Annotated in this window: 108 protein-coding genes, 2 tRNA genes, 1 pseudogene and 1 riboswitch (2 of these 112 cut by a window edge); of the genes and pseudogenes, 44 read left to right on the top strand and 67 right to left on the bottom strand. The window is 65.8% G+C overall.

Annotated elements, in window-relative coordinates:
* A protein-coding gene (locus M3I56_RS01350) for an ABC transporter ATP-binding protein (RefSeq protein WP_254352166.1) crosses the window boundary here: on the top strand, positions 1-724 show its 3' portion. It extends 386 nt beyond the left edge of the window; the window shows 724 of its 1,110 coding nt (coding positions 387-1,110); its start codon lies beyond the left edge, outside the window; its stop codon occupies positions 722-724.
* A 108-nt stretch (positions 725-832) separates the two neighbouring features.
* On the opposite strand, the gene M3I56_RS01345 is transcribed toward M3I56_RS01350, so the two are convergent.
* The 5 genes from M3I56_RS01345 to mutL all read right to left on the bottom strand — a co-directional run bounded on the left by M3I56_RS01345 (position 833) and on the right by mutL (position 8,212).
* Positions 833-1,780 carry a sugar-binding transcriptional regulator gene (locus M3I56_RS01345; RefSeq protein WP_254352165.1) on the bottom strand — a complete coding sequence of 316 codons (948 nt, stop codon included), beginning with the start codon at positions 1,778-1,780 and terminating at the stop codon, positions 833-835.
* 42 nt (positions 1,781-1,822) lie between these two features.
* On the bottom strand, positions 1,823-3,304 hold the full coding sequence (gene xylB, locus M3I56_RS01340; protein ID WP_254352163.1) for a xylulokinase: 1,482 nt from the start codon (positions 3,302-3,304) through the stop codon (positions 1,823-1,825).
* A gap of 123 nt (positions 3,305-3,427) precedes the next feature.
* Positions 3,428-4,834, bottom strand: a complete 1,407-nt coding sequence (gene dalD, locus M3I56_RS01335; RefSeq protein ID WP_254352162.1) for a D-arabinitol 4-dehydrogenase — start codon at positions 4,832-4,834, stop codon at positions 3,428-3,430.
* Between the two features lie 241 nt (positions 4,835-5,075).
* Positions 5,076-6,056: a tRNA (adenosine(37)-N6)-dimethylallyltransferase MiaA gene (gene miaA / locus M3I56_RS01330; protein WP_254352160.1), complete on the bottom strand. Its 981-nt coding sequence runs from the start codon at positions 6,054-6,056 to the stop codon at positions 5,076-5,078.
* On the bottom strand, positions 6,053-8,212 hold the full coding sequence (mutL, locus tag M3I56_RS01325) for a DNA mismatch repair endonuclease MutL (protein ID WP_254352159.1): 2,160 nt from the start codon (positions 8,210-8,212) through the stop codon (positions 6,053-6,055). Before mutL ends, miaA begins: the two co-directional genes overlap by 4 nt.
* A 222-nt stretch (positions 8,213-8,434) precedes the next feature.
* On the opposite strand from mutL, the gene M3I56_RS01320 reads away from it, so the two are divergent.
* Positions 8,435-9,121, top strand: coding sequence for a DedA family protein (locus M3I56_RS01320; protein ID WP_254352157.1), 687 nt, complete (start codon positions 8,435-8,437; stop codon positions 9,119-9,121).
* A gap of 93 nt (positions 9,122-9,214) precedes the next feature.
* On the opposite strand, the gene M3I56_RS01315 is transcribed toward M3I56_RS01320, so the two are convergent.
* The gene (locus M3I56_RS01315) at positions 9,215-10,030 is read right to left on the bottom strand and encodes a mechanosensitive ion channel family protein (RefSeq protein ID WP_254352155.1); all 816 of its coding nucleotides are present in this window, start codon (positions 10,028-10,030) and stop codon (positions 9,215-9,217) included.
* A 273-nt stretch (positions 10,031-10,303) separates the two neighbouring features.
* Between M3I56_RS01315 and M3I56_RS01310 the strand changes: the two are divergent.
* A pseudogene (locus M3I56_RS01310) lies at positions 10,304-10,924 on the top strand (ParB-like protein); the annotation flags it as partial.
* An 89-nt stretch (positions 10,925-11,013) separates the two neighbouring features.
* On the opposite strand, the gene M3I56_RS01305 reads toward M3I56_RS01310, so the two are convergent.
* Positions 11,014-11,394, bottom strand: a complete 381-nt coding sequence (locus M3I56_RS01305) for a hypothetical protein (protein WP_254352154.1) — start codon at positions 11,392-11,394, stop codon at positions 11,014-11,016.
* 273 nt (positions 11,395-11,667) lie between these two features.
* Positions 11,668-12,597: a LysR family transcriptional regulator gene (locus M3I56_RS01300; RefSeq protein ID WP_254352152.1), complete on the bottom strand. Its 930-nt coding sequence runs from the start codon at positions 12,595-12,597 to the stop codon at positions 11,668-11,670.
* 118 nt (positions 12,598-12,715) lie between these two features.
* On the opposite strand from M3I56_RS01300, the gene M3I56_RS01295 reads away from it, so the two are divergent.
* The 3 genes from M3I56_RS01295 (at position 12,716) to M3I56_RS01285 (ending at position 14,573) form a co-directional block, all read left to right on the top strand.
* A complete protein-coding gene (locus M3I56_RS01295; protein ID WP_035513876.1) occupies positions 12,716-13,279 on the top strand; it encodes a cytochrome b in 564 nt (187 codons plus the stop codon).
* A 61-nt stretch (positions 13,280-13,340) separates the two neighbouring features.
* Positions 13,341-13,928 carry a YceI family protein gene (locus tag M3I56_RS01290; protein ID WP_254352151.1) on the top strand — a complete coding sequence of 196 codons (588 nt, stop codon included), beginning with the start codon at positions 13,341-13,343 and terminating at the stop codon, positions 13,926-13,928.
* 54 nt (positions 13,929-13,982) lie between these two features.
* Positions 13,983-14,573 (top strand): YceI family protein, encoded by a 591-nt coding sequence (locus M3I56_RS01285; RefSeq protein ID WP_254352148.1) that lies wholly within the window; start codon positions 13,983-13,985, stop codon positions 14,571-14,573.
* A gap of 104 nt (positions 14,574-14,677) precedes the next feature.
* Here the strand turns inward: M3I56_RS01285 and M3I56_RS01280 are convergent, their stop codons facing one another.
* The 10 genes from M3I56_RS01280 to ydfG form a co-directional block, all read right to left on the bottom strand.
* Positions 14,678-15,124 carry a BspC domain-containing protein gene (locus tag M3I56_RS01280; protein WP_028205908.1) on the bottom strand — a complete coding sequence of 149 codons (447 nt, stop codon included), beginning with the start codon at positions 15,122-15,124 and terminating at the stop codon, positions 14,678-14,680.
* Positions 15,125-15,285: 161 nt separating this feature from the next.
* Positions 15,286-15,361 (bottom strand) — tRNA-Lys (locus M3I56_RS01275).
* Positions 15,362-15,537: 176 nt separating this feature from the next.
* A complete protein-coding gene (gene ybgF / locus M3I56_RS01270; protein ID WP_028205329.1) occupies positions 15,538-16,287 on the bottom strand; it encodes a tol-pal system protein YbgF in 750 nt (249 codons plus the stop codon).
* 23 nt (positions 16,288-16,310) lie between these two features.
* The gene (gene pal / locus M3I56_RS01265; RefSeq protein ID WP_042266217.1) at positions 16,311-16,817 is read right to left on the bottom strand and encodes a peptidoglycan-associated lipoprotein Pal; all 507 of its coding nucleotides are present in this window, start codon (positions 16,815-16,817) and stop codon (positions 16,311-16,313) included.
* An 18-nt stretch (positions 16,818-16,835) separates the two neighbouring features.
* Entirely contained in the window at positions 16,836-18,128 is a 1,293-nt protein-coding gene (gene tolB, locus M3I56_RS01260; protein ID WP_254352146.1) for a Tol-Pal system beta propeller repeat protein TolB, read from the bottom strand.
* A 137-nt stretch (positions 18,129-18,265) separates the two neighbouring features.
* On the bottom strand, positions 18,266-19,264 hold the full coding sequence (gene tolA / locus M3I56_RS01255) for a cell envelope integrity protein TolA (RefSeq protein ID WP_028205326.1): 999 nt from the start codon (positions 19,262-19,264) through the stop codon (positions 18,266-18,268).
* Positions 19,261-19,707: a protein TolR gene (gene tolR / locus M3I56_RS01250; RefSeq protein ID WP_035513412.1), complete on the bottom strand. Its 447-nt coding sequence runs from the start codon at positions 19,705-19,707 to the stop codon at positions 19,261-19,263. The genes tolA and tolR overlap by 4 nt, the downstream gene beginning before the upstream one ends.
* Before the next feature lie 24 nt (positions 19,708-19,731).
* A complete protein-coding gene (tolQ, locus tag M3I56_RS01245) occupies positions 19,732-20,409 on the bottom strand; it encodes a protein TolQ (protein WP_028205324.1) in 678 nt (225 codons plus the stop codon).
* Positions 20,410-20,563: 154 nt separating this feature from the next.
* A complete protein-coding gene (ybgC, locus tag M3I56_RS01240; RefSeq protein ID WP_254352144.1) occupies positions 20,564-21,058 on the bottom strand; it encodes a tol-pal system-associated acyl-CoA thioesterase in 495 nt (164 codons plus the stop codon).
* Positions 21,059-21,126: 68 nt separating this feature from the next.
* Entirely contained in the window at positions 21,127-21,873 is a 747-nt protein-coding gene (ydfG, locus tag M3I56_RS01235; RefSeq protein ID WP_254352143.1) for a bifunctional NADP-dependent 3-hydroxy acid dehydrogenase/3-hydroxypropionate dehydrogenase YdfG, read from the bottom strand.
* A 197-nt stretch (positions 21,874-22,070) separates the two neighbouring features.
* Positions 22,071-22,208, top strand: a riboswitch (ZMP/ZTP riboswitch).
* A 160-nt stretch (positions 22,209-22,368) separates the two neighbouring features.
* Between ydfG and glyA the strand changes: the two genes are divergently transcribed.
* From glyA to M3I56_RS01200, 7 genes are all read left to right on the top strand, one after another.
* The gene (gene glyA / locus M3I56_RS01230; protein ID WP_254352141.1) at positions 22,369-23,616 is read left to right on the top strand and encodes a serine hydroxymethyltransferase; all 1,248 of its coding nucleotides are present in this window, start codon (positions 22,369-22,371) and stop codon (positions 23,614-23,616) included.
* Between the two features lie 15 nt (positions 23,617-23,631).
* A complete protein-coding gene (nrdR, locus tag M3I56_RS01225; protein ID WP_028205320.1) occupies positions 23,632-24,114 on the top strand; it encodes a transcriptional regulator NrdR in 483 nt (160 codons plus the stop codon).
* A gap of 157 nt (positions 24,115-24,271) precedes the next feature.
* Positions 24,272-24,805 carry a GspH/FimT family pseudopilin gene (locus M3I56_RS01220; protein WP_035513410.1) on the top strand — a complete coding sequence of 178 codons (534 nt, stop codon included), beginning with the start codon at positions 24,272-24,274 and terminating at the stop codon, positions 24,803-24,805.
* Positions 24,802-25,230, top strand: a complete 429-nt coding sequence (locus M3I56_RS01215; RefSeq protein WP_254352140.1) for a hypothetical protein — start codon at positions 24,802-24,804, stop codon at positions 25,228-25,230. The genes M3I56_RS01220 and M3I56_RS01215 overlap by 4 nt, the downstream gene beginning before the upstream one ends.
* The gene (locus tag M3I56_RS01210; protein ID WP_254352138.1) at positions 25,227-26,015 is read left to right on the top strand and encodes a PilW family protein; all 789 of its coding nucleotides are present in this window, start codon (positions 25,227-25,229) and stop codon (positions 26,013-26,015) included. Before M3I56_RS01215 ends, M3I56_RS01210 begins: the two co-directional genes overlap by 4 nt.
* Positions 26,012-26,548 carry a hypothetical protein gene (locus M3I56_RS01205; protein WP_254352137.1) on the top strand — a complete coding sequence of 179 codons (537 nt, stop codon included), beginning with the start codon at positions 26,012-26,014 and terminating at the stop codon, positions 26,546-26,548. The genes M3I56_RS01210 and M3I56_RS01205 overlap by 4 nt, the downstream gene beginning before the upstream one ends.
* A 20-nt stretch (positions 26,549-26,568) precedes the next feature.
* A complete protein-coding gene (locus tag M3I56_RS01200) occupies positions 26,569-27,000 on the top strand; it encodes a type IV pilin protein (RefSeq protein ID WP_254352136.1) in 432 nt (143 codons plus the stop codon).
* A gap of 29 nt (positions 27,001-27,029) precedes the next feature.
* Here the strand turns inward: M3I56_RS01200 and M3I56_RS01195 are convergent, their stop codons facing one another.
* From M3I56_RS01195 to M3I56_RS01185, 3 genes are all read right to left on the bottom strand, one after another.
* Positions 27,030-27,500, bottom strand: a complete 471-nt coding sequence (locus tag M3I56_RS01195; RefSeq protein ID WP_254352135.1) for a DUF3318 domain-containing protein — start codon at positions 27,498-27,500, stop codon at positions 27,030-27,032.
* A gap of 15 nt (positions 27,501-27,515) precedes the next feature.
* Positions 27,516-27,902: a phage holin family protein gene (locus M3I56_RS01190; protein WP_254352134.1), complete on the bottom strand. Its 387-nt coding sequence runs from the start codon at positions 27,900-27,902 to the stop codon at positions 27,516-27,518.
* Positions 27,903-28,103: 201 nt separating this feature from the next.
* Entirely contained in the window at positions 28,104-28,406 is a 303-nt protein-coding gene (locus M3I56_RS01185) for a YqjD family protein (RefSeq protein WP_007584918.1), read from the bottom strand.
* Between the two features lie 360 nt (positions 28,407-28,766).
* Here M3I56_RS01185 and M3I56_RS01180 point away from each other — a divergent pair, with 360 nt between their 5' ends.
* Positions 28,767-29,405 carry a peroxiredoxin gene (locus M3I56_RS01180; RefSeq protein ID WP_254352133.1) on the top strand — a complete coding sequence of 213 codons (639 nt, stop codon included), beginning with the start codon at positions 28,767-28,769 and terminating at the stop codon, positions 29,403-29,405.
* Positions 29,406-29,510: 105 nt separating this feature from the next.
* Here the strand turns inward: M3I56_RS01180 and M3I56_RS01175 are convergent, their stop codons facing one another.
* Positions 29,511-30,701 carry an acyl-CoA dehydrogenase gene (locus M3I56_RS01175; protein WP_201695368.1) on the bottom strand — a complete coding sequence of 397 codons (1,191 nt, stop codon included), beginning with the start codon at positions 30,699-30,701 and terminating at the stop codon, positions 29,511-29,513.
* Between the two features lie 127 nt (positions 30,702-30,828).
* Here M3I56_RS01175 and M3I56_RS01170 point away from each other — a divergent pair, with 127 nt between their 5' ends.
* Positions 30,829-31,629 carry an IclR family transcriptional regulator gene (locus M3I56_RS01170; protein ID WP_254352132.1) on the top strand — a complete coding sequence of 267 codons (801 nt, stop codon included), beginning with the start codon at positions 30,829-30,831 and terminating at the stop codon, positions 31,627-31,629.
* Between the two features lie 77 nt (positions 31,630-31,706).
* Here the strand turns inward: M3I56_RS01170 and argF are convergent, their stop codons facing one another.
* Positions 31,707-32,636: an ornithine carbamoyltransferase gene (gene argF / locus M3I56_RS01165; RefSeq protein ID WP_042266191.1), complete on the bottom strand. Its 930-nt coding sequence runs from the start codon at positions 32,634-32,636 to the stop codon at positions 31,707-31,709.
* A gap of 625 nt (positions 32,637-33,261) precedes the next feature.
* Here argF and M3I56_RS01160 point away from each other — a divergent pair.
* Entirely contained in the window at positions 33,262-33,609 is a 348-nt protein-coding gene (locus M3I56_RS01160; RefSeq protein ID WP_028205310.1) for a DUF3579 domain-containing protein, read from the top strand.
* Between the two features lie 140 nt (positions 33,610-33,749).
* Here M3I56_RS01160 and rpsT read toward each other — a convergent pair whose 3' ends face one another.
* Positions 33,750-34,022, bottom strand: coding sequence for a 30S ribosomal protein S20 (gene rpsT, locus M3I56_RS01155; protein ID WP_028205309.1), 273 nt, complete (start codon positions 34,020-34,022; stop codon positions 33,750-33,752).
* 421 nt (positions 34,023-34,443) lie between these two features.
* On the opposite strand from rpsT, the gene murJ reads away from it, so the two are divergent.
* Both murJ and M3I56_RS01145 read left to right on the top strand, forming a co-directional pair.
* The gene (gene murJ, locus M3I56_RS01150) at positions 34,444-35,994 is read left to right on the top strand and encodes a murein biosynthesis integral membrane protein MurJ (protein ID WP_254352131.1); all 1,551 of its coding nucleotides are present in this window, start codon (positions 34,444-34,446) and stop codon (positions 35,992-35,994) included.
* A 5-nt stretch (positions 35,995-35,999) separates the two neighbouring features.
* A complete protein-coding gene (locus tag M3I56_RS01145) occupies positions 36,000-36,839 on the top strand; it encodes a SirB1 family protein (protein WP_254352340.1) in 840 nt (279 codons plus the stop codon).
* Positions 36,840-36,916: 77 nt separating this feature from the next.
* Here the strand turns inward: M3I56_RS01145 and M3I56_RS01140 are convergent, their stop codons facing one another.
* The 5 genes from M3I56_RS01140 to lpxK form a co-directional block, all read right to left on the bottom strand.
* Complete coding sequence (locus M3I56_RS01140) at positions 36,917-37,675, bottom strand: 3-hydroxyacyl-CoA dehydrogenase (RefSeq protein WP_254352130.1); 759 nt, start codon at positions 37,673-37,675, stop codon at positions 36,917-36,919.
* Positions 37,676-37,874: 199 nt separating this feature from the next.
* Positions 37,875-38,537, bottom strand: coding sequence for an adenylate kinase (gene adk, locus M3I56_RS01135; protein ID WP_254352129.1), 663 nt, complete (start codon positions 38,535-38,537; stop codon positions 37,875-37,877).
* Between the two features lie 300 nt (positions 38,538-38,837).
* Positions 38,838-39,641 (bottom strand): 3-deoxy-manno-octulosonate cytidylyltransferase, encoded by an 804-nt coding sequence (kdsB, locus tag M3I56_RS01130; protein ID WP_254352128.1) that lies wholly within the window; start codon positions 39,639-39,641, stop codon positions 38,838-38,840.
* A gap of 192 nt (positions 39,642-39,833) precedes the next feature.
* Positions 39,834-40,037, bottom strand: a complete 204-nt coding sequence (locus tag M3I56_RS01125) for a Trm112 family protein (protein WP_028205303.1) — start codon at positions 40,035-40,037, stop codon at positions 39,834-39,836.
* Positions 40,018-41,097, bottom strand: coding sequence for a tetraacyldisaccharide 4'-kinase (gene lpxK / locus M3I56_RS01120; protein WP_254352127.1), 1,080 nt, complete (start codon positions 41,095-41,097; stop codon positions 40,018-40,020). The genes M3I56_RS01125 and lpxK overlap by 20 nt, the downstream gene beginning before the upstream one ends.
* Before the next feature lie 559 nt (positions 41,098-41,656).
* Here lpxK and xseA point away from each other — a divergent pair.
* Both xseA and sodB read left to right on the top strand, forming a co-directional pair.
* The gene (gene xseA, locus M3I56_RS01115; protein WP_254352126.1) at positions 41,657-43,033 is read left to right on the top strand and encodes an exodeoxyribonuclease VII large subunit; all 1,377 of its coding nucleotides are present in this window, start codon (positions 41,657-41,659) and stop codon (positions 43,031-43,033) included.
* A 389-nt stretch (positions 43,034-43,422) separates the two neighbouring features.
* Complete coding sequence (gene sodB / locus M3I56_RS01110) at positions 43,423-44,001, top strand: superoxide dismutase [Fe] (RefSeq protein ID WP_028205300.1); 579 nt, start codon at positions 43,423-43,425, stop codon at positions 43,999-44,001.
* A 93-nt stretch (positions 44,002-44,094) separates the two neighbouring features.
* On the opposite strand, the gene M3I56_RS01105 is transcribed toward sodB, so the two are convergent.
* Positions 44,095-44,694 (bottom strand): isochorismatase family protein, encoded by a 600-nt coding sequence (locus tag M3I56_RS01105; RefSeq protein WP_254352125.1) that lies wholly within the window; start codon positions 44,692-44,694, stop codon positions 44,095-44,097.
* A gap of 63 nt (positions 44,695-44,757) precedes the next feature.
* Here M3I56_RS01105 and M3I56_RS01100 point away from each other — a divergent pair, with 63 nt between their 5' ends.
* Positions 44,758-45,408: a TetR/AcrR family transcriptional regulator gene (locus tag M3I56_RS01100; RefSeq protein WP_254352124.1), complete on the top strand. Its 651-nt coding sequence runs from the start codon at positions 44,758-44,760 to the stop codon at positions 45,406-45,408.
* 25 nt (positions 45,409-45,433) lie between these two features.
* Here the strand turns inward: M3I56_RS01100 and clpP are convergent, their stop codons facing one another.
* Positions 45,434-46,078 (bottom strand): ATP-dependent Clp endopeptidase proteolytic subunit ClpP, encoded by a 645-nt coding sequence (clpP, locus tag M3I56_RS01095; protein ID WP_028205298.1) that lies wholly within the window; start codon positions 46,076-46,078, stop codon positions 45,434-45,436.
* Between the two features lie 191 nt (positions 46,079-46,269).
* Here clpP and M3I56_RS01090 point away from each other — a divergent pair, with 191 nt between their 5' ends.
* Entirely contained in the window at positions 46,270-47,379 is a 1,110-nt protein-coding gene (locus M3I56_RS01090) for a sigma-70 family RNA polymerase sigma factor (RefSeq protein ID WP_254352123.1), read from the top strand.
* A gap of 24 nt (positions 47,380-47,403) precedes the next feature.
* Here M3I56_RS01090 and M3I56_RS01085 read toward each other — a convergent pair whose 3' ends face one another.
* The 3 genes from M3I56_RS01085 to M3I56_RS01075 all read right to left on the bottom strand — a co-directional run bounded on the left by M3I56_RS01085 (position 47,404) and on the right by M3I56_RS01075 (position 51,988).
* Positions 47,404-48,675, bottom strand: a complete 1,272-nt coding sequence (locus M3I56_RS01085; RefSeq protein WP_254352122.1) for an EAL domain-containing protein — start codon at positions 48,673-48,675, stop codon at positions 47,404-47,406.
* A gap of 292 nt (positions 48,676-48,967) precedes the next feature.
* On the bottom strand, positions 48,968-50,443 hold the full coding sequence (gene mdtD, locus M3I56_RS01080; protein ID WP_302056627.1) for a multidrug transporter subunit MdtD: 1,476 nt from the start codon (positions 50,441-50,443) through the stop codon (positions 48,968-48,970).
* Between the two features lie 96 nt (positions 50,444-50,539).
* Complete coding sequence (locus M3I56_RS01075; RefSeq protein ID WP_254352120.1) at positions 50,540-51,988, bottom strand: PLP-dependent aminotransferase family protein; 1,449 nt, start codon at positions 51,986-51,988, stop codon at positions 50,540-50,542.
* Between the two features lie 225 nt (positions 51,989-52,213).
* Here M3I56_RS01075 and M3I56_RS01070 point away from each other — a divergent pair, with 225 nt between their 5' ends.
* Positions 52,214-52,594, top strand: coding sequence for a DUF2917 domain-containing protein (locus tag M3I56_RS01070; protein WP_254352119.1), 381 nt, complete (start codon positions 52,214-52,216; stop codon positions 52,592-52,594).
* Positions 52,595-52,618: 24 nt separating this feature from the next.
* Here the strand turns inward: M3I56_RS01070 and M3I56_RS01065 are convergent, their stop codons facing one another.
* Complete coding sequence (locus M3I56_RS01065) at positions 52,619-53,869, bottom strand: citrate synthase family protein (protein WP_254352118.1); 1,251 nt, start codon at positions 53,867-53,869, stop codon at positions 52,619-52,621.
* Positions 53,870-54,012: 143 nt separating this feature from the next.
* On the opposite strand from M3I56_RS01065, the gene M3I56_RS01060 reads away from it, so the two are divergent.
* Positions 54,013-55,440 carry a CoA transferase gene (locus M3I56_RS01060; protein WP_254352117.1) on the top strand — a complete coding sequence of 476 codons (1,428 nt, stop codon included), beginning with the start codon at positions 54,013-54,015 and terminating at the stop codon, positions 55,438-55,440.
* A 21-nt stretch (positions 55,441-55,461) separates the two neighbouring features.
* Here M3I56_RS01060 and M3I56_RS01055 read toward each other — a convergent pair whose 3' ends face one another.
* Entirely contained in the window at positions 55,462-56,208 is a 747-nt protein-coding gene (locus M3I56_RS01055) for a GntR family transcriptional regulator (protein ID WP_028205291.1), read from the bottom strand.
* Between the two features lie 158 nt (positions 56,209-56,366).
* Between M3I56_RS01055 and M3I56_RS01050 the strand changes: the two genes are divergently transcribed.
* On the top strand, positions 56,367-57,212 hold the full coding sequence (locus tag M3I56_RS01050) for an aldo/keto reductase (protein ID WP_254352116.1): 846 nt from the start codon (positions 56,367-56,369) through the stop codon (positions 57,210-57,212).
* 238 nt (positions 57,213-57,450) lie between these two features.
* Here M3I56_RS01050 and M3I56_RS01045 read toward each other — a convergent pair whose 3' ends face one another.
* From M3I56_RS01045 to M3I56_RS00995, 11 genes are all read right to left on the bottom strand, one after another.
* Entirely contained in the window at positions 57,451-58,263 is an 813-nt protein-coding gene (locus M3I56_RS01045) for a hypothetical protein (RefSeq protein ID WP_254352115.1), read from the bottom strand.
* Positions 58,264-58,806: 543 nt separating this feature from the next.
* Positions 58,807-60,903, bottom strand: a complete 2,097-nt coding sequence (locus tag M3I56_RS01040) for an ABC transporter ATP-binding protein (RefSeq protein ID WP_254352114.1) — start codon at positions 60,901-60,903, stop codon at positions 58,807-58,809.
* Positions 60,900-61,811, bottom strand: coding sequence for an ABC transporter permease (locus M3I56_RS01035; RefSeq protein ID WP_254352113.1), 912 nt, complete (start codon positions 61,809-61,811; stop codon positions 60,900-60,902). Before M3I56_RS01035 ends, M3I56_RS01040 begins: the two co-directional genes overlap by 4 nt.
* A gap of 5 nt (positions 61,812-61,816) precedes the next feature.
* Entirely contained in the window at positions 61,817-62,839 is a 1,023-nt protein-coding gene (locus M3I56_RS01030; protein ID WP_254352111.1) for an ABC transporter permease, read from the bottom strand.
* 39 nt (positions 62,840-62,878) lie between these two features.
* A complete protein-coding gene (locus M3I56_RS01025; protein ID WP_254352109.1) occupies positions 62,879-64,567 on the bottom strand; it encodes an ABC transporter substrate-binding protein in 1,689 nt (562 codons plus the stop codon).
* 243 nt (positions 64,568-64,810) lie between these two features.
* Complete coding sequence (locus M3I56_RS01020; RefSeq protein WP_254352107.1) at positions 64,811-65,827, bottom strand: HoxN/HupN/NixA family nickel/cobalt transporter; 1,017 nt, start codon at positions 65,825-65,827, stop codon at positions 64,811-64,813.
* Between the two features lie 42 nt (positions 65,828-65,869).
* Positions 65,870-66,388 carry a cupin domain-containing protein gene (locus tag M3I56_RS01015; RefSeq protein WP_254352106.1) on the bottom strand — a complete coding sequence of 173 codons (519 nt, stop codon included), beginning with the start codon at positions 66,386-66,388 and terminating at the stop codon, positions 65,870-65,872.
* A 142-nt stretch (positions 66,389-66,530) separates the two neighbouring features.
* Positions 66,531-68,639 carry an elongation factor G gene (fusA, locus tag M3I56_RS01010; protein ID WP_309249120.1) on the bottom strand — a complete coding sequence of 703 codons (2,109 nt, stop codon included), beginning with the start codon at positions 68,637-68,639 and terminating at the stop codon, positions 66,531-66,533.
* A 311-nt stretch (positions 68,640-68,950) separates the two neighbouring features.
* Positions 68,951-69,469: a DUF192 domain-containing protein gene (locus tag M3I56_RS01005; protein ID WP_028205282.1), complete on the bottom strand. Its 519-nt coding sequence runs from the start codon at positions 69,467-69,469 to the stop codon at positions 68,951-68,953.
* A gap of 232 nt (positions 69,470-69,701) precedes the next feature.
* Positions 69,702-69,902: a hypothetical protein gene (locus M3I56_RS01000; protein WP_028205281.1), complete on the bottom strand. Its 201-nt coding sequence runs from the start codon at positions 69,900-69,902 to the stop codon at positions 69,702-69,704.
* Between the two features lie 344 nt (positions 69,903-70,246).
* Positions 70,247-70,828 carry a pseudouridine synthase gene (locus tag M3I56_RS00995; RefSeq protein ID WP_254352103.1) on the bottom strand — a complete coding sequence of 194 codons (582 nt, stop codon included), beginning with the start codon at positions 70,826-70,828 and terminating at the stop codon, positions 70,247-70,249.
* A gap of 521 nt (positions 70,829-71,349) precedes the next feature.
* Between M3I56_RS00995 and icd the strand changes: the two genes are divergently transcribed.
* Positions 71,350-72,606 (top strand): NADP-dependent isocitrate dehydrogenase, encoded by a 1,257-nt coding sequence (icd, locus tag M3I56_RS00990; protein WP_254352102.1) that lies wholly within the window; start codon positions 71,350-71,352, stop codon positions 72,604-72,606.
* A gap of 156 nt (positions 72,607-72,762) precedes the next feature.
* Here the strand turns inward: icd and M3I56_RS00985 are convergent, their stop codons facing one another.
* Entirely contained in the window at positions 72,763-72,960 is a 198-nt protein-coding gene (locus M3I56_RS00985) for a hypothetical protein (protein ID WP_254352100.1), read from the bottom strand.
* A gap of 304 nt (positions 72,961-73,264) precedes the next feature.
* On the opposite strand from M3I56_RS00985, the gene M3I56_RS00980 reads away from it, so the two are divergent.
* Positions 73,265-74,869, top strand: coding sequence for a multicopper oxidase family protein (locus tag M3I56_RS00980; protein ID WP_254352098.1), 1,605 nt, complete (start codon positions 73,265-73,267; stop codon positions 74,867-74,869).
* Between the two features lie 79 nt (positions 74,870-74,948).
* Here M3I56_RS00980 and cspD read toward each other — a convergent pair whose 3' ends face one another.
* On the bottom strand, positions 74,949-75,155 hold the full coding sequence (cspD, locus tag M3I56_RS00975; protein ID WP_017776809.1) for a cold shock domain-containing protein CspD: 207 nt from the start codon (positions 75,153-75,155) through the stop codon (positions 74,949-74,951).
* A gap of 585 nt (positions 75,156-75,740) precedes the next feature.
* Here cspD and clpS point away from each other — a divergent pair.
* From clpS to M3I56_RS00960, 3 genes are all read left to right on the top strand, one after another.
* The gene (gene clpS / locus M3I56_RS00970) at positions 75,741-76,055 is read left to right on the top strand and encodes an ATP-dependent Clp protease adapter ClpS (protein ID WP_028205276.1); all 315 of its coding nucleotides are present in this window, start codon (positions 75,741-75,743) and stop codon (positions 76,053-76,055) included.
* Positions 76,052-78,343 carry an ATP-dependent Clp protease ATP-binding subunit ClpA gene (clpA, locus tag M3I56_RS00965; protein ID WP_069262762.1) on the top strand — a complete coding sequence of 764 codons (2,292 nt, stop codon included), beginning with the start codon at positions 76,052-76,054 and terminating at the stop codon, positions 78,341-78,343. The genes clpS and clpA overlap by 4 nt, the downstream gene beginning before the upstream one ends.
* A gap of 218 nt (positions 78,344-78,561) precedes the next feature.
* Positions 78,562-79,977 (top strand): amino acid permease, encoded by a 1,416-nt coding sequence (locus tag M3I56_RS00960; protein WP_254352097.1) that lies wholly within the window; start codon positions 78,562-78,564, stop codon positions 79,975-79,977.
* Positions 79,978-80,031: 54 nt separating this feature from the next.
* Here M3I56_RS00960 and dut read toward each other — a convergent pair whose 3' ends face one another.
* The 6 genes from dut to M3I56_RS00930 form a co-directional block, all read right to left on the bottom strand.
* Entirely contained in the window at positions 80,032-80,478 is a 447-nt protein-coding gene (dut, locus tag M3I56_RS00955; protein ID WP_254352096.1) for a dUTP diphosphatase, read from the bottom strand.
* 32 nt (positions 80,479-80,510) lie between these two features.
* On the bottom strand, positions 80,511-81,515 hold the full coding sequence (locus M3I56_RS00950; protein ID WP_254352094.1) for an LLM class flavin-dependent oxidoreductase: 1,005 nt from the start codon (positions 81,513-81,515) through the stop codon (positions 80,511-80,513).
* A gap of 67 nt (positions 81,516-81,582) precedes the next feature.
* Positions 81,583-82,812 carry a bifunctional phosphopantothenoylcysteine decarboxylase/phosphopantothenate--cysteine ligase CoaBC gene (gene coaBC, locus M3I56_RS00945; RefSeq protein WP_302056625.1) on the bottom strand — a complete coding sequence of 410 codons (1,230 nt, stop codon included), beginning with the start codon at positions 82,810-82,812 and terminating at the stop codon, positions 81,583-81,585.
* 33 nt (positions 82,813-82,845) lie between these two features.
* Entirely contained in the window at positions 82,846-83,361 is a 516-nt protein-coding gene (gene lspA, locus M3I56_RS00940; protein WP_254352092.1) for a signal peptidase II, read from the bottom strand.
* Positions 83,361-86,210 (bottom strand): isoleucine--tRNA ligase, encoded by a 2,850-nt coding sequence (gene ileS, locus M3I56_RS00935; protein ID WP_254352090.1) that lies wholly within the window; start codon positions 86,208-86,210, stop codon positions 83,361-83,363. The genes lspA and ileS overlap by 1 nt, the downstream gene beginning before the upstream one ends.
* Positions 86,211-86,351: 141 nt before the next feature.
* Positions 86,352-87,344 carry a bifunctional riboflavin kinase/FAD synthetase gene (locus M3I56_RS00930; RefSeq protein ID WP_254352088.1) on the bottom strand — a complete coding sequence of 331 codons (993 nt, stop codon included), beginning with the start codon at positions 87,342-87,344 and terminating at the stop codon, positions 86,352-86,354.
* A 189-nt stretch (positions 87,345-87,533) separates the two neighbouring features.
* On the opposite strand from M3I56_RS00930, the gene purN reads away from it, so the two are divergent.
* The 5 genes from purN to nadC all read left to right on the top strand — a co-directional run bounded on the left by purN (position 87,534) and on the right by nadC (position 93,501).
* A complete protein-coding gene (purN, locus tag M3I56_RS00925; protein WP_028205267.1) occupies positions 87,534-88,193 on the top strand; it encodes a phosphoribosylglycinamide formyltransferase in 660 nt (219 codons plus the stop codon).
* Positions 88,190-89,581 (top strand): RsmB/NOP family class I SAM-dependent RNA methyltransferase, encoded by a 1,392-nt coding sequence (locus M3I56_RS00920; protein WP_254352087.1) that lies wholly within the window; start codon positions 88,190-88,192, stop codon positions 89,579-89,581. The genes purN and M3I56_RS00920 overlap by 4 nt, the downstream gene beginning before the upstream one ends.
* Positions 89,582-90,098: 517 nt before the next feature.
* Positions 90,099-91,295, top strand: coding sequence for an acyl-CoA desaturase (locus tag M3I56_RS00915; RefSeq protein ID WP_028205265.1), 1,197 nt, complete (start codon positions 90,099-90,101; stop codon positions 91,293-91,295).
* Positions 91,296-91,470: 175 nt separating this feature from the next.
* On the top strand, positions 91,471-92,601 hold the full coding sequence (gene nadA, locus M3I56_RS00910) for a quinolinate synthase NadA (RefSeq protein ID WP_254352338.1): 1,131 nt from the start codon (positions 91,471-91,473) through the stop codon (positions 92,599-92,601).
* Positions 92,602-93,501 (top strand): carboxylating nicotinate-nucleotide diphosphorylase, encoded by a 900-nt coding sequence (gene nadC, locus M3I56_RS00905; protein WP_254352085.1) that lies wholly within the window; start codon positions 92,602-92,604, stop codon positions 93,499-93,501.
* A gap of 90 nt (positions 93,502-93,591) precedes the next feature.
* Here the strand turns inward: nadC and nadB are convergent, their stop codons facing one another.
* From nadB to radC, 4 genes are all read right to left on the bottom strand, one after another.
* Entirely contained in the window at positions 93,592-95,193 is a 1,602-nt protein-coding gene (gene nadB / locus M3I56_RS00900) for an L-aspartate oxidase (protein WP_028205262.1), read from the bottom strand.
* A 271-nt stretch (positions 95,194-95,464) separates the two neighbouring features.
* Positions 95,465-95,632 (bottom strand): 50S ribosomal protein L33, encoded by a 168-nt coding sequence (rpmG, locus tag M3I56_RS00895; RefSeq protein WP_027817504.1) that lies wholly within the window; start codon positions 95,630-95,632, stop codon positions 95,465-95,467.
* A gap of 10 nt (positions 95,633-95,642) precedes the next feature.
* Positions 95,643-95,876: a 50S ribosomal protein L28 gene (gene rpmB / locus M3I56_RS00890; RefSeq protein WP_254352084.1), complete on the bottom strand. Its 234-nt coding sequence runs from the start codon at positions 95,874-95,876 to the stop codon at positions 95,643-95,645.
* 256 nt (positions 95,877-96,132) lie between these two features.
* On the bottom strand, positions 96,133-96,957 hold the full coding sequence (radC, locus tag M3I56_RS00885) for a DNA repair protein RadC (protein WP_254352082.1): 825 nt from the start codon (positions 96,955-96,957) through the stop codon (positions 96,133-96,135).
* Positions 96,958-97,146: 189 nt separating this feature from the next.
* Here radC and M3I56_RS00880 point away from each other — a divergent pair, with 189 nt between their 5' ends.
* The 7 genes from M3I56_RS00880 to M3I56_RS00850 all read left to right on the top strand — a co-directional run bounded on the left by M3I56_RS00880 (position 97,147) and on the right by M3I56_RS00850 (position 103,345).
* Positions 97,147-97,602: a peptidylprolyl isomerase gene (locus M3I56_RS00880; RefSeq protein WP_028205261.1), complete on the top strand. Its 456-nt coding sequence runs from the start codon at positions 97,147-97,149 to the stop codon at positions 97,600-97,602.
* 5 nt (positions 97,603-97,607) lie between these two features.
* Complete coding sequence (ispH, locus tag M3I56_RS00875; RefSeq protein ID WP_254352081.1) at positions 97,608-98,579, top strand: 4-hydroxy-3-methylbut-2-enyl diphosphate reductase; 972 nt, start codon at positions 97,608-97,610, stop codon at positions 98,577-98,579.
* Positions 98,580-99,131: 552 nt separating this feature from the next.
* The gene (locus M3I56_RS00870; RefSeq protein WP_254352080.1) at positions 99,132-99,434 is read left to right on the top strand and encodes a hypothetical protein; all 303 of its coding nucleotides are present in this window, start codon (positions 99,132-99,134) and stop codon (positions 99,432-99,434) included.
* Between the two features lie 213 nt (positions 99,435-99,647).
* Complete coding sequence (locus M3I56_RS00865; protein ID WP_201695419.1) at positions 99,648-100,598, top strand: branched-chain amino acid ABC transporter permease; 951 nt, start codon at positions 99,648-99,650, stop codon at positions 100,596-100,598.
* A gap of 16 nt (positions 100,599-100,614) precedes the next feature.
* Positions 100,615-101,784 (top strand): ABC transporter ATP-binding protein, encoded by a 1,170-nt coding sequence (locus M3I56_RS00860; RefSeq protein WP_254352078.1) that lies wholly within the window; start codon positions 100,615-100,617, stop codon positions 101,782-101,784.
* A gap of 68 nt (positions 101,785-101,852) precedes the next feature.
* Positions 101,853-102,629: an ABC transporter ATP-binding protein gene (locus M3I56_RS00855; RefSeq protein WP_028205256.1), complete on the top strand. Its 777-nt coding sequence runs from the start codon at positions 101,853-101,855 to the stop codon at positions 102,627-102,629.
* The gene (locus tag M3I56_RS00850; protein ID WP_254352076.1) at positions 102,629-103,345 is read left to right on the top strand and encodes an ABC transporter ATP-binding protein; all 717 of its coding nucleotides are present in this window, start codon (positions 102,629-102,631) and stop codon (positions 103,343-103,345) included. The genes M3I56_RS00855 and M3I56_RS00850 overlap by 1 nt, the downstream gene beginning before the upstream one ends.
* Before the next feature lie 97 nt (positions 103,346-103,442).
* Here M3I56_RS00850 and M3I56_RS00845 read toward each other — a convergent pair whose 3' ends face one another.
* The 3 genes from M3I56_RS00845 to M3I56_RS00835 all read right to left on the bottom strand — a co-directional run bounded on the left by M3I56_RS00845 (position 103,443) and on the right by M3I56_RS00835 (position 106,484).
* On the bottom strand, positions 103,443-103,904 hold the full coding sequence (locus M3I56_RS00845) for a GNAT family acetyltransferase (protein WP_254352074.1): 462 nt from the start codon (positions 103,902-103,904) through the stop codon (positions 103,443-103,445).
* Positions 103,905-103,922: 18 nt separating this feature from the next.
* Positions 103,923-105,107: an acetylornithine transaminase gene (locus M3I56_RS00840; RefSeq protein WP_254352072.1), complete on the bottom strand. Its 1,185-nt coding sequence runs from the start codon at positions 105,105-105,107 to the stop codon at positions 103,923-103,925.
* A gap of 345 nt (positions 105,108-105,452) precedes the next feature.
* Entirely contained in the window at positions 105,453-106,484 is a 1,032-nt protein-coding gene (locus tag M3I56_RS00835) for a CDP-6-deoxy-delta-3,4-glucoseen reductase (protein WP_254352071.1), read from the bottom strand.
* Between the two features lie 122 nt (positions 106,485-106,606).
* Here M3I56_RS00835 and M3I56_RS00830 point away from each other — a divergent pair, with 122 nt between their 5' ends.
* The gene (locus M3I56_RS00830) at positions 106,607-107,689 is read left to right on the top strand and encodes an NAD-dependent epimerase/dehydratase family protein (protein ID WP_254352070.1); all 1,083 of its coding nucleotides are present in this window, start codon (positions 106,607-106,609) and stop codon (positions 107,687-107,689) included.
* A 34-nt stretch (positions 107,690-107,723) separates the two neighbouring features.
* Here M3I56_RS00830 and M3I56_RS00825 read toward each other — a convergent pair whose 3' ends face one another.
* A complete protein-coding gene (locus M3I56_RS00825) occupies positions 107,724-107,912 on the bottom strand; it encodes a hypothetical protein (protein WP_042260822.1) in 189 nt (62 codons plus the stop codon).
* A gap of 155 nt (positions 107,913-108,067) precedes the next feature.
* Entirely contained in the window at positions 108,068-108,775 is a 708-nt protein-coding gene (locus M3I56_RS00820; RefSeq protein ID WP_254352069.1) for a pseudouridine synthase, read from the bottom strand.
* A gap of 254 nt (positions 108,776-109,029) precedes the next feature.
* Between M3I56_RS00820 and poxB the strand changes: the two genes are divergently transcribed.
* Positions 109,030-110,748 carry a ubiquinone-dependent pyruvate dehydrogenase gene (poxB, locus tag M3I56_RS00815; protein WP_254352068.1) on the top strand — a complete coding sequence of 573 codons (1,719 nt, stop codon included), beginning with the start codon at positions 109,030-109,032 and terminating at the stop codon, positions 110,746-110,748.
* 21 nt (positions 110,749-110,769) lie between these two features.
* On the opposite strand, the gene M3I56_RS41520 is transcribed toward poxB, so the two are convergent.
* The 3 genes from M3I56_RS41520 to hemN all read right to left on the bottom strand — a co-directional run.
* Positions 110,770-111,009, bottom strand: a complete 240-nt coding sequence (locus M3I56_RS41520) for a hypothetical protein (protein WP_375541657.1) — start codon at positions 111,007-111,009, stop codon at positions 110,770-110,772.
* A gap of 124 nt (positions 111,010-111,133) precedes the next feature.
* Positions 111,134-111,218 (bottom strand) — tRNA-Leu (locus M3I56_RS00810).
* 112 nt (positions 111,219-111,330) lie between these two features.
* Positions 111,331-111,458: the 3' portion of an oxygen-independent coproporphyrinogen III oxidase gene (gene hemN / locus M3I56_RS00805; RefSeq protein WP_254352067.1), read on the bottom strand. It continues 1,258 nt past the right edge of the window; the window shows 128 of its 1,386 coding nt (coding positions 1,259-1,386); its start codon lies beyond the right edge, outside the window; it ends in the stop codon at positions 111,331-111,333.

Raw genomic sequence — 111,458 nt, 5'->3', positions numbered from 1 at the left:
CAAGCCCAAGCAGCTCTCGGGCGGCCAGCGCCAGCGCGTGGCGATCGGGCGGGCGATCACGCGCAAGCCGAAGGTGTTCCTGTTCGACGAACCGCTCTCGAACCTCGACGCCGCGCTGCGCGTGAAGATGCGCCTCGAATTTGCGCGCCTGCACGACGAACTCAGGACGACGATGATCTACGTGACGCACGATCAGGTCGAAGCGATGACGCTCGCCGACAAGATCGTCGTGCTCTCGGCGGGCAATGTCGAACAGGTCGGCAGTCCGAACCGTCTGTATCACGCGCCGGCGAATCGCTTCGTGGCGGGCTTCATCGGCTCGCCGAAGATGAATTTCCTCGACGGCACGGTGCAGCAGATCGGCAGCGACGGCATCGTCGTGCGCTACGAAACGGGTGATACCCAAAAGGTGGCCGTCGACCCGGGCAACGCGCGTGAGGGCGACAAGGTGACGGTGGGCATCCGCCCCGAGCATCTGCACGTCATGACGGGCGCGGAAGGCGTGAGCGCAAAGGCGATGGCGGTCGAGTCGCTCGGCGACGCTGCTTACCTCTACGCCGAATGTCCGGTTGCGCCCGATGGCCTGATCGCGCGCATTCCGCCGCTGGAGCGGCACGAGCGCGGCGAGGCATTCAAGGTCGGCTCGACGCCCGATCATTGCCATCTCTTCAATGCGGATGGCCTGGCGTTCGAGCGTCGCTTCGCGCAGCAACTGGCTGCGTGATTTCATTGGCTTGCTGGACGCACCGCCTCGCAGCGTGAGGCGGTGTTCTGTGTGGCGAGGTACCTGAGGTTGCCTTTGTTAGCCCGCTTCATGCGGGCGTTTTTTTGATCAGCGGTCGATCGCGGCGCGCGCACACAACTCGTCGGTGACGAGCCCGGAGAGCCAGCCGCCGTTGAGCGCCGCGATCACCGCTTCGCGCTTGCGCGCACCGCCGGCGAAGCCGATGGTCGGGCGGCGCGGCGGCGAATCGAGGTACACGCTCGTTACGCGGCGGCCGGTGGGGGAATCGACGCGCTTGCCTGCGGCGTCGATCGGCAGGCCAAGCATTTCGGCCACGGCGCCCTGGCCCATCAGCTCGCGCACTTCGTCGGAGGTGATGAAGCCGTCCTCGTGCAGCGGGCAATGCTCGCCGATGTTGCCGATGCCGACGAACGCGACATCGGCCTCGCCCGACAGCGATTCGACGATGCGATAGAGCCGGTGATTGCACCATTGCGCGCGCTCGGCCTCGTTATCCGCGATGAGCGGCGCGGGCAGCAGAAAGTGCTTGCCGCCAGTTTTCTCGGAGATATGCAGCGCGACGTCGTAGCGGTTCGACGAGCCGTCCTGGGCGATCGCGCCCACCATCGAAACCAGCCGATGCTGCGGCCGCTCCAGTTGCGCGATCTGGTCGACGGCGGCCTTGAGCGTACGGCCGCTGCTCACGGCCACCACCATCGGCCGCTCTTCGCTCAGGTAGCGCTCCATCACCTGCGCGCCTGCCACGGCGAGCTTGCGGTCGATTTCCTCCGGCGTGTCGTTGTCCACGGGCACCACTTCGCAGACCGAAAGGCCGTAGCGCTTCGAAAGCGCGTCGGCGAGCGCGAGGCAATCGGCGAGACGATGATCGACGCGCACGCGAATGAGGTTCTTCTCGACCGCGAACGCGACGAGGCGCTGCGCGACCGGGCGCGACACCTGCAGCTTCTCGGCGATTTCGTTCTGGGTGTTGCCGGCCACGTAGTAGAGCCAGGCGGCGCGGGTCGCGAGATCGAGTTTTTCGGTGGACTTGGGCACGGTGGTGGTCGGTGGATTCGGGGCCGAAGTGTACGGCACGCGTTACGCGAGGCGCTCGCGCGAGGGCTCGAAGAGCGGGCGCACGTGGCGGTACAACGCGCGGTAGGTGGTGAGCCGCTCGCGCAGCGCCGCGTGGCGCGCGGCGTCCGGCGTGTACTCGGCCACCACGGGCGGCTTGGTCAGCACGTCGCGCGCGTCGCCGCCCGCCGCGAGCCAGCCAAGGCGCGCCGCGCCGAGCGCCGCGCCCGTTTCGCCGCCGCCGTGCTGGCGCGTGGGCGTGTTGAATGCGTCCGCAACCAGTTGCGCCCAGTAGCCGCTGCGCGCGCCGCCGCCCAGCATTGACAGCGCGCCCACTTCGGTGCCGGCGGCCGCGAGCGCGTCGAGTCCGTCGGTGAGCGCGAGGGTCACGCCTTCGAGCACGGCGTAGCCGAGCAGCGCGCGGTCGGTCGCGTGCGTCATGCCGAAGAACACGCCCTGCGCATACGGGTCGTTGTGCGGCGTGCGCTCGCCCGAGAGATACGGCAGGAACAGCGGGGCTTCGGCGAGGGTTGGCGCACTGAGCTGCTCGACTTCGGCGAGCAGCGTAGGTTCGTTCGTGCCCGTGAGCTTGCAGACCCAGCGCAGGCAGCTTGCCGCCGAAAGCACGACGCTCATCTGGTGCCAGCGGTCCGGAATCGCGTGGCAGAACGCATGCACGGCGGAAGCGGGATTCGGCCGGAAGCGGTCGCCTACCACGCAAAGCACGCCCGAGGTGCCGAGCGAGACGAAGCCGTCGCCGGGCTGCGTGGCGCCGATACCGATGGCGCTCGTCGCGTTGTCGCCGCCGCCCGCCGCCACGACCACGTCCTCGCGCAGACCGAATTCGCGCGCGAGCGCGGGCAGGAGCGTACCGGAGGGCGCGCTGCCTTCGGCGAGCACAGGCATTTGCGCGCGCGTCATGTTGCAGGCGTCAAGCAGCGCGTCGGACCAGTCGCGTTTGGCCACGTCTAGCCAGAGCGTGCCCGCGGCGTCCGACGGATCGGAGACCTTGGCGCCGGTAAGTTGCAGGCGCAGATAGTCCTTCGGCAGCAGCACACAGGCCGTTTCGCGAAAGATCTGCGGCTCGTGGCGCGCGACCCACAGCAGCTTGGGCGCGGTGAAGCCCGGCATGGCGAGATTGCCCGCGATGCGATGCAACTGCGGCGCGCGCGCGGTGAGTTCGGCGCATTCGTCCACCGCGCGCATGTCGTTCCAGAGGATCGCGGGACGCAGCACGTTGTCGTGCGCGTCGAGCAGCACGGCGCCGTGCATCTGCCCGGAAAGGCCGATGCCGCGCACCTGCGCGAAATCGTGCGGATGCGCCTCGCGCAGCGCGGCGAGCGCGCGGCGCGTGCCGTCCCACCAGTCGGCGGGATTCTGCTCGGACCAGCGCGGGTGGGGGCGCGAGACGACGAAGGGCGTGCCGGCAGTGCCGATCACGCGGCCGTCGGGCGCGAGCAGCAGGACTTTCACTTCGGAGGTGCCGAGGTCGATGCCGAGATACATAGGCGCGCTGAAGTCGTGTTGAGGAGTTGCGCTACTTTAGCCGCGCGCCGGGCGCGACGCCATGCGCTCCGACCCGGAGGGCGCGCGTGGCGCGGGTGTTGCGGATCAGGCCGTGGTGTTGCTTCAAACGCTGCAGCCGCGTGAGGCCAGCCACGCGTCGACGCGCGTGAGCGCGCCGCGCACCGCGCCGCCCAGTGTCGGGTTGCCGGCGAGGCCGCCCCACAGCAGCTTGTCGCCGAGGAACGTCGAGACGGGGTCGCCGTTATCGAACAAGCGGTGCACGGCCGCTTCGTCCATCACGCCGTCCTGGTAGCGGTAGGGCAGCGTGCCCTTGTGCCAGCGTTCCAGAAAGCGCAGGAACAGCGCGGGCAGCATGGCCGTGGCGGCGGGCGTCGCGCCCCCGGCGATGCGTTGCGCGAGCGTGGGCGCGATGAAGCCGGGGATCTTCGAGTAGCCGTCGGCGGCCACGCGCTGGTTCGTGTCCTGGATGTACGGATTGCTGAAGCGTTCAAGCACGACGTCGCGATACTTCGCGAGATCGAGCGGGCTGGGCGTGAGACAGGGAATCACGTCCTCGCTCACGTACTCGCGCGCGAAGGTGCGGATGTCGGCGTCGTGGGTGCCTTCGTGGATGAAGTCGAGACCGACGAGCGTGCCCGCCCACGCAATGCAGCTATGCGTGGCGTTGAGGATGCGGATCTTCGCTTCTTCGTAGGGCATCACCGATTCGACCATCTCCGCGCCGGCACGCTCCCAGGCGGGCCGCCCCGCGCAGAAGTGATCCTCGATCACCCACTGGATGAACGCCTCGCCCATCACCGGGCAGGCGTCGTCCACACCGGTCGCCGCTTTCACGCGCTCGCGCACGTCGGGCGTGGGGCGCGGCGTGATGCGGTCGACCATGGAGTCGGGGCACGCCGTGTTCGCGTCGAACCAGTCGCGCAGATCCGTTGCGCCGCGCAGCGCGAGGAACTCGCGCATGCCCGCATGAAAGCGCTTGCCGTTGCTGCGCAGGTTGTCGCAGGTTTGCAGCGTGACGGGGCCGCCGTCGCGCGCCATGCGCGCTTCAAGGATCGCGGCGAGCGCGCCGTAAATCGTCGTGCGGCCGCCCTTGAGGTCCGCGGCGAGGTCGGGGTTCGCGGTGTCGAGGCGGTCGTGCTCGTCGAGGTAATAGCCGCCTTCGGTCACCGTGAACGCGATGATCTTGCAGTTCGAGTCGGCGCCCGCGTCGATCAGGCTCGCGAGATCGGCGGACCATGGCAGCACGCGCGTGATCGAGCGGATCGTCTCATAAGCGCGCTCGCCCTGCGGCGTGACCGTTTCGAGCGTGTAGGCGCCGTTCTGCGCGGCCAGCGCGTCCATCACGGCGTTCATGTCGGAGCGGATGTTGCCGACGGTGAGCGACCATGCGGCCTCGTCGGGCTTGCGCGTGAGGTTCACGCGATGCAGGTACCACGCCTGATGCGCCCGGTGAAACGACCCGGCGCCGATATGCAGGATCACGTTCGCATTGCTGCGTTCGGTGTTCATTCGGTGTCTCCTTACTCAAAGCGGCCGATCGACTCAAGCCTGAGCAATTGCTCTAGTGATGAACGAATGATCGTATCCAGTCGGTCGAAAGTCAAGCGGGCGAGGGCGGATTTCGGTGGCGCGCTGCGGCGGGGGAGCGCGCGCATGCGGCGCACGGACATGCACCACCTGCGGGCTGAGCGGGGATGTTGTGGCGCACAACGCGCCCGGGAGGAGAAAGCGGGGGAAAGGGGCGGCGGCCTTAGCCGCCAATCTGCGCTACCGCTGCGACGGCCTGATCGGTCGCATCCTGCGCGCAGCAATCCACGACGATACGCTCGCGCATCGCGCGCAGCCAAGTGAGCTGGCGCTTGCAGAGCTGGCGGGTGGCGAACACGCCCTTGTCGCGCATGGTGTCGTAGTCGACCTCGCCATCGAGGTATTCCCAAACCTGGCGATAACCCACGCAGCGCATGGAGGGCAGGTTGGTGTTCAGGTCGCCGCGCGCGCGCAGCGCCTTCACCTCGTCGATGAGACCGCCCGCGAGCATCGCGTCGAAGCGCGCTTCGATGCGCGCGTGCAGCACGCTGCGATCGGACGGCTCGAGCGCGACGGGCACGAAGCGGTAGCGCGCGGCTTCATCCTCGCGTGTGGACGGCGTGGCGAGCAGCACTGACATCGGCTGCCCGCTCAGCATGAAGATTTCGAGCGCGCGCTGGATGCGCTGCGAGTCGTTCGGGGCGAGGCGTGCAGCCGTGGCGGGATCGACCTGCGCGAGGCGGCCATGCATGGCGGGCCAGCCGTCGCGCGCGGCTTCGGCGTCGAGTTGCGCGCGCACAGCCGGATCGGCCGAGGGCAGGTCGTTCAGGCCTTGCGTGAGCGCCTTGTAGTAGAGCATCGTCCCGCCCACGAGCAGCGGCACGTTCCCGCGCGCGACGATCTCGCCCGTCACGCGCAGTGCGTCGGCGCGAAAGTCGGCGGCGGAATAGGCATCCAGCGGATCGACGATATCGATCAGATGATGCGCGGCGGCCGCACGCTCCGCGGCGCTCGGCTTCGCGGTGCCGATGTCCATCTCGCGATACACGAGCGCCGAATCGACGCTCACGATCTCCACCGTGCGCCCGCGCGCCGCCGACTGCGCGGCATATGCGAGCGCGGCCGCCGTCTTGCCCGAGGCCGTGGGGCCGAGCAGACAGGCAACCGGCAACGCGCCGCTTTCTTGTTTCGTGGACTGCGTCATTGACCGCGCATGAAGAGCCGATCGAGATCGGCGAGCGTGAGCTGGTACCAGGTCGGCCGGCCGTGATTGCACTGGTCGGCGCGCTCGGTGGCTTCCATCTGGCGCAGGAGCGCGTTCATTTCGTCGAGCGTGAGACGCCGGTTCGCGCGCACCGCATGATGGCAGGCGAGCGTGCCGAGCATCTCGTGCTGGCGCTCGGTGAGCACGCGCGAGCCGCCGTACGCGTGCAGATCGGCGAGCACGGCGCGCGCCAGTGCCTGGAGATCGGCGTCCTTGAGGAGCGCGGGCACCGCGCGGATCGCGATCGAGGTGGGCGAGAGCACGGCGAGATCGAAGCCCAGCGCTTCAAGCGTGGCCTTTTCTTCCTCGACGGTGCCGGTTTCGACGGGATCGGCCGTCATCGAGATCGGGATCAGCAAGGGCTGCACGGCGAGCGAGCGTTCGGCGAGAGCCTGCTTGAACTGCTCGTACAGGATGCGCTCGTGCGCGGCGTGCATGTCGACGATCACGAGGCCGCGCGCGTTCTGCGCGAGCACGTAGATGCCGTGGACCTGGCCGAGCGCGAAGCCGAGCGGGTGATCCTCGCCGGCTTCGAAGGCGGCGTGCGGCGCGCCGCCGGCGAATGCACCGGCTGCGCCGTCTTGCGCCTGCGGCACGGTCGAACCTTGCGCCGTGCCGGCGCCGACATCCTTGCGGCCGAACAACGCGTCATAAAGCGCGAGCGGCTGCGCGACAGGCAGGCTGCCTTGCGTCATGCGCGACTGGCGCAGCCAGGTGTTGCCGCTGTTCGCGCTTGCCCCGCCGCCGCCTGCCTGGCCGAATCCCGCCGCGCGCGAAGGCAGGCCACCCGCGCCGCCGCCGAAGCTGCTCGCCACGCTCGCGGTGCCGAACCTGCCGTCGGCGCCGAAGCCGCCCGCCGCGCCGGGCGCTGCACCTGCGCGCGGGTAGTCGGCCACGCCCGAAGCCAGCCCAACCGAGGCGCCCAGCACCCCGGCGCCCGGCAACGCCCGCGGCTCGATGAGCGCGGCAGCATGGCCGCCTGAGGTCGTCTCGGGCGAGGCGCCCGCGTGGCGCGCGAGCGCACGCTGCACGGCATGAAACACGAACTGGTGAATCGAGCGCGAATCGCGGAAACGCACTTCGATCTTCGACGGATGCACGTTCACGTCGACGGCTTCGGGCGGCAGGTCGAGGAACAGCACGTACGACGGATAGCGCTCGCCGTGCAGCACGTCCTCATAAGCCGAGCGCACCGCGTGCGTGAGCAGCTTGTCGCGCACGAAGCGGCCGTTCACGAAGAAGTACTGCTGGTCGGCGCGGTTGCGGCTCGCCGTAGGCAGGCCCGCACAACCGTACACGGCGAGCGGCCCGGCGCGCTCGTCGAGCGGCAGATGCGCCGTGGCGAACACTTCGCCGAGGATCTTCGAGACGCGCGTGGCCGGATCGCTCGCGTTCCAGTGCTCGACCGCGCGGCCGTTGTGCAGCACCGAGATCGCGACGTCCGGGCGCGCGAGCGCGCTGCGGCGGATCATCTCGAGGCAATGGCCTAGTTCGGTCTGCTCGCTCTTGAGGAACTTGCGGCGCGCGGGCGTGTTGAAGTACAGCTCGCGCACTTCGATCGTCGTGCCCTGGCCGCCCGCAGCCGGCGAGATCGCGCCTGTGTGCCCCTCGATCTTCACGGCGTGCGGCGCGTCGGCGCTGCGGCTCGTGATCGACATCTCGGCCACCGAGGCAATCGACGCCAGCGCTTCGCCGCGGAACCCGAGCGTCGCGACGCTCTCCAGTTCGGCGAGCGAGCGGATCTTGCTGGTGGCGTGGCGCGTGAGCGCGAGCGGGAGCTCGGCTTCGGGAATGCCGCAGCCGTCGTCGGCGATGGAGATGCGCTTCACGCCGCCCTCGTCGAGCAGGATGCGCAGCGTGCTCGCGCCCGCATCGAGCGCGTTTTCGAGCAGTTCCTTGACGACGGAGGCGGGCCGCTCGACCACTTCACCCGCGGCGATCTGGCTGATGAGCTGATCGGGCAGCGCCTGGATCGCGCGGGCGGGCTGCGCGGCGCGCGATGCGACTGCGGCGCCGGTGGCGCCTGGAGTGCCGGCAGCGTCGGCGGCGCCGGCGGAATCCGGCACGGCGCCGGTGGGTTCGGAATTCGAAGACATGCGCGCAATTATAGCGAGTCGGCGCGACCGGACCCGACGCGCTTCAGCGCCCGCGAAACCCTCATGTAGCAGCGCTTTGTGCGCAAATTCACCGAAATTGACGGGATATTTTCGTGGCGCGCGGGCACTTTCGGTATCATGGCGCGGTCAATTTGGCTTCTCGCGCAACACAGGGCGAACGCGCTTTTCGGGCGCGCGGCCCACGCTCAATAAGGGACACTTTTGGATACGCTCCTGCAGTTCGTCAATCTTGTCTTGCACATCGACAAGTTTCTCGGTGTCTTCATCCAGCAATACGGCGGCTGGGTCTACGCGGTGCTTTTCCTGATCGTGTTCTGCGAAACCGGGCTCGTGGTGCTGCCGTTTCTGCCCGGCGACTCGCTGCTCTTCATCGGCGGCGCGTTTGCCGCTACGCATGAGATGAATCTCGGCCTGCTGATCGTGCTGCTGCTCGTTGCGGCGGTCCTCGGCAATACGGTCAACTTTCTGATTGGGCGCGCCATTGGGCCGAAGGTGTTCAATACGCACATTCCCGTGCTCGAACGCTTCCTCGACCGCGCCGCGCTGCAGAAAACGCACGAATTCTACGAGCGCCACGGCGGCAAGACTATCGTGCTCGCGCGCTTCATTCCGGTCGTGCGGACGTTTGCACCGTTCGTGGCGGGCGTCTCGCAAATGCCTATGCGACGCTTTCAGTTGTTCACGATCACGGGCGCGCTGTTCTGGGTATTGCTGCTCGTGCTGCTCGGCTACTTTTTCGGCAACATTCCGTTCATTCGCCAGTACCTCAACGTGATCGTGCTCGTCGGCATCGGCGCGGCGATCGTGCCGATCCTGATCGGCGGCGTGTGGAAGATGCTACGCAAGGACTCGCGCGGCGGCGCCGTGCGCAAGCCCAACGGCGGTTGAGCGCCCGGCATCGTCAGGCCGAAACGCAATGAAAAACGGCATCGCCTGCGAAGGCGATGCCGTTTTGTTTTGGCGAGTGCGTTGAACGCCGCGCTAGGAGCCCACGCGGCGAATGATCGAGGGCGTTTCGGGCGTCGGATAGCCCGCGCCCTTGAAGGTCTCGACAATCGCGCGGTTGGTGTCGAAGTACACCTGCCAGTAGGTGTCGTTGCTGGTGTAGGGCCGCACGGCCAGTAGCGGGCCTTCGGGTGTGAACGAGAGAATCTCGACGTCGGGCGGCGGCTCCTGCGAAACGTTCGGAATTTTCGCGATGGCCGCGCGCAGGCGGCTGGCGGCGTCGACAGGATCGACGCCGTTGGCGATCTTCGCGGTCAGCTCCACGCGGCGCACGGGCGTCGCGCTGTAGTTCGAGATGGTGTCCGAGAAGATCTTGTTGTTGCCGATGATGTTGACCACGTTGTCCGGCGAGATGATGGTCGTGCCAAAGATGCCGAGTTCCTTCACGGTGCCCGTCACGCCCCCGGCCGTCACGAAGTCGCCCACCTTGAACGGCCGCAGCACCTGCATGAACACGCCCGCCGCGAAATGCGCGAGCAGGCCGCCCCACGCTGTCCCGATGGCGAGGCCGAGGCCGGCGAGAAGCGCCGCGAACGAGGTGGTCTGCACGCCGAACACCTGCAGGATCGCGAGGACCAGCAGCAGGTTCAACACGGCGGCGAGGATCGAACTGAGGTAATGCGCGAGCGTCGGATCGACGCGCTCGTTGCGCGCGAGCACCTTGCGCAGCAAACCGGCGACGAGGCTGATGGCCCAGCGTCCGATGACCCACAGGACGATCGCCGCCACGACCTTGGTCCCGAAGTCGATGCCCCGGGTCATGATGAATACGCGGATGGTTTCGAGATCCAAAATGCCCTCGCTTGTGTCGTTGGTTGAGCCTGGAAGACGTGCAACTGACATCGGCGGGAGCATGACGGGCGCCGTGGTTCGCGCCGTCTGTCCCTTAGCGCATTTATAGGCGAAGCGGCGAAAGCGTGCATCCAACGTGCCCGGCGGTCTCAGGGTTGACCCTGCGCACGGAGCGCGCGGTACGCGTTCGATTGATGCCGCATGCATGGCCGTTCGGCTGTATCGTTGCGCGATCGACCCCGACACCAATCGACACTAAACAGGAGGCCCGCCATGAACCTTCCCAACACCGATCTCCATCTCATCACCGTGAAGCTCGACGAACTGCGTCCCACGCAGATCACGGTGGGCTTTCGCGAGGTGAACGCCAAGCGCGCGCACTGGCAGGTGCTCGACAAGAAAGGCCGCGCGGCGGCCATCGACTCGCACTGGTTTCCCGCCGTGCTCGGGCCGAAGTCGCGCTACTACGTGGTCGATCATCACCACCTTGGCCGCGCGTGGCTCGAAGAATCGGTGGAGAGCGTGCGGGTGACCGTGCTCAAGGATCTCTCATGGCTCGAGCCCACCATCTTCTGGCGCATGATGGAGCACAACCAGTGGGTGCATCCGTTCGATGCCGCAGGCGAGCGCTGCGAATTCGACCAGTTGCCGAAGCAGCTGCTCGGCCTTGCCGACGATCCGTATCGCAGCCTCGCGGGCGAGTTGCGCACGTCAGGAGGCTACGCGAAGGACACGACGCCGTTCAGCGAATTCCTGTGGGCCGACTATCTGCGTCGTAAGGTATCCGAAACGCGCTTGCGCAAGGATTTCGACGCGGCGCTCGCCGACGCGCTATCGCACGCACACGATGTCGACGCGCGTTATCTGCCGGGCTGGTCGGGCGTGGTGCCTGCCGCGGCGCCAGCGCCGGCGATGATACCGGCCAAAGGGGAAACGGTGGACAAGCCTGCCAAGGGCAGGAAGGGCTGAAGCGGGCGTGCGCCTTACATCGGCAGCGTCGATTTGCTGTAGCGAGACGTCTCGATTTCCTGCGCGCCTGGCGGTCCATTGTGCGCCTTGCGGGACGCCTGCCGGCGCGCATGCCAGGCAATGAGCAGCGCCATCAGCGCCGCGAGCGCGTAGGCGAAGGCGCGCTCAGCGTAAGTCTCGCCGGGATTGTGCGCTTGCCATGCTCCACCGGCCTCGGCGAACACGAGGAAGGTGAGCGCCGTGTCGAACGCGAGCGCAGTCGCCATCAAGCCGATGAAAATATGCGCGCCATTGAGCGTGAGATCGGGCCGCGCGTAGCCAATGAGCCAGCAACCCACGCGCACGGCGAAGAGCAGGGCGAGATTCCAGAGCAGAAAGCAGATGAAGTTGACCATGATGCGAAGTGACCGGGCGCGTGACACAAAGCTCGCGCTGGGTTCGGGGCGTGCGGCTTTCGCGCATGCCCGCACTCCCGGCGAGCGGTGGCACGATCCTGGCATGGAGGTCCATCTCGATAAATGCGGGCGTACGGAGGCCGATGGCGCGAGGTCGGCGTCGGTTGCCGCGTGAGCCCGGCGTGACGCGGCTTGCGCGGGTTTGTTAAGCATTGTCAGGCGTGCGCGGGGTTGCGTTCGTACAACTCGCAGGCGCATCGCTCGTGGGTTGTTTCAGCGGGCGTCGGGCAACGGCGCTTGCGGCGGCGTGCCTTGCGTGAGGTAGTGGCAGAGCCACTCGCTGGCGGGGCCGCGCGCCGCGTCGGTGCGATGGATCAGCGAGATGTTGTAGCTCACCGAGCGCCGGTCCGCGAGCGCGACGCGCACGAGCCGCCCGGCTTCGAGATCGGCTTCCACGAGGTGCGTCGGCATCGACCCCCAGCCGAGGCCCGCGAGCAGCAGCCGGTGCTTGGCGCCGAGGTCGCCGAGCTTCCACGCGCGATTGCTGTACACGCCGAAGTTCTGGCCTTCGGTGAGGCGGCTGCGATCGGTGAGCACCAGTTGCGTGTGCTCGCGCGCATCCGAAATGCGCACCGGGTGCTCCGCCTTGGCGAGCGGATGGCAGGGGGCGGCCACGAGCACGAGTTCCACGGTGCCGATGGACTGGGCCTCGATCACGTGCGGCCAGTTGTGGTTCGGCCCGCTGATCCCCATCGCGCAGTCGCCGTCGAGCACGAGCTTGAGCACGCCGCCGAGCGCTTCCATGGTGAGATTCAGCGCGACGGTGGGAAACGTGAACGCGAACGCCTGCAGGGCTTCGACCAGGCGCTGCGAGGGAAACATCACGTCCACGGCCAGCGAAACTTCGCCCTCGAGCCCCCTCTGCAGGCCGGCCGCCTTGGCGTTAAGCTGACCCATGAGCAGATCGAGGCGGCGCGCGTCGGCGAGGATCGCGCGGCCCGCGGCCGTGAGTTCCGGCTTGCGCTTGCCGCGCTCGAACAGCGCGACGCCCAGCAGCGCCTCGAGATTGGCGATCGTATAGCTGACCACCGACTGCGCGCGGTCGAGCTGGCGCGCCGCCGCCGAGAAGCTGCCGGTTTCGGCGACGGCGATCAGCGCGCGCAGCTGCTCGAGGCTAGGGGAGCGGTCCGAGGTGCGGTCCACGAGGTACGGTCCTTTTCGATCTATCGAAAAAGTGGATGATAACCATCCATTTTAGACGATTGTTTGAATAGGTTTGGCCGGGTAAAGTGCACACCTCGAATAATGGAGTCGTATGCCGATGAACCCTAACGTCAAGCCCGCCGGCCGCTATAACGGCGTCGCCATGCTGCTGCACTGGCTGATCGCCGCGCTGATCGTCTGGGGCTTTGCGCTCGGCTGGGTCATGACCGACATTCCCGGCATCACGCCCACCAAACTGCGCTACTTCTCGTGGCACAAGTGGATTGGCGTGACCGTGCTCGCGCTCGTGCTCGTGCGCATTCTCTGGCGCCTCACGCACACCGCGCCCGCGCTGCCCGGCTCCATGCATGGCTGGGAACGGCTCGCCGCGCACCTGGGCCACACCGCGCTTTACGTGCTGATGGTCGCGATTCCGGTGACGGGCTACCTCTATAGCTCGGCGGCCGGCATCCAGGTCGTGTACCTCGGCATCTGGCCGATGCCCGTGCTGATCGGCCCCGACACCGCGCTCAAGGGCGTGCTGCGCGTCGTGCATATCTCGCTGAACTACACCTTGCTCACCGTGGTCGTGCTGCACGTGCTGGCCGTCATCAAGCACCAGTTGATCGATCGCCAGAACATCCTCGCGCGCATGCTGCCGTTCGGCACGCCGCGCGACTGACTTCGCGGCGCGCAAGCGCCGTCTCCATTTACCGATGCCCCCCACCTTGGACCGACTGCCCATGATCCAGCGTCTTGCCCATTCCGCTTCCTTCGTCGCGCTCGGCGCGGCGCTCGCCGCCGGCGCGGCTTTTGCCACGACCTTCGCCACGAACGCCAACGCCGCGGCCGAAGCCGCGAAGAATTCCGTGAGCGCCGTGTTCAAGCAGATGAACGTGCCGGTCGAAGGCCGCTTCAACCACTTCACCGCCGACGTGCGCTTCGATCCGGCGAACGTCGCGGCATCGAGCGCGAAGCTCGACGTCGAGGTGGCGAGCTTCGACCTTGGCGCGCCGGAATACAACAAGGAAGTCGCCGGCGACGAGTGGTTCGACGCCTCGCATTTCCCGCACGCGACCTTCGTCTCCACGCAGATCAAGTCCGGTGCGAACGGCGCGTTCACGGTGGCCGGCAAGCTGACCATCAAGGGCAAGACGACCGATGTCGTCGTGCCGGTGCAGTACCGCAAGGACGGCGCCAACCAGGTGTTCGACGGCACGCTGCCCATCAAGCGCCTCGCGTACGGCATCGGCTCGGGCGAGTGGAAGGACACCTCGATCGTCGCCGACGACGTGCAGATCAAGTTTCACATCGTGTCCGCCGCGCACTGACGCGCGTACGGCATCGCTTTTTCACCCTGTTTCTCCCGCACCAGGAAACGATTCATGAAGACCACGATTTTCGCCGCGGCCGTTGCCGCCTCGCTCGCAGCCTTCGTCGCCACGCCGGCGCTCGCGGCCGCCACGACCTACAACCTCGACCCGATGCACACGTATCCGAGCTTCGAAGCCGATCACTTCGGCGGCGTCTCGGTATGGCGCGGCAAGTTCACGAAGAGCGCGGGCACGGTCACGCTCGACCGCGAGGCGAAGACGGGCACGGTGGACGTGACGATCGACGCATCGTCGATCGATACCGGCAACGCGAAGCTCGACAAGCACGTGAGCTCGGCCGAATTCCTCGACACCGCGAAGTACCCGACGGCCACCTACAAGGGCACGTCGATCCGCTTCGAAGGCGACAAGCCCGTGGAAGTGATCGGCTCGTTCACGCTGCATGGCGTGACCAAGCCGCTGAACCTGAAGATCGACTCGTTCAAGTGTTTCCAGAACCCGATGCTCAAGCGTGAAGTGTGCGGCGCGGACGCGTCGGCACAATTCGACCGCGCGGACTACGGCGTGAACTGGGGCCAGTCGTATGGCTTCAAGACGGCTACGACGCTGCAGATCCAGGTCGAAGGCGTCAAGGCAGACTGAGTTTGCGCGCGGCATGGGCCGCGCGTCGCTCGATGCGAAGCCCGTGCGCTGTCTGGCGCGCGGGCTTTTTTGTTGCCGGCAGCGATAAGGACGACGAAATGTCGTCAGTGGATAGGCGACGTTGCGTGCGTGCCGCGCGGCGACAGCGCGACATCGACAACGTGCGAATGCCAGATACCGCACGTGGCCTTCACGGGAACCCAGGCGTACTTGCCGCGGACCTTGGCGAAGGCGTGCAGGTGGATCAGCGTGTCGATGGACGGGACAGGCGTAAGCGCCTCGCTTGCGGCGGGCATGGGCGTGGCGTTGACGGGCGCGGGTTGCTCGATCGTCGCCGAGAGCGCGCGCCGGTCGGGCACGAGCAGCGAATCGTAGCGCTGCGCCTTGTGCACCCACTGGTCGAGCGCGGCAACGCAATTGACGACGGCGTCCGGCACGCGAATGCGGCGCAGGTATGCGTAGTCTTCGGGTTGCGGTTGGATTTGCGCCTGAACGCGCAGACTGAGCCAGAAAAGCGCGAGCAGGGCGCAGGCAAGGGTCGTGAACTTCATGATGACGTGGCCTGTGCAGCGGGGATGGGACGGCGGGGGAGGAGGGAGTATACATGCTGGACGCATGCTCGCGCGCCGAGCCTCTCAAGTCGCTTGAGCTTGCGCCGTACGCTGCAAAGCAAAAAGCCCAGTCCGAAGACTGGGCTTTTTGTTTGATGCTTTGGTAGGCCGTACGGGATTCGAACCTGTGACCAACGGATTAAAAGTCCGCTGCTCTACCAGCTGAGCTAACGACCCAAAAGAGAAGCGGGATTATAGCGGCGCATGGCCAACGCGTCAACCTTTGCCGTCATAAAACCGATGGAAACGCCCGGGGCACGCCGTGCCCCGGGCCTTCCCTGTATGCGAGAGGCGCATTTCGCGGCATTGGCATTACACCAGCGCCACGTCACGCCAAAACCAGCCAGCAGCGCTTATTTGAGCTGTGAAAGCTTGCTCTGCGCCGTCTGTGCGACATCCGAGTTGCCGTATTGCGAAACGACCTGCTCGAGCGTGCGCTTGGCCGCAGCCTTTTGCCCCTGCTCGATCTGATTGTTCGCAATGGCCAGCAGCGCCTCGGGGGCGCGCGGATGCTGCGGGTATTTGTTGACGACGTTCTGCCACGTCGCGGTCGACCCCTTGTAGTCCTTCAGCGCATAGAGCGCGTTGCCGAGCCAGTACTGCGCGGTCGGCTGGTAAGGACTCTGCGGGAACTTCGCGATGAAGCTACGGAACGATGCCGCCGCGTTCTTGAAGTCGCCGTTGCGGAACTGCTGCGAAGCGGCGTTGAACGCGTCCATCTCACCCGGCTGAACCGTGCCTTGCATGCCGTCAACGGTCTCCTGCTGCGGCTCGAACTTCTTGAGTCGCGTGTCGAGATCCGTGTAGTAGTCCTTCTGTTGCTTCTGCAGGGTCGCCAACTGGTTCGCCATATCCTCGTTCTGTCCGCGCAACGTCGCGACCTGCTGGTTGAGCTGGTCGAGGTGGTTGGACTGGTCGAGGATCGTGCGTTGAGCGGCGGACAGCTGGCTGGACAGGCTGTCCGTTTTCGTGCGCAGGTCGAGAATCGCCTGGCGCGCCTGATCGTCATCGAAGATACCCGCGTGGGCCGGCAGCGCCGCAAAGGCGACGCCAGCCACGCAGGCGGCTGCGGCTGCGCGCAGCGGGGAGAAACGGTGCGACATACGCCCCTTCATCCAATGCTCAATTACTGTTGATACACGAGGTCAGCACGGCGGTTCTGTGCCCACGATGCTTCGTCGTGGCCCGTTGCGACCGGCTTTTCCTTACCGAGGCTGACGGCTTCCATTTGCGAATCGGGCACGCCCATCAGCGAGAGGGCGCGACGGACCGCTTCAGCACGCTTTTGACCCAGCGCCAGGTTGTATTCGCTCGTGCCGCGCTCGTCGGTGTTGCCCTGGATCAGGACGTGACGTTCCGGGTGCGTCTTGAGGTACTGTGCGTGAGCTTGCAGCAGCGACTGGTAGTCGTCCTTGACGGCGTAGCTGTCGAAATCGAAGTACACGCTGCGCTTGGCAAGCGGGCTGTTCGGGTTGTTCAGCTCATCGACGTTCACCTGGGCGACCGCGTTCGGGTTCGGCTGGGTGTTCATCGCGCCGGCGTTCGGGTTCGTTTCCTTGACACCCGACTTGCACGCTGCCAGCGCACCGATCATCAAAACGGCCAAGGCCAGGCGTACTTTCTTCGACATCATTTTTGCTCTCCTGAAGTGTTATTGCATAAAAGGACCCCAGGACGGCTCGCGTACGCTGCCGCCCTGAACGGACAGGATTTGCCGCGTACGACCGTCGGTCGATACAGCAGCCAGCACGCCACGGCCGTTCACCTGTGTGGCGTAAAGAATGTACTGACCGTTCGCCGCGAAGCTGGGCGATTCGTCATGTGTCGTGTCAGTGAGCGCCGTGGCGACACCGGACTGCAGATCTTGAATGTACAGCTTAAATCCGCCGCCCGTGCGTGAGATGTACGCCAGTTGCTTGCCGTCCGGGCTGACCTTCGGGCTCGTATTGTAGTTGCCGGTGAACGTCACACGCTGTGCCGCTCCGGTGCTTTCGCCCTGGGCCGGCATCTTGTAAATCTGAGGCTGGCCGCCGCGGTCGCTCGTGAAATAAATCCAGCGTCCGTCAGGAGAGTAGTTGGGTTCGGTGTCGATCGTCGTGCCTTGCGTGAGGCGGTGCAGGCCGGAGCCGTCGGCATTGACGGCGAAGATCTGCGTGTTGCCCGTGCGCGACAGTGCTACTGCGAGCGTGCGGCTGTCGGGAGACCAGGCCGGTGCCGAATTGTTGCCCTTCTGGTCCGAAATGATCACGCGGCGACCCGTAGGCAGGTCATGCACGTAGACGATTGGCTTCTTCTTTTCGAAAGATACGTAAGCGACCTTGGTGCCGTCGGGCGACCAGGCCGGCGAGATGATCGGCTCGGGGCTCGAGAGCGCGATGTGCGCGTCTTGTCCATCGGAGTCCGAAACCTGCAGCTGGAAGCGGCCGCCCGTCTTGATCACGTACGAAAGACGCGTGGCGAACACACCGCGATCGCCGAGCAGCTTCTGATAGATGTAGTCCGCAACCTTGTGCGCGCTCATGCGCAGGCCGCTTGCCGGGCTCGTGAGCACGAGGCCGCCGAGGCTTTCGCCCTTCACGGTGTCGTAGAGCTTGAAGCGCACTTCGTACTGGCCGTTGGCGAGCTTGTTCACGCTGCCCGCAACGAACGCATTGGCGCCCTTGGCCTTCCAGCTGCCGAGGTCGACGGAGTCGTTTTCCGAGATCGGTGCGTTGCCGGCGTCGATATTGGTGAATTTCCCGCTGCGTTGCAGGTCGGCGCGCACGATGGCCGCGACCTGCTCGGGCGAATTCGCTTCACCGGCAAAGTTAGCCGTGGCGATGGGGAACTGGGTGGAGCCCACGCCGGTGACGAGGACGTTGAGTTGTGCGTTCGCCGCTCCGCCCGCCGTGATCAGGCAGGACGCGACGAGGGTTCGCAGGCCAAGCTTCGTCATCAATGTCATGCTGTGATATTTCCTGAAAAAAGCAATTTTGTCATAACGCGCAACAGCAGACTGACCCGAAAACGTTCGAATCGTTCCTTTTTAGCCACTGTTGCGCGGCGGCTTTCCTCAACCTTTCTGCGCCTTGCGCTCGCCGGTTAACCTGCTGGGCGCAAGGTGATCTTGAAGCTCGAAGGCGTCTTGCCATCTGTGTCTTGCGGCATCGGATCCGAGCGCTGGACCGCCCGCAACGCGGCGTCGTCCCACGACGAGTTGCCGCTGCTGCGCGTGATCGCCGCCGAAAGCAGCGTGCCGGTCGGCGAGCAACGCACCGCGATCTCCGTTTCGAGACCCGACGTTTCGCCCGACCACACGATGTTCGGACGCACGCGGCGGCGCACCTTGTCGGCGTAGCCCGGCGACGTCGCGTTGCCGCCCGAGCCGCTACCCGTGCCGCTCTTTGCAAGACCGTTGCCGCTCGTGCCTTCGCCGCCGCCCATCGAGCCTTGCATCTGCGCGATGCGGGCGCGGCGTTCCGCGTCGAGCTTCTTCGTCTGGGCGTCAGCCTGCGCCTTCGCCTTGGCGGCCTTCTCGGCGTCGGCCTTCTTCTGCGCGTCGAGCTTCGCCTGCTTCTGCTGCTCTTCGTCCTGCTGCTGCTTCTTGAGCGCGTCCTGCTGCTGTTGCTGCTGCTTTTGCTTCTCTGCCGCGGCTTGCTGCTGTTCCTGCTGCTGCTTGAGCTTTTCCGCCTTCTGCTGAGCCGCGAGCTGTGCAGCCTGCTGGGCCGCGAGCTGCTGACGCTTCGCTTCGGCTTCCTGCTGGGCTTTCAGACGCTGCTGCTCGGCCAGTTGCGCCTCGCGCTGCGCTTCCTGCTGCTTACGCTTTTGCTGTTGCAGCGCAATGTCGGCTTCCTCGGTTTGCGGCGGCGGCGGGGCAGGGGCGACCGGCGCGGGCGGCGGCAGCGGCTTCGGTGTCGACAGGTCCGGCACCTCGGTCCACAGTTCCGCCTCTTCACCCGCCGGCGTGCTGTTCTGCCAGTGGATGCCGTGATAAAGGAACAGACCGAGCAGCACGTGCATCAGCACCGCGAGGGCAATAGCACGTCCCGTGCCACGCTCTCGCGGAGGCTGCAGCGGATACGAATCGTTCTTCCGGATCATTGCGATTTGACGAGCAGTCCGACACGTTTGACGCCATGCGACTTCAGGTCGGACATCACGTTCATCACCGTCTCGTATTTGACGGACTTGTCGGCGGCGATCACGACGGGCTGGTCGGGATGGCTCTGCTCGCGATCGGCGACGAAGCCGTTGAGATCGGCGCGCGTCATGGTCTGCTGCTGCGTGGCGCCGGAGTCATCCTTGTAGCGTACGCTCAGATTGCCGTCGGGGCGAATATTGACCACGACGGGCGGCACCTGCTGCTGCTGCGACGCGCCGCCGACGGTCGGCAGATTGACAATGGACGGCGCCACGAGCGGCGCGGTCACCATGAAGATCACGAGCAACACCAGCATCACGTCGATGTACGGCACGACGTTGATGTCGGCCATCGCACGGCGCGAGCGGCTGCCTCGCATGCTCGAACGGACTGAGCCTCCCATCTTCGACTCCTTGCTTCGTGAAGATTAGTGGGCCTGACGCTGCAGGATGTTCGAAAACTCTTCGATGAAGGTTTCGAAGCGGATCGCCAGACGGTCGATGTCGTGCGCGTAGCTGTTGTACGCGACCACCGCCGGAATGGCGGCGAACAGACCGATCGCGGTCGCCGTCAGCGCTTCGGCGATGCCGGGCGCGACGTTCGCGAGCGTGGCCTGCTGCACGTTCGCGAGACCGCGGAACGCGTTCATGATCCCCCAGACCGTGCCGAAAAGACCGATGTACGGGCTCACCGAGCCGACCGAAGCGAGGAACGAGAGGTTCGCCTCGAGCGCATCCATTTCGCGCTGGAAGGCGGCGCGCATTGCGCGGCGGGCGCCGTCGAGCACGAGGCTCGGATCGTTCAGGCGCTTCTCTTTCGCCTTCAGGAATTCGCGCATGCCCGACTCAAAGATACGCTCGAGCGCGCCGATCGTGTGACGGTTGTTGGCTGCGCTCTGGTAGAGCGCCTGCAGGTCGCCGCCTGACCAGAAGTCGCGTTCGAAGCGCTCTGTCTGGGACCGCGCCCGGCGGATCGCAAACCACTTGCGGAAGATAAAAGTCCAGGAAATCAGCGACATGAGCAGAAGAAGCCCCATCACCGCCTGTGCCAGTATGCTCGCATTAAGAACGAGAGAAATGATCGACAGATCTTGTGTAGTGTTCATATAGGTTCGTTGTGACGTCCCGAAAGGGGCGAGCGGCTGCAAGACAACGCGAGGCTTCCTGTAGGCGGTTGGGAAGCTTTCGCGCCGTCGCGGCCGAACCCTGCTTGGTCCTGCATTGACCGGCGCGAGTTCACTGGCGTCGTATCAACGGTAATTACTGCACTGCCGTTGACACGGCGTACAGGTCTTTCTGTGGTCCACGTTGCAAGGCTTCATGAACGGGGGCCGGAATCGGTGCGGGGCGCATGGCCGTGCTGTCGACACAGGCGACACGAATGGTGCCCGTGGCGAGCAGCGTGTTCTCGCGCCACGCTTCCTGCATGAAGTCGACCGAGGCGCGGCCCAGCTTCTCGACACGGCTCACGGTAGTGACGACGTCGTCGAGGCGCGCGGGCGAACGGTAGTCGAGCGCAGTGCTGCGCACGACGAAGAGCACGCCCGTTTCCTCGGCGAGCCGACGCTGATCGACGCCGCACGCGCGCAGCCATTCGGTGCGCGCGCGTTCGAAGAACTTCAGGTAATTCGCGTAAAACACGATGCCACCGGCGTCGGTGTCCTCGTAGTAGACGCGCACCGGCCACGTAAAGCCGCGCCCGGCCGGTGACAACACCGCGTCCGGCTTGCTGGTGGAATTTTCCATGCCGCGCATTCTACCGGAACGCGAGGCCCCTACGTCTTTCGTACGACTGACGTAAGTATTAAATTTGTAAGGTATTTTTAGCCGCGGTGGACGCTGGTGCCGGCGAATGTCTGGGCAACGGGCATCAGTTCGATCGTGTTGATGTTGACGTGCGCGGGGCGCGTGGCAATCCAGTAGATCGAGTCGGCGATGTCCTCGGCCGTGAGCGGCTGCACGTCCTTGTAGACATTGGCCGCCTTGCTGTCGTCGCCGCGAAAGCGCACGTTCGAGAACTCGGTGCCCCCGCACAGACCGGGCTCGATGTCGGTCACGCGCAGTGCCGTGCCCGCGAGGTCGGCACGCAGGTTCAGGCTGAACTGACGCACGAACGCCTTGGTCGCGCCGTAGACGTTGCCGCCCGCGTACGGCCAGCGGCCCGCCACCGAACCGAGATTGAAAATGTGGCCGCGGTTGCGCTCGACCATGCCGGGCAAAAACGCGTGAGTCACCTGCACGAGGCCCGTGCAGTTGGTGTCGATCATGGTTTCCCATTCGTCGAGGTCAGCCCTCTGTGCTGGCTCCACGCCGAGCGCGAGGCCGGCGTTGTTGACCAGCACATCGATGCCGGCGAACCCGGACGGCAGCGCGCCGGGCGCGGCTTCCACCGCCGCGCGGTCGCGCACGTCGAGCTCGAAGGGCAGGAGGGCGTCGCCGAGTTCGGCGGCGAGGGCGTCGAGGCGGTCCTTGCGGCGAGCCGTGGCGACGACGCGATGTCCGCCCTTCACGAAGGCGCGGGCGATGGCGGCGCCGAATCCTGCGGACGCGCCGGTGACGAAAACGATCATGGTGGCTCTCTGGTCGGTAGAAGGCGAGAAAAGGGGAGAGCCTACTTGCAATGCCGCATTGCGGCAAGAAAGGGACAGTACGCGCGCGGGCCGCATGGCCGGGGGCGCCGCCCGGCGCGCCACAGGCCGCGGGGCGCCCGAGCGCACTGGGGGCGGGCGGTTGCCTATTCCCTGCCGTTCCAATACACTAACGCGCTCAATCCCTGCGTGACTGGCGATAGGGTTCCGGATTGGCGGCATTGGCGGTAGCAATGCGTCCGTTATTGGGGACTCAAGGTGGAACGACCCACCGTGAAGCGCAGGGTGCCGTTTTGCCGTTCGCCTGGGCAGCCTGATTTCGCGCGCTTTCGTTAGCGCTGCGGGGGCTGTCCTGCCTCGCGTGTGCGGCACCTCCTTCCGCCACGTCAAGGCTGGCCTCTTCGCCAGCAGCGCCGCGTACCCGCTACGCGTTCCGCGCGAGACCCGGTCAACCTGAACACACTTAACGGAATCCGTATGTTTGACAGAGCCGAAAGCACCATCGCCAACGTCGATCCCGAACTCTTCAAGGCGATCGAACTCGAGAACCGCCGCCAGGAAGAGCACATCGAGCTCATCGCGTCGGAAAACTACACGTCTCCCGCGGTCATGGCCGCGCAGGGTTCGCAGCTCACCAACAAGTACGCCGAAGGCTACCCCGGTAAGCGCTATTACGGCGGCTGCGAAAACGTGGATATCGTCGAGCAGCTCGCGATCGACCGCGTGAAGCAGCTGTTCGGCGCCGAAGCCGCGAACGTTCAGCCGAACTCGGGCTCGCAGGCCAACCAGGGCGTGTTCTTCGCCGTGCTCAAGCCGGGCGACACCATCATGGGCATGAGCCTCGCCGAAGGCGGCCACCTCACGCACGGCATGGCGCTGAATATGAGCGGCAAGTGGTTCAACGTCGTGAGCTATGGCCTCGACGCCAAGGAAGACATCGACTACGAAGCGCTCGAAAAGCGCGCACACGAGACCAAGCCGAAGCTGATCATCGCCGGTGCGTCGGCATTCGCGCTGCGTATCGACTTCGAGCGCATCGCCAAGGTTGCCAAGGCGGTCGGCGCGTACTTCATGGTCGACATGGCGCACTACGCGGGCCTCATCGCCGCGGGCGTCTACCCGAACCCGGTGCCGCACGCCGACTTCGTCACCACGACTACGCACAAGAGCCTGCGCGGCCCGCGCGGCGGCGTGATCCTGATGAAGGCGGAGTTCGAGAAGCAGATCAACTCGGCCATCTTCCCGGGCATCCAGGGCGGTCCGCTCATGCACGTCATTGCCGGCAAGGCCGTGGCGTTCAAGGAAGCGCTCTCGCCGGAATTCAAGACCTACCAGCAGCACGTGGTCGACAACGCGCGCGTGCTGGCGGAGACGCTGGTCAAGCGCGGTCTGCGCATCGTTTCGGGCCGCACGGAAAGCCACGTGATGCTGGTGGACCTGCGCGCCAAGAATATCACCGGCAAGGCGGCGGAAGCCGTGCTCGGCGCCGCGCACATCACGGTCAACAAGAACGCGATCCCGAACGATCCGGAAAAGCCGTTCGTGACGAGCGGTATCCGTCTCGGTTCGCCGGCCATGACGACGCGCGGCTTTGGCGTGAAGGAAGCCGAGCAGGTGGGCAACCTGATTGCCGACGTGCTCGACAATCCGGAAGACGCCGCGACGATCGAGCGCGTGAAGGCGCAGGTCGCCGAGCTGACGAAGCGTTTCCCGGTTTACCGCTAAGCCACGCGACAACCCATGCGCTGCCCTTTTTGCCGGCACGAAGACACGCAGGTCGTCGACTCGCGTGTGTCCGAAGACGGCGCCGCGATCCGGCGCCGCCGCCGCTGCCCGGCCTGCGACAAGCGTTTCACGACGTACGAGCGGGTCGAGCTGGCGATGCCTTCGATCGTCAAGAAGGATGGCAGCCGCACGGAATTCGACCGCCGCAAGATCATGGCGAGCATGCAACTGGCGCTGCGCAAGCGCCCGGTTGCGGCCGATGCGATCGACGCGGCGGTTGCCCGTATCGAGGATCAACTGCTCGGCAGCGGCGAGCGCGAAGTGCGCAGCGAGCGCCTTGGCGAGCTCGTCATGGGCGAATTGCGCGAACTCGACAAGGTCGCGTTCGTACGGTTTGCTTCGGTGTACCGACGCTTCGAGGACGTCTCCGAATTCGAAGACGTGATCGAGGAATTCCGCCGCGCGGGTGCTGCCAACAACCCCGCGAAAAAGCGCTGAGCGCATTCGCATTTTTCTTCCCCCCTGCCAGGCCGCTGTCGTAACGCTTGCATTCTCGCGAGCCGACGTTGCGCGCACCAGCTAGCCGTTCGGCTAATTGTTTCGTTTCGCTTTCGTCCGTAGATTGATGGCAATCCGCTCGAACTAAGGATTGCTCATGAAGTCCGGATTCACGCTCATTGAGACGATGGTCGTCATCGTCCTGCTGGCGATCTGCGCAACGGTTTCCACGCCCGTTTTCACCGCATGGCGCGTGCGTGATCAGGTCGACGCGCGCGCCAACGCCATGCTCGGCACGCTCGCCTACGCACGCAACGAGGCCATACGGCGCAAGTCGCGCGTTACCGTTTGCCGCGTCGACGCCGCTCGCCATTGCCTCGAGGCCGCCAAAGCGTGTCCGTCCGGTATTGCCGACTGGTCCTGCGGCTGGGCCGTCATGATCGAGCGCGCCGGAGCCTCTATCCCGTTGCGCATCCAGCCGGCGCTCGACGCGATTTCCGTGGCGTCGGGGCTCACTGCCATCACGTTTTCGCCGCCGGCGGGGCAGACCATCGGCAGCTTGCGCAACTTCGAGATTGCCCCGCGGGCCACGTCGGCGGCACAACGCGGCGCGGGCTGGCGTCGCTGCATACGGATCGCGCAGGGGGGCCGGGCACGCATCAGCGACGGCGCATGCACGGGGGCGTCATGAGCCGGGCGAGCGTGCGCGGCGTGCGCGGGTCGACGCTGCTGGAAGTCGCCATTGCGCTGGGCGTCATGGCGATGTGCGGGCTCGGCCTGATGAGCACCCAGCTCGGGCTGGTCCGGCACGCGCAACTGGCAGCGGCGCGCGAGCGCGCGGCGTTTGCCGCTGACGCCATGGCCGAAGCGGCGCGCGCGGCAGGTGCAACGCCCGCTGCGACCAATCGATGGCAGGCGCTGACCGCGAGCATCGTGCCCGAAGGGCGGCTGACCATGTCGAGCGTGGGCGGCGACGCATCGGTCGCGTCCGTGAGTTGGACGGCGACACCGCTCGGCGCAGCGTCGGGATCGACGGCTGTTTCGTGGGTTGCGCCGTGTCTCGATGCGACGGCGCCCGCCGGGCGCGCCTGCGTCGCCCTCGCGTTTCTGCGATGAACAGTCGTTTCGCCCACGTGCGCCAGCAGGCCGGCCACACGCTGCTCGAACTAACGATTGCCGTGGCGTTGGGCCTCGTGGTGACGCTTGGCGCGCTCTCGGCTTATCGCACGCAGCGCCAGGCCTATGCGCACGCGAACGACGCCGCGCGCATCCACGAGGCCGGCATGAATGCGTTGATGCTGATCGGCGAGCAGATCCAGATGGCCGGCTTTGTTGCCGCGGACGCACGCTCGACGCTTGCCGGCCCGGCGATCTTCGGCTGCGCGGCGGGGCGCCCGATCGGTACCGATGCGGCGCTTAGCTGTGAGCCGCTGCCGAGCCGGTCGGACGGGTTGGCCGTGCGCTATCAAGGCGACGGCGTATCGACGTGGCCCGCCACAAACGGCCAGGCTACCGACTGCCTCGGGCAGGGGGTGGGCGTGGGAAGCGTGGAAATCGTGAACCGCTATTACGCCAAGGGGAGGGAGGGCACCAGCGAGAGCGAGCTTTACTGCGCGGGCTCCGGCAAGCCGCAGCCGCTTGTCGAGGGCGTCGAGCGTTTGCGCCTGCGCTACTGGACGGCGGGAGCGGCACAGGCGGTCGACGCTTCGGCGCTCGCGCGCGATCAGTGGGCGTCGGTCGTGGCGGTCGATCTGTGCGTGCTGGTGCGCGGGGCGGCCTTTGCGCGGCGCACGCGCTACGTTGATTGCGATGGTGTGCAGGCGCTCGGCGCGGACGGGCGAGCGCGGCAGGCGTTCTGGCGGCACATCGTGCTGCGTAACGTTCTGCCGGCAGCGTCATGAGAACGAGCCCGCGCGGGGAGCGTCGCACACGCGCCGCGCGTCACGGCGTGGCGCTCCCAGTCGTGCTGCTTGTTGTCGCGATGATGCTCGTGACCTCGGCGGCGTGGTTCGAGGCAGCGCTGCTCGCGCGGCGCAACGCCGATGCCGTCGCCGATCATCTGCAGTCCTTCCATGCCGCCGACGCCGCGCTCGAGTTGTGCTCGCGTGCGCTGACGAATGGCTCGCTGGCCGCGCCTGTGGCGGCCACGCAGCCCGGCGAGCCGCAAGCCTGGCGGCGGCAGGACAGCTTCGAGCGGCAAGCGGTCGCGCCCGTTGCCGCGTGGCCGGGGTCCGTGCGCTTGCCGCAATGCATCGTCGAGGCCTGGCGCATCGAGAGCCGTCCGCTGGCTCGCGCGTATCTCGTTACGGCGCGAGGGTTCGGCGCCTCGGAAAACACGCAAAGCTGGCTGCAGGACCAGGTGGTCATCGAGGACGAGGGTGACGCGACGCGTGTCGAGCATCACTGGCGTCGCGTCGTCGCGAGGCCCTTTTGACGAGGCAAACAGGAGGAAAGGTGAAGAGCAACCGGTACCGCGCGTTCACACTGCTCGAACTGGTCATTGCGCTGGCGGTGGCCGCTATCGTCGCGGCCTTCGCATTGCCGGGATGGAGCGCGCAGATCGCGCGGGGACATCGCATCGACGCCGTGGCCGCGCTCTATCGCGCAGCGCAACTCGTCGATACGCAGAGCGCGTCGATGGCGTTTTTGCCCACTGGGTTCGACCAGGCTCCGCCGACGGGAACGGCCATCTACCGCTTGCGCCTCATGCCCGCCGACGATTCCAACGGCGGCTACGCCCTCCTAGCCGATCCGGTGGAAGCGGGGCCGATGCGTGGCGATGCGTGCGGCGCCTTCGTACTCGACGCAACCGGCGCGCGCAGCAATCACGCGGCAGGCGGTGGTGCTGTCGCGGCGGCTACGCAGAGGTGCTGGAGGGACCGGTAAATGTCCTGGAGAAGTGCCGCGGGCGGCGATCAGCCGGTGAGGTCGTCTTCGTCGGACCTGTCGCGGGCAGGCGGGCTCGCAGAGGCGCCGCGCTGGCGCCGCACCTGCTGCCACACGCGGTACGCTTCCCAGGCCGTAAAGGCGAGGCCGCCCCACTTGATGACGGGGCGCGCGGCCGAAACGAGGCTCGTACGCAGCGGCTTCGCCACGATGAGCGAGATGAGCGAACTGACCAGCGGATATTCCTTGAGCAGGCTGCCGAGGCCGGAAGCCACGCCGCCGGCGCCAGAGCGGCCGAATCCGGGCACCACGAAGCGCAGCCAGCTGAAGTTCGTGACCGTCGCGCGGATGTCCACGATCGCTTCGGCCATTTCGGCGCGCTCGACGCTCGCTCGCACGAGCAGCAGTTCCTTGCGCAGCGCGCGCAACTGCGGCGTCGAGAGGTCGTGTGCACGACCGCGGCGGGGGCGAAAGGCGGTGTCCGGTCGGGGTTGGTTCATGGCGTCGGCTCGCGGCTAGGGGTTGCGCAGGGCTTCTCGGTCTTTCTCGAATTCCTCGAGCGTCGCCTGGAATACGAGTGGCGCGGTGTGCAGCCCGCGCCGCGCCTTCAGGCCGCAGAAAATCGCCGCGATCGCATAGACGATCGTGAGACCGGCGAGCGCTTCCCAGCGGTACGTGTCCCAGAAGGCGATGGCAACGAGCGCCGTGAGCGCGATCAGGGCAAGCATCGCGAACATCATCCCCGCGAGGCCAAGGAAGAGCACGCCGATTAGGCGGTCCTTTTCCTCGGCGAGTTCGATGCCGATCAGTTCTAGCCGCGTCTGTAGCATCGCGGACGCGGAGCCGAGCAGTCGGCGCAACGGCCCGTGTTCGTGTCGCTGCGAGTGAGTGTCTGTCGTCATGGCGATGGCAGGTGGCGCAGGCGGATGCCCGAGCAATGCGCAAGAAAAAAACGCAAGAAAAGACAGCGGGCTCGATCGCCCCGCGAGACCAGGCGGTGCCGCGGGGCGCGCCAGCGGAAAGCCGTCAGGCAAGCGCCGTCAGCTGGTCGAGCGCGCCGCGCGAGCGGCCCTGAGACCGCCCGCGTGGTGCGGCGAGCCGCTTTATTTGCGGTTGATCAGCAAACCGACCAGCACGCCCACGCCAGCGGCGATCCCGATCGACGCCCACGGATGCTCGTGGACATAGTCGTCGGTGGCGCGCGCCGCTTTCTTGCCTTTCTCGACCACGACCACCTGGACGTCGGCGGCCTTCTCTTTTGCCTGCTTCAGACGCGAGAGTGCCGTTTCACGCAACTCTGAAGCGCGCTCGCCCGTAGCGCTCGCAGCCTGCTTGAGCAGGTCCTCTGCATCCGCGAGGACGGTTTTGATATCGGACATCAGCCTCTCCTTGTTGACCTCTGACATTGACTGGCTCCCATCGTGTCACATCACGCGTGAATCGTAACAAAGATACGGGCACTGGCAAGCGTGACGGGCCGCCACGACCTGCGAATTCGCACGATCCGTTCCCGCGAGCGTGCGTGGACGGGGTTCTGGATCCCGCTCACAAAAAATCGCGAGGTGAGAGTCATTGATTTGATCCGGCACCTAAAGTTTCCTCCAACCGGTTCAAAATTACAAAAACTCATACCGGTGTGAGGCGATGTTCGTTCGCGGGGCGCAACCAGGGCCTGTATGCTTGAGCGTTGTAAACGTCCACTGGATCAACGGGCCGCGCGCGCCGTTTCGATCAAACCCGTTCACCTCGTTCAAAGGAACCGCACCATGAGTCTACGTCTTGGCGATATCGCACCCGACTTCGAGCAGGATTCGAGCATTGGCCGCATCAAGTTTCACGAGTGGCTCGGCAATAGCTGGGGCGTGCTGTTTTCGCACCCGGCCGACTTCACGCCGGTCTGCACGACCGAGCTTGGCCTGACCGCCAAACTCAAGGACGAATTCGAGAAGCGTAACGTGAAGACGATTGCGCTTTCGGTGGATAGCGCCCAGTCGCACAACGAGTGGATCAAGGACATCAACGAGACGCAGGCCGCGAACGTCGGCTTCCCGATTCTCGCGGACGGCGACCGCAAGGTGTCCACGCAGTACGACATGATCCATCCGAACGCGAACGAGACGCTCACCGTGCGCTCGCTCTTCGTGATCGACCCGAACAAGAAGGTACGCCTCATCATCACCTATCCGGCGAGTACGGGCCGCAACTTCGACGAAGTGCTGCGCGTGATCGACTCGCTGCAGCTCACCGACAACTACCAGGTCGCGACGCCCGGCAACTGGAAGCAGGGCGACGACGTCGTGATCGTGCCGTCGCTGAAGGACGAAGAAGTCCTCAAGCAGAAGTTCCCGAAGGGCTACAAGGCCCTGCGTCCGTATCTGCGCATGACGCCGCAGCCGAACAAGTAAGCCGTTCGGCCAGCGTCCGCTCCACAGGCGCCAAGACAGAAACGCCGCACGAGACAACTCGTGCGGCGTTTTTTCATGCGCCGGCGAGGCCGGCCAAGGCGGCGTTCAGAAGAACGCCTGAATGCCCGTTTGCGCGCGGCCGAGGATCAGCGCGTGGATGTCGTGCGTGCCCTCGTAGGTGTTCACCACTTCGAGGTTCACGAGGTGACGCGCCACGCCGAATTCGTCGGAAATGCCGTTGCCACCGAGCATGTCGCGGGCGAGACGCGCGATGTCGAGCGACTTGCCGCACGAGTTGCGCTTCATGATCGACGTGATCTCGACGGCCGCCGTGCCTTCGTCCTTCATGCGGCCCAGACGCAGGCAACCCTGCAGGCCGAGCGTGATTTCCGTTTGCATGTCGGCGAGCTTCTTCTGGATCAGCTGGTTCGCGGCAAGCGGGCGACCGAACTGCTTGCGGTCGAGCACGTACTGGCGCGCGGTGTGCCAGCACGATTCCGCGGCGCCGAGCGCGCCCCAGGCAATGCCATAGCGCGCCGAGTTCAGGCAAGTGAACGGACCGCGCAGGCCCTTCACGCCCGGCATGAGGTTCTCTTCCGGCACGAACACTTCGTCGAGCACGATTTCGCCGGTGATCGAGGCGCGCAGCCCCACTTTGCCGTGGATGGCCGGTGCCGAGAGACCCTTCCAGCCCTTCTCGAGGATGAAGCCGCGGATGTCGTCCTTGCCGTCTTCCTCGAGCTTCGCCCAGACGACGAACACGTCGGCGATCGGCGAGTTCGTGATCCACATCTTCGCGCCCGAGAGCGAGTAGCCGCCGTTCACCTTCTTCGCACGCGTGACCATGCTGCCCGGGTCCGAGCCGTGGTTCGGCTCCGTGAGGCCGAAGCAGCCGATCCATTCGCCGCTCGCGAGCTTGGGCAGGTACTTCTGCTTTTGCGCTTCCGAGCCGAATTCGAAGATAGGCACCATCACGAGTGACGACTGCACCGACATCATCGAGCGATAACCGGAGTCGACGCGCTCCACTTCGCGCGCGATCAGGCCGTACGCCACGTAATTGAGGCCGGGGCCGCCGTATTGCTCGGGAATCGTCGGGCCGAGCAGGCCGACTTCGCCCATCTCGCGGAAGATCGAGGCGTCCGTCTTCTCGTGGCGGAACGCTTCCAGCACGCGCGGCGCGAGCTTGTCCTGGGCATACGCGGCGGCGGCGTCGCGCACCATGCGCTCCTCTTCGGTGAGCTGCTGGTCGAGCAGAAGCGGGTCTTCCCAATGGAACTGGGCGTGTGCGGCCATGGTGTCTCTCCTTTCCTCAAATCCTTGAAATGGGCAAATTTGCGCTTGACGCGAGTTCCGCTATGCGGAACAATGTTTTGCAAATTGACTTTAGTGTAGCACCAGGGCGCCCATGTCTGCATCCGGAATGACTACGACTTCATCTTTTTCTTCTTCGCTGGCCGAGGGGCCGATCGACGAGCGCAAGTTCGTCGTGGCGCTCGCCCGCGGGCTAGACCTGCTGCGGGCATTCCGTCCCGGCGAGACGCTGCTCGGCAACCGCGATTTCGTGGAGCGCACGGGCTTGCCCAAGGCGACCGTGAACCGGCTCGCGTATACGCTCACCGTGCTCGGCTATCTGCGCTTTGACGAATCGCTCGGCAAATATGCGCTCGACGCCGGGGTGCTGTCACTCGGCTTTGCGCTGCTCTCGGGCACGGACACGCTCGAACTCGCACGCCCGCATATGCGCGCGTTCGCGCGCGAGGTGGGCGCCGCGGTGTCGCTGGGGTGCCGTGACGGCCTCGACGTGATCTATCTGGAGACGATCCGCAGCGAGACGGCGCTCACGCTCGGCCTCGCATCGGGCTCGCGGCTCTCGATGCTGACAAGCTCGATGGGCCGCGCGTATCTGGCCGTGCAGCCCATCGATGTGCGGATGGCGTTGTTCGCGGAACTGGAGAAGACAGCGGGCGCCGAAGGGCCGTCGTTGGTTGCGGCCGCGAAACGCGAGATCGAGGGGTTCGGCAAGGAGGGGTGCTGCTATTCGTTTCGCGACTGGCATGAAGACGTCAACGCCGCGGCGGTGCCGTTTCGCGAGCCGCGCGAGCGTCGCTGGCTCGTGCTCAGCTGCAGCGGGCCGGCTTCGTCGATGGGGCCCGAGGTGTTTCGCGAGCGCGTGGCGCCGCTCCTGAAGTCGCTGGCGCGTCGACTTGGCGAAACGGTCTGACGCGCGAGCCGCGCGCCGCAGCGGGCAAAAAAAGCCGACCTTCGGGTCGGCTTTTTTCATGATGGCGTACGCCAGGCTCAGTGGTTCAGGCGGCCGAGCAGCAGGAACTCCATGAGCGCCTTCTGCACGTGCAAGCGGTTTTCCGCCTCGTCCCAAACCACGCTCTGCGGGCCGTCGATCACCTCGGCGCTAACTTCCTCGCCGCGGTGCGCGGGCAGGCAGTGCATGAAAAGCGCATCGGCGTTGGCGCGGGCCATCATCGGCGCGTCCACGCACCAGTCGGCGAAGGCCTGCTTGCGCGCTTCGTTTTCGGCCTCGAAGCCCATGCTGGTCCAGACGTCGGTCGTGACGAGGTCGGCGCCGTCGCAGGCGTCGTGCGGGTCCTCGAAGACTTCGTAGAACGGCTTGCTTTCCGGCGCGACCAGCGCGGGATCGAGCGGATAACCCGGCGGCGTGGAGATGCGCAGCTTGAAGCCGAGGATCTGCGCGGCTTCGATCCACGTGTAGAGCATGTTGTTGGCGTCGCCGACCCACGCCACGGTCTTGCCGCGGATCGGACCGCGGTGCTCGTAGTACGTGAAGATGTCGGCCAGCACCTGGCAGGGGTGGTACTCGTTCGTGAGACCGTTGATGACCGGCACGCGCGAGCTTTCGGCGAAGCGCTGCAGGATGTCCTGGCCGAACGTGCGGATCATGATGATGTCGACCATGCGCGAGATGACCTGTGCCGAATCTTCGATCGGCTCGCCGCGCCCGAGTTGCGTGTCGCGCGTGTTCATGAACACGGCGTGGCCGCCCAGCTGGAAGATACCCGCTTCGAACGAGAGGCGTGTGCGGGTGGAGCTCTTCTCGAAGATCATCGCCAGCGTGCGGTCGTGCAGCGGGTGATAGGTCTCGTAGTTCTTGAACTTGCGCTTCAGGATGCGCGCGCGCTCCAGCACATATTCATATTCGTCAAGGGAGAAATCCTTGAACTGCAGGTAATGGCGTATGGTACGGGAGGTCATAAAACGAAAACGGCGCCAGATCCGGCCTCGAACTGCAGGATTGGGCCGGCGACGCCGCTGCGGTTGGTGGTAAGTCAAAGCAGCATAAAGGATTTTGCGCATTTTGACGAGTTGCCCAAAATTTAGGCAGGGTGCCCAGGCGCACGGTGGAAGGCGCTTTCGCGACGGCTTTCGGGACTGTTTCACGGGCATTGCGCGGGCCCGGATCCAGCCTTTCAAGTGCCTTGTGTGCACTGCGTCAAAACGGTCAGTGCGCTATAATCGCAGAGATTTCTTAGGCACGACAAACGGGCCCTGAACGTGTGTGACGGGAAGGTGGCAACACCTCGCGGCCACGGCAGGCAAGCCCGCGGGAGCGGCCTGTGCGCCGACTGGCAGTGCGCCGCGAAATCGTCCTGTCGATCCCGTTGCGAGACCTGCTTGTGACACGCGTCGGCGGCGAATTTCGAGACTTCACGCCAGGCGGGGTGCGCGGCAGCCTTTCCCTATCCATCGGACTGTCCATGCGTGTGGCGGCGGGCGATCCCCGCGGCCGGCGTTCCGCGGTACCCGCGCGGGCGCAGCGCTCGTGCCGCCGTTACACGCTGCAAACGCACCCAGCAGCTACACACACAGGTACTCCTGCATGGCCGACGAAGCTCCAACCGAATACTTCATTCAAGGCATCACCAGCGCGGGGAAGAAGTTTCGTCCGAGCGACTGGTCGGAGCGCCTCGCCGGGGTGATGTCGAGCTTCGGTCCGAAAGCGTCGGCCAACGCGCGCGGCCCGAACGCCTATTTGCGCTACTCGCTCTACGTGCGCCCGACGATGATCGGCGACCTCAAGGTCGTGGTGCTGGACTCGCGCCTGAAGGACGTCGAACCGATGGCCTTCAATTTTGTGATGAACTTCGCGAAGGACAACGACCTCCTCGTGACCGAAGCGTGCGAACTGCCTCACGATCACGCCACGCAGCAAGCCAACGTGCGCTGACGGCGCGGCGACGGCAGCGAACGGACCCGCTTCGGCGGGTTTTTTTGCGCCCGGCAGAAACAAAAAAACCCGCCGAAGCGGGTTTTTTGTGGTGCAGCGAAAAGAGGGGCTGCCAGTCGTAGCCGGCAAGCCGAATCTCTTTACTGCGCGGCTTGCATTGCCTTGACGGCAGCAGCCAGGCGGCTCTTATGACGAGCGGCCTTGTTCTTGTGAACGATCTTCTTGTCGGCGATGATGTCAAGCGTCTTGCCCGATGCCTTCAGAACTTCAGCAGCCTTTGCCTGGTCGCCGGCGTCGATTGCCTTGCGAACAGCCTTGATGGCGGTGCGGAACTTCGAGCGCAGTGCCGAGTTGTGCGAGTTTGCCTTCGTGGCCTGACGGGCGCGCTTGCGTGCTTGTGCGGAGTTTGCCATTGCGATTCCTTGTGATTGCGGAGCGTGGTGCGACCAGCGCTCTTTGCCTGGATTTGAACGACCGGCAGGGTTGCCTGAGACGTTCAAAACGGTATTTGCCGGCTGAGTTTTGCTCAACCAGCCGCGCCTTTTGTGCCAGAGCGGGTTTCTACCTCTTTCCTGCCCCCTTTCCAAGACGCGTTTCGAGCCCCTGAGAGAACTCGAATCGAAGATTATAGCAACAGAATCATGCGGATGGCAATCACGACACATTAGCGAAGACAAGCGCTGCCGGACGTGAACGCCTTTCATGCGACACGGTCACAATCAGCGCGCTTTGTCTTTGCCTCCCGCTCGCCTGCGGCGTCGCGCGGGGTTTTGCGCCGACCATTGCGCTGCGCATCCGCGATGGAGCGGACGACGCCCGTATAATGACCGCCCCATGAATCTATTCCGAGCCCTGCTGACAGTCAGCGGCTTCACGCTGCTGTCGCGCGTGACCGGTCTGGCCCGAGAAACGCTGATCGCGCGCGCCTTCGGTGCGAGCCAGTACACCGACGCTTTCTACGTCGCGTTTCGTATCCCCAACCTGCTGCGCCGCATCTCGGCGGAAGGCGCCTTTTCGCAGGCGTTCGTGCCGATTCTCGCGGAGTTCAAGAACCAGAAGGGCCACGACGCCACGCGCGCGCTGGTCGACGCCACCTCGACCGTGCTCGCCTGGGTGCTCGCGATCCTCTCGCTGCTCGGCATTTTCGGCGCGTCGTTCGTCGTGATCGTGGTCGCTTCGGGCTTGAAGAGCGACGGGCAAGCGTTTCCGCTCGCCGTCACGATGACGCGCATCATGTTCCCCTATATCGTGTTCATCTCGCTGACGTCGCTCGCGTCCGGCGTGCTCAACACGTACAAGCAGTTCTCGCTGCCTGCATTCGCACCGGTGCTGCTCAATGTCTCGTTCATCACGGCGGCGGTGGCCTTCGCGCCGCACATGAAGCAGCCGGTCTACGCGCTCGCGTGGGCCGTGATCGTGGGCGGCGTGCTGCAGTTCATCGTGCAGTTGCCGGGCTTGAAGCGCATCGACATGATGCCGCGCATCGGCCTGAACCCGCTCAAGGCGCTCGCGCACAAAGGCGTGAAACGCGTGCTCGCGAAGATGGTGCCTGCCATGTTCGCCGTCTCGGTCGCGCAGATCAGCCTCATCATCAACACCAATATCGCCTCGCGCCTCGGGCCCGGTGCGGTGTCGTGGATCAACTACGCCGACCGCCTGATGGAGTTCCCGACGGCGCTGCTCGGCGTCGCGCTCGGCACGATCCTGCTGCCCAGCCTCTCGAAGGCGCACGTCGATGCCGATCCGCACGAGTACTCGGCGTTGCTCGACTGGGGCCTGCGCGTGACGTTCCTGCTTGCCGCGCCTTCGGCCGTCGCGCTCTTTTTCTTCGCCGAGCCGCTCACGGCCACGCTCTTTCACTACGGCAAGTTCGACGCCACGTCCGTCATCATGACGGCCCGCGCGCTGGCGGCCTACGGCGTGGGGCTCGTCGGTCTCATCCTCATCAAGATCCTCGCGCCCGGCTTCTACGCGCGCCAGGACATCAAGACGCCGGTCAAGATCGGTGTGGGCGTGCTCATCGCCACGCAGATCAGCAACTACATTTTCGTGCCGATTTTCTCGCACGCGGGCTTGACGCTCTCGGTCGGCCTCGGCGCCTGCATGAACGCGCTATTGCTGTTCATCGGGCTGCGCCGCCGCGGCATCTATATGCCGTCCTCCGGCTGGACGACGTTCTTCGTGCAGTTGCTCGGGGCATGTCTCGTGCTGGCCGGGGCGATGCACTGGTGCGCCACCAGCTACGACTGGATCGCGCTGCGTCATGAACCGCTCGCGCGCATCGCCTTGCTCGGTGCGTGTCTCGTCCTGTTCGCGGCGCTATATTTCGGTATGCTTTGGCTGATGGGCTTCAAATACGCGTACTTCAAGAGGCGGGCGAAGTGACCACGATGACTACGCGGGTTCTGGACTATTTCAGCGCGCTCGTTGCCGACGACGAGAGCCTGCCGCTCACCGAGGCGGCGCTGGCGATCGCGCAGGACGCCTATCCCGATCTCGATCTGCAAGGCACGCTGGCCGAGATCGACGAACTCGCGCTGCGTGTGCGCCGCCGCATGCCCGAAGGGGCGGACGTGCGCCAGCAGGTTGCCGTGCTCAACCGCTGCTTCTTTCGCGAGATGGGGTTCGCTGCCAACCTCAACGACTTTCTCGACCCCGAAAACAGCCACCTGAACGCCGTGCTCAAGCGCCGGCGCGGCATCCCCATTTCGCTCGCGGTGCTGTATCTGGAAATGGCGACCCAGCTCGGCCTGCCGGTGAATGGCGTGTCGTTTCCGGGGCATTTTCTGCTGCGCGTGGCGTTGCCCGAAGGCGACGAGATGCTCGATCCCACCACGGGCCGCACGCTCACCGAGTCCGACATGGTGGAGATGCTCGAACCGTTCGTGGCCAACGCCGGCGATTCCGTGGCGCGCGCGCTGCGCATGCTGCTCGAGCCGGCCACACGGCGCGAGATCGTCGCGCGCATGCTGCGCAACCTGAAGTCGGTCTATCTGCAGACCGAGCGCTGGCAGCGCCTGCTGGCCATCCAGCAGCGGCTCGTGATCCTGCTGCCGGAGAACATCGAGGAAGTGCGCGACCGCGGCTTCGCTTATGCGCGGCTCGACTATCTGCGTCCGGCGCTCGAAGACCTCGAACACTATCTCGACGAGCGCCCCGACGCGGAAGACGCGACCGTCGTCGAGTCGCAGCTGCATGAGCTGCGCCAGCGCACGCTCGATAACGACTGAAGCCCGCGGCGAGGCCGCAGAAAAAAGCCCGCGATTTTCGTCGCGGGCTTTTTTTTCGCGCGGGGGAGGGCGCGCCGTTACTTCGGCTGCATGCGGATCGCGCCGTCCAGACGGATCACCTCGCCGTTGAGCATCGGATTCTCGACGATCTGCTTGACGAGCATCGCATACTCATCCGGCTTGCCGAGGCGCGGCGGGAACGGGACCATTGCGCCGAGCGCGTCCTGCACCTCTTTGGGCATGCCGAGCAGCATCGGCGTTTCGAAGATGCCGGGCGCGATCGTCATCACGCGGATGCCGCTGCGCGAAAGGTCGCGCGCGATCGGCAGCGTCATCGCGACGACGCCGCCCTTCGAGGCGGCATAGGCCGCCTGGCCGATCTGGCCGTCGTAAGCGGCCACCGACGCCGTGTTGACGATCACGCCACGCTCGCCGCCCTCGCCAGGTGCGGTCTGGGCGATGGCCGCCGCCGCGAGGCGGATCATGTTGAAGGTGCCGATCAGGTTGACCGAGATCGTCTTCGAGAACGTGTCGAGCGGATGCGGGCCGTCCTTGCCCACGGTCTTCACGGCGGGCGCGATGCCCGCGCAGTTCACGAGGCCGCGCAGCGTGCCGAGCGCGGTTGCCGCGGCCACGGCGCGCGCGCCGTCGTCCTCGCTCGCCACGTTGCACTTCACGAACGCGCCACCCAGTTCCTCGGCGAGCGCGTTACCGGCGTCCTCGTTGAGGTCGGCGATGACGACCTTGCCGCCTTCGGCCGCGATCAGACGCGCGCTGGCCGCACCGAGCCCCGACGCGCCGCCGGTGATGAGAAATACGTTGCCGCGGATCTGCATCTTTCGTCTCCTGTCGTTGTGGCCATGCTGTCTCGCGCGGAAGGCAAATGCGCGCGAGACTCACCAAAAACAAAACGGGCCGGCTGGCGCTGCGTCCCGAACCACCTCGGGAGTGCGGCGCCAGCCGGCCCGCAGGCAAACCAGCCAGTGTGCCGAAACCGGCTTCGAGTCTGACTTTGACTCGCGGACTTTGACCCGCTTACTTGAGCGCTGCGAATGCGCGCTCGCGAATTTCGTCGACGCTGCCGAGGCCCGAGATGGCGCGATACTGCGGCGCCTTCAGGCCGTTTTCCTCACCGCGCTTCGCCCAGTCGCTGTAGTAGGCGATGAGCGGCTTGGTCTGGGCGACATACACGTCGAGACGCTTGCGCACCGTTTCTTCCTTGTCGTCGTCGCGCTGGACGAGCGGTTCGCCCGTCACGTCGTCGGTCATTTCCACTTTCGGCGGATTGAACTTGACGTGATACGTGCGGCCCGAAGCCGGGTGCATGCGGCGGCCGCTCATGCGCGTGATGATCTCGTCGAACGGCACGTCGATCTCGAGCACGTAATCGATCGCGACGCCCGCCTGCTTCATCGCTTCGGCTTGCGGCAGCGTGCGCGGGAAGCCGTCGAACAGGTAGCCGTTCTGGCAGTCGGGCTCCTGAAGGCGCTCCTTTACGAGATTGATGATGAGCTCGTCGGTCACGAGCTCGCCGGCGTCCATGAATCGCTTCGCTTCGAGGCCAAGCGGCGTACCGGCCTTGACGGCCGCGCGCAGCATGTCGCCCGTCGAGATTTGCGGAATGCCGAACTTTTCCTTGATGAAGCTTGCCTGGGTTCCCTTGCCCGCGCCCGGGGCGCCCAACAGGATCAAACGCATATGAACAATCTCCGATCTGTGTGAATTCTTGCGGCGCGGCGGCTGCCTCGCACGTCCGGTGGGGCGGCATCGTCAGCGTCGTGCGTCTCCTCGCCCATTCGCTCACGGCTGTCGAGGCAGTGCTGGCGGGGGCAACGGCACGTCCGGCGCGGCTTTCGCCCGATGTTCATGACTTGCACTGGACACGGGGCGGCGCTGCAAGACGGTGCCGAAAAGCGGGGAAACCCCGACGCACAAAGGCTTTAGACGGCTCGCGCAAACAATTGATTATGCCATGGGATTTTTGCCCCACGGACGGAATTAAGGCCGGTATAACGCCTGCACACGGACGAGGTCGGCGGGGGTATCGACGCCCGGCGCGGGTGCCTGCGCCGTCACGAGCACCGCGATGCGCTCGCCGTGCCACATCGCGCGAAGCTGCTCGAGCGCCTCGACCTGCTCGATCGGCGACTGCGCGAGCGAGGGGTAGCTGCGCAGGAATTTCGCGCGGTACGCGTACAGGCCGATGTGGCGATAAACGATCGCGGGAGCCGGCGGGGCGGGCATTGCGCCGAGATCGAGGCGCGCCGGCGACCCGTGCGGCTGCCATGCGTCGCGGGCCCAGGGAATCGGCGCGCGCGAGAAGTAGAGCGCAACGCCGCGAGCGTCGAGCACGACCTTCACGACGTTCGGGCTGAAGATTTCCTCGGGCGCCGTGATCGGATGCGCGGCGGTGGCGATCGCGCATTCGGGGTGCGCGGCGAGGTGCGACGCAACGTCGCACACGAGCGCGGGGTCGATCAGCGGCTCGTCGCCCTGCACGTTGACCACGATCGTCTCGTCGCTCCAGCCATAGTGCTCGGCGACCTCGGCGAGGCGGTCGGTGCCCGACGGGTGATCGGCGCGCGTGAGCACGGCCTCGAAACCGTGGGCACTGGCGGCGTCGAGCACGCTCTGGGCGTCCGAGGCGATCAGCACCTGCTGCGCGCCCGAATCGCGCGCGCGCTCGGCCACGCGCACCACCATGGGCTTGCCGCCGATGTCGGCGAGCGGTTTGTTGGGCAGCCGCGTCGACGCGAGACGCGCCGGGACGACGGCGATGAAGGGTTGCACGGGAGCGGTCATGGCCAGTTGGAGCAAGGACAGGAAACGGGATTGGGGAAACCGGTTCGGGAAACCGCCTTGGGAGACGGCAGCGCGCCGGGGGCGGCGCGCGTGACCCGGCTTCGAGCCGGCAGGACGAAGTGAGCAGGGCGAGCGGCGCAAGCGGGGGCGATCGCGGCCGCCTGGCGGCGCGCGCTGCGCCGCCCGTGCGCCTTACGCGGCGCCCGGCCCGTGCGGATCGACCGGCGTGCCTTCCACGGTTTGACGCGCTTCGTCGACGAGCATGACCGGAATGCCGTCGCGGATCGGGTAGGCGAGCTTGTCGGCGTTGCAGATCAGTTCCTGCGCGGCGCGGTCATAGCTGAGCGGGCCCTTGCAGATCGGGCAGACCAGGATTTCAAGCAGACGAGCGTCCACGGAGTTTCTCCACAACCAGGGTAATGAGGCGATGATCGAGCGCGGCTTCGACGGGGACGACCCAGATGCGCGCGTCGTTCCAGGCCCCCAATTTTACTGCATCCTTTTCAGTGACCAGGATCGCGTCGGCGGTGACGTCGGCGAACGGGTTGGTTGCATAGGCGTAGTGGTCGGGCAGCGGCAGGGTTTGCGGCGCGAGGCCGGCCGCGCGCAGCGTCGCGAAAAAGCGCTCCGGCGAACCGATGCCGGCCGCCGCCACGATGCGCAGCGCCGCCTGCGATCCTTGCGTGAGCGCGCCTTGCCCCGGTGCGGCCGCGCCCGCGGCAAACTGCGCGAGCGGACGGCGCAGCGCCGGATTGGCGAGATGCCAGGCGTCGCCGGGTTCGAGCTTGAGCGCGAACGTATTGGGCCAGGCCGGCAGCGTGCGCTCGAACGGATTGTTCACAAGCGTGGCGTCGCGGCGCCGCGAGAGCGGCTCGCGCAGCGGGCCCGCCGGCAGCAGAAAGCCATTGCCGCCCAGGCGATGGTCGAACACCACGATCTCGACGTCGCGCACGAGGCGGTAGTGCTGCAGGCCGTCGTCGCTCACGATCACGTCGACATCGCTGTGGGCGCCGCACAGCGCCGTGGCCGCCGCCACGCGGTCGGGCGAGACCCAGACGGGCACGCCCGTGCGGCGGGCGATCAGCAAGGGTTCGTCGCCGCAAAGGCGCGCGGGCGTATCCGCCGTGACGGGCGTGGGGCGGGCGATTTTCGCGCCGTACCCGCGCGAGACCACGCCCGGCGAGAAGCCCGCGGCGCGCAGAGCCTCGACGAGCGCGATCACCGTGGGCGTCTTGCCCGTGCCGCCCACGGTCACGTTGCCGACCACCACCACGGGCACGCCCACGCGCACGCTCTTGAGCCAGCCCGCCGCAAAGGCGCCGCGGCGCGCACCGCTCACGGCGGCAAACACAGCGGCGAACGGCGTGAGCGCCCAGGCGAGCGCGCCGCGGCGTTGCCAGGCGTGCGCAAACTGCGCTTCGAGGCGTTCCTTGAAACTGGTGACGGGGCCGCTCATCGGCAATTTGCGCGCGAAGCGCCGCACGCGGCATGCGGGAAGCAGACAGGCAGGGCGGGCATCGGGTCGGTTCTCCGGTTCTAGGTGAGCTGAGCGACAAACAGGACGGCAGACGAATGACCTGCGTAGGCGAGCAACCGGCGCTTCGCGTGGTGCGGCACAGGCGCTCGTGAACCCGGCACTCTAGCGCGGGTAGGCGTGACGCGGCAAGTTGCCGGGCCTTACGCAACTGTCGGTTGCCTGCAAGCCGCGCGAAACGCCCAAAAAATCGACGCCTGTGGATAACTTTGTGGAGAAGTAGGCCGCGGGAAGGCGCAAAGGCCCATTCTTCGGCCTCTCCATCGGTCTGTAAGGATGTTATATCGATAAAAAACGTATAAAAATCAACGGGATGTTCTAATTTTCAGCGTTTGCGGGCCGGCTGCGGTCATCATGCCGCATGACAGCGCCGATGTGGACACTTCGCGGGGGCTTGCGAGTCGGGTCTCATTCGTGCTGGACTACCGCCCCCCGAACGGTCTATCGTCTGTCCGGCCAAGGTTTCTCCACACCCTTTCGCATGCTATCCGACCGTTTTTCCGCTTCCTCCGCGCCTTCGGGCGACGTCGTCGTGCCGGTCTCGGCGCTCAACCGGGCGATCGCCTCGATGCTCGAGCGCACGTTCCCGCTTGCATGGATTTCCGGCGAAGTGTCCAACTTTACGCGCGCCGCAAGTGGCCACTGGTACTTCTCGATCAAGGACGCCCAGGCGCAGATTCGCTGCGTCATGTTCCGCGGGCGCGCCCAGTACGCTGAATTCACGCCGCGCGAGGGCGACCGCATCGAAGTGCGCGCGCTCGTCACGATGTACGAGCCGCGCGGCGAACTCCAGCTGAACGTCGAGGCCGTGCGGCGCACCGGCCAGGGCCGGCTCTACGAAGCCTTCCTGCGACTGAAGGCGCAACTCGAGGCCGAAGGGCTCTTCGACCCCGAGCGCAAACGCGCGCTGCCCTCGCATCCGCGCGCGATCGGCGTGATTACGTCGATGCAGGCCGCCGCGCTGCGCGACGTGCTCACCACGCTGTGCCGCCGGGCGCCGCACGTGCCGGTGATCGTCTACCCCGCGCCGGTGCAGGGCGCGGGCTCGGCAGAAAAGCTCACGGCGATGCTGGCAACCGCGAACGCGCGCAACGAAGCGGACGTGCTCGTGCTGTGCCGCGGCGGCGGCTCGATCGAGGACCTGTGGTCGTTCAACGACGAGGCGCTTGCGCGCGCGATCGCGGCCAGCGCCATTCCGGTGGTGAGCGGCGTCGGGCACGAAACCGATTTCACGATCGCCGATTTCGCCGCCGACGTGCGTGCGCCGACGCCCACTGGCGCGGCTGAACTCGTCAGTCCGCAGCGCACGCTGCTGCTGCGCGACCTCGACCAGCGCCATGCCGCGCTCGCACGCGATTTCGGCCGTCTGCTCGAGCGGCGCGCGCAGCAGCTCGACTGGCTGGCGCGCCGGCTCGTTTCGCCCGTCGAGCGGCTTGCGCAGCAGCGCACGCACTTGCGCCAGTTGACGATACGGCTCGCGTCGGCGGGCTCGCGCGCCAGCGCCGAGGCGCGTGCGCGCCTGAACGTCATGCAGATGCGCTGGCAGCGCGCGCGGCCCGACGCCGCCGCGCAGCGCGCCCAGCTGGAGTCGCTCGGACGGCGTCTGGACGGTGCCTTCGCGCGTCAGCGCGAGCGCGAAGCGGCACGCGTTTCGGAACTCACGGCGCGGCTCGAAGTGCTGAGTCCGCAGCGCACGTTCGAGCGCGGCTACGCCGCGCTGCTCGACGCGCAAAGCGGCGCGGCGGTGCGTTCGCCCGCCACGCTCAAGCCGGGCAAGCGGCTTACGGTTCACCTCGCGCAGGGCAGCGCCGACGTCGCGCTCGCCGATGTCCAGCCGCGCCTCGCCGACGGTTTCTGAATCAGGCCCGCAGTCAGCCTGTCAGGTCCGATGTTTGCTGCACAAGGAAGAACCGGCGCATTCGCACGATCGCTAGCCGCCACGACGAAACAGCGTGGCGGCGAACGATTGTTGCAGTCTCGTTGCAGGAAGTTTGCACGCCGGTTGCGCGGAGATTGCAACGCGATTGCAGCCGTCTTGCCTGCGTGCGAAGCGGGCATGGAAAGCGTTGTTCGAGTGTCGTTGCATCGGCGAAAAACCGCATAGCGATTGATCCGGAATAGCCGCGCGCAAACGATATCCGGCATAAAGGCCGCTCGTTTGCGGGGTTATTCCAACTCGCCTACAATCGAGTGCTCCATGCCGGTTATCACGCAGAACTCCCCATAACACGACGAAGGAACCGCATCATGTCATTTACGCTCCCGCCGCTGCCGTTCGCGAAGAACGCCCTCGCTCCGCACATGTCGGAAGAGACGCTCGAGTTCCACTACGGCAAGCACCACCAGGCTTACGTCACGAATCTGAACAACCTGATTCCGGGCACCGAGTTCGAAAAGCTCTCGCTCGAAGAGATCGTCAAGAAGTCGTCGGGTGGCGTGTTCAACAACTCGGCGCAGATCTGGAATCACACGTTCTTCTGGAACAGCCTCTCGCCGCAAGGCGGCGGCGCACCGTCGGGCGCGCTCGGCGACGCGATCAACGCGAAGTGGGGCTCCTACGACGCGTTCAAGGAAGCCTTCACGAAGGCTGCCGTGGGCAACTTCGGTTCGGGCTGGACGTGGCTCGTGAAGAAGGCTGACGGCTCGCTCGACATCGTGTCGACCAGCAACGCCGCCACGCCGCTCACGACCGACGCCCGTGCGCTCCTCACGATCGACGTGTGGGAACACGCTTACTACATCGACTATCGCAACGCGCGTCCGAAGTTCGTCGAAGCGTTCTGGAACATCGTGAACTGGAACTTCGCAGCACAGAACTTCGCGTAATACGAAGCCCTGTTCTGTAAGCCGCACTGGCTGCGGCACATGCAAAAAGCCCTCGATGCGAATCGAGGGCTTTTTTGTTTTGCGCGAAGTGCTTTACACAAACGCGGCGATGGTTTCCTGCGTCGAGCGCACGTGGCCCATGTGGCGGAACAGTTTCTCGAACGAGAAGTGATGCATCTCTTCGTTCAGACCGGACGTGGCGTCTTCGACGAACACCAGCTTGAAGCCGAGATCGAACGCCGCGCGCGCGGTGGATTCGACGCCGAAGTTCGTGGCGATGCCGCCGATGACGACGGTGGCGATGCCGCCGATGACGACGGTGTCGATGCCGCGGCGGCGCAACTGCTGCTCGAGGTTGGTGCCGTAGAACGCGCCCCATTGGCGCTTCGCGACGATCACGTCCTCGGGTTGCGCGCCGATCTCGGGCACGAGTTCGGAGGCCTCGGCCGGTGCGGGCGGCGTGTCGGGCGTGCGGCCGGGCGCGTCGGCGGGCAGCGCGAGCAGTTCATTCAGGAGCACGTGCACCCAGACGACGGTGCCGCCCTTGGCGCGCAGTGCGTCGGCGAGCGGTTTGGCGTTGGCCACCACCTGCGCGCCGCTATGGGGCGCGACCTGGCGGCCTACGATGCCGTGCTGAAGGTCGATCATCACGAGCGCCGTGGTACGCGCGTTCAGTGAAAGTGCTTGCGTCATGGTTCACCTATATGTGAGGATGGCTTCACATAATCATACACGAATGTGAAGGAGGCTTCAGATATGGCGGCAGATCCGCTCGCGCGCAAGGAAGCGCAAAAGGAAGCGGCACGCGAAAACGCCCGGCGCGTGCCGCGCCAGGAACGCGCGGCGCGCACGGTCGACGCGCTGCTCGAAGCCGCCGGCGAAGCCTTCGCCGAGCGCGGCTTCGAAGCGGCGACGATGACGCAGATCGCGCAGCAGGCGGGCGTTTCGGTGGGCGCGGCGTACCAGTACTTTCCGAACAAGGAGGCACTCGCCCTCGCACTGCGCAAGCGCTACGGCGACGAAATGGACGCGCGCTGGAGCGCGCTCATCGCCGCGCACGACGATGCAGGCAAGCTGCCGCTCGCGCAGCTGGTCGAGCGTTTGTTCGACCTGATGGTCGATCTGATGCACGACTACCCCGCGTATTTGCCCCTGCTTTCCGTGCCGCTCGGCTTCAGGCGCGATGCGGCCGTGCGCAATCTGCTGCGCCAGCGTTTTACGGCGCTCTTCCTGCGTTATCAGCCGGCGCTTGCGTCCGATGAGGCCTATCGCGTCGCGGAGGTCATGCTGCAGGTCATCAAGAGCCTCAACCCACTATACGCCGCGGCGAAGCCGAAGGAGCGCAAGCTGCTGGTCGCCGAGTACAAGGGCGTGCTGGCGGCGTGGCTCGCCGTGCGGCTCGCGTGAGCCCGCGAGCCGCAGACACCGCGCCTTAGCGCAGTAACGGGTCGTCGCGCGACTCGAGCACGCGGTCGATCAAGCCATACTCGGCCGCTGCCTGGGCCGACATGAAGTTGTCGCGGTCGCTGTCGTGCGCGATCTGCTCGATGCTGCGTCCGGTACGCGCGGCGAGCATCGCGTTCAGGCGCTCGCGCAGGTACAGGATCTCGCGCGCCTGCAGCTCGACATCGGCGGCGGTGCCCTGGCCGCCACCCGAAGGCTGATGGATCATGATGCGCGCGTTTGGTAGTGCGAAGCGTTTTCCATGCGCGCCCGCGGCGAGCAAAAACGACCCCATGCTGGCGGCGAAACCCGTGCACAGTGTCGAGACATCGGGCTTGATGAATTGCATCGTGTCGTAAATGGCGAGTCCGTCGTAGACCGACCCTCCCGGCGAGTTGATATAGAAGCTGATGTCCTTGTCCGCGTTTTCCGCTTCGAGAAAGAGCAGTTGCGCGACCACGAGGCTCGCGCTTTGCTCGGTCACCGGCCCGACGAGGAACACGATGCGCTCGCGCAAGAGGCGCGAGTAGATGTCGTAGGCGCGCTCGCCGCGCCCCGAGGTTTCGATCACGGTCGGGACGAGATTGAGCGCGCTCGGCGGCAATGCTGCATGATTCAGTGCAAAGGATGGCATGACTGGCCTCGTGTTTTTTCCGTTGACGGCGGTTGGCGTTGGCGGCGCGATTGCGCCGCTGCTGCCATGACGCCCGGCGCGGCCCGCGCGTGACGAGAATATTTTTGCGTGCGGCTGTCACGCCGGCCGTGTGCCGGACGTCATGAGGGAAACGGGCGGCAGCGAGCACGCATGGCGAAGGAGCGAAGCGAATGACGCAGGCGATCGACACAATCGAAGCAACGAGTCTGGAGGGCGCTGGGCGCAATGAGGCTGCGACCCCAGTGAGCGACGAAGCCGGGCCAGAGGCAGCGTGGACCGACGCGCGCCGCGCCGCTGCCTTCGGCGAGGCGCGCGCTCGGCTCATTGCGCTGGCCGCACGCGTGCTGGGCAGCCGCGCGGAGGCCGAGGACGTCGTGCAGGACGCGTGGTTCCGCTGGCGCGACGCCGACGCACCGGCTTTGCGTGCACCGCAGGCGTGGCTCGCCACGGTCACCGTGCGCCTCGCGATCGACCGGCTGCGGCGCTTGCGTCGTGAGCATGCGGGCGAACACGAGGCCGCGTGGCTCGACGACGCGGCGCCCTCTGCGGAAGAAGCAGGCTTGCGCGCACGGCGCTTCTCGGACGCGCTGCGGCTCCTGCTCGAGAGGCTGGGACCGCTCGAGCAGGCGGTGTTCGTGCTGCGCGAGGCCTTCGACTGCGACTACGCGCAGATCGGCGCGCTTACCGGCTGCACGAATGAGCATTGCCGGCAGATCGTGCGGCGTGCCCGCGTTCGGCTCGCCCGCGAGGCCGCGCCGCAGGCGGCGCCAGCCGACAAAGTGCAGCACGCGCGCACGGTCGAGCGTTTGCGCGACGTGCTGCACGCACAGGATCGCGTGGGATTGATGGATTTGCTCGGGGTGACGGCAAACGCGCTGGTCGCGGCGAGCGTGGCCGAAGCGGCTCACGGCCAGGCCTCGCAAGAAGCGCCCGCCGTGCACGTTCTGCGCGCCGAAGCGCTGGCGCTGGACGGCGAGCCGGGCGTGGCGCTCGTCGCGCAGGACGGCGCGCTCGCCGCCTGGCTGCATGTGCGCGACGACCGCGACGGGCTGCCCGAGCCGGTTGTTTGCGTGGCGGCGATGGAAGAGGGGAGCGCGGGGCCGGCCAACCGGCTCCAGGTGGCGAACCGGACTTTCGGCGGCGAGGCGGTGCGCAAGATGCTGGCCCGGCTCGCCTCGAGCGACGGCGCGGCGTGCGTGTCCACGCTCAGCGTCAGCGCTCGCGCGTCCACCACACACGGCTGCGCCACGCTGCTCGCGCAGCCGCTCGTCCTCGCGTGAGCCTGGCGTCGGCCTGGACGGACGCTAGCCGCGCAGGGCGGCGTCCCAGTTGATATCGGCGCACAGCACCTGCACGCCGTGCTCCGTTTGCACGGCGACCGAGGCCGTGACGCACAGATGCGCCTCGTTGATCGACAGATAGGGCGGTGTGAACTGCACGCGGCCCGGCGCCTTCATGGCGCCGATGAAGTAAGGCCGCCGTTCCCAGCTTGCGCCCTCGGAATGCAGCAGCGGCCGGAAACGCTTGGCGCGCTGCGACGTGCGGCCGTCGGGCAGCACGTTGTCGCCGATCTGGCGGCCCGACGCGTCGAGCAGGAAGCAGCGCGCCGTGTCGTCGAGGCCGAGCAGCGGCAGCGTGGCGTCGCTCATGTTCGCGCCCTCGGCAAGCCGCTTCGCCGCCGCTTCGATGGCACTCACGTAAGGCGCGAGACGCGCCGACTGCGAACGCTCGCGGGCGGCCACGCGTTCGCGCAGGCGCGCCGAAAGATCGTCCATGAGCTGCGCGGCCTTGGCCGGCGGCACCGGCTCGACGTCGGGCCGCGCGAAATATGCGCCCTGCACGAAGTCGGCGTTGCTCTCCAGCGCGATCAGCGCGTCGCGCTCGGTCGAAAGTCCGCCCACGAGTACGAGCTGACCCGACTCGTGCAGCATCGAGACGAGCCCTGGCAGCACGCGCTCGATATGCGCGTGGCGGCTCGCCTGGGCGAGCAGGCTGCGGTCGAGCGTGACGATGTCGGGCCGCACCTGCCACACGCGGTCGATGTTCGAGTGCTTCGCGCCAAAGCCATCCAGCGCGATCACGAAGCCCGCCTTGCGCAATCCGTCGATGATTTCCGCGAAGCGCGAATTCTCGCCGCCCGCCTGCTCCGACACTTCCAGCACCACGCGCTGCGGCTGCAGGCCGAGCGCCTTGAGGCCGGCGAGCAGCGCGTCGCCATAGCTCGTGTCCATGAGCGCAGCCGGATGCAGGCTCAGAAACAGCCATTCGTCATGCGAATCGAACGCGTTGAAATTACCCAGATGCAGCGATTCCGCGAGACGCCCCAGCTCGAGCAGGTCGCCGCGGCGCGCCGCCTGCGTGAACACCTCCTGCGACGGCGCCTGCTGGCCTTGCTCGTCGTGCGCGCGCAGCGACGCGTGATAGCCGATCGCGCGCCGGTGCGCGACCGAAAACACGGGCTGGAACACGCTGAAGACGGTGTAGCCGCCGTACAGCACGGTGCGGCGGGCGCCTTCTTCGCCGGCGATGGGGCGAGACTGGAAGCCGGGGGGATCGAGGTCGATCATGCTGGTCATTATCGTTTCGAGGGCGCGCGGGACGGACGTGACGGGCGGGACGCGTGAGCGTCAAGTTTACAGGATAGGACAGCAAAAAGTATGCGAGTCCCAAGTCCCGTGGCAGTCGGCCCGTGCGATGGCGCACGCGCTATTTCGGGATGGGGTGCGGGTTGGTGCGCAAACCCGGCGCGAACCTGGGCGGCGCACGGCCACGAGGCGCGCCGCACCTTTGCGGTGCGCGCGCCGGCGGCGAGGATGCAACCGCAACGACCGCTGCAGCGCCTGTGGCCCCGGCTTATCAGGTCCGCTATCAGGTCCGCTCGGACGGATCGGTCTTCTTCGCGGTGCGGCGCAGGTCCGACGCGAGCTGCGCGAAGATCCACGACGAACCCGCCGTGATGATGCCCACGCAGATGAAGGTCGCGTGGAACGCCGGAATCACGTTCTCGCCCGTTTTGTGACCCATGAAGCCCGTGAAGGTGGTGAGCAGCGCGCCCGCGACGGTCACGCCAAGGCTCATCGAGAGCATTTGCACGAGCGAAAAGAGGCTGTTGCCGCTGCTCGCGCCGCCCGTGCCGAGATCCTTGAGCGTGAGAGTGTTCATCGCCGTGAACTGCATCGAGTTCACGGCGCCGAAGATCGCCAGTTGTGCGATGCGCATCCACAGCGGCTCATTGGGCGTGGAAAGCGCGAAGCTCGCCATCATGAGCCCAACGAGCACCGTGTTCGAGACCAGCACGCTGCGGTAGCCATAGCGCATGATGAGATACGTCACGAGGCGCTTGGAGAACATGCCCGCGGCGGCCGTGGGCAGCATCATGAGGCCGGCCTCGAAGGCCGTGTAGCCGAGCGCCACCTGAAGCAGCAGCGGAATCAGATACGGCATCGCGCCGCTGCCGATGCGCGCAAACAGATTGCCGAGCAGGCCCACGCTGAAGGTGTGGATCTTGAAGAGGTCGAGCGAAAAGATCGGCTGCGGTGTGCGCACCGCGTGCAGACCGTAGGCCACGAACGCGGCGAGCGAAAGGATGAAGAGCACGAGCACCGTGGCGTGCTGGATGCCGAACTCGCTGCGCCCGTCGAGCGCGAACGAAATCGCGAGCATGCCGATGACGAGCAGCAGGTAACCCGGCAGGTCGAAGCGCGGCGTGTCGGGGTTGCGGCTGTCGGGCATGAAGATGAAGGTGGCGACGCAGCCCACCACGCCCACCGGCACGTTGATGAGAAAGATCCAGTGCCACGAGGCGATCTGCACGAGCCAGCCGCCGAGCGTCGGGCCGATGAGCGGGCCGATCAGCCCCGGAATCGCCACGAACGAGAGCGCAGGCAGATAGCGTTCGGCGGGAAACGTGCGCAGCACGGCAAGCCGGCCGACCGGCAGCAGCATCGCGCCGCCCACACCCTGCGCGATGCGCGAGACCACCAACTGGTTCAGCGTATGCGAGTTCGCGCACAGGAGCGAGCCGACCGTGAACACGAAGATCGCGCCGAGGAACACGCGCCGTGTGCCGAGCTTGTCCGCGAGCCAGCCGGATACGGGGATCATCACCGCCATCGTGAGCGAATACGCGATCACGACTGATTGCATGCGCAACGGGAGTTCGCCAAGACTCCTCGCCATCGCCGGCAACGCCGTGTTGACGATGGTCGAATCGAGGGTCTGCATGAAGAAGCCGGTGGCGACGAGCCACAGCATCACGGACAGCGAGCGGGGCGACGGGGTGGTGCTGGACGCAGCGGTGGATTCGGACATGGGCGAGGAGAGGGGCGCGCAGGCAAGCGCCATTGTAGGGAAAACGGCGTGCGCACGCAGACGGCCGGGCCCGCCGCCGCAAATGTGGCGTAGGCGGTGTGAGCGCCGGGGCGTGCGGCGCCTGCGCGGTTATCCGCCGAGACGCGCCGCGGCCGCGAAGAAGGCCTGGGCGCGCGGGTCGAGCGTGAGCGCCACGTTGATGCGGATCCACGGGCTCGGCTCGCCTTGCGGGCGGAAGTGGCTGCCCGGCGAGACCGCCACGCCGAGCGGCTCGCCGCAGGCTGCGAGGCGGGTGGAATCCTCCACGTGCGGTACGCGCGCCCAGACGAACTTGCCGCCCGTTTGCGCATAGCCGCGCGCCGCCGTGGTCGATGACGACGACGCAGCGCCGCCGAACAGCTCCCACCCATGCGCTTCGAGCGTGCGCGTGGCCGACCCTTGCGCCTCGGCGATGCGCCGGCGCAGCCGTTCGAGATATTTGCGGTACGCGCCGCGCTCGAGCAGCGTGGCGGCCACGGCCTGCGTGAAGCGCGAGCCGCTGATGGTGGTGAGCGCCTTGATGGCCGCGAGATCGCGCACGATCGCCGGGTTGGCCACCACGTAGCCCACGCGCAGTGCCGAGGAGAGCGTCTTCGAGAGGCCGCCCACGTACACGACGTGCTCGAACTGGTCGAGCGCCGCGAGGCGGTCGGTGGGATCGGCCTGGAAGTCGGCGTAGATGTCGTCCTCGACGATCGTGAAGCGGTGCTCGCGCGCGAGTTGCAGCAAGCGGAACGCGACCGGCGGCGAGATCGTCGAGCCGGTCGGGTTGTGGAACACCGTGTTGACGAAGAACGCGCGCGGATGGTGCTCGGCGAGCATCGCGTGCAAATGGTCGAGATCGGGCCCGCTCGCCGTGCGGCGGATGCCCACGAGGCGCACGCCGTGCAGTTTGAGCAGACCGTACAGGTTGTAGTAGCCGGGGTCTTCGACGAATACCGTGTCGCCGGGCTTGAGCATGTAGCGCATGAGCAGGTCGAGGCCTTCGCTCGCGCCTTCGGTAATGAGGATCTGCTGCGTCTCGGCGACGATGCCGAGCGGCGCGAGCCGGTTGCGCAGATGTTCGCGCAGCGTGGCGTCGCCGGTTGGCGTGCCGTAGTCGACGAGGCTCGCGGGGTCGCTGCGCGATACATGGCGGATCGCCTGGCCGAGCGCGTCGATGTCGCGCCATGCCTGCGGGATCGAGCCGCTGTCGAGCTGCAGCAGTTCGCCCGCGCGCTCCAGTTGGCTGAGCAGGTGGCCCGACTCGTCGGCGGCGTTCGAGAGGTCACAGGTGCCCATGCCGGAGAGTCCCGAGCGCGCGTGCTCGCTCACGTAAAAGCCCGAGCCGTGGCGTGAGTCGAGATAGCCGAGCGAGACGAGCCGGTCATAGGCTTCAATTACGGGAAAGCGGCTGATGGCGTAGTCGGCGGCGAACTGGCGGATGGATGGCAGTCGGGAGCCTGGGTGCGCCGCGCGCGAGCGGATCCACGTTTGCACGCCAGTGACGATCTGGTCGGTCAGCGGCACGTCGCTCGCGCGGTCGAGTTCGAGTTTCATCGGGGTCTCGCTGGGTATGCCGCTTCAGGCTGCGGTTCGAAGCGGCAGAGACTGTTCGGTTTTTTGGCTGCACAGTTCCAGATGAACTGTTCGGAACTGTACATGGGATCGTGCGTCACAGATCGCAATAATGCTCCTACCGGGAAGGCGCTTCAAGTCCTTATCAGTCAGCCTTCCGGTGGCCGTCCGAGGGTGATCGGCGGCCAGTCTGCAAGGAGCACGGCAATGCGCGAAATCCGAATCTTCGAACTGGAACATGGCGAGCCCGTCGAAACCTGGCGGCTCGCGCAGGCAATGCAATTGCATGTGAGCGAAGGCGAACTGTGGCTCACGATCGCGGGTGACGCCGGCGACTACTGGCTGCGCGCCGGCGAGTCGATCGGGCTCGCAGCGGGCGTGCGCGTGCACGTGAGCGCAGGCCGCGAAGGTGCTCGTTTCGTGCTGGCGCTGGGCGGCGCAAGCGCCGATGCGCCAGCGTGGACGGTGGCGCCGGTCGACGTGGAACGCGTGCGCGCGGCGGGTGCGAGCGGTGTTGCGGCGCGTATCGGCGAGGCGTTGCGCGACTGGATGCAGCGCGGGCAATGGGGTGTCCGGGCGGCGGGTTGAGCCGGGTTGACCTCGTTGCTTGTGCTACGCGATGTGCCGGGCGGCATGCGGCGTATCGCCTGCCATTTCCCCCACGTAGCGTGCGCGCGGACGGATCAGCCGGCCGTCGGCGGTTTGTTCGAGCGCATGCGCGATCCAGCCCGTCACGCGGCCCGCGGCGAATAGCGTGAACGCCGCGCCGCGCGGCAGCCCCAGCACGCGCTCGATGGCCGCGAGCGCGTAGTCGAGCGTCGGCCGCGCGCCGCTCGTCTCGGCCACGGCGTGGGCGAGCGCGTCGACTTCGTCCATCGGCGAGCGCGCCGGCGCGCGTTGTGCGAGCAGGTCCAGCAACAGGCGCGCGCGTGGGTCGCCATCGGGATAGAGCGGGTGGCCGAAGCCGGAGAGCGGCACGGCCGCGCCGAGTTCGTCGGGCGCGAGACGGTCGGCAAGATAGCGATGCAGGTCGTCGGCGCGCGCGGCTTCCTCGAAGAGCGCAGCCACGCGCGTGGTCTCGCCGCCGTGGCGCGGCCCGGCCAGCGCAGCGAGGCCGCCCGTCGCCGCGCCGAACAGATGTGTGCCGGTGGAGGTGATGCAGCGCACCGTGAACGTCGAGGCGTTCAGCTCGTGGTCCGCGCACAGCACGAGCGCGGCGCGCAGCAGGTCGGTTTGCGCGCGAGAGCGCACGCTCCACGCCTCGCCTAGCTGGCGGTGCAGCGGCTCGTTCGACGGCGCGGTGGAAACGAGCGCCGCCGCGAGCAGGCGCATGAGCATCGCACCGGTGTCGATTTGCGCGTCGCGGCCCTGCGCCCAGATGCGCGGCATTTGCGCGGCGGCGGCGGGCAACAGCACGAGCGCGCGTTCGAGCGGCGTGTGCCCGCTCCAGATCTTCAGCCATGCCGACCACTGCGCGGCCGCGATGGGCGCCTCGGGCGCCTGCAGCACGCGGCGCGGCGCGCATTGCCAGAGCAGCGCCGCGACCTCTTCGAGCGAGGCCTGACGCGCAAGCGCGATGGCGTCCTCGCCGCGATAAAAGAGCTTGCCGTCGGCGATCAGCGTGATCGACGATTCGAGCACGGGCACGCCCCAGTCGAGCACCTTCTGCGCGACCTTGCCCGCGCGCTTGCCGTCGGCCTTGCGGCGCGCGAGGCGGCGCACTTCGGCGGCGTCGTAGCGGTTGTGGCGGCCATGGGGCGAGGGCGCCGAGGCGATGAGTCCGCGGCTCACATAGGCGTAGAGCGTGGCGCGGCTGATGCCGAGTTCGGCGGCGGCTTGATCCGCGGTCATATAGCCGGACATGGTGGCTCGCCTCCTGGAACCGGAGAAATCAATCTATGTTGATCATGATAATCAAGATTGATCCGGGATTCGAGCGGCGCGACGATGCGTGACATGACTTCGGCTCGTTTTTTTTCGCTTCCCTCGCAAAAGGACTGCACGCCATGACGCCACGCGACGCGCTTGACCACCTCTGGATGCTGGCGGGCTGCGAGCCGTCCGCGCTCGACTGGCTCGACATGGCAGGCGTCGATCCGGGCCTGCCCTCGATCTTTCGCGTGGGCACCCTCGCGGCGGCGAGCATTGGCGCGGCGGGGCTCGCCGCCGCGCAACTGCACGCGCTGCGCACGGGCCGGATGCAGCGCATGGCGATCGACGTGCGCCGCGCGCTCGCCGCGTTTCGCAGCGAGCGCTATTTGAGCGTGGACGGCAAGCCGCCCACGGAGCTGCGTCATCCGGTGACGGGTCACTTCCCGACCGGCGATGGCCGCTGGGTCCAGCTCCACGCGAACTTCCCGCATCACCTCGCGGGCATTCTGCGCGTGCTCCAATGCGCGGACGACCGCGACGCCGTGGCGCGCGCGATCCTTGGCTGGCAAGGCGCGGCGCTCGACGACGCGCTCGCGCAAGCGGGCCTGTGCGCCGCGCTCGTGCGCGCGCCGCGCGAATGGGCCGCGCACGAGCAGGCGAAGGCGGTGGCGAGCCTGCCGCTCTTCGAGATCGAGCGCATCGGCGACGCGCCCGCCGAGGCGCCGCGAGCGGGCGCCGGGGCGCGTCCATTGGAAGGCGTGCGCGTGCTCGACCTCACGCGCATCATTGCGGGGCCGGTGGCGGGGCGCACGCTCGGACAGCATGGCGCGGACGTGCTGCTCATCAACGGCCCGCATCTGCCGAACATCGCGCCGCTCGTGATCGACAACGGCCGCAGCAAGCGCTCGGCCACGCTCGACCTGCGTGACGCAGCCGCGTGCGAGCAGTTGCGTGCACTCGCGCGCGATACCGACGTGTTCGTACAAGGCTACCGGCCGGGCGCGCTCGCCGCACGCGGGTTCGCGCCCGAAGCGCTCGCACAGGTGCGGCCCGGCATCGTGTGCGTGTCGATCAGCGCGTATGGGCACCGTGGGCCGTGGCGCGAGCGGCGCGGCTTCGACAGCCTCGTGCAGTCGGCGAGCGGCATCGTGTGGGCCGAGAGCGTCGCCGCAGCAAGACATGGCAACGGCTCAGCAGGCGCGCAGCCGTTCACCGCGGCCCGCCCGCTGCCGTGCCAGGCGCTCGATCACGCGACGGGCTATCTCGCCGCGTTCGGCGCGATGGTGGCGCTCGCGCGGCGCATGCGCGAAGGCGGCAGCTGGCACGTGCGCCTTTCGCTCGCGCAAACGGGCCGCTGGCTGCAAACGATGGGCACGCTCGAAGACGGCCAGCAGGCGCCCGAGGTGGGCGCCGCCGATCTCACCGATTGTCTGGAGGAAATGGCTTCGCCGTTCGGACGCCTGCGCGCCGTCGCGCCCGCCGAGCGGCTCGAACTCACGCCTGCGTTTCATGCGCGGCCGCCGATGCCGATCGGCAGCGATGCGCCGGCATGGAACGACTAGGCCCCGCCGCGCTTTCGCGAGCTACTTGCGCAGTTCCGCGACGAAATCGTAATAATCGTTGCGACAGTAGGTATCGGTGAGTTCGATGGCGCGCTGATCGGCGGTATAGCCCACACGCGTGATGAGCAGCAGCGCCTCGTTGGGCGCGATGCTCATTTGCCGCGCGATTTCGTCGCTCGCGTTCACCGCACGAAAGTGTTGCAGTGCGCGCACGATCGAAAGCCCGCGCTGTTCGAGAAAGCTATAGAGCGAGTCACCGATCGCGCTGGGGTCGGGAATCAGCGCGGCGGGGAACGTGGAGTTCTCGACGGCCATGACGATGCCGTCGGCCAGACGCAGGCGCTTCAGGCGCGTGACGGCCGCCGCCGGCGAGAGTCCGAGCTGGATCACTTCGTCGCGGCTCGCGGGCTGGATTTCGCGCGAGAGCCAGCGCGAGCTTGGCGTGAAGCCGCGCTGGCGCAGCATCTCGCTGAAGCTCGTGAGGCGCGAGAGCGGGTCTTCGATGCGCGGCGTGATGAAGCTACCCGCGCCTTGCGTGCGGCGAATCAGGCCCTGCTCGACGAGCAGCGCGATCGCCTTGCGCGCCGTGATGCGCGAAACGCCGAGCGACTCCGCGAGGACGCGCTCCGAAGGCAGGGCTTCGCCCGCGTTCCAGCGATTGTCGTGAATGGCAAGGCTCAGCTTGCGCGCGAGCTGCAAATAGAGCGGCGTGTCGTTGTCCGGGTCCGGGCGCAGGTCGCGCCAGCGGTCTTCCGTGGGTGCGTTCATGGGAGGCAGGCATGAAAGGCGAACGGCAATTTTATGTCATCGGTGTCCAATCGCGGAAATGAACGGCTTGCGAGAGTGCGTATGACCGCATTGCGCGCGAGGCGATACACTGGCCGTTCTTTGCCAGTCGGCGCCGTTGCAGCGCGCAAAGGGAGATCATGACGACCGATATCGCAAGCGTCGCATTGCCGGACGGCGAACGCATTCCGAAGCTCGGGCAGGGCACATGGGAAATGGGCGAGCGCAGCGCGCATCGCGCGGCGGAAATTGCCGCGCTGCGCGAAGGCGTGGCGCTCGGCATGACGCTCATCGACACCGCCGAGATGTACGGCGACGGCGCGACCGAGCGCCTCGTCGGCGAGGCCTTGCAGGGCTTGCGCGACGAGGTGTTTCTCGTGAGCAAGGTGTATCCGCACAACGCGAGCCGCAGCGGCGTCGCGCGCGCGTGCGAGGCGAGCCTGAAACGCCTCGGCACCGACCGGCTCGATCTCTATCTGCTGCATTGGCGCGGCGGGGTGCCGCTCGAAGAGACAGTCGAGGGGTTCGACGCGCTCGTGCGCGCGGGCAAGATCCGTCACTGGGGCGTGAGCAACTTCGATGCCGACGATATGGAGGAACTGGTCGCCACGCCCGGCGGCGACGGGTGCGCGATCAACCAGATTCTCTACAACATCGCGCGGCGCGGCGCGGAATTCGACCTGCTGCCATGGAGCGCCGCGCGTCGCATGCCGCTGATGGCGTATAGCCCCGTCGATCACGCGCGCTTGCCGAGGCGCTCGCCGCTCGACGACATCGCTCACGCACACGGGGTCTCTGTCTATCGCGTGGCGATGGCGTGGGTGCTGGGTCAAAGCGGGGTCTGCGCGATTCCGAAGGCCGCTCGCGTGGAGCACGTGCGCGACAACCGCGCGGCGCTCGATCTCGTGCTCGGCGCTGAAGAGCACGCGGCGCTCGACGCGTATTTCAGGCCGCCGCGTGCCAAGCGTCCGCTGGAGATGCTGTAGGGCGCGAGTGGGGTACGCGCCCGACGCACGCGGTCATGGTCTGCGTCGGCGTATTGCGAGCAGACAGGCGGTGTGGCCGCCTGGGAGCGCCACGCGCATCGCGTATCCGGCGACCGGCCCACGGCGGCGGTGCCCGGCCGGGGGACCGGGACGCCGCCGCCGACGCCAGGACTGGCGCGCCTGGCCGTCGCGCCAGATCGGAGTGGCTGCAGCGGTCTGCCTGCACCGCCGTACAGGTTCAATGACCGCTGCCATGGCCGCCACCGTGTCCGCCGCCGTACCCGCCGCCCGGGCCGCCCGACGGTCCACCTTTGCCGAATCCACCACCGAATCCGCCAAAACCCCCGCCAAAGCCGCCGCCGAATCCGCCTGCGGGGCCGCCCGAAGGGCCGCTTGCCGATCCGCCGTGACTGCCGCAGCCACAGCCGCCTGAACTGCCGCCGCCGTTGTTGCCGCCGCCGTTGTTGCCGCTGCTGTTGCCGCCGCCGCTGTTGCTGCCGCCGTTGTTGCCACCGCCGCTGCCTTTCCCACTGCCGCCTTTCCCGCCGCCGGAGTTGCTGGAACCGCCTCCCGAACCGCTCGGTCCCGTCCCTCCTACGCCAGAACTGCCGCTGCGGCCAAGCCCTCCCGTGCTGGCCGTCGCGGCGCCGGTACCGCCGCTGCTGCTGCCGTTGCTGCCGCTCGATGAACCCGAGCCGCCATGGCCGCCGCCGTTGCCCCGGAAACACGCGCTACCCGTACGGCTAATGCAATCGTTCGGTGCGAACACCGTAGAAACGTCGCTCGCCAGCGTAGCCGAATCGGACTCCGAATCAGTTTTCGACGGGACGCCGGCGGTAGGCGAATTCGCAGCAACCGGCGCGCTAAAAGCCCCGAAGCCTTCGGCTCCGCTCGCCGGCAAAGGTGCATCGGCGAGCAGGATCACCGGATTAATGACATCGCCTGCGGCGTGCGCAGAGATCGCGGGAAACCAAACGCCCGCGCCCACCGCGCACATGCCTGCTCCCCGTCTTATCCAATAGCAGTACTGATGAATGTTAGTCTCTTTCATCTTGTTCTCCCCGCGAGGCGGCAGCGTGATGCGCTGTCGTCTCCCAAGCCCCCGTGCAGGCTGCACGCCTTGTGCGCGTGCGCCGACTCCATCAGGCTCGCAACCCCGCTTCACGCCGGCGTATTGGGTTCGATCCGGCTGGAGCGGTACTCGCCAAACACAAGGCACCCGGTCAGGCCGCGCGCAGGATGACTGGTTTGCGCAGGACTACTTGTGGATTGCCGCAACCCATGGCGTGGGACGGCAGATTACAAGCGCGTCGAGCGACCGGTCATCCGTGTGCCCGGTGCGACGCCCCGCGCGTGTCGGGGCGGATTGCACTGGATAGCAGCGGCCGGATGCCTGGTGCCGATGTAGCCAGTTTTGTGCCATCGGCTGGGGAGGGGCGTGCGGGGTGGACTTGACAATTGATATGTCGCCCGCGTGGCAGAAAAAACGTGGAAAACGTTACGGCGATGAAACGCGCGCCCTGAATGGCGCGATTCGCGTTGCGAAAGCGGACATCGCAACGAAGCCGGGGGCGATATGAGCGCCATCGCACCGTCAGGTCGCCGCTTGGGTGTCTGTGGTGGCGCTCTGTTGTGCGCGCAATTCGTCTACCGGAATGTGGCAGAGAATGCGATGGCCGCCGCCCGCGTCGGTAAGCGGTGGGGGCGCTTCGTCGCAAATGGCGCCGAGCTTGCGCGGGCAGTGCGCGCTGAAAATGCAGCCGCGCCCCGCGGCCGTCGCACCGTTGGCCGTTGCCGCGCCGAGCGCACGCGCGGCCAGCAGCGTTTCTGTATACGGATGCCAGGGGCCGTCGAACACCGCGCCGGCCGGTCCACTCTCCACGACGCGGCCCGCGTAGAGCACGACGATGCGATCGGCGAGATAGCGCACGACGTCGAGGTCGTGCGAAATGAACAGGTAGCTCACGCCGCGTTCGCGCTGCAGGCGTGCGAGCAGGTTGAGAATCGCGGCCTGCACGGAGACGTCGAGTGCCGAGGTGGGCTCGTCGCAGATCACGATGCGCGGCTCGCCCGCGAACGCCTGGGCGATCGCCACGCGCTGCTTGAGGCCGCCCGAAAGTTGCCGCGCGCGCGCCGCGAGATAGCGCGCCGGCACGCGCACGGCTTCGAGCAGTCCCGCGATGCGCGATTCGTCTGAGGCTTGGTGAGTCGTCGACGCGTCGTCGCGCGCCCGGGAAAGCGCGCGCTCGATCAGGCGTTTCACGGGCAGCGCGCGATTGAGCGAGGCGTCCGGATGCTGGAACACGACGCGCAGCGCCGCGCGCTCGCCGGCACGGCGCCGCGCGACGTGGGCATGCAGGCGCTTGCCGTCGAGCTCGACGGCGCCGCCCGCATCGGGCGCGTGCAGGCCGAGCAGCATGCGCGCGAGTGTCGTCTTGCCGCTGCCCGATTCGCCCACAAGGCCGAGCGTCTCGCCCGCATGCAGCTCGATCGAAACGCCGTCGAGTGCGCGCACGGCTTGCGTGCCGTGTCCGAAGGTGCGCGAGACGTCGAGCGCGCGCAATACGACGCGCGGTTCGGCTTCGCCATTCGAAGGGCCATCGCTCGAGGTCTGCGAGCCGTCGCCGCCTCCGATCAGATTCCCGAACGGCAATTCCATCGCGCGTTCGTGATAGTGGCAGCGCGACATCTGCTCGCCGTGCGGCGACGTCATGCGATGCGGCGGGGGTGCTTCCACGCGGCAACGTGCGTCGGCTAAGCGACAGCGCGGTGCGTAGATGCAGCCGGGCGCACTGACGCCAGGCGCCGGCAACTCGCCCGGTATCGTGTCGAGCGCGCCCGCATGCTTGTTGCGGCCCTGCGCCGGCAGGCAGCGCAGCAGGCCGACCGTGTACGGATGGCGCGCCCGCTCGAACACGTCGCGCGTGGCGCCTTCCTCCACGAGCCGTCCCGCGTAGAGCACGCCCACGCGCTCGCACATGCGCGCGATCACCGCGAGGTCGTGGCTGATGAGCAGCACCGCCATGCCCAGCTCCGCACGCAGCTTCGCGATGAGGTCGAGCACCTCGGCCTCGACGGTGGCGTCGAGGCCCGTGGTCGGCTCGTCGAGAATCAGGAGCGCGGGGTTCGACGCGAGCGCCATCGCGATCACGACGCGCTGCTGCATGCCGCCCGAGAGCTGATGCGGATAGCTCGCCAGCACGCGGCCCGGATCGGCAATGCGCACGCGTTCGAGCATCGCGTGCGAGCGCGAGCGGGCCACGCTCGCGTCGGCGCCCGCGGCTTCGAACGCTTCGTTCAGCTGGCGGGCAATCGTGAGCGTCGGGTTGAGCGCGCTGGCGGGATCCTGATAGACCATCGAAACGGCGTTGGCGCGCAGCGTGCGCAGGCCGTCGGCGTCAAGCGCGAGCACATCGTCGCCCGCAATCGCGATGCGCCCGGCCTTCGCGCGCCCGTTGCGCGGGAGATAGCGCAGTGCGGCGAGCGCGACCGTTGACTTGCCGCAGCCCGATTCGCCTACGAGACCATACGCTTCGCCACGCCGGATGCGCAGCGAGACGTCGGTGAGCACGTCGCGGTCGCGCCCGCGCACGCGGTAAGCGACAGTGAGGCCGACGAGCGCGAGCGCGTCGTCGTCGCGCGGCGCGCTGAAGGTGGCGAGAGCGGGGCGTGAAGAAACGGGGCGGTTCACGATTGGAGCACCTCGCGCAGGCTGTCGGCGATCAGGTTTACGGCCACCACGAGCGAGGCGATGGCGAGCGCGTCGAATGCCACGGTCCACCATGCGCCGCCCGCGAGCAGCGTGTACGACTCGGCGAGCGCGAGCCCCCAGTCGGCGGACGGTGGCTGGATGCCGAAGCCGAGGAACGAGAGCGTCGCCACCGCGAAGATCGCATAGCCGAGGCGCACCGTCGCCTCGACGACGATGGGCGGCCAGACGTTCGGCAAGATTTCGGTGAACATCACGGCGAATGCATTCGCGCCGCGCAAGCGAGCCGCCGCCACGTAGTCGAGATGGCGTTCGGCGAGCACCGCCGCGCGCACCGTGCGCGCGACGAGCGGCGCAAACGTAATGCCGATCACGAGCACCACGGCGAGATTGGAGGCACCCACGGCCGCGAGCACGAGCAGCGCGACGATCACGAGCGGCAGCGCGAGCACGGCGTCGAGCGTGCGCGCGACGAGCGTACCTAATGCGCCTTCGAAATAACCCGTGACGAGCCCGAGCGCCGCGCCCGCGAGCGTGCCGACGAGCGTGGCGAGCGGCGCGATCGTGAGAATGTCGCGCGCACCCACGATCACGCGCGAGCAGATGTCGCGGCCGAGCTGATCGGTGCCGCACCAGTGCGTATGGTCCGGCGGCAGGAGCGAGCTGAGCGGATCGGACGCATAGGCGTCGTGCGGCGCGAACCACTGGCCCGCGAGTGCGCAGACGATCCACCATACGAGGATCAGCGCACCCGCGACGAAAGAGGGCGAGCGCAGCAGCAGATGCAGCGTGTCGCGCAAACGCGTGTCGGCAAGCGCCTCTTCGCCAGGTTCGCCCGGTGGATGCGCATCAGGCGGTTCGCCGCCCGGGGAAATAGCTTCGGATGCCATATCGTTCATGCGCCTCCCGGCGCGCGCAGGCGCGGGTCGAGCAACGCGTGCAGGGCGTCGGCGGCCAGATTGGCAAGTGTGTAGACCGCGCCCACCGCGAGCACGCCCGCTTCGAGCAACGGGAAGTCCTTGGCCTTCGCGGCGTTGAAGATGAGAGAGCCTACGCCCGGATAGCGGAACAGCGATTCGACCACGACGAGCCCGCCGATCAGATAGCCGAGCTGCGTGGCTGCCACCGTCACGCTGGGCAGCAGCGCATTGCGCAGCACGTGCCGCACGATCACGACGTGGCTCGGCAGCCCCTTGAGAATCGCGGTGCGCGTGTAGTCGGCGTCAAGCGCCGTGATGGTGCCCGCGCGCGCAATGCGCGCGAGATAGCCGAAGAACACGAGCACGAGCGGCAGCACGGGCAGCACGAGATGCCGCAATTGTTCGAGCACGCCCGCGCCGCTGGGCGCGGTGGCCTCGATGGGCAGCCAGCGCAGCCACACGCCGAAGATGAGAATCAGCACGATCGACGAGACGAACTCCGGCACGGCGCTCGCGCACAGGCCGCCCGTGCTGATCGCGCGGTCGATCAGGCGGCCTTCGTGGAGCGCCGCCCATACGCCGCCCGCAATGCCGAGCGGCACCACCACCACGAACGCGAGCAGGCCGAGCCTGGCCGACTGCAGGAGCGCGTCGCCCACGAACGGCGCGACGGGCTGCTTGTAGCTCCACGACATGCCGAAGTCGCCGCGCAGCGCATGGGTGATCCACGAAACGTACTGGTCGAGCACCGGCCGGTCCGCGCCCAGCGCGTGATTGAGCGCGGCTACGGCGCGCGCGTCGGCGAGCGGACCCAGCACGGCGCGGCCGATGTCGCCGGGCAGCAGCTGGCCACCCGCGAACACGAGCACCGAAAGCAGCCAGAGCGTGAAAACCGCCCAGGCGGCGCGCCGGCCGAGAAAGCGCGCGACGCCCGCGCGCGGGGCGAATGCGCGCGCGGTGCCGGCCGGATTCGGTATGGGCGGGAGCGGAGTAGCCATCGGACCTCCGTTTCGGGTGCGCCAGTCTCGCGTGCCGGTTCAGGCGGCGAGCGTCGCGCGGTCGAAATAGAGCTGGGCGAGCGCCGTGAAGCGCACGCCCGAAAGCACGGCGCGCTGTGCGATCAACTGGTCGTAGAAGTACGGGATGATCACGGGCGTCTCGTCGAGCAGCAGCGTCTGGATCTGCCTCGCCACCTGCTTCTGGGCCGCCACGTCGAGCGTCGCCGCGAACTGCGCGACCAGCTTGTCGTACTGCGCGTTGCGAAAGTGCGCAGCATTCCACGTGCCGCCCGAGGTGAGCGGCGCGTTGAGAAACACGTTCGGCACGCCGCGGTGCCCATAGTCGGTCATGCCGAGCGGCGAGTCGAGCCAGTCCGATTTGCCGAACGTGCCCGCGCCGTAGTACTGCGACTGGCTTTCCACCTTGAGCGCGATGCGAATGCCGACCGCCTTCGCCGCGTTCTGCACGACCACGGCAAGGTCCGGTATCTCCATGTACTTCTCGGTGGTGAGCGTCACGTCGAAGCCGTTGGCGACGCCCGCCTGCGCGAGCAACTGGCGTGCCTTCGCGACATCGATCTTGCGCTGGGGCACGTCGGTCGCCGTGGAAGGGAAGATGGGCGCGAACGGACTGTCGTTGCCCACCACGGCGCGGCCCTTGAACAGCCCGCGCACGAGCACGTCGCGATCGAGCGCAAGCGCGAGCGCCTGGCGTACGCGCTTGTCCTTGAACGTGGGCGAGTCGTTGCGCATGTGGATCTGGCGGTGCGCGCTAGAGCGCACGCCGATCACCTTGAAGTCGGGATTGTTCAGGATGCCGATGCCGCCCTGCACGGTGAAGGTGCCCATCACGTCGGCCTGGTGGCCTTGCAGCGCGAGCAACTGCGCCTGCTCGTCGGCGTAGAAGGCGAACTCCACGCGGGCGGGCAGCGCCTTGTCGCCCCAGTAGTCGGGATTGCGCACGAAGCTCACGCCTCGGCGTGCTTCGAATTTGTCGAGCTTGAACGGCCCGGTGCCGATAAAGCTCTTTTCGTAATTGCCCGCATAGTTGGCGGGCAGCATCACGGCGTTGTAGTTGTCCGAAGAAACGTAGTAGGCGAAGTTGCCGTTGGGCGCGTCGAGGTGGAACTCGACCGTGTGATCGTCGATGGCCTTCGTGCCGCCTTTGGAGAGCACGCCCTTGAGCACCGAGAGCGCCGCCGAGCCGGTTGCGGGGTCGGCGAGGCGATCGAAGGTCGCCACCACGTCCTTCGCGCCGAACGGCTGGCCGTCGTGGAATTTCACGTTGGGGCGCAGTTTGAACGTCCAGACGTCCGCTTTGGCGTTGGCTTGCCACGAGAGCGCGAGGGCGGGTTGCAGATGGCCTTGCGCGTCGTCGTTGGCGAGGAATTCGCCGGTCTGGTTCAAGAGACACAGCGCGCCCGCATCGGTCACGGTGAGCGGATCGACGGCGCCCGCGGGCATCAGGTGCGCCACGCGGATCGTCTGGTCGCCGGGCTTCCCCGCGCCCTGGGCGTGCGCGCCGCGCGGCACGATGAGTCCCGCAAACCCAGGCAGGGCCGTGAGGCCGACCGCGCTGGCATAGCGCAGCAGCTCGCGGCGCGTGAGGCGGCCGGCAGCGAATTCGTCGAGTGCGTGGTTGCCGTGATCGCCAGCCTGAGGGCGCAGCGCTTCGAGGCGGGACGGGTTGGACGCGTCATGCGGACGGCGGGACTGCGGTCGTTTCATCGGTGCGGGTTTCCGTGCGTTTTCCGTTCAGGGGACGCGCGAGGCCCGGGGGCTTGCGCGACGGCGGCATGCGGTACGGCAGACGACGAATGGGTGCAGCAAAGTGAAACGATTGACGGAGCTATCGAATACTACGGGAGCGCGATAGCTGGGCCTAGTTTACGCGCTTTCGGCAAACGAGGCGAAGGGTAGGGTTTCGCGGGGTTGCGCGCGCGTGGCGCGCCGTGCAGTCGTGAGAGTGCTTTAGCGGGCCGCGGCGGGCCGGCGCCAGCGATGGAACAGCACCGAGCCGATCCAGCAGGCGATGAATGCCGCGACGATGCCGTAGCCCAACTCGCCGAAGCGCTCGTTCAGGCCGGCGATGAGGGTCCACACGCCGCCGCTCGCGCCGAGCTTGTCGCCGAGAAGCCCGAGCGCTTCCACGCCGCCGATCAAGATCGCCACGAGCGCCGAGACGAACGTGATGCTCGCGTTGTAGTAGAGCTTGCGTCTGGGATCGTCCATCGCCCAGCCATAGGCATGGACCATCAACACGTTGTCGGTGGAATCGACGAGCGTCATGCCCGCCGTGAAGAGCGCGGGGAACACGAGAATCGAATACATCGGCAGGCCCTTGCCCGCTTCGGCGGCCGCGATGGCGAGCAGGCCGATTTCGGTGGCCGTGTCGAAGCCGAGGCCGAACAGCACGCCTACGGGGTACAGGTGCCAGCTTTTCGTGACGAGCGCAAAGAGCGGCCTCAGCGCGCGCGAGAAGAGGCCGGCGGGCGCGGGCGTGTCGGCGGCGAGCGCTGCGTCGTCGCCTTGCTGCGCGCGGCGGTAACGCATCCATACGTCGCGCAGGATCACGAGGTTCACGCCCGCGAGCACGAGCAGGAACGTCGACGAAACGAGCGTGCCGACGGTCGAGCCGATCTCGTGGAACTGCTCGAAGCGGCCATGCAGCGAGAGCGCCGCGAGCGCGATGCCGAGCGTGGCGACGATCACGACCGTCGAATGGCCGAGCGAGAACGCGAGGCCCACGCCGAGCGGGCGCTGGCCCTGCTGCATGAGCTTGCGCGTGACGGCGTCGATGGCGGCGATATGGTCGGCGTCCACCGCGTGGCGCAGGCCGAAGCCGTAGGCGAGCGCCGCCGTGCCGAGCAGCAGCGGATAGTGGCGAAACGCGATCAGCGCCCACGCCCACGCGCCGAGATTGGCGGCGATGAGCGCGGCATAGAGCGCGATCAGGCGGGCGCGGAGCGAGGCGGCGGGCGTCGTCATTGCGTCATTGCATCGTGGCAGGCGGTATGGGCTGCCGGGCGCTCAATGGTCGTGCGGATGACGGTGGATGGGATCGACCCAGTACACGGTTTCCGGCGCTTCGACGGCGTCGATGTTCAGGTTCACCACGACGGCCTCGTTGTCGCTGCGCACGAGCACGCATTCGAGCGGATCGTCGGTGCTCGCGTTGATCTCCTGGTGCGGTACGTAGGGCGGCACGAAGATGAAGTCGCCCGGGCCTGCCTCGGCCGTGAACTCCAGATGCTCGCCCCAGCGCATGCGCGCGTGACCGCGCACGACGTAGATCACGCTTTCCAGCGCGCCGTGATGATGTGCGCCGGTCTTTGCGTTCGGATGGATCGTCACCGTGCCCGCCCAGATCTTCTGCGCGCCGACGCGCGCCGCGTTGATCGCGGCCGCACGGTTCATGCCGGGCGTTTGCGCCGTGTTCGTGTCGAGCTGATCGCCGCGTATCACCTTGACGCCGTTCTCGCGCCAGTCGATGGGGGCGTCGTCGCGGGGGTGTTCATGAGGATGCTCATGGTCGTGTTCGTGACTCATCGTCGTGTCTCCTTGACTGTGGGCGTCGCAGCGTTATCGCCGCATTGTGGCATGGTCAAAATTGCGCCGCGCGCATGCAAAAAAGCCCGTCCGCAAGGGGACGGGCTTTCGTGTGCACGGCAACGCCTGCACGTCGCCTGACTTACGCCTTCTTCGCGTTGATGACCGCTTCGGCCACGTTCTGCGGCGTTTCTGCGTAGTGCTTGAACTCCATCGTGTAGGTGGCGCGGCCTTGCGTGAGCGAGCGCAGCGACGTGGAGTAGCCGAACATCTCCGAGAGCGGCACTTCGGCGCGCACGATCTTGCCGCCGCCGCCCGCGATGTCCTCCATGCCCTGTACGATGCCACGACGGCTCGACAGATCGCCCATCACGTTGCCCATGAAGTCCTCGGGCGTCTCCACTTCCACGGCCATCATCGGCTCGAGCAGGATCGGCTTGGCTTTGCGCATCGCTTCCTTGAAGGCCATCGAACCGGCCATGCGGAAGGCGTTTTCGTTCGAGTCCACGTCGTGGTACGAGCCGAATGTGAGCGTGACCTTCGTGTCGACCACCGGGTAGCCCGCGAGCACGCCTGCCTTGAGCGTTTCCTGAATGCCCTTGTCGACAGCCGGGATAAACTCGCGCGGGATCACACCGCCCTTGATGGCGTCGACGAATTCGTAGCCCTTGCCCGGCGTCTGCGGTTCGAGCGTGATGACGGCATGGCCATACTGGCCGCGCCCGCCCGACTGTTTGACGAACTTGCCTTCGATGTCCTCGACCTTGTTCTTCACGGTCTCGCGATACGCGACCTGCGGCTTGCCGACGGTCGCCTCCACGCCGAACTCGCGCTTCATGCGGTCGACGAGAATTTCGAGGTGCAGCTCGCCCATGCCCGAGATGATGGTCTGGCCGGACTCTTCATCGGTCTGCACGCGGAACGACGGGTCTTCCTGCGCGAGGCGATTGAGCGCGATGCCCATCTTCTCCTGGTCGGCCTTAGTCTTCGGCTCGACGGCCTGCGAGATCACGGGCTCGGGGAAGATCATTCTTTCGAGCACGATGGCATGCGCCGGATCGCAGAGCGTGTCGCCCGTCGTCGCTTCCTTCAGGCCCACCGCGGCTGCGATGTCGCCCGCGCGCACTTCCTTGATTTCCTTGCGCTCGTTCGCGTGCATCTGCAGGATACGGCCCAGGCGCTCCTTCTTGTCCTTGGTCGCGTTGAGCACCGTGTCGCCCGAATTCACCACGCCCGAATAGACGCGGAAGAAGATCAACTGGCCGACGAACGGGTCGGTCATGATCTTGAAGGCGAGCGCGGAGAACGGCTCGTCGTCGCTCGGGTGGCGCTCGATTTCCTTGTCGTGGAGGTCGTGGCCGAGAATCGCGGGCACGTCCACCGGCGAGGGCAGATAGTCGATCACGGCGTCGAGCATGGCCTGCACGCCCTTGTTCTTGAACGCGCTGCCGCAGAGCATCGGCACGATCTCGTTGGCGATCGTGCGCTTGCGCAGGCCGCCCTTGATTTCGTCTTCGGTCAGGCTTTCGTGATCGTGAAGATACTTCTCGAGCAGCGTTTCGTCGGCCTCGGCGGCGGCTTCGACCATCTTCCCGCGCCACTCGTGCGCGAGTTCGACGAGATTCGCCGGAATCTCCTCGTACTCGAACTTCACGCCCTGGCTCTCGTCGTCCCAGACGATCGCCTTCATCTTCACGAGATCGACCACGCCCTGGAAGTGATCTTCCGCGCCCACCGGAATCTGGATAGGCACGGCCACGCCCTTCAGACGCTCGCCGATCTGCCGCTGCACGCGGAAGAAGTCCGCGCCCACGCGGTCCATCTTGTTGACGAACGCGATGCGCGGCACCTTGTACTTGTTCGCCTGGCGCCACACGGTTTCCGACTGCGGCTGCACGCCGCCCACGGAGTCGTACACCATGCACGCGCCGTCGAGCACGCGCATGGAGCGCTCGACTTCGATCGTGAAGTCCACGTGCCCCGGGGTGTCGATGATGTTGATGCGGTGTTCGGGGTAATTGCCGGCCATGCCCTTCCAGAACGCAGTGGTCGCGGCCGAGGTGATCGTGATGCCGCGTTCCTGTTCCTGCTCCATCCAGTCCATGGTCGCCGCGCCGTCGTGAACCTCGCCGAGCTTGTGATTCACGCCGGTATAGAAAAGGATGCGCTCGGTCGTCGTGGTTTTGCCGGCGTCGATGTGAGCGCTGATCCCGATGTTGCGATAGCGCTCGATGGGGGTCTTGCGAGGCACGGTGATCTCCTTGGAATGACGCGCCATGGAAGCTGCCGGGCGGCACGCGGCGCGGCCAGCGCGCAGCCCGATGCGCCGCAGGCGCGCGCCTTGGTGGCACGCGCCATGCGGGGGTTTATAGGATAGCGCTTGCGCGCCGGTTTTGCAGGGCGTATGCCGCGGCGCGGGAAGCGGCGACGGCGCCGCGCAGCGCCGTCAGGCGGTGCGCCGGCGGGCAGGCGGGCGCAAAAAAAGCCGGCGCCGCGTGCGTGCGGGGCCGGCTTGCGCTGTTCGCGCAGCGCGCGAATGGGGCGCGCTGGGTTACCGCGCGCTTATTGCAGCGGCGGCAGTCCCTGAATCACCATGCCGGGCTTGATGCCCTTCGCCGTGAACCAGCCCTTGGGCATTTCGAGCGCGAAGGTGCCGTTGTTGCGCGGGCAGTGGTTGTTGGTCGTTTCGGCCTGCATCTCGTCGATGTCGGTGATCGTGCCATCGGCGCGAATGAACGCGATCGACAGCGGGATCAGCGTGTTCTTCATCCAGAAGCAGTGCACGGCGTTTTCGCCGAACACGAACAGCATGCCTTCATTGGGCCCGAGCTGCGAACGGTACATGAGGCCTTGTTCACGGTCCGCGTCGTTGGCGGCGACCGCTGCGTCGATCACGAACATGCCTGCCGTGAGCTTTACGCGCGGAAATTCGCCCGGCTGCTTGGCGCCCGGCGGCATCTGCTGCGCCTGCGCGATGCTCGACGTGGCCGTCGCGGTGAACGTGAGCGCCGCGAAAGCGGCCAATGGCAATGCGACGACAAGCGCGCAGCGCACGAAGAACGAGCGCAGGGAAAATCGCACGAGAGACTCCTTGCTGTAGGGTAATCCGCGCATGTTACGCGACCAGGTCAGAACGGGTCAAAATGCGCGGCGCGGTTCACGTCATCGACGTGATGCGGCGAGCGAGCATGTCAAAAAAATGGCTAAAAATCAGGCAGCCAAACAAAAAGGCAGAACGCCTTGCGGCGCTCTGCCTTTCGTCGCGCTGAAGAGCGGCAACGCGTGCCGCTTCTTCATGCGTCTTACAACAAGCTTACTCCGAAGCTGCCGAAGCGGCTTCAGCCTTCGCTGCCTTCTTGTGCGACGACTTCTTGTGTGCCTTCTTGTGCGTCGACTTGTGAGCAGCCGAAGCAGCAGCAGCCGGAGCAGCCGAAGCAGCTTCCGGAGCCGAAGCTTGTGCGAATGCAGCCGATGCGAAGAGACCAGCGACCAGAGCAGCGATCAGTTTGTTCATGTTGTGAATCCTCAAGCTTGAGTTGATTAACCAAATGACCCGGTTTTTGGAGTCAGGTCGGTAAACGTGCCATCCACCTTTCGGTTGACAGTCGCTTTCAACAAATTCACGTAAATTTGATTTCTGCGTCTGCCAGCGGTCGGGACCGCACATTGCTGCGAGGACCCTGAAGGCTGAATGCCGGATAGCTTCTGGCGGCATCTGCGTCGAATAACGCATGGTCTCGCGAGACGGTTGACGCAAACTTTTCATTTGCTTCGTAACGAGACGCAACAGAAAGGCGAGGGACGTGCCGCGTGATTCGAAAAAAATCGATCAGCACGCGAAAAGTGCTTGCGCAACAATCACTTGTGTTTGTGAGACGTGGTTTGCCAGGGCGCATGGGTGGGCACGTCGATGCTTTCGCCGGGCGCAAGACCAAGCGAAAAAATATCGAGCGCGCCGATCGCGACGCGTACGAGCCGCAACGTTGGATAGCCCACTGCCGCGGTCATGCGTCGCACCTGGCGGTTCTTGCCTTCGCTGATCGCAAGCTCGACCCACGTGGTGGGGATTGACGCGCGATAACGAATCGGCGGATTACGCGGCCACAAATTTTCGGGCTCAACAATGATTCTTGTTCGACACGGCTGCGTCACGAAGTCACCGAGATCGACGCCGCGTTCGAGCACGGCAAGCGCTTCCGCATCGGGTTCACCTTCCACTTGCGCCCAATAGCGCTTCACGAGCTTGCGTTTCGGTTCGGCAATGCGCGCCTGCAATGCGCCGTCGTCGGTGAGGAGCAGGAGACCTTCGCTATCGGAGTCGAGACGGCCCGCGGGATAGACGCCCGGCACCTTCACCCAGTCCGCGAGAGACTGACGGGTTTCGTGCGGCGAAAACTGGCAGATCGTGCCGAACGGTTTATTGAGGGCGATCAAACGCATGACAGGGCGACGGGTACGAATGGATGACTTGGCTAGCGCCGAGATCTTAATGCATATTACGTTTCACCGATTTTTTCATCTTATATAAGACATAAGACAGGAGCGAACCGGATCACTCCTTAGCGCTACGGCGACCCATGTGAGGACGTCGCGCGCGCGGCGCGAACGTGTTCGCCATGTGGCGCTGCAGCACCGCAAGTGGCTTGCCTTGCGCCGGCGTTCGTGTGAAGGGCGCGGCACGCATGCGCGAGGCGTGGGCTAGAATAGCCGCCAGACCCTCACGCCGACGGGCGTTCGCGCCGCCACGCAAGCCGCCCGGTATGCCGCTACTCCGCTACGTTGCGCGCCGTGCGTCGCGTGTCTCTGGACAGTCTTGCTGCGAATATCGACCGCGCCGGTTGTCGCGAAGCCATAACGGCGAGATGCTTTTCTCGCCGGGCGAGAAGGCTTCGCCGCCGCCGCGAGGCGCCGAGCGCCGCGTCACACCCGCTACAACAGCCTTGCCCTTACTGGAGTCGATCATGCCGTATCAGCACATCGTGGTTCCGACCGGCGGTGAAAAGATCACCGTCAATCCGGACTTTTCGCTCAACGTCTCAGACCAGCCGATCATCCCGTACATCGAAGGCGATGGCACGGGCGTGGACATTACGCCGGTCATGCTGAAGGTGGTCGATGCGGCAGTCGAAAAGGCCTATGGCGGCAAGCGCAAGATTCACTGGATGGAAATCTACGCGGGCGAAAAGGCAACCCGGGTCTACGGTCCCGACGTGTGGCTGCCCGAAGAAACGCTCGACGTCGTGAAGGAATACGTAGTGTCGATCAAGGGACCGCTGACGACGCCGGTTGGCGGCGGCATCCGGTCGCTCAACGTCGCGCTGCGCCAGCAGCTCGATCTGTACGTGTGCCTGCGCCCCGTGCAGTACTTCAAGGGCGTGCCCTCGCCGGTGCGCGCGCCGGAGAAGGTCAACATGGTCATTTTCCGCGAGAACTCGGAAGATATCTATGCGGGCATCGAATGGCCCGCGGAGTCCGAAGGCGCGAAGAAGCTCATCAAGTTCCTGCGCGAAGAGATGGGCGTGGCGAAGATCCGCTTCCCGGACACTTCTGGCGTCGGCGTCAAGCCGGTCTCGCGCGAGGGCACGGAGCGTCTCGTGCGCAAGGCGATCCAGTATGCGATCGACAACGAGCGCCGCTCGGTCACGCTCGTGCACAAGGGCAACATCATGAAGTACACCGAAGGCGCGTTCCGCGACTACGGTTATGCGCTCGCGCAGAAGGAGTTCGCAGCGGAACTGATAGACGGCGGCCCGTGGATGAAGATCAAGAATCCGAAGACGGGCGGCGACGTCGTGATCAAGGACGTGATCGCCGATGCCTTCCTGCAGCAGATCCTGCTGCGCCCGGCCGAATACGACGTGATCGCCACGCTGAACCTGAACGGGGATTACATTTCCGACGCGCTGGCGGCACAGGTGGGCGGCATTGGTATCGCACCGGGCGCGAATCTTTCGGACTCCGTGGCAATGTTCGAGGCGACTCACGGCACGGCCCCCAAGTATGCGGGCAAGGACTATGTGAATCCGGGCTCCGAAATTCTTTCGGCGGAAATGATGCTGCGCCATCTCGGCTGGTTCGAAGCGGCGAACCTCATCATTGCCTCGATGGAGAAGTCGATTCTGCAGAAGCGCGTGACCTATGACTTCGCGCGGTTGATGGAAGGGGCGACGCAGGTGTCGTGCTCGGGCTTCGGGCAGGTGATGATCGAGAATATGTAGGCGCAAGACGGCTCATCGCTGTCCCAGTAGAAAAAGCCGGCCGACCGAAAGATCTGCCGGTCTTTTTTTATCCGGCTCGCCGCAAATCCGTCACGAATGGATGGGCTAACCAACTTCGCTCACCCCGTGCGCTATCATGACGACGGTCAATCGAGTTCATCCGCGGTTTCGTTCAACGTGCCAGTCGTCTATCGCTTCCTTCTCGTCTGCCTGCTCGCGCTGCTTTCCATGCGTGGCGCGATGGCGTGCGAGCACGCGCAGCACGATGCACTGACGGCGCACGCTGCACGCACGCCGCACGTTGTCGTCAGCGATCGTTGCGACGGGACGAGCACGCGCGGTCACGGCTCGCATTCTGGTTGCGGCGCGAGTTGCTGCGTCGCGGGCTGCTGCGCGCATTGCAGCGTGCCTTCCGCCGTGAGCGCATTCGACGCTCAAAGCGGTGCTAGTTCCACGCTTATCGTGCTTCCCGCAGCCTTGCGCGCCGGCATTACGCACGCGCCTCCTTTACCTCCTCCAATCGCCTGAGCCGGGCCGCTCGCTCCGGGCGAGTTACGCCGCTCGCACTTTGCGCGAGCGAAACGAATCCCGCGCGCACGGCGTGCGTGTTATTGCGCGCCGCGTGCCCAGGCATGAACGAGGTATGAGGATTTCATCGATGAAACGAAGAGCATTTCTATCCGGCGCGTTGAGCGCCGCCACCGCGACCCTGTTCGCGCGCCATGCATTCGCGCAAGGTGCGGGTGATGCGATGCACGCCATGCACGGCATGACGGACATGCCGTCGATGTCGGGCGGCATGATGCAGTCGCAAGGCTCGCTCGCGCCTGCCGATGCATTGCCCGCCGGCGCGCCGCTTGCCGCGCTGCGCACGCTCGCCAACCAGAGCCGCGAGCCGGGCCAGTTTCGCGCGACGCTCGTCGCGCAGCCCGCTGCGCGTGCGCTGTTGCCCGGAAAGCCGCAAACCGTCTTCTGGCAATACGATGCGCTCGCAGCGGCCGAAAACGACGGCCCGGTCATCGGTCCATTGATCGACGTACGCGAGGGCGACACCGTCGAAATCACCTTCGTGAACCGGCTGCCCCAGCCTTCGACGATCCACTGGCACGGCCTGTCCGTGCCGCCCGACCAGGACGGCAATCCGTCGAAACCCGTCGCGCCGGGCGAGCAGCATGTTTATCGCTTCACGCTGCCGCAGGGGAGCGCGGGCACCTACTGGTATCACCCGCATCCGCACATGCTGAGTTCGGAGCAGGTGTTCCGCGGACTGGCGGGGCCTTTCGTCGTGCGCGCCGCCGACGATCCACTCGCGGCGTGGCCCGAGCGGCATCTGTTCGTGTCCGACCTGAAGCTTGCGGCAAACGGCACCATTCCCGCGAACGGCATGATGGACTGGATGAACGGCCGCGAAGGTCAGTACTTGCTCGTGAACGGCTCGCGTCAGCCGCACATCGAGGTCGTGCGCGACGAGCGCTGGCGCGTCTGGAACGGCTGTAACGCGCGCTATCTGCAACTCACCTTCGACGACGGCCGCGCCTTCACGCAGGTGGGGACCGACGGCGGGCTGCTGGGCGCGCCGCGCGAGGGCGTCACCTCGCTCTTGCTCGCGCCGGGCGAACGCGCGGAGCTGATCGTGCGCGTGGGGCAGGGCGCCTCGCGTGCGTCGCTGATTGCCGCGCAATACGACCGCCACAAGATGGCGATGACGCACGGCAGCTTGCCTGCGGGGCCATCGCTGATCCTGGCGAACGTTGGCTTCGCACCGGCAAGCGCGACACAATCGGCACTGCCGGCGCGCCTGCGCGAAATTGCGCCGCTCGTTTCTTCAGGTCCGCTAACGGTTCCGCAAAAAAGCGTGCTGTTCAGCGAGGCCATGGACATGAAAGCGATGCACGCACCGGGCGCGTCCACGCAGCCCATGCCGCGCGGCATGCAGTTCATGGTGAACGGGGCGGTCTTCGATCCGGCGCGCGTGACGCTGGCGAGCCGGCGCGGCGAAGTCGAGCACTGGACGATAGCAAACGGCACGGACATGGATCATCCGTTTCATCTGCACGGTACGCAATTTCAGGTGCTGGCGCGCGAGCTCGGCGGCGTGCGCAAGGAGGAGGAACTGCTGGCATGGCGCGACACGGTGAACGTGCGGCCCGGCGAAACGGTGCATATCGCAACCGTCCAGCACGAGGCGGGCGACCGCATGTTTCATTGCCACATCCTCGAGCACGAGGATCTCGGCATGATGGGCACGTTGCGCGTGAGCTAGCACGCGAACGTTAAAAAACCATGACGCCAAAAAGAAACCCGGCCGAAGCCGGGTTTCCAAGGTACGGGTACCGAACAGATCAGGCTGCTGCCTGAATGTTCGATGCCTGTTTACCCTTCGGGCCTTGCACGACCTCGAAGCTCACCTTCTGCCCTTCTTTGAGGGTCTTGAAGCCATTCATTTGAATAGCCGAAAAGTGAGCGAACAGGTCCTCACCGCCTTCATCCGGCGTAATGAACCCGAAACCCTTCGCGTCGTTGAACCACTTGACCGTACCGGTTGCCATACCAACTTCCCCTGTAACTCATGTCACTACCACGAGCAGTTCGAAAAGCTAAACGATCGCGGTGCGATCGCCCCCTCCTCACAAGCTCACCAACGGCATTTTTTCGAATTTAAGGCGGTTGAAAAAAGTGCCAGCTTGATTGTTGAGGGTCTTTATTCTGCTGTCAAGAATATTTTGAGACGCCCTTTGACGCGTTGTAAAGAGCGCATTTCCAGGGTTTTTCCTGCTTTTCGCCGACGCTAAGCACCGGTGCATAAAGCAGGTGCAGGAGAGCGTCTTGAAAAATCGCGCAGGTGACGCATATGCGATGCACCGCACCATGGAATCTGACACTGAGCGTGCGGGCGCCTACAGTCGCTTCCCACGGCAACGTCAAGGTTGTGCGATACTCAATTCAACGGTGGCGTGAAAGCTGCTGAGAGCAGGATTGTGTACCGGCCCCGCAGCCGGTCCAGGGGATCGGGGCCGGGCCAGGGCGCATGAATTGCTTGCAGCGGGTCGCAGGTCGGGAGCGCCGGGTTCACCGGCCGGCCGGTCAGGTTACGGCAGGATTGCGGGCCTGTCCGAGTTGTTTAGAATGGGTGTATGGCGATTATCCCGGACAAGCAGGATTCAACCGTAGTGGAGCGGCAGGAGCAAAAGGTCAAACCGCCCTCCATGTACAAGGTCGTGCTAATGAATGACGACTACACGCCGATGGAATTCGTCGTGATGGTCGTGCAGGAATATTTCAATAAGGACCGCGAGACCGCAACGCAGATCATGTTGAAGGTCCATCGCGAGGGCAGGGGTGTTTGTGGGGTCTATACGCGAGACATCGCGTCGACCAAGGTTGAGCAAGTCGTTACCCACGCACGGCAGGCCGGGCATCCGCTGCAGTGTGTGATGGAGGAAGCATGATTGCCCAGGAACTGGAAGTCAGCCTGCACATGGCGTTCATGGAAGCACGTCAGGCACGGCACGAGTTCATAACGGTTGAGCATCTGCTGCTGGCGCTGTTGGACAACCCAACAGCGGCGGAAGTGCTGCGCGCGTGTGCCGCCAATATCGAAGACCTGCGACAGAACCTGCGCAACTTCATTCACGACAATACCCCTACGGTACCCGGCACGGATGACGTCGATACGCAGCCGACGCTCGGGTTCCAGCGCGTGATCCAGCGCGCGATCATGCACGTTCAGTCCACTTCCAACGGCAAGAAGGAAGTGACGGGCGCGAACGTGCTGGTCGCCATCTTCGGCGAGAAGGACTCGCACGCGGTGTACTACCTGCAGCAGCAGGGCGTCACGCGTCTGGATGTCGTGAATTTCATTTCGCACGGTATCGCGAAGACGGGCAGCGGCGAAGCCGCCAAGGCCAGCGACGCGAATGCCGAAGCCGAAGACGCCGCCGGCCAGAAGGAAACCCCGCTCGCCCAGTTCACGCAGAACCTGAACCAGATGGCGAAGGACGGCCGGATCGATCCGCTCATCGGTCGCGAACTGGAAGTGGAGCGCGTGGTGCAGGTGCTGTGCCGCCGCCGCAAGAACAATCCGCTGCTCGTGGGCGAGGCCGGTGTCGGCAAGACCGCGATCGCGGAAGGGCTCGCCTGGCGCATTACGCGCGGCGAAGTGCCGGACATTCTCGCGGATGCGCAGGTCTACTCGCTCGACATGGGCGCGCTGCTGGCAGGCACGAAATATCGCGGCGACTTCGAGCAGCGCCTCAAAACGGTGCTGAAAGAACTGAAAGAGCGTCCGCACGCCATTCTGTTCATCGACGAAATTCATACGCTGATCGGCGCGGGCGCCGCGTCGGGCGGCACGCTGGATGCGTCGAACCTGCTCAAGCCGGCGCTCTCGTCGGGCACGCTCAAGTGCATCGGAGCGACGACGTTCACGGAATACCGCGGCATCTTCGAGAAGGACGCGGCGCTGTCGCGGCGCTTCCAGAAGGTCGACGTGGTCGAGCCGACCGTCGAGCAAACCGTGGCGATCCTGCGCGGTCTGAAGTCGCGCTTCGAAGAGCACCACGGCGTGAAGTATTCGTCGGGCGCGTTGAACGCGGCCGCTGAACTGTCGGCGCGCTTCATCACCGACCGTCACTTGCCCGACAAGGCAATCGACGTGATCGACGAAGCGGGCGCGGCCCAGCGCATTCTGCCGAAGTCGAAGCAGAAGAAGACCATCGGCAAGAGCGAGATCGAAGAGATCATTTCGAAGATCGCGCGCGTGCCGGCGCAAAGCGTGTCGCAGGACGATCGCAGCAAGCTGCAAACGCTCGACCGCGATCTCAAGGCCGTGGTGTTCGGCCAGGATCCGGCCATCGACGCGCTCTCGGCTTCGATCAAGATGGCGCGCGCGGGTCTCGGCAAGACGGACAAGCCAATCGGCTCGTTCCTGTTCTCGGGCCCGACCGGCGTCGGCAAGACCGAAGTGGCGCGCCAGCTCGCGTTTACGCTCGGCATCGAGCTGATCCGCTTCGACATGTCCGAGTACATGGAGCGCCATGCGGTGAGCCGTCTGATCGGCGCGCCGCCGGGCTACGTCGGGTTCGACCAGGGCGGTCTGCTCACCGAAGCCGTCACGAAGAAGCCGCACTGCGTGCTGCTGCTCGACGAAATCGAGAAGGCGCACCCGGACATCTTCAACGTGCTGCTGCAGGTGATGGACCACGGCACGCTGACCGATAACAACGGCCGCAAGGCGGATTTCCGCAATGTCATCATCATCATGACGACGAATGCGGGCGCCGAAGCGATGAACAAGTCGACGATCGGCTTCACGACCCGGCGCGAGCAGGGCGACGAACTGGCCGATATCAAGCGCCTGTTCACGCCGGAGTTCCGCAACCGGCTCGATCAGACGATCAGCTTCCGTGCGCTCGATGAGGAAATCATCATGCGCGTGGTCGACAAGTTCCTCATGCAACTGGAAGACCAGCTGCACGAGAAGAAGGTCGACGCGGTCTTCACCGACGCGCTGCGCAAGCATCTGGCCAAGCACGGCTTCGACCCGCTCATGGGCGCGCGGCCGATGCAGCGCCTGATCCAGGACACGATCCGCCGTGCGCTCGCCGACGAACTGTTGTTCGGCAAGCTCATGAACGGCGGACGCGTGACCGTGGACGTCGATGCGGAAGACAAGGTCCAGCTCACGTTCGACGAGCAGCCGGCGCCGCGCAATCCGGAAGCGGTCGAAGTGGAATAAGCGGCGGCGCTACTGCGCAAACAGCCTTCAGGCAAGACGGCGCAGTCCGAAAGGACTGCGCCGTTTTTTGTTTTGGGGCCGGGCGGCGGATCCAGGGGCTGCGCCGTGACGCGCAGGCGCGCCAGCCGTCAACCGGTAAAATGTGCGTTTGTCCCGCCGTCGGCGTTTTCTTGATGTGCAGCGCTCAGTAGCGTCTCGCGCGAAGCAGGGGTGTAACAGTGGTACCAAGTAAATCGGGCGCGTTCGAAGCCATCGTCGAGCGCGAACAAGGGCTGCGTCAGGGCTTGTCCGCCGGGCAGATGACGATGATCGCCATCGGTGGCGCAGTCGGCACCGGGCTCTTTCTCGGCAGCGGCTTCGCAATCTCTTTCGCCGGGCCCGGCGTACTCATTTCCTACGCGATCGGCGCGCTGATCGCCTTGCTGTTGATGGGCGCGCTCGCGGAGATGACCGTTGCGCATCCGGTATCGGGCTCGTTCGGCGCATACGCCGAGCACTATATCGGGCCGCTCGCCGGCTTCGTCGTGCGCTATGCGTACTGGTCGGCGTATGTGCTGGCGGTGGGCACCGAAGTCGCTGCAATCGCGGTCTACATGAAATTCTGGTTTCCCCACGTGCCGGGGCTCTACTGGATCGTCGGATTTTCAGCAGCGCTGATCGTTGTGAACGCAATGAGTGTGCGCGCGTACGGCGCCATCGAATATCTGTTTTCGAGCCTCAAGATCGCGGCCATCGTCGCGTTCATCGTGCTGGGTGCATGGTTCGTGTGGCGCTCGCCAGCCGGCTCCGGCGTGGGCTTTGCGAACTACACGTCGCACGGCGGCTTGCTGCCGCGCGGCTGGTGGGGCGTGTGGGTGGGGACGATCGTCTCGCTCTTCAGCTACCTGGGCGTGGAGACGATCGCCGTGGCGGCTGCCGAGGCGCAGGACCCGCAACGCGCCGTCACGCGTGCGTTTCGCGCGACCGTGCTGCGCCTCGTGCTGTTCTACCTGCTCACGCTCGCGCTCATGCTCGCCATCGTGCCGTGGACCCAGGCGGGCGGCAATGAGAGCCCGTTCGTGAAGGTCATGGCCGCAACGGGCGTGCCTTACGCGGCGGGGGCGATCAACTTCGTCGTGCTCGTGGCGGCGCTCTCGGCCATGAACAGCCAGCTCTACATCACCACCCGCATGATGTTCAGCCTCTCGCGCGCGGGTTACGCGCCGGCGGCGTTCGGGCGTCTCACGCGTCACGGTGTGCCTACGGCGGCGCTTTCGCTCTCGACCATCGGCATTGCGGTGGCGGCCGTGCTCAACGCACTCTGGCCGCAGGCAGCGTTCACGCTGATGATGTCGATCGCCATGTTCGGCGCGATGTTCACGTGGTTCATGATCTTCGTCACGCAGATCTTTTTCCGGGTGCGACAGGCGCGCGAAGGCGGCGCGCCGCTCGCGTTCCGCATGTGGGGCTTCCCGTTCACGAGCGTGCTGGGCGCGCTGCTGATGCTCGGCATTCTGGCCGGCACAGCCTTTACGCGTGAATTCCGCATGACACTGGCCTACGGTCTTGCGTTTCTCGCGGTGCTCGTGGTGGTGTATGCGCTCTGGTATCGCCGGCGCCCCGGCGCGGCGCAACAAACCGAAGCCTCCGCCTAAACGCAAAAAAGCACGCCAAGGCGTGCTTTTTTGTTGCCAGCGCAACCGCTTGGGTCAGTGCTTGCCCGTGCTGCCGAAACCGCCCGCGCCGCGCTCGCTCGCCTCGAAGTCGTCGACAATGTTGAACTGCGCCTGCACGACCGGCACGATCACGAGCTGCGCGAGGCGCTCCAGCGGGTTGAGCGTGAAGTTGGTCTGGCCGCGGTTCCAGGTCGAAATCATCAGTTCGCCCTGGTAGTCCGAGTCGATCAGGCCGACCAGGTTGCCGAGCACGATGCCGTGCTTGTGGCCAAGACCCGAGCGCGGCAGGATCAGCGCCGCGTAGCCCGGATCGGCCACGTGGATGGCGAGGCCCGTCGGCACGAGCTTGGTCTCGCCCGGTTCGAGCGTGATCGGCGCGTCGAGGCACGCGCGCAGGTCGAGGCCGGCGCTGCCCGGCGTGGCGTAGTGGGGCAGCTGGTCGCGCATGCGCTCGTTCAGGATCTTGATGTCGATTTTCATGAAGTCAGGATGATGGGGCGGTGGTGGATCGCTCAGGCGCGAGGCAGTTGGAACGCTTCGGCGAGAAGTTCGTAAGAGCGCAGACGGGCCTGGTAGCTGCCCGCAACGGTCAGCACGATGAGCTCGTCGGCGCGAAAGTTGTCCTTGATCGCAAGAAGACGCTCGGTGACGCTCTCGGGTGTACCGATGACGCTGCGCGGCTTCTCGCGGTCGATCACGATCTGTTCGCGCTCGCCGTATTCCTGCGCGCGTCCTTGCTCGAGGCTCGGGATCGGCGCGTTCAGGCCGTAGGCCATCTGCACGCGGCGCAGGTCGACGGCTTTTTCGAGGTCGGCGGCTTCGGCTTCGGTGTCGGCGCAGATCGCGAACACGGCGCACGCGAGATACGGCTTCGCTTCGTGGCCCGGCTTGAAGCGGTCGAGATACGCCTCAGCCACGAGATGCCCGAAGTGCGCGTTGATGAAGTGCGCGAACGAGAAGCGCAGCCCGAGCTGTGCCGCGAGGATGCCGCCGAAGTCGCTCGAACCGAGCACCCAGAGCTGCGGGCGCGTCTGGATCTGCGGCTGCAGCACGACGCCGCTCGCGAGATGATCGGCGGGGAGCGTGCCGTCCATCAGGCCGACGAGATCCTGCACCTGCTGCGTGAACTGGTCGCCCCGGTTGTACGCGCCAGCGGCCACGGCCTGCGCTGTGCGCATGTCGCCGCCCGGCGCACGCCCGACACCGAGATCGACGCGCCCCGGAAAGAGCGCTTCGAGCATCATGAACTGTTCGGCGACCTTGAAGGGGCTGTAATAGGGCAGCATGATGCCGCCCGAGCCGATGCGGATGCGCTTCGTGACGCTGCCCAGACGCGCGAGCATGACTTCGGGGCAGGGGTTGCATACGCCGAGCAGGCCGTGATGCTCGGCGCACCAGTAGCGCGTGTAGCCGAGGTCGTCGGCGAGCTGTGCAAGCTCCATGGTGGCGGCGATGGCGTCTGCCGCGCTGTGCCCGGCGATGACGGGCGACTGGTCGAGTACGGAAAGCAGTGTCATGGCTGTACTGCTCCTTGCCTGTGTTCGCGGCGCCCAACGCCGGCACACGGGTGCGCCGGCGCGCGCGTCACGAGATGATGCTCGGGTCCGGCAGACGCCGCGCGATTTCGGCGACGAGCGTCTGCGCGAGCGCCTGCTTGGCCGCGCGCGGCAGCGGCTTGCGGCCGCCCGCCTCGAACAGCACGACTTCATTGTCGTCCTGACCGAAGGTGAGCGGGCCGAGATTGCCGATCAACAGCGGCACCTTCTTGCGCGCGCGCTTTTCTTCGCCGTGCACGTCGAGGTCGCCGCTTTCGGCGGCGAAGCCTACGCAGTAAGGCGGATTCGGCAAGGCCGCGACCGAGGCGAGGATGTCCGGGTTCTCGACGAACGTGAACGTCGGCATGCGGTGCCCGGCCGTCTTCTTGATCTTGTGCTCGGCGACATGATCGACGCGCCAGTCGGCCACGGCCGCCACACCGATGAAGACATCGGCGTCGGTCGCGGCGCGCATGACCGCGTCGTACATCTGCCGGGCGGTCTGCACGTCTTCGCGATACACGCCCCACGGGGTTTCCAGCGCGACGGGGCCGGCGACCAGATGCACCTCGGCGCCCGCCTGCTGCGCGGCGCGCGCGAGCGCGAAGCCCATTTTGCCGCTCGAGCGGTTGGTGATGCCGCGCACGGGATCGAGCGGCTCGAAGGTCGGGCCGGCCGTGATCAGGAGCTTGCGGCCCGCGAGCACCTTCGGCGCGAAGAACGAGACAATTGCCTCGTACACGGCCTCGGGTTCGAGCATGCGCCCGTCGCCGATCTCGCCGCACGCCTGCGGGCCGGAATCGGGACCGAGCGTTTCGATGCCGTCCGCGCGCAGTTGCGCGACGTTGCGCTGCGTGGCCGGGTTTTGCCACATCTGCCGGTTCATCGCGGGCACGACCAGCAGCGGGCAGTCGCGCGCCACGCACAGCGTGGAGAGCAGGTCGTCGGCGAAACCGTGGGCGAGCTTGGCGAGGAAGTCGGTGGAGGCGGGCGCGATGACGATGGCGTCGGCCTCGCGCGAGAGATCGATGTGCGCCATGTTGTTGGGCACGCGGCCGTCCCACTGGCTCGTGTAGACGGGGCGGCCCGACAGTGCCTGCATGGTGACCGGCGTGATGAACTGCGTGGCGGCCTCGGTCATCACGACCTGCACGGTCGCGCCGGCCTTGGTCAACAGGCGCGTGAGCTCGGCGATCTTGTAGCAGGCAATGCCGCCCGTCATGCCGAGCACGAGGTGACGGCCGGCCAGTTCGCCTGGGTTTGCAGCGGACGTGTTCAAGTCACAGCTCCTATAACCGTGCAGCCCACACACTCAGCGCGCGCCGCGCACGCGCCGCAGTTCGTCGAACACCAGCAGCGCCGCGCCGATGCAGATCGCGCTATCGGCGAGGTTGAACGCCGGCCAGTGCCAGCCGCCCACGTGGAAATCGAGAAAGTCGATCACGTGGCCGTACAGCAGGCGGTCGATCACATTGCCGAGCGCGCCGCCCATGATGAGCGCGAGCGCCGTGCAGAAGAGCTTTTGCGTGGCGTGGCGCTTGAGCAGATAGCAGATCACGAGCGCCGCCACTACGCCAAGCAGCGTGAATGCCCAGCGCTGCCAGCCGCCCGCCGCCGAAAGGAAGCTGAACGCCGCGCCCTTGTTGTAGACCAGCACGAGGTTGAAGAACGGTGTGATCACGCGGCCTTCGCCGTAGCTGAACACCTTGTTGATGGCGATTTTCGTGAGCTGGTCGGCGAGGATCACGATGACCGCGACCCCGAGCCACGGCGCGAGCGTGCCGCCCGCGCCGTTCGACCTGGACTGCTTCGACAGGGTTTTTGCCATTATGCCGCGCTCCGCTTTTCACCGTCGCCGAACAGATTCACGACGCAGCGGCCGCACAGGCCCGGATGCTCCGCGTTCGCGCCCACGTCCTCGCGGTAGTGCCAGCAGCGCTCGCACTTGAGGTACTTCGAAGTGACCACTTCGACGCCTTCCTCCGCTTCGCTATCGACCTTCACGATTTCCGCCGCCGAGGTGATCAGCACGAATTTCAGGTCGTCGCCGAGCGAGGCGAGCGCGTCGTAGCGCGCGCCGCTTGCGAGAATGCGCACTTCGGCCTGCAGCGACGAACCGATCTGGTTCGCCACACGCGCCTCTTCGAGCGCCTTCGTCACGTTGCCGCGCACTTCGCGCAGCAGCGTCCACTTGGCGATCAGCTCCGGCGCGCCTTCGACGTCCGGGAAGGCGTGGAAGGTTTCGGTGAAGATGGTTTCGCTTTGCGGCTGGAATACCTTCCACGCTTCTTCGGCCGTGAACGAAAGGAACGGCGCGAGGATGCGCAACAGGCTATGCGTGATGTGATGCAGTGCTGTTTGCGCGCCGCGGCGGGCCTTCGAGTCCGCTGCGCTCGTATAGAGGCGGTCTTTCAGCACGTCGAGGTAGAACCCGCCCAGGTCTTCCGAGCAGAACGTCTGGAGCTTGGCCACCACCGGGTGGAACTCGTAGCGGTCGTAGTGGGCGAGCACGTCGTTTTGCAGCGTATGCGTGAGCGCGACGGCATAGCGGTCGATCTCGAGCCATTCGCTCGCGGGCAGCGCGTGCTTCTCGAAGTCGAAGTCCGAGAGGTTCGAGAGCAGGAAGCGCAGCGTGTTACGGATGCGGCGATAGCCTTCCGTCACGCGCTTGAGGATCTCCTCCGAGATGGCCAGCTCGCCCGAGTAGTCGGTCGAGGCGATCCAAAGACGGATGATTTCCGCGCCCAGACGGTTCGCCACTTCATGCGGATCGACGCCGTTGCCGAGCGACTTCGACATCTTGCGGCCTTCGCCGTCCACGGTGAAGCCGTGCGTGAGCAGCGCGTTGTAGGGCGGGCGGCCGTCGAGCATCGAAGCCGTGAGCAGCGACGAGTGGAACCAGCCGCGGTGCTGGTCCGAGCCTTCCAGGTACAGGTCGGCCGGGAACTGCAGTTCGTCCTTGTGCGAGCCGCGCAGCACGTGCCAGTGCGTCGTGCCCGAGTCGAACCACACGTCGAGCGTGTCGCGGTTCTTTTCGTACAGGTTGGCGTCGTCGCCGAGCAGCTCGCGCGGATCGAGCGTTTGCCACGCTTCGATGCCTTCCTTTTCCACGCGCTGCGCCACCTGTTCGAGCAACTCCAGCGTGCGCGGATGCAGCTCGCCGGTTTCCTTGTGCACGAAAAAGGCCATCGGCACGCCCCATTGGCGCTGGCGAGAAAGCGTCCAGTCCGGGCGGTTGGCGATCATCGAGTACAGGCGCTGCTTGCCCCACGAAGGGTAAAACGCCGTCGCCTCGATGCCTTCGAGCGCCGTTTCGCGCAGCGTCTTGCCGCCGTCGTTCGGCGTGACATCCATGCCCGCGAACCACTGCGAAGTGGCGCGGTAGATGATCGGCGTCTTGTGGCGCCAGCAGTGCATGTAGCTGTGCAGGTACTTCTCGCTGCGCAAGAGCGTGCCGGCGGCGTCGAGTGCGTCGACGATCTTCGGGTTCGCCGCCCAGATCGAGAGGCCGCCGAAGAGCGGCAGCGATTCGATGTAGCGGCCATCGCCCATCACCGGGCTGATGATGTCCGAATCCGCCATGTTGTGCGCCTTGCACGACACGAAGTCTTCCACGCCGTAAGCGGGCGCCGAGTGCACGATGCCCGTGCCGGTGTCGGTCGTGACGTAGTCGCCGAGATAGATCGGCGAGGTGCGCTTGTAGCCCGGGTGCGCCGAGGCGAGCGGGTGATTGAAACGCAGCAGCGAGAGCTTCTCGCCCTTCGTCGTGGCGACGATCTTGCCGTCGAGGCCGAAGTCCTTCATGCACGCTTCCACGCGTTCGACGGCGAGGATCAGCAGGCCGCGTTGCGTGTCCACGAGCGCGTAGTCGATTTCCGGGTGCACGTTCAGCGCCTGGTTCGACGGAATCGTCCAGGGCGTCGTGGTCCAGATCACGATGCCGCCTTCCTCGCGCGGCAGCGCGGGCAGGCCGAACGCGGCCGCCGTTTCGGCGGGTTGCGCGAACGTGAACAGCACGTCGATGGTCGGGTCGGTCTTGTCCGTGTATTCGACTTCGGCTTCAGCGAGCGCGGAGCCGCAGTCGAAGCACCAGTTCACGGGCTTGAGGCCGCGGAATACATAACCCTTCTCGATGATCTTCGCGAGTGCGCGGATCTCGCCGGCCTCGTTCGCGAAGTTCATCGTCTTGTATGGGTTGTTCCAGTCGCCGAGCACACCCAGGCGCTTGAAGCCTTTCTTTTGCGTCTCGATCTGGCCGGCCGCGTACTCGCGCGCCTTCTGCATCACTTCCTGGGCGGGCAGCGACTTGCCGAACTGCTTTTCGATCTGGATTTCGATCGGCATGCCGTGGCAGTCCCAGCCCGGCACGTAGACCGCGTCGAAGCCCGCGAGATTGCGCGCCTTGACGATCATGTCCTTGAGGATCTTGTTCACCGCGTGGCCGAGGTGGATGTCGCCGTTCGCATACGGCGGCCCGTCGTGCAGGATGAACTTCTTGCGGCCCTTCGAAGCCGCGCGGATCTTCTCGTAGACCTGGTTCTCTTCCCATTCCTTGACCCATTGCGGCTCGCGCCTGGGCAGATCGCCGCGCATCGGAAACGGGGTGTCGAGCAGGTTGACGGGGTACTTCGATTCGGACTTCTGCGGCTTGCCGGAGGATGCTTTCTTGTCGCTCATGGTGAGATCACTTGGAATTCGGGGGATGCATGGCGTCAGCGTTGCGGCCGATGCCGCGCAACCGTCGCCGCGGGCGCTGCATGCCGTGCTTTGAGCACGCGGCGCCTGGGGGCGGGGCAGCCCGCGCATGCGGGCCGCGGGTCAAATTCGGTCGGTGGCCGAGGTGGCAAAGCCAGTGGATGCGCCGCCGGCCACGTCTGCGCCCGCGGCGGCGAACCACGCACGGGTGTTCGCCACGTCGCGGGCGATCGCGGCGGTGAGCGTTTCGAGGTCGGGAAACTTCTCCTCGTCACGCAGTTTCTTGAGAAACTCGACGCGCACGAGCTTGCCGTAGGCGTCGCCGTGCCAGTCGAGCAGATGCACTTCGAGCAGCACGCGGCCCGAGTCGTCCACGGTCGGGCGCAGGCCGAGGCTCGCGACACCCGGCAGCGGATGGTCGGCGATGCCATGCACCATCACGACGAAAATACCCTTGAGAGCCGGCCGCTTGTGGCCGATCAGCAGGTTCATCGTGGGGAAGCCGAGGTCGCGGCCAAGCTTCAGGCCGTGCGTGACGTGCGCGCTGATGTGGTAGCCGCGGCCAAGCGAAGCGCGCGCGGCGTCGAGGTCGCCGGCGTGCAGTTGCGCACGCACGGCGGAGCTGGAAATGCGCACGCCCGAAGGGTCGGCCACGGTCGCCATCTGCTCGACTTCGAAGCCGTGCTGCGCGCCCGCGGCCTGCAGCGAAGCGAAGTCGCCCGCGCGCTTCGCGCCATAGCGGAAGTCGTCGCCGATCATCATCCAGCGCGCGTGCAGTCCGCCCACGATGATGCGCTCAACGAACGCCTCGGGCGACTGGCTCGCGAACGTGTGGTTGAAATGCTCGACCACGACGCGGTCCACGCCGTTCTCGCGCAGCGCTTCGAGCTTGTCGCGCAGCATGGCGATGCGCGGCGGGGCGCTGGCCGGGTTGAAGAACTCGCGCGGATGCGGCTCGAAGGTCATCACGCAGACGGGCAGGCCGCGCGCGTCGGCTGCCGCGCGCACGCGCGCGAGCAATGCCTGATGCCCGCGGTGGACACCGTCGAAATTGCCGATGGTCAGCGCGCAGGGCGCGCGGCTTTCGGCATTGGGAAGACCGCGGAAGACTCTCACGATAGCGGAACCTGGTGGAACCTCGAAAAGCGCGCTGGCGCAGCACGCGTGCTAATGATCGACTGCTGACCGACTGACCTGGCCATTCGCGGCCCAAGGACCGCGACGAAACAGAAGATTATAAACGCACGAGGCGACGATCGCCGCCGCGCGAGCGTTGAGCAGGCGCCCCGATGATAAAATCCGCGGATGAAAAATCTCGTCATCCTGATTTCGGGGCGGGGCAGCAACATGGAAGCCATCGTGCGCGCTTGCGCGCAGGAGGCTTGGGGCGCGCGTATCGCCGCCGTGATTGCCAACCGTCCTGACGCCGCGGGCCTCGCGTTCGCGGCTTCGAATGGCATTGCCACGGCGGTGGTCGACCACCGCCAGTTTCCCGATCGCGCCAGCTTCGACGCGGCGCTCGCTCAAGTCATCGACGGCTACGCGCCGGACCTCGTCGTGCTGGCGGGCTTCATGCGCGTGCTGACCGAATCGTTCGTCGGCCATTATGCGGGTCGGATGCTTAATATCCATCCCTCGCTGCTGCCGATGTTTCCGGGCCTCAAGACGCACCAGCAGGCGCTCGACGCCGGCTGCCGCGTGCACGGCGCGACGGTGCATTTCGTCACGCCGACGCTCGATCATGGCCCCATCGTCGCGCAGGCGGTGGTTCCGGTGCGCGCGGGCGACGACGCCGCGGCGCTCGCCGCGCGCGTGCTCAAGACCGAACATTTTATGTATCCGCGCGCGGTGCGCTGGTTCGTCGAAGGGCGCCTCGCGCTCGACGGCGAACGCGTGACGCTCACGCCGGCCGAGCCACAGTGGCTCTTCTTTGACGACTCGCAAGCCGCCGGGGAGGGCGCATGAGACTGCATGGATTTCTGATTGGACAGACCGAAACGTTGCTCGCCGACGTCCTCAAATTCACGGGCCCGGCCGACGCGGTGACGAGCCGCTTCTTCCGCGAGCATCCGAAGCTCGGCCACGCTGAGCGCGGTGTGATCGCCGAAGCCGTGTTCGCCGTGCTGCGCCGGCGCATGGAATTCGCGCACCTGGCCGAAAGCGGCACGGGCAGCCCGACGCGCCGCCTCACGCTGCTCGGCCTCATGGCGACGGCAGGCCGCTCGGCGATCCGCCCGTTCGTATCGGACGCCGAGGCCACCTGGCTCGAGCACGTCGCGAAGATCGACCCGACGAGCCTGCCGCTGCGCGTGCAGCTGAATCTGCCGGAGTGGATCATGAAGGCGCTGGAAACGCGCTTTGAGCCCGCCGAACTCGCGCAACTGGCCGCCGCGCTGAACTACCCGGCGCCGCTCGATCTGCGCGCCAATCCCATCAAGGCGAATCGCGAAGAGCTGATTCGCGCGCTGTCCGAGTCGGGCATCGAAGGCGGCGAAACGCCGTTTGCGCCGTTCGGCGTGCGTGTGACGGGCAAGCCCGCGCTCACGAAACTCGACGCGTTCAAGAACGGCTGGTTCGAGGTGCAGGACGAGGGCAGTCAGCTGCTGTGCACGCTGCTGGCGCCGCGCCGCGGAGAGATGGTCGTGGACTTCTGCGCTGGCGCGGGCGGCAAGACGCTGGCGCTCGGCGCGATGATGCGTTCGACGGGCCGTCTCTACGCCTTCGACGTCTCCGACCGGCGCCTGGCCAAGCTCAAGCCGCGCCTCGCGCGCAGCGGCCTTTCGAACGTCAATCCCGTGCTGATCGACAGCGAGCACGACGCCAAGATCAAGCGTCTGATCGGCAAGATCGACCGCGTGCTCGTGGATGCGCCGTGCTCGGGCCTCGGCACGCTGCGCCGCAACCCCGACCTCAAGTGGCGCCAGTCGCCGGAGTCGGTGGCCGAGCTCGCGCCCAAGCAGCTTTCGATTCTCACGAGCGCGGCGCGCCTGCTCAAGCGCGGCGGCCGTCTCGTCTACGCGACCTGCAGCATTCTCGAAGCCGAGAACGAAGCGGTCGTGAAGCAGTTCCTCGAGGCGCATCCCGAGTTCGTGCTGGTGAGCGCACGCGAGGTGCTGGCCGAGCAACGCGTGGGCCTCGACACGGGCGACTACCTCTCGCTGTGGCCGCACCGCCACGCCACCGACGGCTTCTTTGCCGCCGTGCTGGAGCGTCGCGGCGAAGCCAGGCCCAAGACGAAGGCGGCCGGCGCGCAGACGACGCCCGAAGAAGCCGCAGCGGAGCAGGAGGCGTCCGACGTGATCGCAAAGGCGCAGGACAGCGAAGCCGCCGAGCCGGACGCTGCGCTGGAGTAAAACGCGCGGCGGGAGCGACGTTTGCGGGACCGTCCGGCCGGGGCAAGCCGGGCGGTCCGCACTAGCTCGTGCGGCAGATCGTGCCCCATCACGGTCATCGTGCCGGCCGACCGCTCGTTGCGTATTGGCGACATCATCAGCGCAGGCAGTATTCAGGGCCGGGTGACGTATGGCATCGAGACCCGATTCCAGGCGAACGCCGTATCCCATCGAATTTTCAGGCGACGCCGTGCAACTCGAACTAGGATTCTGGGTAGAGAGCGCGGAACATGGGATCGCGGTGAAAGACTAGATGGGGTCGGATTGCACGGAAAGGGCCAGTTGGGGTGCGGCAAAGCGCCTCGAAACGCCCTTCAGACGTTGACGCCGTAACCATTAAAGAAAAAAATCTCCCTTTGTTACAAACACTTGGAACGGTTCTAGTAGAATGCCGTCCAACCGCATCTAGTCGCTTTCACTTTCTTGACACTGGCGCCTGGCTGAAAGGCCGACGCGCTTCGCTTCACAGGTAAATGCCTTGTTGAACTCCCTGCTTGATTTCCTCGCCCACGGGGTGCTTCATTTCTCGTGGTGGCAGATCGTGCTGTTCGCGGCGGTGGTCACCCACATCACGATCATCGGCGTGACGGTGTACCTGCACCGCTGCCAGGCGCACCGCGCGCTGGATCTGCATCCCATTGCGAGCCACTTCTTCCGCTTCTGGCTGTGGATGACCACGGGCATGCTCACGGGCCAGTGGGCGGCGATCCACCGCAAGCACCACGCCAAGTGCGAAACGGAAGAAGATCCGCACAGCCCGCAAACGCGCGGCATCTGGAAGGTGCTGCTCGAAGGCGCTGAGCTTTATCGCACCGAAGCGAAGAACGAAGAAACGCTGCGCCGCTTCAGCCACGGCACGCCCAACGACTGGATGGAGCGTAACGTCTACACGCGCTACCCCATCCTCGGCGTGAGCATCATGATGGTGATCGACGTCGCGCTGTTCGGCGCAGTCGGCCTCACCGTGTGGGCCGTGCAGATGGCGTGGATTCCGTTCTGGGCTGCGGGTGTCGTGAATGGCCTCGGCCACTTCTGGGGCTATCGCAACTTCAATTCGTCTGACGCGAGCACGAACCTCCTGCCGTTCGGCATCATCATCGGCGGCGAGGAACTGCACAACAACCACCACACGTTCGCGACTTCCGCGAAGCTCTCGAACAAGTGGTACGAGTTCGACATCGGCTGGATGTACATCCGCATGATGCAGGCGGTTGGCCTTGCCAAGGTGAAGAAGGTCGCGCCCACGCCGCGCCTCACCAAGGGCAAGCTGGTGCCCGACCACGAAACGCTGCAGGCCGTGCTGTCCAATCGCTACGAAGTGATGGCGCGTTACGCCAAGGCCGTGAAGCTCGCGTACCGTCAGGAACTCGCGCACCTCAAGGAAGTGGGCGAGCGCGAGAAGTACAAGGTCATGCGCGGTGCGCGCAAGTGGTTCGACAAGGAAGAAGCCAGCCTGAACGAGCCGCAGAAGCGCCAGCTTCCGCAAATTTTCGCGAACAGCCAGAAGCTGCGCACGTACATCGAACTGCGTAACGAACTCGCCGCGATCTGGGAGCGTTCGAGCGCCTCGCGCGAACAACTGCTCACGCAGCTCCAGGATTGGTGCCATCGCGCTGAACAAAGCGGTATCAAGGCGCTGCAGGAATTTGCTTCGCGCCTGCGCCGTTACGCTTGATTGGCCTGATCGGCTTGACCGGATTTTGGCCCCTCAGTGGGGCGTAAGAAAATCCTTTAGAATGATGAGACGTCACAAAACCCCGCGCTGGCGGGGTTTTTCTTTTTGGGCCGCAAGAAAGCCGGAGTCCCCACAATGGCTTCAATCGCGCGGCGATCGGTAGGGGCAGGAGATGATGAGTCAGGCGATCAGGAAGGTCGAATATGACCGGCCGCAGGGTGCCGTTTGCGGCGTTGGACAGGCTTGGGCGCGCGTGCCCGATGCGCCGTCCACGGCAGAGCGCGTTGCATTGAAGGAGCGGATTCGCGCGTTGCTCAAGCGCGAGAAGGCGGTGCTTGTCGCGCACTATTATGTGGATCCTGAGTTGCAGGAGCTCGCCGACGAAACCGGCGGCTGCGTGGCCGATTCGCTCGAGATGGCGCGCTTCGGCCGCGACCACGAGGCACAGACGCTCGTCGTGGCGGGCGTGCGCTTCATGGGTGAGACCGCGAAGATTCTGAGTCCGAACAAGCGCATTCTCATGCCCGACCTCGACGCGACCTGCTCGCTCGATCTCGGTTGCCCCATCGACGAATTCTCGGCGTTTTGCGACGAGCATCCCGACCGCACCGTGGTCGTCTATGCGAACACGAGCGCCGCCGTGAAGGCGCGCGCGGACTGGATGGTCACGTCGTCCATCGGTCTCGAGATCGTCGCCGACCTGCACGCGAAGGGCGAAAAAATTCTGTGGGCGCCGGACCGCCACCTGGGCAGCTACATCCAGAAGAAGACCGGCGCCGACATGCTGCTGTGGCAAGGCTCCTGCCTCGTGCACGACGAATTCAAGGGCATCGAACTCGACCTGCTGCGCGCCGAATATCCGGACGCCAAGATTCTCGTCCACCCCGAATCGCCCGAGAGCGTGGTCGCGCTCGCGGACGTGGTTGGCTCGACCACCCAGCTGATCGACGCCGCCGTGAAGCTCGACGCGCAACGCTTCATCGTCGCGACCGATCTCGGCATCCTGCACAAGATGCGCCTCGCGGCGCCGGGCAAGACCTTCATCGAAGCGCCGACGGCCGGCAACAGCGCGACCTGCAAGAGCTGCGCGCACTGCCCGTGGATGGCCATGAACGGTCTGGCAAATCTCGTCGACGTGCTGGAGCGCGGTCACAACGAGATCCACGTCGACAGCGCGATCGGCGAGCGCGCGCGTCTGCCGATCGATCGCATGCTGGCGTTCGCGGCGGAACACAAGCGCCGCGTGCAGGCGAGCGGCGACCTCGCGCGCGACACCGCGCTATTCTCGCAAGTGGGGGCCGCGTAAATGGGTGCACTCGAATTGCTCGCAGTGGATGCCGTTGCGCCCGTGCTGGGTGACGTGCGCGCGCAGTACGGCGCGGCGTTCGACGCCGCGATCGCACGCAACGTGGCCGATGCGCTCCAGGAAGACGTGGGCCCTGGCGACCAGACCGGCCGTCTCGTACCCGCTGATGAAATGCGCGACGCGCGCATCATCGTGCGCGAAGAAGCGGTGCTGTGCGGCGTGCTCTGGTTCGACGGCGTGGTGAAGCAGGTCGATCCGCGCATCGAAGTGCGTTGGCACTATCGCGAAGGCGAGCGCATGGCTGCCGACACGACCGTCTGCTCGCTGCGCGGTCCGGCGCGCTCGCTGCTCACGGCCGAGCGCAACGCGATGAACTTCCTGCAGTTGCTTTCGGGCGTGGCGAGCGTGACGCGCCGCTACGTCGACATGATCGGGCACACGCGCACGCGCATTCTGGACACGCGCAAGACGCTGCCCGGCCTGCGCCTCGCGCAGAAGTACGCAGTGCGCGTGGGCGGTGGCGCAAACCAGCGTCTTGCGCTTTACGACGGGATCCTCATCAAGGAAAACCACATTGCTGCGGCAGGCGGCGTGGGTGCGGCGATGGCCGCTGCGCTCGCGCTCGATGCGGGCGTGCCGATCCAGATCGAAGTCGAGACGCTCGAGCAGCTCGAAACGGCGCTCGCGCACGGCGCGAAGTCGGTATTGCTCGACAATTTCTCGTTGGACATGATGCGCGATGCGGTGAAGCTCACGGCGGGGCGTGCGGTGCTCGAAGTCTCGGGCGGCGTGAACTTCGACACGGTGCGCGCGATCGCGGAAACGGGCGTGGACCGCGTCTCGATTGGCGCGCTGACGAAGGACGTGCGCGCGACGGACTTTTCGATGCGCATTGTCTGAAGCCGCAAGTTCGCCCAGCTGAACCAGAACGAAAAGGCCGCCTCGCGATGAGGCGGCCTTTGTTTTTGCGGCGCTGTTAGTTTGTCAGGCTCATGAAACCGTGCGATTGCGTACGCGCTCCGGCGCGAGCACGGTTGGCAGCGCCTTGGGCAGCGAGTTCGGCCAGTCGCGGCTGTAGTGCAGGCCACGGCTCTCGCGGCGCGAGCGCGCACTTTCCACGATCAGCGAAGCGACTTCGACGAGGTTGCGCAATTCCAGCAGGTCGCGCGTGACGCGGAAATTCGCGTAGTACTCGAGAATTTCATCGCGCAGCAGGGCGAGGCGATGTTGGGCGCGCTCGAGCCGCTTGTCGGTGCGCACGATGCCGACGTAATTCCACATCAGCCGGCGCAGCTCGTCCCAGTTGTGGGCCACGACGACTTCCTCGTCGGAATCGGAGACGCGGCTTTCGTCCCAGTCGGGCAGTGGCGCATGCGCGCCCGCGCTGAAGCCTTCCGCCTCGATCGCCTCGGCCGCCGAGCGGCCGATCACGAGGCACTCGAGCAGCGAATTGCTCGCTAGGCGGTTCGCGCCGTGCAGGCCCGTGTACGACGTCTCGCCCACCGCATAGAGGCCCGCGAGATCGGTGCGCCCGGCCAGGTCGGTGACGACGCCGCCGCAGGTGTAGTGCGCGGCGGGCACCACGGGAATCGGCTCCTTCGTGATGTCGATGCCGAATTCGCGGCAGCGCGCGAGGATGGTCGGGAAATGCTCTTCGAGAAACGCCGGCGGCTGATGGCTGATGTCGAGATGCACGCAGTCGATGCCGTGCTTTTTGATCTCGAAGTCGATCGCGCGGGCGACGATGTCGCGCGGCGCCAGCTCGGCGCGCGCGTCGTGCGCGGGCATGAAGCGGGTGCCGTCGGGCAGGCGCAGCACGCCGCCTTCGCCGCGCACGGCTTCCGAAATCAGGAACGACTTGGCATGCGGGTGGAACAGGCAGGTGGGATGGAACTGGATGAACTCCATGTTCGCCACCCGGCAGCCCGCGCGCCACGCCATGGCGATGCCGTCGCCGGTGGCCGTGTCGGGGTTCGTCGTGTACAGGTAGACCTTGCCCGCGCCCCCCGTGGCGAGCACCGTGTGCGGCGCCTGGATCGTCACCGTGCGGTCGTTCTTCAGATCGAGCGCATAGAGGCCGTGGCAACGACGGCCCGGCAGGCCGAGCCGGTCGGACGTGATGACGTCGATCGCCTGATGGTCTTCGAGGATCGTGATGTTCGGGTGCGAGCGTGCACGCTCGAGCAGCGTTTGCACGACCGCGTGGCCGGTGGCGTCGGCGGCGTGGATGATGCGGCGATGGCTGTGGCCCCCTTCCCGCGTGAGGTGGAAGCCGAGTTCGGCGGCGGCGTCCTTCGTGAACGGCACGTCCTGGGCGATCAGCCATTCGATGGCCTCGCGGCCATGCTCGACGATGTAGCGCGTGGCTGCCTCGTCGCACAGGCCGCCGCCGGCGACGAGCGTGTCGTCCACGTGGTTCTCCACGCTGTCGGCCGAATCGAGCACGGCGGCAATGCCGCCTTGCGCGCGGTCGCTCGCGCCTTCGGTCATCGCACGCTTGGCGATGATCACGACGCGACGCGAACCGGCGAGATTCAGCGCGACGCTCAGTCCTGCGAGGCCGCTGCCGACGATCGCTACATCGAAATTCATGATCCTGCTTCTCCGTCTCTCTTGTTCTACGCTTTCTGGCCGCCGCGTTTGCCGCGGTCCTGCGCCGCCAGTGACATATGACACGCGTGTGGCAGCCGGTATAAAGCGGGAAGCATACTCCGAGAGAGGAGCGAACGGATAGCAGCAGTTTGGGCGCCGCCGTTAAAACACCGTTGCATGGCGCGAACCGGGGCGGGACGGGCGTGCAAAAAGAAAAACCCCGCTAAATAGCGGGGTTTTTCTGTCTTCGTCAGGCTCGAAACCCGATCAATTACTTGATCTTGGTTTCCTTGTACTCGACGTGCTTGCGAACAACCGGGTCGAACTTCTTGATCGACATTTTTTCCGGCATGTTGCGCTTGTTCTTCGTGGTCGTGTAGAAGTGACCCGTACCTGCGGTCGACTCGAGCTTGATCTTGTCGCGGATTCCCTTGGCCATGATTTACTCCTTACAGTTCGCCGCGTGCGCGCAGGACTGCGAGCACGGAATCGATGCCGTTCTTGTCGATCAGGCGCAGGCCTGCGTTCGAGATGCGCAGACGCACCCAACGGTTTTCGCTTTCAACCCAGAAACGGCGGTTTTGCAGATTCGGGAGGAAACGGCGCTTGGTTTTGTTGTTAGCGTGGGAAACGTTGTTGCCGCTCATCGGCGCTTTCCCAGTGACTTGGCATACACGTGCCATGAGACACTCCTACGGAAATTCTGAGTTCGAGAGCCGCTTAAGTTTCCCAGGCGAGAAATGGCCGGAATAGGAGCGCGCTCACGTATGGATGAGAGACAACCTCGAACCCAGGCCATATTTCCCCTGGAATGCCGCGACGGGCTTCGGAACAGGGTTGGAAATAGGCAAACAATAATTCTAGCAGAAAAAGCCCTGGAAAATCAAACCCGATTTGCACACGGTGTTGTTTGCCGCCGCGCCTCGCGCCAGTGCCGCCTCAGCTCCAGCCATGGCGCGCAAAGGAAAACGTCTCCCGGGTGCCGATGACCAGGTGATCGATGAGTTGAACCTCCACGAGCGCCAGCGTTTCGCGCAACACCCGCGTGAGGCGCCGGTCACTCGCGCTCGGCTGCACCGCGCCCGAAGGGTGATTATGGGCGACGATCAGGCTCGCGGCATTGAGCGTTAGCGCGCGCCGTACGATTTCACGAGGATACACCGCCATGTGCGTGAGCGAGCCGCGCGAGCTTTCCTCCGAGCGGATCAGCCGATGGCGCGCGTCCAGAAAGAGGCAAACGAACACCTCGTGCGGCCGCCCGCCGATCAGAAGGCGCAAATAGTCTTCGACCGCACCGGGGGAGTCGACGAGCGGCTTGTCGTCGAGCGCTTGCGCCAGCGCCCGCCGTGCGACTTCCGTCACCGCTTGCAGCATTGCGGCTTTTGCGGGCCCGATGCCGCGCAGGGCCTCGAATTCTTCGTGCGGCGCGTCGAGCATGGCGCGCAGCGAGCCGAATTGGGCCAGCAGCGTGCGAGCGACCTCGAAGACATCGTGGCCCGGCAAGCCGAAGCCGAGCAGGATCGCCAGCAACTCCACGTCCGAGAGCGCGGCCGCGCCGGCCGTGCGCAGTCGCTCGCGGGGCATGTCGCGGCGTGGTGCCGCAGGTGCCGCGTTCTCGCGGGTCGAGACCGCAGGCGCCGCCCGCGCGGGGAGAGCGGCGCCGCGGGGCCCACGCTCCGCGCACCCCGGGCCGGGCAGGCGGTCGGCGAGGGCGCCGCCGACGGTATCGGGCGCCGTATCCAGCATGCAGGCAAGCTCCCTCATGGCAATCTCCACAGACAAATAAGGTGTGCGCGGCGCACGCGAGTGCGAGCGTTGGCAGTGCGCAATCGTGCCGCGACCGCCTTGGCCAAGTGGCTTACAATAGTTGTTTTCCGGCCGCCCGAGGCAGGCCGGACCGGCGCCTTGCGGCGCGCACGCGCGAAGCGCGCGTTACGACGAAACGAGTTACGCATGAGCATCATCGACATCTCCGAAGTGAAGTCCGGTTCCCACGTGACGCTGAATTACCGGCTTTCACTCGCCGATGGCACCGAAATCGTCAATACCTTTGTCGACCGTCCCGCCACCCTGCTGATGGGCGCCGGCCAGCTTGCGCCGCCGCTGGAAGAGATTTTGCAGGGTCTGAAGGTGGGTCACCACTCGACCTTTCAGCTAGAACCCGGCGTCGCTTTCGGCCAGCGCAACCCCGACCTGATCCAGCGCGTCTCGCTCAAGACCCTGCGCGAGAACGGGATGATCGGCGAGGAGTTCAGCCCGGGCGACCTGATCGAATTCAACGCCCCCAACGGCGGCCGCTATGCGGGTGTGCTCAAGGAAGTGAACGAGACCTCCGCCCTGTTCGATTTCAACCACCCGCTCGCTGGCCAGGCGGTTGCGTTCGAAGTGCAAATCATCGGAATCCTTTAAAGCCCATGACCAACACGGACACGTCCCTCATCGCAGAACTGGCCGACGCGGAAATCCTGCTCGCCCAGCCGCGCGGCTTCTGCGCCGGCGTCGATCGGGCCATCGAGATCGTCGAGCGCGCCATCCAGCTTCACGGCGCACCGATCTACGTGCGTCACGAGATCGTCCACAACGCTTATGTCGTCGAAGATCTGCGCAAGAAGGGGGCGATCTTCATCGAGCAACTCGATGAGGTCCCGTCCGGCAACACGGTGATCTTCAGCGCGCACGGCGTCTCCAAGTCGGTGCGCGCCGACGCCGAAGCGCGTGGCCTGCGCGTCTACGACGCGACCTGCCCGCTCGTCACGAAGGTGCACGTGGAAGTCGCGAAGATGCGCGACGAGGGGCTCGACATCGTCATGATCGGGCACAAGGGCCATCCGGAAGTGGAAGGCACCATGGGGCAGGTGGCCGAGGGCATGTACCTCGTCGAAGACATTGCTGATGTCGACGCGCTCAAGCTGCGCGATCCGCAGCGCGTGGCGTTCGTCACGCAAACCACGCTCTCGGTGGACGACGCCGCGGAAATCATCGCAGCGCTGAAAGCGCGTTTTCCGGCCATTCGCGAGCCGAAGAAACAGGACATCTGCTACGCCACACAGAATCGCCAGGATGCCGTCAAGTTCATGGCGCCGCAGTGCGACGTCGTGATCGTGGTGGGCAGCCCGAACAGTTCCAATTCGAACCGGTTGCGCGAAGTAGCCGAGAAGCGCGGCATTCCGGCCTATATGGTGGATGCGCCCGAGCAGATCGACCCCCAGTGGATTGCCGGCAAGCGCCGGATCGGCCTGACGGCCGGAGCGTCGGCGCCCGAGGCGCTCGCTCAGGAGATCATTCGCCGCCTGCACGAACTCGGTGCGCGCAACGTGCGCGCGCTCGAAGGCATCGAGGAGAACATTGCGTTCCCGTTGCCGCGCGGACTCGGTCAGCCAGTCTGACGCCTCCCTTACTCCGCAAGAACGCGCCCATCCGGCGCGTTTTTTTTATGCCTGCGACAGATGTGGAGTGCCAATAATAAGGGCCACATGATGAGAAAAGGCAGGTTAACCTCACATTGGCCGGGTGCTTTTATTAGTGTTTTCTCTAGCGTGCAGGGCACAATTGCGTGGTGTGACCCCGAATATAGGGGGCGATTGACACGTTTTCGACACGAATGCACCGCGCCGTAGCGGCATTATTATGCTCTCCCTTAAATATCCTTCATTTGATTCAATGCCCGCCCGACAAGGCATTGCGGCCATTATCTGCAACACATGATGCGAAGCCTGTTGATTTTTGGTGCAACTGGTGCACGAAAATGCGGCGCAACCTGTGGTGCAACCCGTCTCGTGCGGTTATCTAAAAATATGGTTGCAATGCAGGAAAACCCTGCCGGCTCAACAATATTGCCCGTCGCATAATTGGCGTTACAATGCGCGCGTTCTGAAGGCTGGACATCCCATGAGAAGGCCATCAGGCAAGCATTTCGGAAGGCGCAGGAGACCTGATTAATGCAATTCAAGTCGGCTTTTGCCGCGTCATCGGTCAATGCGGTTGCGCCGCGCAATGCGTGGCACGGCCGCAATGCCGAGACGGGCACGAGCGCAACATCGATCATTTCTGGCATGCAGATTGCTTTTGCATGTACCGGCGTTGTCATGCCGGTTCGCCGCCTGGGTGCGACGGATCTCGCAGCTGAGATCCCGCAGTGCGCGGGCGGCCGGGGAGAGGGAGTCATGGCGTTTGACGCATTCGCGTTTGCCGGCCGCAAGGCTCGCCGCGAATACGCCAACGTGAATATGACGCGTACTTGATTGAACCCGACGGCACCGAACCATCCGACGGTGCCGTTTTTGCATCCGCTTTTGGCGAGTCTGCCGCTGCAACACAGCGGCAACGCGAACCAGGGCGGCCAACCGTTACCGGTTTTTACTTCAATACCCGAAAGTGTCGTTGCGGTTCCGTAAAACATCGCCCACCGGCCGATGACGAGCGCGAATCCGGTTGCACGGGCTAAGGAGCATTAAATGGATATTTTCATCCAGCAGATCCTGAATGGGCTGGTGCTTGGCAGCATCTACGCCATCATCGCCCTCGGTTACACGATGGTGTACGGGATTCTGGGCATCATCAACTTCGCGCACGGCGACGTGCTCATGGTGGGCGCCATGGTCGCGCTCTCCGCGATCAACGTGCTCCACAATCACTTCCCGGGCCTCGGGAACATCCCCACGCTGTGCATTGCGCTCGTGGTTGCCGCCGTCGTGTGCGCGGTCGTCGGGTACACGATCGAAAAGGTCGCCTACCGGCCGCTGCGCCGCGCGCCGCGCCTCGCACCGCTGATCACCGCGATCGGTGTGTCGATCCTGCTGCAGACGCTCGCCATGATCATCTGGGGCCGCAATCCGCTCGCGTTCCCCCAGCTCATCTCGACCGACCCGATCAACGTCATCAAGCCGACTGAAACCGGCGTGGGCGCCGTGATCTCGATGACGGAAATCGTCATCATCGTCGTCGCGTTCCTCGTGATGGCGGGTCTGCTGCTCCTCGTGCACAAGACCAAGCTCGGCCGCGCCATGCGCGCGATCGCCGAGAACCCGAACAATGCCTCGCTGATGGGCGTGAACCCGAACTTCGTGATCTCGGCCACGTTCATGATCGGCTCGGCGCTTGCCGCGCTGGCCGGCGTGATGATCGCCTCGGAATACGGCAACGCGCACTTTTACATGGGTTTCATCCCCGGCATGAAGGCCTTCACGGCCGCGGTGCTGGGCGGTATCGGCAACCTCGGCGGCGCGATGGTCGGCGGCGTGGTGCTCGGTCTCATCGAGCAGCTCGGCGCAGGCTACATCGGTAACCTGACCGGTGGGGTGTTCGGCAGTAACTATCAGGACGTCTTCGCATTCATCGTGCTGATCGTCGTGCTCGTGTTCCGTCCGTCGGGGCTGCTGGGCGAACGTGTCGCGGACCGCGCATAAGAGGGAGTAACACAACATGACTTCAATTCAACCGATCGAGCCGTCGACGACGCTCATCCCCGAAAAGAACATGACGAAGACCCTCACGGTCGGCATCGTGACGGCCATCGTCGTGGCAGCGCTCCCCTTCGTGGTCGGCGCCGCGGGCGGCAACTACTGGGTGCGCGTGCTCGACTTCGCGATGCTCTACGTGATGCTCGCGCTGGGCCTGAACGTGGTGGTGGGGTTTGCTGGCCTGCTGGACCTGGGCTATATCGCGTTCTACGCGGTGGGTGCCTACGTGGCCGCGTTGCTGACGTCGCCGCACCTCACCACGCAGTTCGCGTGGATCGCCAACATGTTCCCGGGCGGGCTGCATACGCCGTACTGGATCGTGGTGCCGTGCGCGATGGCGCTCGCCGCACTCTTCGGCGTGCTGCTCGGCGCACCGACGCTTCGTCTGCGCGGCGACTACCTCGCGATCGTGACGCTCGGCTTCGGGGAAATCGTTCGTATCTTCATGAACAACCTCGACCGTCCGGTGAACATTACCAACGGGCCGCAGGGGATTACGGGCGTCGCGCCGCTGCAGGTGTTCGGCTTCAATCTCGCGCAGCCGCACGAGATCCTCGGCTTCACGTTCACGTCGGTCTACATGTACTACTACGTGTTCGTGATCTGCGCGCTGCTCGTGATCTGGGTGTGTACGCGTCTGCAGCACTCGCGTATCGGCCGTGCATGGGCCGCGATCCGCGAAGACGAAATCGCCGCCAAGGCCATGGGCATCAACACCCGTAACGTCAAGCTGCTCGCGTTTGCAATGGGCGCGTCGTTCGGCGGTCTTTCGGGTGCGATGTTCGGTGCGTTCCAGGGCTTCGTTTCGCCGGAATCGTTCACGTTCTGGGAATCGGTCGTCGTGCTCGCCTGCGTGGTGCTCGGCGGCATGGGCCACATCCCCGGCGTGATTCTCGGCGCCGTGCTGCTCGCCATTTTCCCCGAGTTCCTGCGCTCGACGATGGGTCCGCTCCAGCACATGCTGTTCGGCCACGAAGTCGTCGATACGGAAGTCATTCGTCAGCTGCTCTACGGCCTTGCGATGGTCGTCATCATGCTGTACCGCTCCGAAGGCCTGTGGCCCGCGGCGAAGCACGAAGACAAGATCGCGAAGATCGCCAAGCGCGCCAGCAAGAAGCCGGTTCGCGCATAAGGCGCTTTGCGTGGGACCAGAGTAAGCGCTCAAGCGCCAACTCTGGTCGACACAGGAGAGAACACCACATGAGCAACAAACCTATCCGCCTGTCCGTGAAGGGCGTGAACAAACGCTTCGGCGGCCTGCAGGCGCTGTCCGACGTCGGCCTGCAGATCGAGGAAGGCACGATCTACGGCCTGATCGGCCCGAACGGCGCCGGCAAGACGACGTTCTTCAACGTGATTACCGGTCTCTACACGCCTGATTCGGGCGAATTCAAGCTCGATGGCACGGCTTATACGCCGACCGCCGTTTATCAGGTGGCGAAGGCCGGCATCGCGCGTACCTTCCAGAACATTCGTCTGTTCGGCGGCATGACGGCGCTCGAAAACGTGATGGTCGGCCGCCACGTGCGCACGAAGCACGGCCTGATCGGTGCGGTGCTGCAAACGCCGGCGGAGCGCAAGGAAGAGCGCGAGATCAAGGAACGCGCGATCGAGCTGCTCGAATACGTGGGCATCGCGCAATACGCGGACTACACCTCGCGCAATCTCTCGTACGGCCATCAGCGCCGTCTGGAGATCGCGCGCGCGCTCGCGACCGACCCGAAGCTGCTCGCGCTCGACGAGCCGGCGGCCGGCATGAACGCGACCGAGAAGGTCGAACTCACGCGCCTGCTCGACAAGATCCGCGCCGATGGCAAGACTATCCTGCTGATCGAGCACGACGTGAAACTGGTGATGGGCCTGTGCAACCGGATGACAGTGCTCGACTATGGCAAGGTGATCTCCGAAGGGCTGCCGCATGACGTGCAGAAGGACCCGAAGGTGATCGAGGCATATCTGGGTGCGGGGGTTCACTAATGTCGACATCGGTTCTGAAAATCAAGGGTCTGCAGGTCAACTACGGCGGGATCCAGGCAGTCAAGGGCGTGGACATGGAAGTACGCTCTGGCGAACTCGTCACGCTGATCGGCGCGAATGGCGCGGGCAAGACCACGACGATGAAGGCGATCACGGGTCTGAAGCCGTACTCGGCTGGCGACATCGAGTACATGGGTCAGTCGATCAAGGGCGTGCCCGCGCATGAGCTGCTCAAACGCGGCCTCGCGATGGTGCCGGAAGGCCGGGGCATCTTCGCGCGCATGTCGATTCTCGAAAACATGCAGATGGGCGCGTACCTGCGCAGCGACAACGACGGCATCCAGAAGGACGTCGAGCGCATGTTCGGCTTCTTCCCGCGCCTGAAGGAACGCGCGACGCAACTCGCAGGCACGCTCTCGGGCGGCGAGCAGCAGATGCTGGCCATGGCGCGTGCGATCATCAGCAAGCCGAAGCTTTTGCTGCTCGATGAGCCTTCGATGGGTCTCTCGCCGATCATGGTCGAGAAGATCTTCGAAGTGGTGCGCACGATCTCGTCGGAAGGCATCACCGTTCTTCTCGTGGAGCAGAACGCACGTCTCGCGCTGCAGGCGGCGAACCGCGGTTACGTGATGGACTCGGGTCTCGTGACGATGGAAGGCGAGGCCAAGCAGATGCTCGACGATCCGAAGGTGCGCGCAGCGTACCTGGGCGAGTAAGCTGCAGTGCATTGCGGTCCGCGCGGCCGCATCAAAACAAAAGCCGCATGGGTGTGAAACCCATGCGGCTTTTTTTCATGACGTCGACCAATGAGGCTCAGACGAGCGCTTCGGACTCCTGCACGGCGAGCCGCTTGCCGAGACTCACCACGGCATCGGCGCGATAGCCAAGCCGCTCGTAGAACGCGAGCACCTCGGCCTTATCGGTGAGCACCTGAAGATTGAGCTTCAGGCACCCCAGCGCGGCGAGCGCGTTTTCCGCATGGCGCACGAGCCGCGTGCCGAGGCCATGGCGCCGCGACTCGGGCGCAACGGCGACCGAATAGAGCCAGCCGCGATGCCCGTCATAACCTGCCATTGCCGTGCCGATGAGCGCGCCGTCGACGTCGCGCGTGGCAACGAAGAAAAGCTCCGGCTGCGTACCGAGCTTGTTCGCGATCGACAGACGCGGATTGCGATGCGGCCGGCTCGCATCGTTGTACTCGGGAAACGCCTGCAGCCAGAGCGCGATCACCGCTTCGGTATCGGCTTCGCTGAACACGCGGATCGTGACGGACATCGCTCCCGCTCCCCCCGATTACAGCGAGTCGAGGATCGTGCGCAGCATCGCCATCATCTGGTCGATTTCCTGCGTCGTCACGTTCAGCGCCGGCATGAAGCGCAGCAGGTTCGGGCGCGCGGCGTTGAGCAGCAGGCCGTCCGGCTGCATCAGGCGCGCCTTCTCGACGATCTCCGGCCCGATGTCCTTGCCGAGCAGCAGCGCGCGCAGCAAGCCTTCGCCACGCTCGCCCTGGAAGCCGCGTTCGGCCGAAAGCTCGAGCAGCTTTTCGCGCAGATACTCGCCGCGCGCGCGTACGCCTTCGAGAAAGCCGGGCGCAACCAGTTGCGAGATCACCGAATAGCCCACGGCCGTCATCAGCGGGTTGCCGTTGTACGTGCCGCCCTGGTCGCCCGCTTCGAACACGGCGATTTCCTTCTTCGCGAGCAGCGCCGCGAGCGGCACGCCGCCGCCAATGCCCTTGCCGAGCGTCATGATGTCCGGCTCGATGCCCGAGAGTTCGTAGGCGAAGAGGGTGCCCGCACGGCCGCAGCCGCTCTGCACTTCGTCGACGATCATCAGGATGCCGTGCTTCTTCGTGAGTGCGCGCAGTTGCTGCATGAATTCGCGCGTGGCGGGAATCACGCCGCCTTCGCCCTGGATCGGCTCGAGCATCACGGCGACGGTCTTCGCTGTGATGAGCTTTTCAACCGAGGCGATGTCGTTCAGGTCGGCCTTCGGGAAGCCCGGCACTTGCGGTGCGTAGATCGTGTCCCAGCCCGGCTTGCCGCTCGCCGACATCGTCGCGATCGTGCGGCCGTGGAAGCTGTGGTCGAACGTGATGATCTCGTAGGCGCCGTCGCGATGCTTCTTGCCCCACTTGCGCGCGAGCTTGATCGCGCCTTCGTTGGCTTCGGCGCCGCTGTTGGCGAAGAACACCTTGTCGAAGCAGCTGTGCTCGGTGAGCAGGCCCGCGAGCTTCGCCATCGGCTCGTTGTAGAAGGCCGGCGACGGGTTGATGAGCAGGCGCGCCTGCTTCTCCATCGCCTCGATCATGCCTTCGTTGCAGTGCCCGAGGCTGTTGACGGCCCAACCCTGGATGAAGTCCAGGTATCGCTTGCCTTCGTTGTCGTAGAGCCACGACCCTTTGCCATGCGTGAAAACGATTTCGGGCCGGTTGGTGATGTACATCAGCGACTCGATCGGGTATTCGGAAAAATTCATGGCAACGGGCTCCGCGTTGGGGCTGCACTAGGGTTGAAAAACGGGGTTGCAAAAGTTACGGCGGAAAAACAAAAAGCCACGGACTGGCCGTGGCTTTCGTGATTCGAACTTGCTGTGCGTTGAGAAGTACAACGCGCGTCCGCGAGTAGCCAGGCCCTAAAGATGGGGCGAGCGGCGACGTCGAAGGGCGGACAGGATGCAGTTCATGGGCGCAAGAATACGACAAGCCGAATGGCGATGTAAACCATCAATGTGCCGAATTTTTCCAGGCGGCCGAAGAATTTTTCGTGACGGCTACCCGGCGGGTCGATGCATTGCACACGCAACGACCCACTCGGGCGAGCTTCAGACGGCGTTCGCGAGGTCGGCGGCGCTCGTGAACGAGTCCGCGTAAAACTCGTCTTCGGGCAGGCCGTGGTGCTGCGTGAAGTCGCGCTGCGCGGACTCCACCATCACCGGCGCGCCGCACGCATAGACCTGGTGGCCAGAAAGATCGGGCAGATCCTCGATCACGGCGCGGTGCACGAATCCCGTGCGGCCGGTCCAGTTGTCGCCGGCTGCAGGCTCGGAGAGCACCGGCACGAAGCGGAAGTTCGGGATCTCCTTCGCCCATTGCTCGGCGAGATCCATCAGGTACAGGTCCTTCTTCTGGCGCGCGCCCCAGTAGAGCGTCATCGGGCGGTTCAGGTTCTTGTGGACCGCGTGCTCGACGATCGCCTTGAGCGGCGCGAAGCCGGTGCCGGAGGCGAGCAGCACGATGGGTTTATCGGATTCTTCACGCAGGAAGAAGGTGCCGAGCGGCGCTTCGAAGCGCAGGATGTCGCGCTCCTTCATCTGCGAGAACACGTGATCGGTGAACTTGCCGCCCGGCATGTGGCGGATGTGCAGCTCGATCGGGCCTTCCTCGTGCGGCGCGCTCGCCATGGAGTAGCTGCGGCGCGTGCCGTCCTTGAGGATGAATTCGAGGTACTGGCCGGCGAGATATTGCAGGCGCTCGTTGGCGGGCAGTTGCAGCTTGAGGACGACGACGTCGTCGGCGCGGCGCTCGATGGCGGCGATGCGGGTGGGCAGCTTGCGCACCTGCACGTCGCCCACGCCCGCCACTTCGCGGATATCGATTTCGAGGTCGGTTTGCGCCGTCGCACAGCAGAAGAGGGCCATGCCGCGCGTTCTTTCGTCATTGGAAAGCGCCGAAGCCGCGTGGGCGCGCTGCTCGACTTCGCCGTTGCAGACCGTGCCCTTGCACGAGCCGCAGGCGCCGTTCTTGCAGCCATACGGCAGGCCGATGCCCTGACGCAGGGCCGCGTTGAGAATGGGTTCGTCGGGCTCGACCTGGAATTGCCGGCCGCTTTGCTTGAGCGTTACGTTGAAAGCCATATTCAGGGAAGCGTAAGTCTGTATCCGAGGGTTGATTCCGGGCGCGGGTCGCTTTGGGTAAGTTGCCGCGTTTGCCTTGCCGGCCTTCGCCGCGAGGCCCGGGCCGCTAAAATGGTTCCACCATGATTGCCACACGAACCTTGCGCCGTGCGCGCATCCTGATTGTCGGTTGCGGCGACGTCGGCCTGCGCGGCGTCGCCCAGTTGCGCGAGCGGCCAGACCGCGCGCGTGTATTCGCGCTCACGCGCCGTGCCGAGCGCGCAGACGCGGTGCGGGCCGCGGGTGCAACGCCGGTGCGCGGCGACCTCGATTCCCGCACGAGTCTCGCGCGGATCGCGGGCCTCGCGGGCACCGTCCTGCACCTCGCGCCACCGCAAAAATCCGGCGACGACGACCTGCGCACGCGCCGCCTGATCGCAGCGCTTGCGGCGCGGCGTCGCGCGGTGTCGCGGCCTGCGCTGGCGGGCGTGGCGCCGCGCGCATTGCGGCCCCCATTGCATTGCCTCGTGGACCGCATGCGCCGCGACGCTGTCGGCCATGCCGCAGCCTTTGGAGCATCCGTCATTGTACCCGAGCGCATCCGGCGATTTTCCCGCGCCCGGCGCAAGCGCCTCGAACGCCCGAGGCTCGTCTACGCAAGCACGACGGGGGTGTACGGGGATTGCGGCGGCGCGCGCATCGACGAAACACGCACAGTGCAGCCCGCCAACGCCCGTGCCATACGCCGGGTGTCGGCCGAACAGCAATTGCGTCGCGCAACGGCGCGCGGCGCGCTCAGCGCGACGATCGCGCGCATTCCCGGCATTTACGCCGCGAACCGCCTTCCGCTCGCGCGGCTCGAGAAGCGCACGCCGGCGCTCATAGCGAGCGACGACGTCTACACGAGCCACATCCACGCAGACGACCTCGCGACGATTCTTCTGCGCCTCGCAACGCATGGTCGCCCGGGGCGCACGATCCACGCGACGGACGACAGCCAACTGAAGATGGGCGAGTATTTCGACCGCGTGGCCGACGCCTTCGGCCTCGCGCGCGCGCCGCGCGTGAGCCGCGCCGAGGCCGAGCGCGAACTCGAGCCGGTCTTGCTGTCGTTCATGCGGGAGTCGAGAAGGCTCGCCAATACGCGCCTCAAGCGCGAACTGCGCGTGCGTTTGCGTTATCCCGACGTAGATGCGTTCTTGCGCACGCTGCCGCCGCACCCGTGACTCCGGGCGGGCGGCGCGGCGCAAAGCGTGCCGTTCACGTGATGGCCGGCAGCGCTTCGAGCAGGAGGAAGCACAATAGCGCTCCGATGAGCGCCCCGATGAGGTTCGGATGATACTGATGTCGCATATGCATCGACGCGAGCAGGCCCCCAATCAGAACCGCCCCTAGCGCCATGAAGGCCATCAACACGAATGAGATTTCGAACGAGCCGTTGATGATCATGATGCCCCTCCTTGCAACTTGTAATCGTTCTTGAGACGAGTATAGGGCGGAAGCTCGGCAAGGACATGCTGCGGCGCGGCGAAAGCGATGCCTGTTTGCAAGCATCGGTGCGTCGACGCACTGAGCGGCGGGCGCTCGTGCCGCCTGGTGGTGGTTTACCCCTTGTTGCGCAACGCGTCGAGCGCGGCGGCGTCGAGCCATTGCCATGCGCCCGGCGCCAGACCGGCGGGCAGCGAAAAGGCGCCGATGCGCTCGCGGTGGAGCGCTTCGACGCGGTTGCCGGCCGCGGCGACCATCCGTTTGACCTGGTGATATTTGCCTTCGAGCACGGTCAGCTCCAGCTCGTGGTCGGCACGTGCGTTTGCGGCGACTGCGGCGCTCGGCTCGCGCTCGCCATGCAGCAGCACGCCTTCGCGCAGGGCTTTGAGCTGGGTTTCGTCGAGCGGATGGCGCGTGCTCGCCACGTAGACCTTCGGCACCTTGCGCTTGGGCGACGTGAAGGCGTGGACGAACTGGCCATCGTCGGAAAGCAGCAGGAGGCCGGTCGTGTCCTGATCGAGGCGGCCGACGCATTGCACGTTGCGCTGCGCGAACTGCGGCGGCAGCAGATGAAACACGCTCAAGTGATGCTGCGGATCGCGCGAGCATTCATAGCCCGCGGGCTTGTTGAGCGCAATGTAGGCGCGCTCGTGAAACGGCCACGGCGTGCCGTCCACGCTCAAGACCAGGCTGGCCGTGTCGAACGTTGCGAGCGGATTGGTGCACGGCTCGCCCGCGACGGCGACCCGCGCGTCGGCGATAAGCGCGCGGCATTGGCGGCGTGAGCCGAAACCCTGGGTGAAGAGGATGCTTTCGAGATTCATGACGGACGGCGAACAGCGTAGAGCGGGGTATTTTATCCGCGGCGAGGTGTTCCGCGCCCCCGCACTCGCCGCCTGCGCGCTGCGCGCGGCTTGACCGCGTATTTCGGGCGGATGGCGTAACGTAGCGCAGGGCATTGGCAGGTCCGGCGCAGGTGCAGGGCCTGGACGCCCGAATACTTGCCCCCAATTTTCTTCTCGCGCAGCGCCCGGCCTCGGTGCGCGCGCTGCGCCATACGGTTCACGTGGAGAACACCATGGCGAAGACGATAGCGGATCATCTGGCGAAAACGCTCGAGGCAGTCGGCGTCGAGCGCATCTGGGGCGTGACCGGCGACAGCCTGAACGGCTTGTCGGCGAGCCTGCGCAAGCTCGGCACAATCCGCTGGATGCACACGCGGCACGAGGAAGTCGCCGCCTTTGCGGCGGGCGCCGAGGCAGCGGCGACCGGCCGGCTTGCGGTGTGCGCGGGCAGTTGCGGGCCAGGCAACCTGCATCTCATCAACGGTCTTTACGACTGCCATCGCAACCGCTCGCCCGTGCTCGCAATCGCGGCGCACATTCCCTCGACTGAGATCGGCCTCGGCTACTTCCAGGAGACGCACCCGACCGAACTCTTCCGCGAGTGCAGCCATTACGTGGAACTGGTGACGAACGCCTCGCAGTTCCCACGCGTGCTCGACACCGCGCTGCGCACCGCGATCGATCAGAACGGCGTCGCCGTGATCGTGCTGCCCGGCGACGTGGCGCTTCTGGACGCGTCCGACGAGGAGCCGGCATGGGCCCAGGCAGCGCGTCCGGCGACCTTGCCTTCGTCGGCGGATATCGACCGGCTCGCTGAGCTGCTCAATCGCTCCGAAGCGGTGACGCTGCTGTGCGGCAGCGGCTGCAAGGGCTCGCATGACGAGGTGGTGGCCTTCGCGGACGCGCTCGGCGCGCCGACGGTGCATGCGCTGCGCGGCAAGCAGTACGTCGAATGGGACAACCCATACGACGTGGGCATGACCGGTCTGATCGGCTTCAGCTCGGGCTACCACGCGATGATGTCGTGCGACACGCTCGTCATGCTCGGCACCGACTTCCCGTATCGCAACTTCTATCCGCAACACGCGAATATCGTGCAGATCGACCGCGACGCCGCCGCGCTCGGCAAACGCGCGCCGCTCACGCTCGGGCTCACCGGCGACGTACGCGAAACGTTGCGCGCGCTCACGCCGAAGCTCACGCGCAAGACCGACCGGCGCTTCATCGAGCATGCGCGCGAGCACTACGCGAACGCGCGCAAGGGACTCGACGAACTCGCGCGCCCGGCAGTTGCCGGCAAGCCGCTGCATCCGCAGTATGTGGTGGCGCGTCTGGACGCGCTCGCCGAGGACGATGCGATCTTCGCGGTCGACGTCGGCACGCCCACGCTCTGGGCCGCGCGCTACCTGACGATGAACGGCCGGCGCCGCCTGCACGGCTCGTTCAACCACGGCTCGATGGCGAACGCCATGCCGCAGGCCCTCGGCGCGCAGGCAGCTCACGCTGGGCGCCAGGTGGTCTCGCTCTCCGGCGACGGCGGCCTTTCGATGCTGCTCGGCGACATTCTCACGGCGCGCCAGCTCGATCTGCCGATCAAGATCGTTGTCCTGAATAATAGCTCGCTCGGTTTTGTCGCGATGGAGATGAAGGCGGGCGGCTATGTGGAGACGGGCACCGATCTGGCGGCCACCAACTTCGCGGATATCGCGAAAGGCGCGGGCCTCTTCAGCGTGCGTGTGGAGACGTCTGAAGCGCTCGATGAGGCGTTGCGCGCGGCGTTCTCGCACGCAGGGCCGGCGCTCGTCGACGTGGTGACGACGAAGCACGAACTGGCCATGCCGCCGAAGCTGCAGTGGGCGCAGGCGAAAGGGTTCAGCCTCTACATGCTGCGTGCGGTGCTGAGCGGGCGCGGAGACGAGGTGGTGGAGCTGGCGCAGACGAATTTGCGCTGAGGCTCGCGCGGCGGACCTGCATCAGTCAGTGATCGAGACGCAGGTGCTGTCCTCTGGCCAGGTGCGAAATTCATCGACGCGGCCCGCGCGCACGTCGAGCAGCAGCCGGTCCAGCGCTTCGAGCCTGGCGGATCTGTCTGCGTTCGATCGGATCAACGTTGCGGCAGCGCGTCCTGAAAATGCTGTCCATCGTCGGCTCCCGGTTGCTATCTCGATAACTTCGACAACGATAGCAGCGGGGCGCGGCACGCCGTGCGACATCCGCAGGACGCTTGATCTTCGTCCAAAGAAGGGCGCGCCGGCGTCAGGCCGGCAACAAAAAACCCGCGAGGCCCTAAGCTTTCGCGGGTTTCAGGATTCCGGCGGATATTGCCGGAAAGCATTCTGGTGCCTCGGGCCGGAATCGAACCGGCACTCCTTTCGGAACCGGATTTTGAGTCCGGCGCGTCTACCAATTTCACCACCGAGGCGTTTGCTTCTGTGTGTTTCTCGCACCCGAGCGCGAACATGCAAGCGCTCGAAGTAGCCAGAGATTATGACGCAAATCGCCCGCTCAGGCAACTACGCGGCGCCGGCAAGCCGTCAAATCGTCCGCGAGAATCGTTCTGGCTGCTGCGCGCCAAGGTAGCGGTCGAACACCATCGCGATATTGCGCACCAGCATGCGCCCGGCGGGCAGCACCTCGAGGCGGTCGGCGCTGCGCGCAACCA

The sequence above is a fragment of the Paraburkholderia sp. CNPSo 3281 genome (assembly GCF_024206515.1).
Lineage (GTDB): Bacteria > Pseudomonadota > Gammaproteobacteria > Burkholderiales > Burkholderiaceae > Paraburkholderia > Paraburkholderia nodosa.
Note: the sequence above shows the minus strand (reverse complement) of the source record. Positions and strands in the feature narration are given on the sequence as shown.

Excerpts from the sequence above, each read along its gene's own strand:
- M3I56_RS01205 (WP_254352137.1), top strand. The coding sequence starts at position 26,012 with ATGAGAACGAGCCCGCGCGGGGAGCGTCGCACACGCGCCGCGCGTCAC.
- tolB (WP_254352146.1), bottom strand. The coding sequence starts at position 18,128 with ATGACATTGATGACGAAGCTTGGCCTGCGAACCCTCGTCGCGTCCTGC.
- M3I56_RS01170 (WP_254352132.1), top strand. The coding sequence starts at position 30,829 with ATGACTACGACTTCATCTTTTTCTTCTTCGCTGGCCGAGGGGCCGATC.
- M3I56_RS01290 (WP_254352151.1), top strand. The coding sequence starts at position 13,341 with ATGATCCAGCGTCTTGCCCATTCCGCTTCCTTCGTCGCGCTCGGCGCG.
- M3I56_RS01000 (WP_028205281.1), bottom strand. The coding sequence starts at position 69,902 with ATGAACAAACTGATCGCTGCTCTGGTCGCTGGTCTCTTCGCATCGGCT.
- M3I56_RS01210 (WP_254352138.1), top strand. The coding sequence starts at position 25,227 with ATGAACAGTCGTTTCGCCCACGTGCGCCAGCAGGCCGGCCACACGCTG.
- M3I56_RS01045 (WP_254352115.1), bottom strand. The coding sequence starts at position 58,263 with ATGAAAGAGACTAACATTCATCAGTACTGCTATTGGATAAGACGGGGA.
- M3I56_RS00850 (WP_254352076.1), top strand. The coding sequence starts at position 102,629 with ATGTCGACATCGGTTCTGAAAATCAAGGGTCTGCAGGTCAACTACGGC.
- M3I56_RS00950 (WP_254352094.1), bottom strand. The coding sequence starts at position 81,515 with ATGACACTGCTTTCCGTACTCGACCAGTCGCCCGTCATCGCCGGGCAC.
- M3I56_RS01105 (WP_254352125.1), bottom strand. The coding sequence starts at position 44,694 with ATGACGCAAGCACTTTCACTGAACGCGCGTACCACGGCGCTCGTGATG.
- M3I56_RS01160 (WP_028205310.1), top strand. The coding sequence starts at position 33,262 with ATGGCCGACGAAGCTCCAACCGAATACTTCATTCAAGGCATCACCAGC.
- M3I56_RS01065 (WP_254352118.1), bottom strand. The coding sequence starts at position 53,869 with ATGTCCGGCTATATGACCGCGGATCAAGCCGCCGCCGAACTCGGCATC.
- glyA (WP_254352141.1), top strand. The coding sequence starts at position 22,369 with ATGTTTGACAGAGCCGAAAGCACCATCGCCAACGTCGATCCCGAACTC.
- lspA (WP_254352092.1), bottom strand. The coding sequence starts at position 83,361 with ATGGCAAAAACCCTGTCGAAGCAGTCCAGGTCGAACGGCGCGGGCGGC.
- M3I56_RS00825 (WP_042260822.1), bottom strand. The coding sequence starts at position 107,912 with ATGATCATCAACGGCTCGTTCGAAATCTCATTCGTGTTGATGGCCTTC.
- rpmB (WP_254352084.1), bottom strand. The coding sequence starts at position 95,876 with ATGGCACGTGTATGCCAAGTCACTGGGAAAGCGCCGATGAGCGGCAAC.
- xylB (WP_254352163.1), bottom strand. The coding sequence starts at position 3,304 with ATGTATCTCGGCATCGACCTCGGCACCTCCGAAGTGAAAGTCCTGCTG.
- ybgC (WP_254352144.1), bottom strand. The coding sequence starts at position 21,058 with ATGCGCGGCATGGAAAATTCCACCAGCAAGCCGGACGCGGTGTTGTCA.
- M3I56_RS01220 (WP_035513410.1), top strand. The coding sequence starts at position 24,272 with ATGAAGTCCGGATTCACGCTCATTGAGACGATGGTCGTCATCGTCCTG.
- nadC (WP_254352085.1), top strand. The coding sequence starts at position 92,602 with ATGGGTGCACTCGAATTGCTCGCAGTGGATGCCGTTGCGCCCGTGCTG.
- poxB (WP_254352068.1), top strand. The coding sequence starts at position 109,030 with ATGGCGAAGACGATAGCGGATCATCTGGCGAAAACGCTCGAGGCAGTC.
- argF (WP_042266191.1), bottom strand. The coding sequence starts at position 32,636 with ATGACCTCCCGTACCATACGCCATTACCTGCAGTTCAAGGATTTCTCC.
- tolR (WP_035513412.1), bottom strand. The coding sequence starts at position 19,707 with ATGGGAGGCTCAGTCCGTTCGAGCATGCGAGGCAGCCGCTCGCGCCGT.
- miaA (WP_254352160.1), bottom strand. The coding sequence starts at position 6,056 with ATGACGCAGTCCACGAAACAAGAAAGCGGCGCGTTGCCGGTTGCCTGT.
- tolQ (WP_028205324.1), bottom strand. The coding sequence starts at position 20,409 with ATGAACACTACACAAGATCTGTCGATCATTTCTCTCGTTCTTAATGCG.
- M3I56_RS00830 (WP_254352070.1), top strand. The coding sequence starts at position 106,607 with ATGATTGCCACACGAACCTTGCGCCGTGCGCGCATCCTGATTGTCGGT.
- clpA (WP_069262762.1), top strand. The coding sequence starts at position 76,052 with ATGATTGCCCAGGAACTGGAAGTCAGCCTGCACATGGCGTTCATGGAA.
- clpS (WP_028205276.1), top strand. The coding sequence starts at position 75,741 with ATGGCGATTATCCCGGACAAGCAGGATTCAACCGTAGTGGAGCGGCAG.
- murJ (WP_254352131.1), top strand. The coding sequence starts at position 34,444 with ATGAATCTATTCCGAGCCCTGCTGACAGTCAGCGGCTTCACGCTGCTG.
- M3I56_RS00920 (WP_254352087.1), top strand. The coding sequence starts at position 88,190 with ATGAGACTGCATGGATTTCTGATTGGACAGACCGAAACGTTGCTCGCC.
- adk (WP_254352129.1), bottom strand. The coding sequence starts at position 38,537 with ATGCGTTTGATCCTGTTGGGCGCCCCGGGCGCGGGCAAGGGAACCCAG.
- ileS (WP_254352090.1), bottom strand. The coding sequence starts at position 86,210 with ATGAGCGACAAGAAAGCATCCTCCGGCAAGCCGCAGAAGTCCGAATCG.
- M3I56_RS01190 (WP_254352134.1), bottom strand. The coding sequence starts at position 27,902 with ATGACGACAGACACTCACTCGCAGCGACACGAACACGGGCCGTTGCGC.
- pal (WP_042266217.1), bottom strand. The coding sequence starts at position 16,817 with ATGATGTCGAAGAAAGTACGCCTGGCCTTGGCCGTTTTGATGATCGGT.
- M3I56_RS01280 (WP_028205908.1), bottom strand. The coding sequence starts at position 15,124 with ATGAAGTTCACGACCCTTGCCTGCGCCCTGCTCGCGCTTTTCTGGCTC.
- lpxK (WP_254352127.1), bottom strand. The coding sequence starts at position 41,097 with ATGAGCGGCCCCGTCACCAGTTTCAAGGAACGCCTCGAAGCGCAGTTT.
- M3I56_RS00860 (WP_254352078.1), top strand. The coding sequence starts at position 100,615 with ATGACTTCAATTCAACCGATCGAGCCGTCGACGACGCTCATCCCCGAA.
- cspD (WP_017776809.1), bottom strand. The coding sequence starts at position 75,155 with ATGGCAACCGGTACGGTCAAGTGGTTCAACGACGCGAAGGGTTTCGGG.
- M3I56_RS01055 (WP_028205291.1), bottom strand. The coding sequence starts at position 56,208 with ATGAACGCACCCACGGAAGACCGCTGGCGCGACCTGCGCCCGGACCCG.
- M3I56_RS00985 (WP_254352100.1), bottom strand. The coding sequence starts at position 72,960 with ATGCGAGCCGTGACCGCGCGTGCTCGTCCCGTCGCAACGATCGCTGAC.
- M3I56_RS01090 (WP_254352123.1), top strand. The coding sequence starts at position 46,270 with ATGACGCAGGCGATCGACACAATCGAAGCAACGAGTCTGGAGGGCGCT.
- M3I56_RS00845 (WP_254352074.1), bottom strand. The coding sequence starts at position 103,904 with ATGTCCGTCACGATCCGCGTGTTCAGCGAAGCCGATACCGAAGCGGTG.
- M3I56_RS01285 (WP_254352148.1), top strand. The coding sequence starts at position 13,983 with ATGAAGACCACGATTTTCGCCGCGGCCGTTGCCGCCTCGCTCGCAGCC.
- mutL (WP_254352159.1), bottom strand. The coding sequence starts at position 8,212 with ATGTCTTCGAATTCCGAACCCACCGGCGCCGTGCCGGATTCCGCCGGC.
- M3I56_RS01060 (WP_254352117.1), top strand. The coding sequence starts at position 54,013 with ATGACGCCACGCGACGCGCTTGACCACCTCTGGATGCTGGCGGGCTGC.
- nadA (WP_254352338.1), top strand. The coding sequence starts at position 91,471 with ATGAGTCAGGCGATCAGGAAGGTCGAATATGACCGGCCGCAGGGTGCC.
- M3I56_RS00820 (WP_254352069.1), bottom strand. The coding sequence starts at position 108,775 with ATGAATCTCGAAAGCATCCTCTTCACCCAGGGTTTCGGCTCACGCCGC.
- M3I56_RS00835 (WP_254352071.1), bottom strand. The coding sequence starts at position 106,484 with ATGGCTTTCAACGTAACGCTCAAGCAAAGCGGCCGGCAATTCCAGGTC.
- M3I56_RS01070 (WP_254352119.1), top strand. The coding sequence starts at position 52,214 with ATGCGCGAAATCCGAATCTTCGAACTGGAACATGGCGAGCCCGTCGAA.
- M3I56_RS01185 (WP_007584918.1), bottom strand. The coding sequence starts at position 28,406 with ATGTCAGAGGTCAACAAGGAGAGGCTGATGTCCGATATCAAAACCGTC.
- dalD (WP_254352162.1), bottom strand. The coding sequence starts at position 4,834 with ATGAACACCGAACGCAGCAATGCGAACGTGATCCTGCATATCGGCGCC.
- M3I56_RS01025 (WP_254352109.1), bottom strand. The coding sequence starts at position 64,567 with ATGAAACGACCGCAGTCCCGCCGTCCGCATGACGCGTCCAACCCGTCC.
- M3I56_RS01145 (WP_254352340.1), top strand. The coding sequence starts at position 36,000 with ATGACTACGCGGGTTCTGGACTATTTCAGCGCGCTCGTTGCCGACGAC.
- purN (WP_028205267.1), top strand. The coding sequence starts at position 87,534 with ATGAAAAATCTCGTCATCCTGATTTCGGGGCGGGGCAGCAACATGGAA.
- M3I56_RS01020 (WP_254352107.1), bottom strand. The coding sequence starts at position 65,827 with ATGACGACGCCCGCCGCCTCGCTCCGCGCCCGCCTGATCGCGCTCTAT.
- M3I56_RS01215 (WP_254352140.1), top strand. The coding sequence starts at position 24,802 with ATGAGCCGGGCGAGCGTGCGCGGCGTGCGCGGGTCGACGCTGCTGGAA.
- ispH (WP_254352081.1), top strand. The coding sequence starts at position 97,608 with ATGACCAACACGGACACGTCCCTCATCGCAGAACTGGCCGACGCGGAA.
- M3I56_RS00870 (WP_254352080.1), top strand. The coding sequence starts at position 99,132 with ATGCAATTCAAGTCGGCTTTTGCCGCGTCATCGGTCAATGCGGTTGCG.
- M3I56_RS00855 (WP_028205256.1), top strand. The coding sequence starts at position 101,853 with ATGAGCAACAAACCTATCCGCCTGTCCGTGAAGGGCGTGAACAAACGC.
- M3I56_RS01295 (WP_035513876.1), top strand. The coding sequence starts at position 12,716 with ATGAACCCTAACGTCAAGCCCGCCGGCCGCTATAACGGCGTCGCCATG.
- M3I56_RS01175 (WP_201695368.1), bottom strand. The coding sequence starts at position 30,701 with ATGGCCGCACACGCCCAGTTCCATTGGGAAGACCCGCTTCTGCTCGAC.
- clpP (WP_028205298.1), bottom strand. The coding sequence starts at position 46,078 with ATGCCATCCTTTGCACTGAATCATGCAGCATTGCCGCCGAGCGCGCTC.
- mdtD (WP_302056627.1), bottom strand. The coding sequence starts at position 50,443 with ATGGCGCTTGCCTGCGCGCCCCTCTCCTCGCCCATGTCCGAATCCACC.
- M3I56_RS01305 (WP_254352154.1), bottom strand. The coding sequence starts at position 11,394 with ATGGTCAACTTCATCTGCTTTCTGCTCTGGAATCTCGCCCTGCTCTTC.
- rpmG (WP_027817504.1), bottom strand. The coding sequence starts at position 95,632 with ATGGCCAAGGGAATCCGCGACAAGATCAAGCTCGAGTCGACCGCAGGT.
- M3I56_RS00995 (WP_254352103.1), bottom strand. The coding sequence starts at position 70,828 with ATGCGTTTGATCGCCCTCAATAAACCGTTCGGCACGATCTGCCAGTTT.
- M3I56_RS00980 (WP_254352098.1), top strand. The coding sequence starts at position 73,265 with ATGAAACGAAGAGCATTTCTATCCGGCGCGTTGAGCGCCGCCACCGCG.
- tolA (WP_028205326.1), bottom strand. The coding sequence starts at position 19,264 with ATGATCCGGAAGAACGATTCGTATCCGCTGCAGCCTCCGCGAGAGCGT.
- M3I56_RS01140 (WP_254352130.1), bottom strand. The coding sequence starts at position 37,675 with ATGCAGATCCGCGGCAACGTATTTCTCATCACCGGCGGCGCGTCGGGG.
- ybgF (WP_028205329.1), bottom strand. The coding sequence starts at position 16,287 with ATGTCGCACCGTTTCTCCCCGCTGCGCGCAGCCGCAGCCGCCTGCGTG.
- xseA (WP_254352126.1), top strand. The coding sequence starts at position 41,657 with ATGCTATCCGACCGTTTTTCCGCTTCCTCCGCGCCTTCGGGCGACGTC.
- M3I56_RS01195 (WP_254352135.1), bottom strand. The coding sequence starts at position 27,500 with ATGAACCAACCCCGACCGGACACCGCCTTTCGCCCCCGCCGCGGTCGT.
- nrdR (WP_028205320.1), top strand. The coding sequence starts at position 23,632 with ATGCGCTGCCCTTTTTGCCGGCACGAAGACACGCAGGTCGTCGACTCG.
- ydfG (WP_254352143.1), bottom strand. The coding sequence starts at position 21,873 with ATGATCGTTTTCGTCACCGGCGCGTCCGCAGGATTCGGCGCCGCCATC.
- rpsT (WP_028205309.1), bottom strand. The coding sequence starts at position 34,022 with ATGGCAAACTCCGCACAAGCACGCAAGCGCGCCCGTCAGGCCACGAAG.
- M3I56_RS01035 (WP_254352113.1), bottom strand. The coding sequence starts at position 61,811 with ATGGCATCCGAAGCTATTTCCCCGGGCGGCGAACCGCCTGATGCGCAT.
- M3I56_RS01085 (WP_254352122.1), bottom strand. The coding sequence starts at position 48,675 with ATGACCAGCATGATCGACCTCGATCCCCCCGGCTTCCAGTCTCGCCCC.
- M3I56_RS01075 (WP_254352120.1), bottom strand. The coding sequence starts at position 51,988 with ATGAAACTCGAACTCGACCGCGCGAGCGACGTGCCGCTGACCGACCAG.
- M3I56_RS01030 (WP_254352111.1), bottom strand. The coding sequence starts at position 62,839 with ATGGCTACTCCGCTCCCGCCCATACCGAATCCGGCCGGCACCGCGCGC.
- M3I56_RS01180 (WP_254352133.1), top strand. The coding sequence starts at position 28,767 with ATGAGTCTACGTCTTGGCGATATCGCACCCGACTTCGAGCAGGATTCG.
- nadB (WP_028205262.1), bottom strand. The coding sequence starts at position 95,193 with ATGAATTTCGATGTAGCGATCGTCGGCAGCGGCCTCGCAGGACTGAGC.
- radC (WP_254352082.1), bottom strand. The coding sequence starts at position 96,957 with ATGAGGGAGCTTGCCTGCATGCTGGATACGGCGCCCGATACCGTCGGC.
- M3I56_RS01100 (WP_254352124.1), top strand. The coding sequence starts at position 44,758 with ATGGCGGCAGATCCGCTCGCGCGCAAGGAAGCGCAAAAGGAAGCGGCA.
- M3I56_RS41520 (WP_375541657.1), bottom strand. The coding sequence starts at position 111,009 with ATGTCGCACGGCGTGCCGCGCCCCGCTGCTATCGTTGTCGAAGTTATC.
- M3I56_RS00865 (WP_201695419.1), top strand. The coding sequence starts at position 99,648 with ATGGATATTTTCATCCAGCAGATCCTGAATGGGCTGGTGCTTGGCAGC.
- sodB (WP_028205300.1), top strand. The coding sequence starts at position 43,423 with ATGTCATTTACGCTCCCGCCGCTGCCGTTCGCGAAGAACGCCCTCGCT.
- M3I56_RS00880 (WP_028205261.1), top strand. The coding sequence starts at position 97,147 with ATGAGCATCATCGACATCTCCGAAGTGAAGTCCGGTTCCCACGTGACG.
- dut (WP_254352096.1), bottom strand. The coding sequence starts at position 80,478 with ATGAAAATCGACATCAAGATCCTGAACGAGCGCATGCGCGACCAGCTG.
- M3I56_RS00840 (WP_254352072.1), bottom strand. The coding sequence starts at position 105,107 with ATGAATTTTTCCGAATACCCGATCGAGTCGCTGATGTACATCACCAAC.
- kdsB (WP_254352128.1), bottom strand. The coding sequence starts at position 39,641 with ATGACCGCTCCCGTGCAACCCTTCATCGCCGTCGTCCCGGCGCGTCTC.
- M3I56_RS01015 (WP_254352106.1), bottom strand. The coding sequence starts at position 66,388 with ATGAGTCACGAACACGACCATGAGCATCCTCATGAACACCCCCGCGAC.
- M3I56_RS01050 (WP_254352116.1), top strand. The coding sequence starts at position 56,367 with ATGACGACCGATATCGCAAGCGTCGCATTGCCGGACGGCGAACGCATT.
- icd (WP_254352102.1), top strand. The coding sequence starts at position 71,350 with ATGCCGTATCAGCACATCGTGGTTCCGACCGGCGGTGAAAAGATCACC.